This is a genomic window from Pseudomonas sp. GW531-T4 (assembly GCF_017349615.1).
GTDB classification, from domain to species: Bacteria; Pseudomonadota; Gammaproteobacteria; order Pseudomonadales; family Pseudomonadaceae; genus Aquipseudomonas; species Aquipseudomonas chlororaphis_I.
This window is the reverse complement of record NZ_JACMZT010000017.1, coordinates 1-112,789: the sequence shown is the minus strand read 5'-3', so window position 1 is coordinate 112,789 and position 112,789 is coordinate 1. Positions and strand designations below refer to the sequence as shown.

Genomic DNA, 112,789 nt, shown 5'->3' with positions numbered 1-112,789 from the left:
GATTGCCTGACTCTATGAGGGCCTTGGCCGGCCATTGGGAAAAAAATAGCGGATTCGCCCGACGCGGCACGGCACAAGCCGCTATACCTTGGGGCATAATGCCGACACTTTCGTGACCACTGAGGGAATTTATCGTCATGCCCTCGTCTTTTCTCCCCTCGGCTGTAGGGTTTTACTTCACATGATCAAATCTTTGCGCCCACTTTTTCTTGCCGGTCTTCTTCTGCCCCTGGCCATTTCCGTTTCCGCAGCCCCCGTCAACACCACCCTTTCGCCCAAGGTTCAACAGGCCCTCAAGGCCAGCAAACTGCAAGACAACGCCCTGTCGCTGGTGATGATCCCGCTCAACGGCCCGGGCACGGCCACGATCTACAACGCCGACGTGTCGGTCAACCCGGCCTCCACCATGAAACTGGTCACCACCTACGCCGCCCTGGAAATGCTCGGCCCGACCCACCAGTGGAAAACCGAGTTCTATACCGACGGCACCCTGAGCGGCGGCATCCTCAATGGCAACCTGTACCTCAAGGGCGGCGGCGACCCCAAGCTGAACATGGAAAAACTCTGGTTGCTGATGCGCGACCTGCGGGCCAACGGCGTGCAGCAAGTGACCGGCGACCTGGTGCTGGACCGCAACTTCTTCGTGCAGCCGCAACTGCCGCAGTTCAACGACGACGGCAATGACGAGAACAAGCCGTTCCTGGTCAAGCCCGACTCGCTGCTGGTCAACCTCAAGGCCCTGCGCTTCGTGGCGCGCAATGACTCGGGCAAGGTGCTGATTTCCGTCGAACCGCCGATTGCCAGCATTCGCATCGACAATCAGGTCAAGGCCGTCGGCGGTAAACAGTGCACCGGCAACGTTCGCTACAACCCGGTCCCGCAGGCGGACGGCGGCGTCACCGTGACCGTCAACGGCCAGTTGGGCGACGGCTGCAGCTCGCAGACCTACCTGTCGCTGCTTGACCACGCGACCTACACCGCCGGCGCCGTACGCGCCATCTGGAAGGAACTGGGCGGCAGCATCCAGGGCAAGGACCGCCTGGCCGCCGTGCCATCCAGCGCCAAGGTGCTGGCCCGGGCCTTCTCGCCGGACCTGGCGGAAATCATCCGCGACATCAACAAATACAGTAACAACACCATGGCCCAGCAGCTGTTCCTCAGCCTCGGCGCGCAATACCGCACCGAAGCCGATGGCGACGATGCCAAGGCAGCGCAACGGGTGGTGCGTCAGTGGCTGGCGAAGAAAGGCATCACCGCGCCGCATCTGGTGATGGAGAACGGTTCAGGCTTGTCCCGTGCCGAACGGGTCAGCGCCCGGGAAATGGCCTCCATGCTGCAAGCGGCCTGGAGAAGCCCGTACTCGGCGGAGTTCATCAGTTCGATGCCGATCGCCGGCATGGACGGCACCATGCGCAAGCGCCTGAAGCGCACCGCCATGTCCGGTGAAGCCCATGTGAAGACCGGGACCCTGAACACCGTGCGCGCCATCGCCGGCTACAGCCGCGACAGCAACGGCAACACCTGGGCCGTGGTGGCGATCCTCAACGATCCTAAGCCATGGGGCGCGTCCTCGGTGCTCGACCAGGTGCTGCTGGATCTGTATCGCCAGCCGAAACTGGCAGACACCGCTTCGACCCTGTAAGCCGTCACTTGCAGGTGGCGCGGCAACCCCGCGCCACCTCGCTCCTCTGCCCCACTCGCCTCAAGCCATCTCGGCCTGGACCCGGTCGCGCCCTGCCTGCTTGGCCGCATAGACCCCGGAATCCGCCCGCAGCAACAGCCCGTCGGCCCCTTCGTGCTCCCGCCAGCTGGCGATGCCGAAACTGGCCGTGACAATGCCCACGCCATCGATCGGCGAGCTGCGCAGCCCGCGCCACAGCTCCTCGGCCAGGACATAGGCCTGCTGGCCATCGGTGTCCGGGCACAGCACCATGAATTCTTCGCCGCCCAAGCGGCAAAACACATCCGTGCGCCGCAGACGAAGGCTGATGCGCTCACAGACACCGCGCAGCACCATGTCGCCGATGGCATGCCCATGCTGGTCGTTGATCCGCTTGAAGTGGTCGATATCCAGCATGATCACCGCCAGATTGCCCACCCCGCGCTCGACCCGCGCCATTTCCGTCTGCAGGCGCTCCTGGAAATAGCGGCGGTTGTGGATGCCGGTCAGGGAGTCGGTGACCGACAGCGCCCGCAACTCCTCCTCGACCCGCTTGAGGTCGGAGATGTCCGACAGATAGCCATGCCACAGCACTCCACCCCCCGCCAGCTTTTCCGGGGTCGCCTCGCCACGCACCCAGCGCAGGCCGCGCTGTGGCAACTGCACCCGATACTCCTCGCGCCAGGGGCTGAGGTTGCGCGCCGAAGTCCAGATCGAGCCACGCACCCGGGCCACATCGTCCGGGTGAATACGCTCGAACACCGGGTTGGCATCGCGCTGCAACTGCTGCGGATCGATCTCGTAGATGTCGCGGATGCCGTCACTGACGTAGCTGAAGCTGGAATGGCCTTCGGCATCCACCTGGAATTGGTAGATAGCGCCGGGCACATGGGCGCTGAGTTTCTTCAGCAGGCGATCGCGGGCCGCCAGCGCCTCGTGGACCCGCTTGCGTTCGGTGATGTCGATGCAGATGGCCAGGTGCCCGACCCATAAACCGTGATCGTCCAGGACCGGGGTGGCCAGCATGTTCACCACCAGGTGGCTGCCATCGCGGCGCACCAGGGTCCACTCGCGGGTTTCCTCGCCACGCTCTTCGGAACCGTCCACCAGCATCGCCTGGCACATCGGGATCTGCCGGCCGTAACGCTGGCTGAGGGCTTGCGCGCGCGCATTCAGCTCCGCGGGCAGGTGCAGGCTTTCCAGGGTCAGGTGGCCCACCACCTCGGCGCTGTTGTAGCCGAGCATATGTTCGGCGCCGGCATTGAAGGTGCTGATCACACCCCGCAGGTCCGTGGCGATGATCGCTACCTGGGTCGCCGCATTGAGCACGCTGCGCAGCTGCCCATGGGTGCCGCGCAATTCCTGCTCCCGGACCCGCAGCTCCTCGGTGCGCTGTTCCACCAGCCGCAGCGCGCGCTGCCGCTGGCTGACCAGGACATACAGCAAGGCGCTGAGCAGCAGGCTGAGCAGCGTGCCGAGGATCACCTGGCTGGACACCGAAGAATGGTTGGCCTGGAGGAACACCGCGCTGGGGCGGATGTTCACCTGGTAATCATGATCGGCCAGGCTCAGCACCCGGCTCACCGCCAACGGGCTGTCCCCCGGGCCGTTGCTCGATTCATAGAGCTTGCCGTACGACTCGGCGGTCGACAGGTCGATGATCTGCACGAACAGGTTGTCCTGGCTCTGCTCGGGCAGGCCATCGACCACCAGTTGGCGCATGCTGATCACCGCGATCACATAACCGTATGGCTCGGGGGTCGACAGGGCCACATCGGTGCGCAGGCTGACCGGAGTCGCCAGGATGATGCCGCGCGCGTAGGAAGGCTCGACTCCGACCAAGCGCACCGGCTGTGAAACCGCCACGCCCCCGCGCTGCCGCGCCCGTTCGAGGGTATCGCGACGCATCGGCTGGGCCAGCAGGTCGAACCCCAGGGGCGAGCCCAGCGGGCTTTGGGTCTGGCTGTAGAGCACCGGTATGTACTCATCGCGCTCGGCGGCTCGCTGCAGCTTGCCCTCGGCATTCAGGTCGGCAATGAAATAATCCGGCGCCCCCTGCTCCTGCGCCATGCGCTCGAACGACGCACGCTCGGCGCGGCTGACGCGCGGCGCCCAGGCGTAGGCCTGGGTCCGATGCAAGAGAGGTTTGGTGTAACCGTCGAAGTCCTGGCGCGAGACCGTACCGGAATTGATGAAGAAGCGCTTGAGACCATCCAGGCGCTGCTCCTGGTCTTCGAAGCGCTCTTCGATGCGGCTATAACGTTCGCTGGCCAACAGCTGGAAGCGTTGGCGCAACTGCTGCTGATACAGATTGAGGGTCGACCAGGCCAGCAGCCCGGTCAATACACAGCCAAACAGCAATACCAGTAGCGCGACCAGCCAGGCCGACACGTCTTCGCTGATGAAGCCCAAGATTTTCGGGCGTACCGAGTGCAACGACATAAGCAAAACTCATAACGCCAGCGAACATGAGCGTCACATGGGCTTGCATTGAGTTATAGCTATTCGCCACTAATTTGGCTAGAGCAAAGAGCCTTGAAAATCAAGGCTCTGTGGATCCAATCAACGTCAGCGGGCGGTGATTTTCCAGGCCCGGTGGATCTTGCCGTTACGGGCAAAATCCGGGTCGATGGTCTTGGCGGTGATCTCCTCGACGGAGTAGCGCGCCGCCAGGTTTTCCTCGAGCTGGAACTTGCGGAAGTTGTTGGAGAAATACAGCACGCCACCGCTGGCCAACCGGGCCATGGCCAGGTCGAGCAGTTGCACGTGGTCACGCTGCACGTCGAACACCCCTTCCATGCGCTTGGAGTTGGAGAAGGTCGGCGGGTCGATGAAGATCAGGTCGAACTCATCGCGGCAGGTCTCCAGCCAGGCCATGACATCGCCCTGCTCCAGACGGTTCTTGTCGGAGAAACCGTTGAGCGACAGGTTGCGCCGCGCCCAGTCCAGGTAGGTCTTCGACAGGTCGACGCTGGTGGTGCTGCGCGCCCCGCCTTTGGCCGCGTGCACACTGGCGGTGGCGGTGTAGCAGAACAGGTTGAGGAAACGCTTGCCGGCGGCTTCTTTCTGAATCCGCAGGCGCATCGGCCGGTGGTCGAGGAACAGCCCGGTGTCGAGATAGTCGGTGAGGTTGACCAGCAGCTTCACGCCGCCTTCGCTGACTTCAGTGAACTTGCCCTGGGCGCTCTGGCGTTCGTACTGCCTGGTGCCGCTCTGGCGCTCGCGACGCTTGATCACCACCCGGCTCTTGTCGACGTTCAACGCCTGCGGAATCGCCGCCAGGGCATCGAACAGACGGGCCTGGGCCTTTTCCGGGTCGATGGATTTCGGCGCGGCGTATTCCTGCACGTGCACCCAGTCGTGGTACAGGTCGATGGCCAGGGAGTATTCCGGCATGTCGGCATCGTAGACGCGATAGCACTCGACGCCTTCGCGCTTGGCCCACTTGCCCAGCACCTTGAGGTTCTTCTGCAGGCGGTTGGCGAACATCTGCCCGCCTTCGCTCAGGCGCGCCTGCTCGACCACAGGGGCTGGCGCCGGCTTGATCGGGTTGCCGTTCTTGTTGTACTGGCGCTCCTGCGGAACCAGCGGCGCCTTGTCGGCCTCGGCCTGTTCCCGCTCGATCTGCCGCTGTTCCGGGGTGCGGCGCTCACCGGTGACGAACTGATCCGGCTGCACCTTGATCAGCAGCAGCTTGCACGGCAAGGCGCCGTTCCAGAACGAATACTGCTTGTGGCTGCGGATGCCCATGCGCTTGCCCAGGTCCGGCGCGCCGGTGAACACCGCCGCTTCCCAGCCCAGGCAAGCCTGGCGCAGGCGCTCGCCGAGGTTCTGGTAGAGATACAGCAGGCTGGCTTCGTCACCCAGGCGCTCGCCGTAGGGCGGGTTGCTGATCACCAGGCCTTTCTGGTTCTGGTCCGGGCGCGGCTCGAAGGTCGCCACTTCGCCCTGGTAGATCTTGATCCACTCACTGAGGCCGGCGCGCTCGACGTTGTTGCGCCCTGGCTGGATCAGCCGTGGGTCGGCTTCGTAACCGCGAATCCACAGCGGCGGCTTGGCCAGGCCAGCCTGGGCCCGCGCCTGGGCTTCTTCGTGCAGCTTGCGCCACAGGGCCGGGACGTGACCGAGCCAGGCGGTGAACCCCCACTGCTCGCGCTTGAGGTTGGGGGCGATGTCGGCAGCGATCATCGCCGCCTCGACCAGGAATGTGCCCACGCCGCACATCGGGTCGGCCAGGGCGCCGCCATTGGCCGCGATACGTGGCCAGCCGGCACGGATCAGGATCGCCGCCGCGAGGTTTTCCTTCAGCGGTGCCGCGCCCTGCTGCAGGCGATAGCCGCGCTGGTGCAGGCTGTGGCCGGACAGGTCGAGGGAAAGGATGGCTTCGCCGCGATCCAGGCGCAGGTGAATGCGCAGGTCCGGGTTGAGCTTGTCGATGGAGGGACGCTCGCCAGTCGGCGTGCGCAGCCGGTCGACGATGGCATCCTTGACCTTCAAGGCGCCGAAGTGGGTGTTGTCGATGCCCGAGCCGTGGCCGCTGAACTCCACCGCCAGGGTGCCGTCCGCCAGCATGTGGTCCTGCCAGTCGACGTCATGCACGCCGTGGTAGAGGTCTTCGGCGTCCTTCATCGGGAAGCGCTTGAGCACCAGCAGTACCCGGTTGGCCAGGCGCGACCAGAGGCACAGGCGGTAGGCGGTCTCCATGTCGGCCATGCCGCGCACGGCCGAGGTATGTTCGCGCGCGTCTTCAAGGCCAAGCCCGGCGGCTTCCTCGATGAGCAGGCCTTCAAGGCCTTTGGGACAGGTGAGGAAGAGTTCGTAGCGATCCGACATGGGAGTTCAGGGCCTTTAGCAATAAGTGAACGGACAACGCATCGTCCGCCCGGTTTTCAATCAAGCGCTTTTCTTGAAGAGCGCTCGCGTGGCACGAATCTGTGCCGTCCCGCCCCTGCTGTTCAGCTCGCCGCTAGCGGTGACCACGGGGGCCAAAAGAGCTTAGATGCCGGGGCAGATAAATAAGTCAGTGAAACAAAAGGTCATAACTCGACCTTTCATCGAATAATACCTGAGTGCAACGGAGTGGAATTCTCACTAAAGCATTAAGCCCATCATCCAGTAAGAGGCTGATCAGAGCGAGGTTTGCCTGACTGAGCCGAGGTAAAGCAGGCCGTTCTTATGGCCTTAGCATCATTATCGTTACGTCCTTATGACAAAACGATCATTCCCACGCTGTGACGCATTGGTTAGAAATCAACTCAGGTTGGCGCCGCAACGACGCCAACACCACGCTCGCGACGCCGGCAGCGAGCACCAACGGCAGAAGCAATCTGCCCGGCCTCAATCGAGGCCGACGGGACATAAGACAGTCAACAAGTGAGGGAAACACCCTATGAGAAGACTTAAGCGTGATCCGTTGGAAAGAGCATTTTTGCGCGGATATCAGTATGGCGTTCATGGCAAGTCCCGTGAGCTTTGCCCATTTACTCTACCGTCGGTACGCCAAGCCTGGATCAATGGCTGGCGCGAAGGACGCGGCGACAACTGGGACGGTATGACCGGCACTGCGGGAATCCACAGACTCAACGAACTTCACGCCGTCGGCTAAAACAGGGCACACATTCCGACACCAAAATCTGAATACGTAACGACTTAACCACGCACGTCCCATCCGGACGGCGGGCTGCGGCCCAGGGGCTCCTTTCAGGAGCCCTTTTTATTGGCCGCGCAAAAAACTCAGCGCAACGCCGCGATCGCGTCCACCGACTCGCGAATCAGCGCCGGGCCCTTGTAGATGAAGCCCGAATACAGCTGCACCAGGCTGGCGCCGGCGGCGATCTTTTCCGCCGCATGCTTGCCTTCGGTGATACCGCCTACCGCGATGATCGGCAAACGCCCGGCCAGCTCGCCCGCCAGCACCTTCACGGTGTGGGTGCTCTTGTCGCGCACCGGCGCGCCGGACAGGCCGCCCGCCTCGTCGCCATGCTCCATGCCTTCGACGCCGACGCGGCTCAGGGTGGTGTTGGTGGCGATGACCGCATCCATCCCGGTTTCGATCAGCGCCTGCGCCACTTCGGCGGTTTCTTCGTCGGTCATGTCCGGGGCGATCTTGATCGCCAGCGGCACCCGCTTGCCATGCTGCACCGCCAGCTCCTGCTGACGCTGGCTGAGGGCGCCGAGCAACTGCTTGAGCGATTCGCCGAACTGCAGGCTGCGCAGGCCCGGGGTGTTGGGCGAACTGACGTTGACCGTCACATAGCTGGCGTGGGCATACACCTTGTCCAGGCAGATCAGGTAGTCATCCACCGCGCGCTCGACCGGGGTGTCGAAGTTCTTGCCGATGTTGATCCCCAGCACACCCTTGTACTTGGCGGCCGCCACCCGGGCCAGCAGGTGATCGACGCCCAGGTTGTTGAAGCCCATGCGGTTGATGATCGCTTCGGCTTCCGGCAGGCGGAAGATCCGTGGCTTGGGATTGCCCGGCTGCGGGCGCGGGGTGATGGTGCCGATTTCGACGAAGCCGAAACCCAATTGGGCAAAACCGTCGATGGCCGCGCCGTTCTTGTCCAGGCCGGCCGCGAGGCCGACCGGGTTCGGGAAGTCCAGGCCCATGACCTTCACCGGCATCTGCGCCGGCGCCTTGCACAGCAAGCCATTGAGGCCCAAACGCCCGCCCGCGCCGATCAGGTCCAGGGACAGATCGTGGGAGGTTTCCGGGGAGAGTTTGAACAACAGCTGGCGGGCCAGGGTATACATGGGCGGGCTTGACTCGGTGGCGGCGAAATGAGGCGGCGATTATAGCCGGGCCTGGGGCTCGCAGGCGAGGCACGCGGCGAAATCAGCAGTGAATGGCATATGCCTTGCACCACAACCTGCATCAGCACCCAGGCCAATGGCGGCGTGGGTCGAAAGACAAAGGCGTCGTTACCCCGCCGGCTCTGCCTGGCGCGGGTGCGACGTTTTTTTATGGAAGCTTTTTATGGCCGCTTTTTTATGGAGGACGCCACCCCATGAATGAACTCCCCGTCAGCCCGCTGGCCTGGGTCAACGGCAGCGATGCCCCGGAAAAGACCGCGATCAACTTAGGCTTCATGGCCTTGAGCGACTGCGCATCGGTGGTGGTCGCCGCCACCCAGGGCTTCGCCCAGCCTTACGGCCTGACCCTGAACCTCAAGCGCCAGGCGTCCTGGGCCAACCTGCGGGACAAGCTGGTGAGCGGCGAGCTGGATGCCGCCCACAGCCTGTACGGCCTGATCTACGCCGTGCACCTGGGCATCGGTGGGGTCAACGCCAGCGACATGGCGGTGCTGATGGGCCTGAACCAGAACGGCCAGAGCATCAACCTCTCGCGGGAACTGCAGGCCCTGAACGTGACCAGTCCTGAAGCGCTGCACCTGCACGTGCACCAAAGCCGGGCAAGGCTGACCTTCGCCCAGACCTTCCCCACCGGCACCCACGCCATGTGGCTGTATTACTGGCTGGCCGCCCAGGGCATCCACCCGTTGCAGGACGTCGACAGCGTGGTGGTGCCACCGCCGCAAATGGTCGCGCACCTGCAGGCCGGGCGCATCGACGGTTTTTGCGTGGGCGAGCCCTGGAGCGCCAGCGCGGTGAACCAGAACCTGGGCTTCACCCTGGCCACCAGCCAGGCGATCTGGCCCGACCACCCGGAAAAAGTCCTCGGCTGCACCCGCGCCTTCGTCGAGCAGTACCCGAACACCGCGCGCGCGCTGGTCATGGCGATCCTCGAGGCCAGCCGCTTCATCGAGCAGGGCCGCGAAAACCGCCAGAGCACCGCGCAGCTGCTGAGCGCCCGCGAGTACCTCGATGCGCCGCTGGACTGCATCGAACCGCGCCTGCTCGGCGAGTATGCCGACGGCCTCGGCAACCGCTGGCAGGACCCGCACGCGCTACGCTTTCATAATGAAGGCGCGGTCAACCTGCCGTATCTGTCCGACGGCATGTGGTTCATGACCCAGTTCCGCCGCTGGGGCCTGCTGCGCGAAGACCCGGACTACCTGGGCATCGCGCGCCAGGTGCAGCAACTCGAGCTTTATCGTCAAGCCGCCACCGCCGTCGGTGTCGCGTCCCCGGGCCAGGACATGCGCAGCAGCCAGTTGATCGACGGCAAGCGGTGGGATGGGTCGGACCCGGCCGCCTATGCCCGCAGCTTCCAGCTGCACGCCATGAGCGACAGCTCGCCTCTTCTCGCCAGCCGCTGACAGGAACCCGAGACCATGTTGCGTATCCTGCTGATCAACGACACCGCCAAGAAGGTCGGTCGGCTCAAGGCGGCCCTGATGGAAGCCGGTTTCGAGGTGATCGACGAGTCGGGGCTGACCATCGACCTGCCGACGCGCGTCGAAACGGTGCGTCCGGATGTGATCCTGATCGATACCGAATCACCGAGCCGCGATGTGATGGAGCAAGTGGTGCTGGTCAGCCGCGACCAGCCACGGCCGATCGTGATGTTCACCGACGAGCACGACCCCGATGTGATGCGCCACGCCATCAAGTCCGGGGTCAGTGCCTACATAGTCGAAGGCATCCAGGCCCAGCGCCTGCAACCCATTCTCGATGTGGCCATGGCCCGCTTCGAGAGCGACCAGGCCCTGCGCGCGCAACTGCAGGCCCGCGACCAGCAGCTGGCCGAGCGCAAGCGCATCGAGCTGGCCAAGGGCCTGTTGATGAAGATGAAAGACTGCAACGAAGAACAGGCCTACACCCTGATGCGCCGCCAGGCCATGAGCCGGCAGCAGAAGCTGATCCAGGTGGCGGAGCAGATCATCGCCATGAGCGAGTTGCTGGGCTGAATCCCACGGCTGCGGTGCGGCGGCCTATCGCGGGCAAGCCTCGCTCCTACGGAAGAAGACCGTGAGTTTCCGTAGGCGCGAGGCTTGCCCGCGATCAGGAACACCGGGACTGCAACTCTTGGCACAAATCTGGCTATGTAATCGACACAGGTAACCAACGGCGGTTGCCCCACCTACGACAAAGACGTCGCACACCCTTCTCGCCCCAGGCGAAACGGGTTGCGGCGTTTTTTCGTTTTGGTCCCACAGCCCGGGGCCGGTGGAGCGGCCGTAATGGCGCCCCACGCAAAAGCTCATGACTCCTTTCGAGACTCTTTACAGCTGAGGTGCGCGATGAATTCAAGCTTCTGGAAATCCGGCCACACCCCGACATTGTTCGCGGCCTTCCTCTACTTCGACCTGAGCTTCATGGTCTGGTACCTGCTCGGCCCGCTGGCCGTGCAGATCGCCGCCGACCTGCAACTGACCACCCAGCAGCGCGGGCTGATGGTGGCTACACCGATCCTGGCTGGCGCGGTGCTGCGCTTCGCCATGGGCCTGCTGGCCGATCGCCTGTCCCCCAAGACCGCCGGGCTAATCGGCCAGGTGATCGTCATCGGCGCGCTGTTCTGCGCCTGGAAGCTGGGCATCCACAGCTATGAACAGGCCCTGCTGCTGGGGCTGTTCCTGGGCATGGCCGGCGCCTCGTTCGCCGTGGCCCTGCCGCTGGCCTCGCAATGGTATCCACCGCAGCATCAGGGCAAGGCGATGGGCATCGCCGGGGCCGGCAACTCCGGCACGGTATTCGCGGCCCTGTTCGCCCCCTTGCTGGCCGGCGCCTTCGGCTGGAGCAACGTGTTCGGCTTCGCCCTGATCCCGCTGGTCCTGACCCTGGTGCTGTTCGCCTGGCTGGCCAAGAACGCCCCGGAACGGCCCAAGGCCAAATCCATGGCCGACTACTTCAAGGCCCTGGGCGACCGCGACAGCTGGTGGTTCATGTTCTTCTACAGCGTGACCTTCGGCGGCTTCATCGGCCTGGCCAGCGCCCTGCCCGGCTACTTCAACGACCAGTACGGCCTGAGCCCGGTCACCGCCGGCTACTACACCGCCGCCTGCGTGTTCGGTGGCAGCCTGATGCGGCCGCTGGGTGGCGCGCTGGCCGATCGTTTCGGCGGCATTCGCACCCTGCTGGTGATGTACAGCGTCGCGGCGGTATGCATCGCCGCGGTCGGTTTCAACCTGCCCAGCTCCTACGCGGCCCTGGCCCTGTTCGTGTGCACCATGCTCGGCCTCGGTGCGGGTAACGGCGCGGTGTTCCAGCTGGTGCCACAACGCTTCCGCCGCGAGATCGGGGTGATGACCGGGCTGATCGGCATGGCCGGCGGCATCGGCGGTTTCGCCCTGGCCGCGGGCATGGGCGCGATCAAGCAAAGCACCGGCAGCTATCAGCTGGCGCTGTGGCTGTTCGCCAGCCTGGGCATACTGGCCTGGTTCGGCCTGCACGGGGTGAAACGCCGCTGGCGGACCACCTGGGGCTCCGCCGCCGTCACCGCGGCCCGGGTCTGAGCCGTCCATGAGCCTGCGACTGAGCCACGCCCAGGCCAGCGCCATCGGGCCGCGCGCGGAGAACCAGGACGCCTTGCGCCTGGTTACCCCGGCGCCGACCCTGGCCGCCAGCAAAGGCCTGCTGTTCGCCATCGCCGACGGCGTCAGCCAATGCGCCGATGGCGGCCTGGCCGCGCGCTCGACCTTGCAGGCGCTGGCGCTGGACTACTACGCCACCCCGGAAACCTGGGCCGTGGCCCAGGCCCTGGAGCGCCTGCTGCTGGCGCAGAACCGCTGGCTGCAGGCCAACGGCGGCGGCCAGCCGCTGCTGACCACCGTCAGCGCCCTGGTGCTGCGCGGCCGGCGCTTTACCCTGGCCCATGTCGGCGATTGCCGGGTCTATCGCTGGCACGCCGATCAGTTGCAGCGCATCAGCGACGATCACGTCTGGGACCAGCCCGGCATGCAGCACGTGCTCAAGCGTGCCCTGGGCCTGGACCAGCACCTGGTGGTGGACTTCCTCGACGGTGAGCTGCGGGAAAACGAAAGTTTCCTGATGCTCAGCGACGGGGTCTGGGCCACCCTGGGCGACACCGCCATCGCCGCGATCCTGCGCGACCAGCCCGACCTCGACAGCGCGGTGCAGACCCTGGTCAGCGCCGCGCACCTGGCCGGCAGCCAGGACAATGCCAGCGCCCTGCTGGTGCGGGTCGAAGCCTTGGGCGAAAGCTCCATTGGCGACGCCCTGATTCACTTGCAGCAATGGCCTCTGCCGCCGCCCCTCAAGCCGGGCCAGCACTTCGAAGGCTGGCAGGTCGCCGAGGTGGTCGGGCAGAGCCAGCAATCCCTGCTGTACCGCGTACTCGATGCGCAACAACAACCCTGGCTGCTGAAAACCCTACCCGGCCATCTGCACGACGATCACCAGGCCGGGCAAGCGCTGCTGTCAGAGGAATGGTTCCTGCGGCGGGTGGCTGGACGGCACTTTCCCGAAGTGCATGCCGCGACCGCCCGCCAGCATCTGTATTACGTGATGCGCGAATACCCGGGGCAGACCCTGGCCGATTATCTGCAACAGCATGGCCCCTTGCCGCTGGCGCAGTGGCAGGACCTGGCTGAGCGTCTGTTGCGGGCCGTGGGCCTGCTGCACCGCCGGCAGATCCTGCACCGCGACATCAAGCCGGAAAACCTGCTGCTCGGCGACGACGGCGAACTGCGCCTGCTGGACTTCGGCCTGGCCTATTGCCCCGGCCTGTCCGAGGATCAGGCGCACCTGCTGCCCGGCACCCCGAGCTATATCGCCCCGGAGGCTTTCACCGGCGTGGCGCCGACACCGCGCCAGGACCTGTACGCAGTGGGCGTGACCCTCTACCACTTGCTGACCGGGCATTTTCCCTACGGTGAAATCGAAGCCTTCCAGCGCCCGCGCTTCACCACCCCGGTCAGCGCCAGCCGCTATCGCCCGGACCTGCCGGACTGGCTCGAACAGAGCCTGGAGCGCGCGGTACAGGCCGATCCGGCCCAACGCTATGAAACCGCCGAAGAGTGGTTGCTGCTGCTGGAACAGGGCGAACGCCGCAGCCTCAGCGTGCGCCCCAGGCCACTGCTGGAACGCGAGCCCTTGAAGGTCTGGCGCACCCTGGCGCTGGTCTCGCTGCTGCTCAACCTGCTGTTGCTGTACCTGTTCCTGCATCACTGATAGCGCCTATAACCCTGTAGCCGCTGTCGAGCCCCGGCGAGGCTGCGCTCGACCGCGTAGCGGGCGCCAAGCCAGGCGACCGTGCAGGTCAGGCACACCGAGCTGTCAGGTTTACGGGGCTGCGCCCCAATCGCAGTCTCGCCGGGGCTCGGCAGCGGCTACAGGTTGCTCCAGAAACGGGCAAGACGCTTTGAATCGGTGCAGTTTTTACCCTTCTCGCCTGCGCAAGCCGCGCCAACCCCGCTAAAACCGCGCTTGGCGGGACTTGGCACAACCACTGCATTAACTCTCCCAACAGCACATACGACCCGGCCTTCAACGACGAAGGATGGGTTTTCCCGAGAGAACGGGACCGGACAAAGGCGTCCTGCCAGGCAACTGGCGGGACGCCTTTTTTGTTTGCGCAACGTTTATCGAGCCAGGCCCGGCATGCCCGACGGCCTGTCTACGCGGAGAGCGAAATGAAGAAACTCAAGCTGGTGATGATCGGCAACGGCATGGCCGGGGTACGCACCCTGGAAGAGCTGCTCAAGCTGAGCAATGAGCTGTACGACATCACGGTCTTCGGCGCGGAACCCCACACCAACTACAACCGCATCCTGCTCTCCCCGGTACTGGCCGGCGAACAGACCTTCGAAGAGATCGTGCTCAACGACCTGAGCTGGTACCTGGACAACAACATCAAGCTGCTGCTCAACCGCAAGGTGGTGGAGATCGACCGGGTCAAGCGCCGGGTGATCGCCGAAGACGGCAGCGAAGCCGAATACGATCGCCTGCTGATCGCCACCGGCTCGACCCCGTTCATCCTGCCGATTCCCGGCAACGACCTGCAGGGCGTGATCGGCTACCGCGATATCGCCGACACCCAGGCGATGATCGACACCGCCAAGACCCACAAGCACGCGGTGGTCATCGGTGGCGGCCTGCTCGGCCTGGAAGCCGCCAACGGCCTGATGCTGCGCGGCATGGATGTGACTGTGGTGCACATCGGCGAATGGCTGCTGGAGCGCCAGCTGGACAAGACCAGCGGCCAACTGCTGCAAACCGCCCTGGAAAGTCGCGGCCTGAAATTCCGCCTGAGCGAACAGACCCAGGCCCTGCATGACTCAGGCAATGGCCGGGTCGGGGCGGTGCAATTCAAGAACGGCGACATCATCCCCGCCGACCTGGTGGTGATGGCCGCCGGCATCCGGCCCAATACCGAGCTGGCGGAAAAAGCCGGCCTGCCGTGCAGCCGCGGGATCCTGGTCAACGACACCCTGCAGACCTACGACCCGCGCATCTATGCCATCGGCGAATGCGCCAGCCACCGCGGTATCGCCTACGGCCTGGTGGCGCCATTGTTCGAACAGGCCAAGGTCTGCGCCAACCACCTGGCGCAACTGGGCTTCGCCCGCTACCAGGGTTCGGTGACCTCGACCAAGTTGAAAGTCACCGGCATCGACCTGTTCTCCGCCGGCGACTTCATGGGCGGCGAAGGCACCGAGACCATCACCCTCTCCGACCCCATCGGCGGCGTGTACAAGAAGCTGGTGATCAAGGACGACGTCCTGGTCGGCGCCTGCCTATACGGCGACACCGCCGACGGCGGCTGGTACTTCCGGCAGATCCGCGAGAACCACGCCATCGGCGAGATCCGCGACCACCTGATGTTCGGCGAGAACGCCTTGGGCGACGTCGGCCATCAGGGCCAGGACAAGGCCATGAGCATGGCCGACAGCGCCGAAGTCTGCGGCTGCAACGGCGTGTGCAAGGGCACCATCGTCAAGGCGATCCAGGAGCACGGCCTGTTCAGCGTCGACGAGGTCAAGAAGCACACCAAGGCCGCCAGTTCCTGCGGTTCCTGTGCCGGCCTGGTGGAACAGATCCTGATCAACACCGTCGGTGGCGCCGCCGACGTCAAGCCGAAAAGCGAGAAAGCCATCTGCGGCTGCAGCGACCTCAACCACGGGCAGATCCGCCAGGCGATCCGCGAACAGCACCTGCTGACCATCGCCGGCACCATGAACTACCTGAACTGGCGCACGCCCAACGGCTGCGCCACCTGCCGCCCGGCGCTGAACTACTACCTGATCTCCAGCTGGCCGGGCGAGGCCAAGGACGATCCGCAATCGCGGCTGATCAACGAGCGGGCCCACGCCAACATCCAGAAAGACGGCACCTATTCGGTGGTGCCGCGGATGTGGGGCGGCGTCACCACGCCTTCCGAACTGCGGCGCATCGCCGACGTGGCGGACAAGTACCAGGTGCCGATGGTCAAGGTCACCGGCGGCCAGCGCATCGACCTTCTGGGCATCAAGAAGCAGGATTTGCCCGGGGTCTGGAAGGACCTGGACATGCCCTCCGGCCACGCCTACGGCAAGTCCATCCGCACCGTGAAAACCTGCGTCGGCAGCGAGTTCTGCCGCTTCGGCACGCAGAACTCCACTCAGCTGGGCATCGAACTGGAGCACGACCTGTTCAACATGTGGTCGCCGCACAAGGTCAAGCTGGCGGTCTCCGGTTGCCCGCGCAACTGCGCCGAGGCCGGGATCAAGGACGTCGGCATCATCGGCGTCGAATCGGGCTGGGAGATGTACATCGGCGGCAATGGCGGGATCAAGACCGAGGTCGCGGAGTTCTTCGTCAAGCTGAAAACCGCCGACGAGGTACGCGAATACAACGGCGCCTTCCTGCAACTGTACCGCGAGGAAGCCTTCTACCTGGAGCGCACCGTGCACTACCTGCAACGGGTCGGCATGGCGCACATCAAGCAAGCCATCATCGAAGACCCGCAACGGCGCAAGGCCCTCAACAAGCGCCTGCAGTTCGCCCTGTCCTTCGAACAGGACCCGTGGAAGGAGCGCCTGGAACAGCCGCTGCTGAAAAAAGAGTTCGAGCCGATCCACGTCAAGCAACTGGAGGTGCCGCTATGAACTGGCTGGATATCTGCGCCCTGGACGAGATCAACGCCCTGGGCTCGCGCATCGTCAACGGCCCCAAGGGCGACATCGCGATCTTCCGCACCAGCGACGACGAAGTCTTCGCCCTCGACGATCGTTGCCCGCACAAGGGCGGACCGCTGTCCCAGGGGCTGATCTACGGCAAGAAGGTCGCCTGCCCGCTGCACAACTGGCAGATCGACCTGGAATCCGGAGAAGCGCAGGCACCGGATATCGGTTGCGCCCATCACCATCTGGCGCGGGTGGAAAACGGCCGCGTGCTGCTGGCCCTGCGGGATGCCGGCTGATGAACCGCCAGACGACCGCCTCGACCTGCTGTTACTGCGGCGTTGGCTGTGGCGTGCTGATCGAGCACGACGGCGAACGCATCCTCGGCGTCAGTGGCGACCCGAGCCACCCGGCCAACCACGGCAAACTGTGCAGCAAGGGTTCCACCCTGCACCTGACCGGCGACCTCGCAGCCCGCGCCCTGTACCCGGAGTTGCGCCTGGGCAAGGCCCTGGCGCGCAGCCGCACCGACTGGGACACCGCGCTGGAGCACGCGGCCAACGTATTTGCCGAAACCATCGCCGAACACGGCCCGGACAGCGTGGCCTTCTATATCTCCGGGCAATTGCTCACCGAGGACTACTACGCCTTCAACAAGCTGGCCCGGGCCCTGGTGGGCACCAACAACATCGACAGCAATTCGCGGCTGTGCATGTCCTCGGCGGTGGTCGGCTACAAACGCAGCCTGGGCGCCGACGCCCCGCCCTGCAGCTACGAAGACCTCGAGCTGAGCGACTGCGTGATGATCGTCGGCAGCAACATGGCCTACGCCCATCCGGTGCTGTTCCGCCGCCTGGAACAGGCCAAACGCCTGCGGCCGCAGATGAAGGTGATCGTCATCGACCCACGGCGCACCGACACTTGCGACCTGGCCGACCTGCACCTGGCGATCCTGCCCGGCACCGATGTCGCGCTGTTCCACGGGATCCTGCATCTGCTGCTGTGGCAGGACTGGATCGACCGTGACTTCATCCAGGCGCATACCGAAGGCCTGGCCGAGCTGAAGAACCTGGTCCACGACTACACCCCGCATATGGTCGCGCAGCTGTGCGGCATCAGCGTCGAGCAACTGCGCCAGTGTGCCGAATGGGTCGGCACCTCGCCGAGCTTCCTGTCGCTGTGGTGCATGGGGCTGAACCAGTCCAGTGCCGGCAGCGCGAAAAACAGCGCGTTGATCAACCTGCACCTGGCCACCGGGCAGATCGGTCGCCCCGGGGCCGGCCCCTTCTCCCTCACCGGCCAGCCGAATGCCATGGGTGGCCGGGAAACCGGCAGCCTGTCGAACCTGCTGCCGGGGCACCGGGAGGCGGCCAACCCGGAGCATCGGGCTGAAGTCGCGGCCTACTGGGGCGTCGAGCAATTGCCGGCCAACCCCGGCCTGACCGCGATCGAGCTGTTCGAGCAACTGCGCGGCGGCAAGATCAAGGCGCTGTGGATCGCCTGTACCAACCCGGCGCAGTCGCTGCCCGACCAGAACGCGGTGCGAGAGGCCTTGCTGACCTGCCCGTTCGTGGTCCTGCAGGAAGCCTTTCGCACCACCGAGACCGCGGCCTTTGCCGACCTGCTGCTGCCCGCCGCCAGTTGGGGCGAGAAGGAAGGCAGCGTGACCAACTCGGAACGGCGCATCTCCCATGTGCGCCGCGCCGTGGCCGCGCCGGGCGAAGCACGCCCGGACTGGGCCATCACCCTGGACTTTGCCCGGCGCCTGGAACAGCGCCTGCGCCCGCAACAGCCCAGCCTGTTCGCCCTGGATACGCCTGCCCAGCTGTTCGATGAGTACAAACTGCTGACCCGCGGCCGCGACCTGGACCTTTCCGGTATCAGTCACGCGCTGATCGACCAACTGGGTCCGCAGCAATGGCCCTTCCCCGCCGGTGCCGAACAAGGGACAACGCGGCTGTACGTTGACGGCCGCTTCCCGACCGCCAGCGGACGGGCACACTTCATCAGCGACCCGTATCGCGCGGCCAAGGAACAACGTGATGCACGCTTCCCCCTGACCCTGATCACCGGCCGCCTGCGCGATCAATGGCATGGCATGAGCCGTACCGGCACCGCGGCCCAGCTGTTCGGGCACGTCAGCGAAGCAGTTCTCAGCCTGCACCCGGACGAACTGCGCCGGCAGAACCTGCAGGCGGGTGATCTGGTGTCGCTGAAAAGCCGGCGCGGCAGCGTGATAGTCGCCGTGGCGGATGACGACAGCGTGCGCCCGGGCCAGGCTTTTCTGCCGATGCATTGGGGCGACCGGTTCCTCAAGGGTGGCGTCAATGCCGTGACCCAGCCGGCGTTCGACCCGCTGTCCAAACAGCCGGAACTCAAGCACAGCGGCGTGCGCCTGGAGCCAGTCCAGCTGCCGTGGCAGCTGTTCGCCCTGATCGAAGGCGACGTGCAGCGGCATTTCGAAGCCTTGCGCCCGCTCTGCGAAAGCTTCGCCTACGTCAGCCTGAGCCTGGCCGGTCGCGAACGCCCGGCCCTGCTGCTGCGGGTGGCCAATGCCGAGGCGCCGGCAGCGCAGTTGCTCAAGGACATCGACCAGTTGCTGGGGCTCAAAGAAGGCCCGGTACTGGCCTATGACGATCCGCGGCGCTCCATCGGCAAGCGGGTACGTATCGAACAGGGACGGATCACCGCCATTCGCCTGGCCGGTGAAACCCTGGCCCAGCACTGGCTGCAGAACCTGTGGCTGGAAGGCAAGGCCGATGAGCAACTGCGTCGCTGGCTGCTGGCGCCAATGAGCGCGCCACCGGGGACCGCCGGGCTGATCGCCGCGAGTGGCAAGACCTTGTGCAACTGCAAGAACGTCAGCCAGAGCGCAGTCTGTGCCGGGATCTCCCGCGGCCTGGACCTCGATGGCCTGAAACAGGAACTGGGCTGCGGCACTCAATGCGGCTCCTGCGTCCCCGAAATCAAACGTCTGCTGGCCAGCTCGGCACAGCCCGTCGCAATCCCCCTGTGAGGAAACAAACATGAGCGCAAAAGTCTGGCTGGTGGGTGCGGGCCCTGGCGACCCTGAACTGCTGACCCTCAAGGCCGTGCGGGCCCTGGGCGAAGCCGATGTGGTGCTGATCGACGATCTGGTGAATCCGGCAGTGCTCGAGCACTGCCCCCAGGCACGGGTCATTGCCGTGGGTAAACGCGGCGGCTGCCGCTCGACGCCCCAAGCGTTCATTCATCGGCTGATGCTGCGCTACGCCCGGCATGGCAAGTGCGTGGTACGCCTCAAGGGTGGCGATCCATGCATCTTCGGCCGTGGCGGTGAGGAAGCGCAGTGGCTGCAGGAACGTGGCGTCGAGGTGGAACTGGTGAACGGCATCACGGCCGGCCTGGCGGGAGCTACCCAGTGCGGGATCCCGCTGACCCTGCGCGGTGTTGCCCGTGGCGTCACCCTGCTGACGGCCCATACCCAGGACGACAGCAGCCTCAACTGGCAGGCCCTGGCGCAAAGCGGTACGACGCTGGTGATCTATATGGGGGTGGCCAAACTGGGCGAGATACGTGAACAACTGATCGCTGGCGGCCTTGCGCCGCATACCCCGGTGGCCATGATCGAAAATGCATCCCTGCCCGAGCAGCGCCTGTGCCGGAGCGATCTGCACGCCATGCAGGACGATGCCCATACCTTCCAGCTGAAAAGCCCGGCCATCCTGGTGGTTGGCGAGGTGGCCGCTTGCGGCGCACAATTGCCGGCCCTTTCCGAGGCGGCCCTGGCGGCCGCACTTTCGGCCTGACGCCAGGCTCTTTCAACAAATCGCGGACAAAGAAAAACCCGGCCTAGGCCGGGTTTTTCAAAGCTGCAAGCTACAGATTACTGAGCTTGTTGAGCTTGTGCTTCAACCTGCGCTTCTACGCGACGGTTTACAGCGCGGCCAGCTTCAGTTGCGTTGTCAGCAACTGGGCGGGACTCACCGTAACCAACGGATTGAACGCGGCTCGACTCAACACCATACTGGCTGGTCAGAACTTGCTTAACGGCGTTTGCACGACGCTCAGACAGTTTCTGGTTGTAAGCGTCAGGACCGACGGAGTCAGTGTGACCTTCAACAACGGTGGTGGTTTGTGGGTACTGCTTCATGAAGTCAGCGAGGTTCTTGATGTCAGCGTAGCTGTTAGGCTTAACGACCGACTTGTCGAAGTCGAACTTCACGTCCAGCTCAACACGAACAACTTCAGCAACCGGAGCTTCTGGTTCTGGAGTTGGCTCTGGAACTGGAGCAGGAGCTGGAGCAACCTTGCCAGCGTTGCCGCCGAAGTTCACACCCAGACCAACCAGAGCGGAGTAGTCCCACTTGCCGTTGTCCATTGCGTAGTCGGCTTCAACGCCGGCACGAGCGAACAGGTTGTCGGTGAAGTAGTACTTAACACCGGTACCGATGATAGCCAGGGTCGACTGGTCGCGACCGCTGTGGCCGTCAGCCAGGACGTTGGTACGGCTCTGGTGACCGAAACCACCCGAAACGTATGGACGCAGGGAGTCCACGCCAGCTTGACCGAAGTGGTAGGTAGCCAGCAGGCTGCCGGTGTCACCTTTGATCTTCTGGTTGCCAGTGCCGTCGTTCGAACGGGTGTGGTTGGTTTTGTCGTAGTTCAGGTCCAACGACAGGTCATCGGTCAGGAAGTAGCCGATACGAGCGCCTGGGTTGAAGCCGTCTTCGATGTGCTTAACGCTGTCGTTGTACTGTTTTTTGTAAAACAGTTCACCCTCGACCGCGCCTTGGCCTTGCGCCAGAACGCCGAACGAAGTCACGGCAACAATAGAACCAATGGCAATGCCCAAGGTGTTTTTCAGTTTCATCCGTTAAATCCCCATCTGGTGATTGTAAAGCAGTCCCACATACCGGGGGACAACTCGGCGGTAAGTCTATCAGAACTTACCTAGACGTAAGAGATATTTGCGCCGAACTAAGTTTCAGCAATGCCTGCAAATTTCTCACGCAATTTATCAAGCGCACGCTTGTACCGCATTTTCGTAGCACTCAACCCCATGTGCATGATGTCTGCGATCTCCTGGAACTCCAGTTCTGCGACAAATCGTAGCACCAGAATCTCCCGATCGATCGGGTTCACATGCACCAACCAGCGGTCAAGTCCGCCCTTTTCCTCAGGTTTCGGCGCCTTATCTTCAGACGCTTCCTCGAGGGGATCAAGACTTAACGCATCCATCAAGCGACGCTTGCGCCGTTCTTTCCGATACTGAGTGATGCATTCGTTGTACGTGATGCTATAGAGCCATGTCTTGAACTTCGATTTCCCCTCGAAGTTCTTGAGGCCATACAGCACCTTCAACATCACCTCCTGACAGACATCATCAGCATCACGATCGTTCCCTAAATAACGTGCACAAACGTTGAAGAGGGTTCGCTGATAGCGTCGCATCAACTCTTCATACGCACGCGTCACATGAAACAGCTCCGTGTGCGAGCGCGCAACCAACTCCTCGTCAGAGAGCTCACGGGGGTCATAGCGCGTGGATAGCGATTGGGCTTTATTCAAAACGAGTCGGGCCGACAGTCAGGTCAATGTCCACCGCAGCCCAGGCAAGGGCATTTTGCGGCGGCATACATTAGCAGGGTTTGCCGGGTTAGCGGCTACTTACATGCTGCTCCAGCATGATCCGATTGGAGAGAGAGACCAGCTCACCCTCATCGGTCAGCAGTGTAGTCTTAACCGTGCCGATCTCCTCGATCTGCCCTTCGACCTCGCCAACTCGCACTTGTTGCCCAACCTGATACAACTCACGCACATAGATTCCCGCAAGAATCTGACCGGCAATATCCCGGCTTCCCAACCCCATGGCCAAGGCAACAGCCAGACCAACGGTAATCAAAACGATCACGATCACATGGTTGAGCAGGTCGGTTTTGACCTCCAACTGACTGATCGCAACGGAAATACTGATGATGATCACCAGCCCCTGGGCGATTCGCCCCAGGCCACTGGCGTAATCCAGACCAACCCCTTCGGCCGCTCCACGCACCAGCCCATTGGCCAGTTGCGCCAGCAATACCCCCACCAACAGCACCAGCGCGGCCCCGAAAACCTTCGGTAAATACAGCGCCAGCATGTCGAGCGTAGCCGAAACCCGCTCCAGGCCAAGGGATTCTGCAGCAGAAACCAGAAAAATCAGTAAAACAAACCAATACACGATTTTACCGATCAAGGTAGAAATCGGCACCTGCAGGCCCGCACGAGACAGCAGTTTGGTCAAACCGGTACCGCCCATCAAGCGGTCCAGGCCCAGTTTGGCGAGCAGTTTGGAAAGCAGGGTATCAAGCAGTTTGGCGACCACGAACCCCAACAGCAGCACGACCAGCGCGCCAAACAGGTTGGGAATGAAGTTCGCTACCTTGGTCCACAACGCAGTCATCGCAGTGACGAGGCTCTGAGTCCAGAGATCAAGTTCCATATTCAATCAGCCTTATCAGCAGTGCGAGCAGTAGGTTTACGACGGGAAACCGGCGAGATATGGGCCGATCCGTTATTCAGAGCAATCATCAGCGCCGGCAACCAGCGGCCGAGCAGGCTGAACAGATCGCCCGCCCCCACCTGCCGGTTGGCGGTTTTCAGTACGCGGCCCAGGCACGCATCGTCGTCCCGGGTGGACGGTGTGGCCTTGAGCATGTCACGCAACGACTGTTCAAACGGATCGTGCATACGCACCTCTCGATATGTCTGTGAAAGACGCGATCAAAATTCCCCGGGTCACATAGTTCATGATCAGACCCAGCGCAAACGTCGGAATAACCACCATTGTCCCAGCGCTACCAGCGCCATCAACAGGCAGGCCACCAGAAACCCGTAGGGGCTGTTGGAAAGCGGGATTCCTCCGACGTTGATCCCCAGCAAGCCGGCCAGAAAACTCATTGGCAGAAAGATCCCGGTGATGATCCCGAAGCGAAACATGATGCGGTTCATGCGCACGCTCAGGCGCCGGTCTTCGGCCTCCAGCACAAGCCCCACGCGCTCTCGGGTCAATTCGAGCTCTTCCAGGTAGCGGGTCAGGCTGTTGTTCAATTCGTTCCAGTAATCGCCATCGTCATCGGCGAACCAAGGCAGCCTGATGCGGCTGAGCTGACCGAAAATATCCCGCTGCGGAGCGAGGAAACGCTTGAGTCCGGCAGCCCGTCGACGGATCTGCAGAATGTTGCTGTGCTCGGGGGTATACCGTTCGTCGGCATCCAGTTTTTCTTCCTCGGCATCGACCACTTCCGACAGGTCGCTGACCAGATCCTGCACCTTATGAGTCAGGTACTCAGCCATATAAAGGATGAGTTCGGAGGCGGTCTTGGGTCCCTTGCCTTCGCCCAGTTGCACCAGCAGCTCATCGGTCGCGCGCAATGGCCGCAGGCGCAGGGAGATCACTCGCTGGGCCGAACCGAAGATGCGTACCGAAACCATGTCCTCCGGCTCGGCGCCGGGGTTGAGGTTGATGCCGCGTAAAAACAGCAGGAACTCGGAATCCGGCAGCGCCAACAGGCGCGGCCGGGTGTTTTCTTCGAGTAGGAGGTCACAGCTGAACTCGCTCAGACCGCTGGATTTACGCAGCCAGGTCTGGGTTTGCGGATGGCTGCGATCCCAATGCAGCCAGAGGCTCTCATGGGCTTGCAGCTGCAGGTCGTCCAGTTCAGTTCGGGCAATTGCACGCGCACCACCTTTACCATCCAGCACCAGGGCATGTACCAGCCCCCATTGCGCGTTGTCTTCCTCGAACATCCTCATCCCTTGCTTGGTCGACTGCTTATTCAGGCATTTTCAGTGGGCTTGGCGAAACGATCACGCCATTGTTGTCGGCATAGACATATTCGCCCGGACGGAAAGTCACCCCGGCAAAGGTCACCGCCACATTGAGATCGCCAATGCCGCGCTTGTCGGTTTTCATCGGATGGCTGGCCAGCGCCTGAACACCCAGGTCGGTTTGCGCGATGACATCGACGTCACGGATGCAGCCGTAGATCACCAGCCCTTCCCAACCATTCTTGGCGGCCTTCTCGGCCAGCATGTCACCCAGCAGCGCGCGGCGCAGGGAGCCGCCACCGTCGACCACCAGCACCTTGCCGTGGCCCTTGAGCTCGACCTGTTCCTTGACCAGCGAGTTGTCTTCGAAGCACTTGATGGTCACGATTTCGCCGCCGAAGGAGTCGCGACCACCGAAATTGCTGAACATCGGTTCAACCACCTGTACCAGATCCGGGTAGGCGTCGCACAGGTCGGGAGTGAGGTAATGATTCATCGAGAAACTCCTGTAATGGAAAGAACACGTCGCGGTGTCGGAACTCGCAGGGTTCATGCTGAGTGACGAGCGCTGGCGGCAAATGTTCAACACCTTGCCTTAGCCCTCGATCCCCATTCAGCCCCCACCATACGCCAATTTCAGCAGGGGCAATGAGCACGAACGGGATACCAAACCAGCGACCGAATGTGACCAAAACCGCTCAATGCGTCATATCTTAGCCGCAAGCGCAGCGGAACGAAATGCTCTTGTCAGAGCCTTCTGAACTCAACTCGCGGCAGCCAGTTCGGCACTCGATGCCAACAACGGGCTCTGCTGATCCTTCAACCAACGCGCCACCAAAGGCCAGACTTCGGCCTGGGCGGCTTTGCTCACCAGCATCTCGACGTGGCCGAAATTGCCGCTGAACCCTTGTTCGCGCCCCAGGCAGACAAACTGTTTGTGCTCGGAACTCAACTGGTCAAACAGCTTGCGACAAGCCCAGGTCGGATCCTGATGATCCCCGGCCGCGCTCACTGCCAATACCGGCAGCGAAACATCGGACAAACCGGCCCACCAGTCCTTCTGCCCATCCCCGAAACGCCCGAACAGCCCATACCAACGCATGCCTTCCAGGGCCAGGCCAATGGGTTCGTCCTCGGGACCGCGCTTGAGCCGCGAGCCGGACAACTGGGCAAACCGCTTGAGAATGAAACGACCGCCCCACTCCACCGCCGGGATTTTCAACGGCCAATAGGTGCGGCTGACCTGACAACCGAACAACGCCGCCGACGCCACTGCCGGCTCTCCCAGATACTGGCCGCCCAGGGCCGCCGCCAAGGTAATGCCGCCCAGGGAATGGCCGATCCAGTGCGGAACCTGGCCGCTTTGTTCCCGCACGAAAGCGCCGATGGCCGGCAGATCGTATTGCGCATAGTCGGCGACGCGATTCTTGCGGTAGTCGGCATTACGTCGCGACAGGCCGTGGCCACGCATCTCGGGGATCCATACATCGAAACCCAGGCGCGCCAGATACGCGCCCAGGCCGATGCCCTTGGGCGAATACCAGAAACGCCGATTGGAGAAGCTGCCGTGCAGCAGAATCACCGGCACGCCACGGGATTCGGGCTCGTCCGCCATTCCCAGGCGGGTAACAGCCAGCTCGACCGTGGCGTCCGGGCTGTTGCCGGGCTTCAGGCGGTAGACGTCTTCACTCAGGTCGCCTCGACGTTCGGCACTGATCAAGGCGACGGGAAATAGGTTGCTGCTGCTTTGCATAATGCTCTTGCACAAAAAAGGGCGGCTTCCAGATGGAGCCCGCCCTACTTGAATCTCAAAGCCCCGGCCAGCCCGAAGACTGGCCGGGGCTTCATTCCGCTTAGACCGCACCCTGCCCCTCGGCCAGGAAGAACCAGGTTTCCAGTACGGAGTCCGGGTTCAGCGAGACGCTTTCGATGCCCTGCTCCATCAGCCACTTGGCCAGGTCCGGGTGGTCGGACGGGCCCTGGCCGCAAATACCGATGTATTTGCCGGCCTTGTTGCAAGCGGCGATGGCGTTGGCCAGCAGCTTCTTGACCGCCGGATTACGCTCGTCGAACAGGTGCGCGATGATGCCCGAGTCGCGGTCCAGGCCCAGGGTCAGCTGGGTCAGGTCGTTGGAACCGATGGAGAAACCGTCGAAGAACTCGAGGAACTCTTCGGCCAGGATCGCGTTGGAAGGCAGCTCGCACATCATGATCACGCGCAGGCCGTTTTCACCGCGCTTGAGACCGTTTTCGGCCAGCAGATCCACCACCTGGCTGGCTTCGCCCAGAGTACGGACGAACGGCACCATGATCTCGACGTTGGTCAGGCCCATGTCGTTGCGCACGCGCTTGAGGGCGCGGCACTCGAGTTCGAAGCAGTCACGGAACGATTCGCTGATGTAACGCGAAGCACCGCGGAAGCCCAGCATCGGGTTTTCTTCTTCCGGCTCGTAGAGCTTGCCGCCGATCAGGTTGGCGTATTCGTTGGACTTGAAGTCCGACAGGCGCACGATGACCTTTTTCGGCCAGAACGCCGCGGCCAGGGTGCTGATGCCTTCGACCAGCTTGTCGACGTAGAAACCGACCGGTTCGTTGTAACCGGCGATGCGCTTGTCGACGCTTTCCTTGATTTCATGGGGCAGGCCGGCGTAGTTCAGCAGTGCCTTGGGGTGCACGCCGATCATGCGGTTGATGATGAACTCCAGGCGGGCCAGGCCGACACCGGCGTTCGGCAGTTGGGCGAAGTCGAAGGCGCGGTCCGGGTTGCCGACGTTCATCATGATCTTGAACGGCAGCTCCGGCATGGCATCGACGGAGTTTTTCTTCACGTCGAAACCCAACTCGCCTTCGAAGATGAAACCGGTGTCGCCTTCAGCACAGGACACGGTCACGCCCTGGCCGTCTTTCAACAGTTCGGTGGCATTGCCGCAACCGACAACCGCTGGAATACCCAGCTCGCGCGCGATGATCGCGGCGTGGCAGGTACGGCCGCCACGGTTGGTGACAATGGCGCTGGCGCGCTTCATCACCGGTTCCCAGTCCGGGTCGGTCATGTCGGACACCAGCACGTCGCCGGCCTGGACCTTGTCCATCTCCGACACGTCCTTGATGATCCGCACCTTGCCGGCGCCGATGCGCTGGCCGATGGCGCGACCTTCCACCAGCACGGTGCCGGTTTCCTTCAACAGGTAACGTTCCATGACGTTGGCCTGGGTGCGGCTCTTCACGGTTTCCGGACGGGCCTGGACGATATACAGCTTGCCGTCATCGCCGTCTTTGGCCCACTCGATGTCCATCGGGCACTTGTAGTGCTTCTCGATGATCATCGCCTGCTTGGCCAGCTCGCTGACTTCGGCATCGGTCAGGCAGAAACGCGCGCGATCGGCCTTGTCGACGTCGACGGTCTTGACCGAGCGACCGGCCTTGGCTTCGTCGCCGTAGATCATCTTGATCGCCTTGCTGCCCAGGTTGCGGCGCAGGATGGCCGGGCGACCGGCTTGCAGGGTGCCCTTGTGGACGTAGAACTCGTCCGGGTTCACCGCACCTTGAACGACGGTTTCACCCAGGCCGTAGGCGCCGGTGATGAACACCACGTCACGGAAGCCCGACTCGGTGTCGAGGGTGAACATCACGCCGGCGGTGCCGGTTTCCGAACGCACCATGCGCTGCACGCCGGCAGACAGGGCGACCAGCTTGTGGTCGAAGCCCTGGTGCACGCGGTAGGAAATGGCGCGGTCGTTGAACAGGGAAGCGAAGACTTCCTTGGCGGCGCGAATGACGTTCTCGACGCCACGGATATTGAGGAAGGTTTCCTGCTGGCCGGCGAAGGAAGCGTCCGGCAGGTCTTCGGCGGTGGCCGAGGAGCGCACGGCCACGGCCATGTCAGGGTTGCCCGCGGACAGCTTGGCGAACGCGGTGCGAATTTCGGTATTCAGTTGCTCGGGGAATTCGGCTTCCATGATCCATTGACGGATCTGGGCGCCAGTCTTGGCCAAGGCATTCACGTCATCGACGTCCAGGGCGTCGAGCGCGGCGTGGATCTGGTCGTTAAGACCGCTCAATTCGAGAAAATCACGATAGGCCTGGGCCGTCGTGGCAAAGCCTCCAGGAACCGATACACCGGCGCCTGCAAGGTTACTGATCATCTCGCCCAGGGATGCGTTCTTGCCCCCCACATGCTCTACATCATGGACGCCGAGCTTATCGAGGGAAACTACGTACTCTACCAAGGTGATCTCTCCACTAACTGTGTTGGAAAAGCTCAGAAGCCGGCTGCTCGGGGAGCGCTTGCCAGCTGTATGGCCTGGACCTGGAAAATAAGTGAGAATGCGGGCCATTGGAGGCCGGCAAATCGCGCCTATCATATCCAAGATTCGTCACTAGCTTAAGGCCCAAGGTGCAAATGAAACGATCTGCTTTCTTCATCTCCGACGGTACCGGCATCACCGCTGAAACCCTCGGCCAGAGCCTCCTGGCGCAGTTCGAAAACATTACCTTCAGCAAAATCACGCGGCCGTATATCGACAGCGTAGATAAAGCGCGGGCCATGGTACAACAAATCAACATTGCCGCCGAAAAGGACGGATTTCGCCCGATTATCTTCGACACCATCGTCAATCAGGACATCCGTGAGATCCTCGCGACGTCCAATGGTTTCATGATCGACATCTTCTCGACCTTCCTCGCCCCCCTGGAGCTGGAGTTGAGCGAGCACTCGTCGTACTCGGTCGGCAAGTCCCATTCCATTGGCGGCAACTCCAACTATATGGAGCGGATCGAGGCGGTGAACTTCGCCCTCGACAACGACGACGGCGCCCGTACCCACTACTACGACAAGGCCGACCTGATCCTGGTCGGCGTGTCGCGCTGCGGCAAGACCCCGACCTGCCTGTACATGGCCATGCAGTTCGGCATCCGCGCCGCCAACTACCCGCTGACCGAAGACGACATGGAACGCCTGCAGCTGCCGACGGCCCTGCGCGCCCACCAGCACAAGCTGTTCGGCCTGACCATCGATCCCGACCGGCTCACCGCCATCCGCAACGAGCGCAAACCCAACAGCCGTTATTCGAGCTACGCCCAGTGCGAGTTCGAAGTGCGCGAGGTGGAAAACCTGTTCCGCCGCGAGAACATTCCGCACATCAATTCCACGCATTTTTCGGTGGAAGAGATTTCGGCGAAGATCCTCGTGGAAAAAGGCGTCGAGCGGCGCTTCAAGTAGCGTTATCTGACCAATAGAAGGCTATCGCGAGCAAGCTCGCCCCTGCATGGCTTACAAGATCTTGTAGGAGCGAGCTTGTCGCGATCGGACCAACGGTCCGCCCTGTCCTCAGATCACCAACAGATCCACGAACCGGTGCACCGCCGTGGCTTCCAGCTGCGCCTGGTCCTTGCACAGGGCAAAGATCTGCGTCGAACGCTGGGCCGTGAAGCGGGTGGCCAGGTTGGCCTTGAACTTGTCTTCCAGCAGCGGAATGCCTTCGGCGCGACGCCGGCGATGGCCGATCGGGTATTCCACCACCACCTGCTCGGTGCTCGAGCCATCCTTGAAGAACACCTGTAGCGCATTGGCGATGGAGCGCTTGTCGGCCTCCAGGTACTCGCGGGTGTAGCGCGGTTCTTCGACTATCTGCATCTTCTCGCGCAACTGATCGATGATCGGGTGGGCGGCATGGAAGCCGTCTTCATAGTGCTCGGCCACCAGGTTGCCGAAGGCCAGCGGCACGGCGGTCATGTACTGGATGCAGTGGTCGCGGTCGGCGGCGTTGGCCAGCGGGCCGACCTTGGAAATGATGCGGATCGCCGATTCGTGGGTGGTGATGACAATCCTGTCGATCTCGTGCAGGCGATTGCGTACCAGCGGATGCAGGGTCACCGCCGCTTCACAGGCGGTCTGCGCATGGAACTCGGCCGGGAAGCTGATCTTGAACAGCACGTTTTCCATCACGTAACTGCCGTACTTCTGCGACAGGCTGAAACGGCGCTGGTCTTCGGGCTTGAGCGCCAGGTCCTTGTTGGTGTGGCTGAACAGCACGTCGTAGAAGCCCCACTGCGGCGCGCTCAGCACTCCCGGAATGCCCATCTCGCCGCGCAGGGCGATATCCGCCAGGCGCACACCACGACTCGTGGCGTCCCCCGCCGCCCAGGACTTGCGCGAACCGGCATTCGGCGCATGCCGATAAGTGCGCAGCGCCTGGCCATCGACAAAGGCATGGGACAGCGCCGCCAGCAGCTGTTCGCGGTTGGCGCCCATCAGTTTGGCGGTGACCGCGGTCGAGGCGACTTTCACCAGCAGCACATGGTCGAGGCCGACCCGGTTGAAGGAGTTCTCCAGGGCGATCACTCCCTGGATCTCATGGGCCATGATCATGGCCTCGAGCACCGCGCGCATGGTCAGCGGCGCCTCGCCATTGGCCACGCGCTTTTGCGACAGGTGATCGGCCACGGCGAGGATGCCGCCGAGGTTGTCGGAAGGATGGCCCCACTCGGCGGCGAGCCAGGTGTCGTTGTAATCCAGCCAACGGACGATGCAGCCGATATCCCAGGCTGCCTTGACCGGGTCCAGGCGGAAACTGGTGCCCGGCACTCGCGCGCCAAAGGGTACGACCGTGCCCTCGACCATGGGCCCCAGGTGCTTGGTGCATTCGGGAAAGCGCAGGGCCAGCAGGCCGCAGCCAAGGGTGTCCATCAGGCAGTTGCGGGCGGTATCCAGGGCCTCATGGGACTCGATCCGGTAGTTCAGAACGTAATCGGCAATGTCCTGCAGAACCTGGTCGTAATCGGGACGTTCGTTCAGATCAACGTTGGCGCTCATGGGCAGTTCACTCCATCAAGGGTTAGGTGTGGGTTGCATCCTCAAGGTCAGGCTGATCGGGGTTATTTTTTATAACCCCCATTGTAGGAGCGAGCTTGCTCGCGATGACGGATGGACTGTCGACATCGATGTCGAGCTTGGTATCGCTATCGCGAGCAAGCTCGCGCCTACAAGGGTGGTGTGTTTTTAGAAAGCGTCGCCAGGCACACGCACCCAGCCTTCCATCAGCACCCGCGCGCTGCGGCTCATGATGGCCTTGGTCACGCTCCATTCGCCGTTGTCCTGCACGGCTTCGGCGCCGACGCGCAAGGTCCCCGACGGGTGGCCGAAACGCACCGCACTGCGCTCCCCGCCGCCGGCCGCCAGGTTGACCAGGGTCCCAGGGATCGCCGCCGCCGTGCCGATGGCCACCGCAGCGGTGCCCATCATCGCGTGGTGCAGCTTGCCCATGGACAGCGCGCGCACCAGCAGATCGATATCGGCAGCCTTCACCGCCTTGCCGCTGGACGCCTGGTAGTCCGCCGGCGGGGCGACAAAGGCGACCTTGGGTGTGTGCTGGCGCTTGGCCGCTTCGTCCAGGTGCTGGATCAGCCCCATGCGCAGCGCGCCGTGGGCGCGGATGGTCTCGAACATCGCCAGCGCCTTGGGGTCGCCGTTGATATCGCCCTGCAACTCGGTACCGCGGTAGCCGATGTCACGGGCATTGATGAAGATGGTCGGGATCCCGGCATTGATCATGGTGGCCTTGAACGTCCCGACGCCCGGCACCTCCAGGTCGTCCACCAGGTTGCCGGTGGGGAACATCGAACCACCGGCGCCCTCTTCCTCAGCCGCCGGCTCCATGAACTCCAGCTGCACTTCGGCCGCCGGGAAGGTCACGCCATCCAGTTCGAAGTCGCCGGTTTCCTGCACCGCGCCGTTGGTCATCGGCACATGGGCGATGATGGTCTTGCCGATATTGGCCTGCCAGATGCGCACCACGGCCACGCCGTTCTGCGGGATGCGCTCGGCATCCACCAGGCCGCTGCTGATGGCGAAGGAACCGACCGCCGCCGACAGGTTGCCGCAGTTGCCGCTCCAGTCGACAAAAGGTTTGTCGATGGAGACCTGGCCGAACAGGTAATCCACGTCGTGGCCGGGCTTGATGCTTTTCGACAGGATCACCGTCTTGCTGGTGCTGGACGTGGCGCCGCCCATGCCGTCGATCTGCTTGTCGTACGGGTCGGGGCTGCCGATCACCCGCAACAGCAACGCATCGCGGGCCGCGCCCGGCAGCTGCGCCGCCTCAGGCAGGTCTTGCAGGCTGAAAAACACGCCCTTGCTGGTGCCGCCACGCATGTAGGTGGCGGGAATCTTGATTTGCGCTACGAAAGCCATGGATTTCGGTCCTGATAAAGACCGAGGGCGGCGCCTTGCGGCCCGCCCTCGGTACGTCACTTAACTGGCGACAGCCGATTCGAGGAAGTCCTGGGCAAAGCGCTGCAACACGCCGCCCGCTTCGTAGATCGACACCTCTTCGGCGGTGTCGAGACGGCAGGTCACCGGCACCTCGATGCGCTCGCCGTTCTTGCGCCGGATCACCAGGGTCAGGGTGGCGCGCGGCTTGCGCTCGCCCACCACATCGAAGGTTTCGGTACCGTCGATGCCCAGGGTCTTGCGGTCGGTGCCCGGCTTGAACTCCAGCGGCAATACGCCCATGCCCACCAGGTTGGTGCGGTGGATGCGCTCGAAGCCTTCGGCGGCGATGGCCTCCACCCCGGCCAGGCGCACGCCCTTGGCCGCCCAGTCACGGGACGAACCCTGGCCGTAGTCGGCGCCGGCGATGATGATCAGCGGCTGCTTGCGCTGCATATAGGTTTCGATGGCTTCCCACATCCGGGTGACCTGGCCTTCCGGCTCGATCCGCGCCAGCGAACCCTGCTTGACCTTGCCGCCTTCCTGGACCATTTCGTTGAACAGTTTCGGGTTGGCGAAGGTCGCGCGTTGCGCGGTCAGATGGTCACCGCGGTGGGTCGCGTAAGAGTTGAAGTCCTCTTCCGGCAGGCCCATTTTCGCCAGGTACTCACCCGCCGCGCTGTCGAGCATGATGGCGTTGGACGGCGACAGGTGATCGGTGGTGATGTTGTCCGGCAGCACCGCCAGCGGGCGCATGCCGGTCAGGCTGCGCGCCCCGGCCAGGGCGCCTTCCCAGTACGGCGGACGACGGATGTAGGTGCTCATTTCACGCCAGTCGTACAGCGGCTCGACCTTGGGCCCGGTGTCTTCGTGAATGGCGAACATCGGGATGTACACCTTGCGGAACTGCTCGGGTTTCACCGAAGCCTTGACCACCGCGTCGATCTCTTCGTCGCTCGGCCAGATGTCCTTGAGGCGGATTTCCTTGCCGTTGGCGTCCAGGCCCAGCACATCCTTCTCGATGTCGAAGCGGATGGTCCCGGCAATCGCATAGGCCACTACCAGCGGCGGCGACGCGAGGAACGCCTGCTTGGCATAGGGGTGGATGCGCCCGTCGAAGTTGCGGTTGCCCGACAGCACCGCGGTGGCGTACAGGTCGCGGTCGATGATTTCTTTCTGGATCACCGGGTCCAGCGCACCGGACATGCCGTTGCAGGTGGTGCAGGCAAAGGCCACGACGCCAAAGCCCAATTGCTCCAGTTCGTGGGTCAGGCCGGCTTCGTCCAGGTACATGGCCACGGTCTTGGAACCCGGTGCCAGCGACGACTTGACCCAGGGTTTGCGGGTCAGGCCGAGCTTGTTGGCGTTGCGCGCCAGCAGGCCGGCGGCGATCACGTTGCGCGGGTTGCTGGTGTTGGTGCAGCTGGTGATGGCCGCGATGATCACCGCGCCATCGGGCATTTGCCCCGGCACCTCTTCCCACTGGCCGGCGATGCCCTTGGCCGCCAGGTCGCTGGTCGCCACCCGGGCGTGGGGGTTGCTCGGGCCCGCCATGTTGCGCACCACCGAGGACAGGTCGAACTGCAAGCCGCGCTCGTACTGGGCGTCTTTCAGGCTGTCGGCCCACAGGCCAGCCTGTTTGGCATAGGTCTCGACCAGTTGCACTTGTTCGTCTTCACGGCCAGTGAGCTTGAGGTAGTCGATGGTCTGCTGGTCGATGTAGAACATCGCCGCGGTGGCACCGTATTCCGGAGCCATGTTGGAGATGGTCGCGCGGTCGCCCAGGGTCAGCGCCGCGGCGCCTGCGCCGAAGAACTCAAGGTAGGCGCCCACCACCTTCTGCTTGCGCAGGAACTCGGTCAGCGCCAGCACCATGTCGGTGGCGGTGATGCCCGGTTGCAGCTTGCCGGTCAGCTCGACGCCGACGATTTCCGGCAGGCGCATCCAGGACGCCCGGCCGAGCATCACGCTTTCGGCTTCCAGGCCGCCGACGCCGATGGCGATCACGCCCAAGGCATCCACGTGTGGGGTATGGCTGTCGGTGCCGACGCAGGTATCGGGAAAGGCCACGCCATCGCGCGCCTGGATCACCGGCGACATTTTCTCCAGGTTGATCTGGTGCATGATGCCGTTGCCCGGCGGGATCACGTCGACGTTCTTGAAGGCTTTCTTGGTCCAGTTGATGAAGTGGAAACGGTCTTCGTTGCGCCGGTCTTCCACCGCGCGGTTCTTGGCGAACGCATCCGGGTCGAAGCCGCCGCACTCCACCGCCAGCGAGTGGTCGACGATCAACTGGGTCGGCACCACCGGGTTGACCTGGGCCGGGTCGCCACCCTGGTCGGCGATGGCGTCGCGCAGGCCGGCCAAATCCACCAGGGCGGTCTGGCCGAGAATGTCGTGGCACACCACACGGGCCGGAAACCACGGGAAGTCGAGGTCGCGCTTGCGCTCGATCAGTTGCTTCAGGGAGTCGGTCAGGGTCGCTGGATCGCAACGACGCACCAGGTTTTCCGCGAGCACGCGCGAGGTGTACGGCAGGGTGTCGTAGGCGCCGGGCTGGATCGCCTCGACGGCCGCGCGGGTGTCGAAGTAGTCCAGTCGGGTACCGGGTAACGGTTTACGAAATTCAGTGTTCATCGTCAGGACTCGGTCACGGTGATTGCAAAAGGTGGTGCTGCTGAAACCGCTCCCCGGTAGGAGCGAAGCTTGCTCGCGATGGCGGTTTGACGGTCGACATCGATGGTGAATGTCAGTCCGTCTTCGCGGGCATGCCTCGCTCCTGCAGGGCTCTGGTTTTTTAAGCAGCCACCATTCAGCGACGTTCGATTGGCACGAACTTGCGCTGCTCGACGCCGACGTACTCGGCGCTTGGACGAATGATGCGGTTGTTGGCGCGCTGTTCGAACACGTGGGCCGCCCAGCCAGTCAGGCGCGAGCAGACGAAGATCGGGGTGAACAGCTTGGTCGGGATGCCCATGAAGTGGTACGCCGAGGCATGGTAGAAGTCGGCGTTGGGGAACAGCTTCTTCTGCTCCCACATGGTCTTGTCGATGGCTTCGGAAACCGGGAACAGCACCTTGTCGCCCACTTCGTCAGCGAGTTTTTTCGACCAGCCCTTGATCACCTCGTTGCGCGGGTCGTTGTCTTTGTAGATCGCATGGCCGAAGCCCATGATCTTGTCCTTGCGCTCGAGCATGCCGAGGGTGCCCTTGATCGCCTCTTCCGGCGAAGAAAAACGCTCGATCATCTCCATCGCCGCCTCGTTGGCGCCGCCGTGCAGCGGACCGCGCAGCGAGCCGATGGCCGCGGTGACGCAGGAATACAGGTCGGACAGGGTCGAGGCACAGACCCGGGCAGTGAAGGTCGAGGCGTTGAATTCGTGCTCGGCGTAGAGGATCAGCGACACGTTCATCACCTTGACGTGCAGCTCGCTCGGCTTCTTGTCGTGCAGCAGGTGCAGGAAGTGACTACCGATGCACGGCTCGTCGGTCACACAATCGATGCGCTTGCCGTCGTGGCTGAAGCGGTACCAGTAGCACATGATCGCCGGGAACGCGGCCAGCAGGCGGTCGGTGACGTCACGCTGCTGGGAGAAGTCCTGTTCCGGCTCAATATTGCCGAGGAACGAGCATCCGGTGCGCATCACATCCATCGGATGGGCGTCGGCCGGAATGCGTTCCAGCACCTCTTTCAGCGCCTGTGGCAGGTCGCGCAGCTTGCTCAGTTTCTGGGTGTAGGCGTCCAGCTGCGCCTGGGTCGGCAGTTCGCCGTACAGCAGCAGGTAGGCCACTTCCTCGAACTGCGCGTCGGCCGCCAGTTCGCGGACGTCGTAACCCCGGTAGGTCAGCCCGGCACCGGCCTGGCCCACGGTCGACAAGGCAGTCTGTCCGGCCACCTGGCCACGCAGGCCAGCGCCACTCAATACTTTTGCTTCGGCCATTGCTCTCTCCAATCTTGAATTTGTTAGGGAATCGGCAACTTCATGGGTCGGGGCTCACCCCGATACCGCAGGAACGAAGCGGCTCGCGATGCCGATCGGTACACCCCGGTGTATCAGGGGCTGCGCGTTATCGTTAACGTCCATCGCGGGCAAGCCTCGCTCCTACAAAGGTTGGTTCAGCTTTTCTTCTGGGCGAACAGCGCATCGAGCTTCTGCTCGAAGGTGTGGTAGTCGATGCGGTCGTACAGCTCCATGCGGGTCTGCATGGTGTCGATCACGTTCTGTTGGGTACCGTCGCGACGGATCGCGGTGTAGACGTTTTCCGCCGCCTTGTTCATGGCACGGAACGCCGACAGCGGGTACAGCACCAGGGAAACATCCACGGATTTCAGTTGTTCGGTGGTGTACAGCGGCGTGGCGCCGAACTCGGTGATGTTGGCCAGGATCGGCGCTTTCACCCGGCTGGCGAAGATCTTGTACATCTCCAGCTCAGTGATGGCTTCCGGGAACACCATGTCGGCGCCGGCCTCGATGCAGGCGGCGGCGCGATCCAGGGCCGACTCCAGCCCCTCCACCGCCAGGGCGTCGGTACGGGCCATGATCACGAAGCTGTCGTCGGTGCGGGCATCCACCGCGGCCTTGATGCGGTCGACCATTTCCTGTTGGGAGACGATCTCTTTGTTCGGACGATGGCCGCAGCGCTTGGCGCCGACCTGGTCCTCGATGTGAATCGCCGCCGCGCCGAACTTGATCATCGACTTGACGGTGCGCGCCACGTTGAACGCCGACGAACCGAAACCGGTGTCCACGTCCACCAGCAGCGGCAGGTCGCAGACGTCGGTGATGCGGCGCACGTCGGTCAGCACGTCGTCGAGCCCGGTGATGCCCAGGTCCGGCACGCCGAGGGAGCCGGCCGCCACCCCGCCACCGGACAGGTAGATCGCCTTGAACCCGGCGCGCTTGGCCAGCAGCGCATGGTTGGCATTGATGGCGCCGACCACCTGCAACGGTCGTTCGCTGGCGACCGCATCGCGAAAGCGCTGGCCTGGAGTGCTCTTGTTATTGGAACTCATGACTCACCTCGTGGAGTGGCTGTCTGCTTGGCGCCGTCCTGGTAATGACGGGCAATGTTGCGTTTGGAAGCGCCGATGTGACGGCGCATCAACAACTCGGCCAGTTCGCCGTCGCGATCGGCAATGGCATCGAGAATCCGGTGGTGCTCGGCGAACGCCTGGTGCGGGCGGTTGGGCGTGGCGGAAAACTGGATGCGGTACATGCGCACCAGCTGGTACAGCTCGCCGCAGAGCATCTGCGTGAGGGTGCGGTTGCCCGCGCCCTGGATGATCCGGTAGTGGAAGTCGAAATCGCCTTCCTGCTGGTAGTAGCCGACCCCGGCCTGGAACGCCGCGTCGCGCTCGTGGGTATCGAGCACCCGGCGCAGCTCGTCGATTTCCTCGTTGGTCATGCGCTCGGCGGCCAGGCGGCAGGCCATGCCTTCCAGGGACTCGCGGATTTCGTAGAGTTCGATCAGCTCGGCATGGCTCAGGGACACCACCCGCGCCCCGACATGGGGCACCCGCACCAGCAGACGCTGGCCTTCCAGGCGGTGGATCGCCTCGCGCAGCGGGCCGCGGCTGATGCCATAGGTGCGCGCCAGTTCCGGCTCGGAAATCTTGCTGCCCGGGGCGATCTCGCCCTTGACGATGGCCGCCTGAATGCGCCTGAAGACGTTTTCGGACAAGGTTTCCGAATCGTCCTGCGTCACGGCGGGGGGATCGAGCTGATCCAGCATATTGTCGACACCTTGAAAATCAATGCGACAAAAACTAGCCAATACAAGCCAACCAGTCAAAGGAAAAATAGATATTGTCGACAATCGTCTAATAACCCTTTGCACCAAACCGGCACAAAAGCCCCCGCCCCGCCGCTGGCGCCATAAAACCAGCATGCTAGAATGCCGCCCGCATTTGCCTGTCACATTAATAAGGCAGCACACGAGGGAGCTTGCGCAGCAATGCCAGTCGCCTTGAACTGAAGAACCCATGCAACGCACCAGGATCTATGAGACTCAAGGCCTTCTCCATACTGTTCTGCCTGCTCGGCCTGCCGGGCCTGAGTGCCGCCGCCGGCAAGACCGTTTACGGTCTGAATGAATACGCCAGACTGTCCGGGATCGACCTGGAAGTCGCCGCCAAGCTCGACACCGGCGCCAAGACCGCCTCCCTCAGCGCCCGCGATATCAAGCGTTTCAAGCGCAATGGCGAGTCCTGGGTACGCTTCTACCTGGCCATCGACGCCGCCCATTCCCACCCCATCGAACGTCCGCTGGCCCGCGTCAGCAAGATCAAGCGCCGCGCCGGCGACTACGACCCCGATGAGGAAAACAACAAGAAGTACACCGCGCGCCCGGTCATCGAGCTGGATATCTGCATGGGCACAGCCCTGCGCAGCATAGAAGTGAACTTGACCGACCGCAGTGCATTCCAATACCCGCTCTTGATCGGCTCCGAAGCGCTCAAGCGCTTCGATGCACTGGTCGACCCCAGTCTTAAATACGCTGCTGGCAAACCTGCCTGCGCCACCGACGCTCATATCGCAGAGTAATTCCAATGCGCTCTCTTACCCTCCATCTGAAAATCCTGATCGCCATCCTGGTGGTGCTGGGCATCTCGATCACGGCCTATCAGATTTTCGTGCTCGGCATCCCGGTGACCGAAGACGCCACCGACGACCTGTGGAACATCGACGCCAAGGTCGAATTCGTCGCCAACGCCAAGGACCCGATCAAGATCCAGATGTTCGTGCCGCCCCTGAGCCGCGACTACGTCAGCCTGAACGAGAGCTTCATTTCCAATAACTACGGGGTGGCGGTGAACCGCGTCGACGGCAACCGCAAGGTCACCTGGTCGGCACGCCGCGCCAAGGGCAACCAGACCCTCTACTACCGCCTGGTCCTGACCAAGCGCTACACCGCGGAAAAAGCCAAGATCAAGGGCCCGACCTTCCGCGACAGCATCGCCGTCGAAGGCCCGGAAAAGATCGCCGCCGAAGCCCTGCTCGCGCCGATCCGCCAGCACTCGGCCGACGTCGAGACCTTCATCAGCGAAGCCATCAAGCGGGTCAACAACAGCAGCGACGACAACGCCAAGATGCTCCTGGCGGGCGATCCGTCGCCGGCGAACAAGGCCAAGATCGTCGACCTGCTGCTGTCCATCGCCCACGTGCCGATGGAAAAGGTCCACACCATCCGCCTGGTGGCCGACCAGCCGCAGGCTCCGGAACTGTGGCTGCGCAGCTTCAACGGTACCGACTGGCTGTACTTCAACCCGGAAACCGGCGAACAGGGCCTGCCCAGCGACCGCCTGTTGTGGTGGATCGGTGACGACAGCCTGATCACCGTCGATGGCGGCAAGAAAGCCACCGTCACCTTCAGCCTGAACAACAGCGAAATGAACGCCATTCGCCTGGCCAAGCTGACCGACGAGAACACCGACGCCAACTTCCTCGAATACTCGCTGTACGGCCTGCCGCTGCAGACCCAACAGACCTTCATGATCATGGTGATGATCCCGATCGGCGTGCTGGTGATCCTGGTGCTGCGCAACCTGATCGGCCTGCAGACCCTGGGTACCTTCACCCCGGTGCTGATCGCCCTGGCCTTCCGCGAAACCCAGCTGGGCTTCGGCATCGTGCTGTTCACCGTAATCACCGCGCTCGGGCTGTCGCTCAGGTCCTACCTGGAACACCTGAAGCTGCAGATGCTGCCGCGGCTGTCGGTGGTGCTGACCTTCGTCGTGGTGCTGATCGCCGCCATCAGCCTGTTCAGCCACAAGCTCGGCCTGGAACGCGGCCTGTCGGTCGCCCTGTTCCCGATGGTGATCCTGACCATGACCATCGAACGCCTGTCGATCACCTGGGAAGAACGTGGCGCCGGCCACGCGATGAAAGTCGCCATCGGCACGCTGTTCGCCGCCTCCCTGGCCCACCTGATCATGAGCGTGCCGGAGCTGATCTACTTCGTCTTCACCTTCCCGGCGATGCTGCTGATCCTGGTGGGCTTCATGCTGGCGATGGGTCGCTACCGCGGCTACCGCCTGACCGAGCTGATCCGTTTCAAAGCCTTCGTCAAGGCTGATTCGTAATGTTCGGCCTGTGGAAGACCTGGAAGGCCCTGGAAGCCCGGGGCATCATGGGGATCAATCGGCGTAACGCGGACTACGTGCTCAAGTACAACAAGCGCAGCCTGTACCCGATCGTCGACGACAAGATCATCACCAAGGAACGCGCGATCAAGGCCGGCATCCATGTGCCGGAACTGTATGGCGTGATCTCCACCGAGAAGGAAATCGACAAGCTCGGCGAGATCATCGGCGGGCGCAACGACTTCGTGATCAAGCCGGCGCAAGGCGCCGGCGGCGACGGCATCATCGTGATCGCCGACCGTTTCGAGGGTCGCTACCGCACGGTGTCGGGCAAGATCATCAGTCATGAAGAAATCGAGCACCACATCTCCAGCATCCTCACCGGCCTCTATTCCCTGGGCGGCCACCGTGACCGGGCGCTGATCGAATACCGGGTGACCCCGGACCAGATCTTCAAGAGCATCAGCTACGAAGGCGTGCCGGACATCCGCATCATCGTGCTCATGGGCTACCCGGTGATGGCCATGCTGCGCCTGCCGACCCGCCAGTCCGGCGGCAAGGCCAACCTGCACCAGGGCGCCATCGGCGTCGGTGTCGACCTGGCTACCGGCCTGACCCTGCGCGGTACCTGGCTGAACAACATCATCGCCAAGCACCCGGACACCACCAACGCGGTGGACGGCGTGCAGCTGCCCTACTGGGACGGCTTCATGAAGCTGGCGGCCGGCTGCTACGAGCTGTGCGGCCTGGGCTACATCGGGGTCGATATGGTGCTGGACCAGGAAAAGGGCCCGCTGATCCTCGAGCTCAACGCCCGCCCCGGCCTGAACATCCAGATCGCCAACGACTGCGGCCTGACCCAGCGCACCCACGCGGTCGAAGCGCACCTGGCAGAGCTGAAAGCCCGCGGCATCAGCGAAACCGTCGAGCAGCGCGTGCAGTTTGCCCAGGATCTGTTCGGCCATATCCCGGCGGTGGAAGGCTGATCCACGGCATTGACCTGTAGCCGCTGCCGCAGGCTGCGATCGGCCGGCACGGCCGTGGCGTCCTTATGGGCGCTGGAAGACCTTCGGTCTTATCGCAGCCTGCGGCAGCGGCTACAGTGCGATGCGTCGTAAACCGGGCAATCCCCGACATCCCCACTAGGAGCAAATCCTTGAGGGGACTACAATCGCCAGCCGCGCTCCTCCGATGGCTGATCCGCCCCGCATGTCGACCTGCTCCGTACACCCGCTGCCCTATCGCCCCAACCCCGCCGAGTATTTCGCGGCGATCCGTCATGCCCCTGGCGCCGTCCTGCTCGACAGCGGCCGGCCCAGTGCCGAGCGCGGCCGCTATGACCTGCTCAGCGCCTGGCCACGGGCCCAGCTGGCCGTCCTCAAGGACGAAAGCGGCGAAGACTTCCTGCAACGCCTGCGGCTCAATCTGGATCAGCTGGGCCAGGCGGCGATCCCCGCGCCTTACCAGCTGCCTTTTGCCGGCGGGCTGATCGGCTACCTGAGCTACGACTTCGGACGCCACCTGGAACGCCTGCCCAGCCAGGCCCTGGATGACCTGCAACTGCCCGATGCGCGCTTCGGCCTCTACGACTGGGCGCTGATCAGCGACCATCAGCAGTGCACCAGCCAACTGGTGTTCCACCCGGTCGTCGACGCCGCCGAACGCCAGCGCCTGATCGCCCTGTTCAGCCAGGTGCCGGCCAGCACCGACGGCAGCTTCAAACTCAGCGGGCCGATGCGCCCCGACCTCAGCGCCGCGCAGTATCAACAGGCGTTCGAGCGTATCCAGGCGTACATCCAGGCCGGCGACTGCTATCAGGTCAACTTCGCCCAACGCTTTCGCGCGCCCTGCGTCGGCGATCCGTGGGCTGCCTACTGCGCGCTGCGCGCGGCCTGCCCCACGCCTTTTTCCGGGTTCCAGAGCCTGCCGGAAGGTGGCGCGGTGCTGAGCCTGTCGCCGGAGCGCTTCGTGCGGATCAGTGAGCGCCAGGTGGAAACCCGGCCGATCAAGGGCACCCGCCCACGCAGCCAGGATGCCGCCGAAGACGCGGCGAACGCCGCCGAGCTGCTGGCCAGCCCCAAGGACCGCGCGGAAAACCTGATGATCGTCGACCTGCTGCGCAACGACCTGGGCCGCACCTGCCGCATCGGCTCGGTGCGGGTGCCGGAGCTGTTCAGCCTGGAAAGCTACCCGAATGTGCATCACCTGGTGAGTAGCGTCACCGGCGAGCTGGCGGACGACAAGGACGCACTGGACCTGATCGCCGGCAGCTTCCCTGGCGGCTCGATCACCGGCGCGCCGAAGATCCGCGCCATGCAGATCATCGACGAGCTGGAGCCGACCCGGCGCGGGCTGTATTGCGGTTCGTTGCTGTACCTGGATGTGCGGGGCGAGATGGACAGCTCGATCGCCATCCGCAGCCTGCTGGTCAAGGACGGGCAAGTCTGCTGCTGGGGCGGTGGCGGGATTGTCGCGGACTCGGACTGGCAGGCCGAGTATCAGGAGTCCATCACCAAGGTGAAGGTGCTGCTGGAGACCTTGCAGAGTCTTTAAAGGCATCGCGGGCAAGTCGGATCGCCGCGCGCTCGCTCCTACGGGTCAATGTCGTTCACGGCAATGCGGTACGACGCGGCCTGTAGGAGCGAGGCTTGCCCGCGATAGCTGCGCCGCGAACCTACAGGCTCAACTCGCGGTTCGATGCCTTGAGGAACTCCTGCTTCAGCTCGGCAAAGCTGTGCACCGCCGGGAACTGCGGGAACTCGCGAATCACGTTGTCCGGGGCATGGAACAGAATCCCGGCATCGGCCTCGCCGAGCATACTGGTGTCGTTGTACGAATCCCCCGCCGCGATCACCCGGTAGTACAGGCTCTTGAAGGCCAGCACTGACTGGCGCTTGGGGTCTTTCTGGCGCAGCTGGTAACCGGTCACCCGGCCGCTGTCGTCGGTGACCAGGCGATGGCACAGCAGCGTGGGGAAGCCCAGCTGGCGCATCAGCGGCTGGGAAAACTCATAGAAGGTGTCGGACAGAATCACCACCTGGAAACGCTCGCGCAGCCAGTCGACGAACTCGATGGCGCCGTCCAGCGGCTTGAGGGTGGCGATCACTTCCTGAATGTCCGAGAGCTTCAGGCCGTGCTCGTCGAGAATCCGCAGGCGCTGTTTCATCAACACATCGTAATCGGGGATATCCCGGGTGGTCGCCTTGAGGGATTCAATCCCGGTTTTTTCGGCAAAGGCGATCCAGATTTCCGGGACCAGTACACCTTCCAGGTCGAGACAGGCAATTTCCACGAGACACTCCCATTTGTATTGGTTATTCGAGCGAGCAAAAGGACTGCCGAACTCTAGCGATTCGCCCCAGCCCACGCAACGCAAGGAGCGCGCCAGCCGGGGGCGGATTTTGTTACCATCGCCAGTATCTAGAGCGCTCAGCGCCACCGACCTGTAGGAAACCGCCCTGATGAGCCCATCGTTCAATGTCGCTGAACTCGCCGCGACCTATGCCCAAAAATCCGCCCAGGACATTCTCAAGCTGGCCTTTGCCGAGTTTGGCGATGACCTGTGGATCTCTTTCAGTGGTGCCGAGGATGTGGTGCTGGTGGACATGGCCTGGAAGCTGAACAAGAACGTCAAGGTCTTCAGCCTCGACACCGGTCGCCTGCACCCGGAAACCTATCGTTTCATCGAGCAGGTACGCGAGCACTACAAGATCGACATCGAGGTGGTTTCGCCGGACCACGCCAAGCTCGAGCCTTTCGTCAAGGAGAAAGGCCTGTTCAGCTTCTACAAGGACGGCCACGGCGAGTGCTGCGGGATCCGCAAGATCGAGCCGCTGCGCCGCAAGCTGTCCACCGTCAGCGCCTGGGCCACCGGCCAGCGCCGCGACCAGAGCCCGGGCACCCGCAGCCAGGTGGCGGTGCTGGAGATCGACAGCGCCTTCTCCACCCCGGAACGCACCCTGTACAAGTTCAACCCGCTGGCGCAGATGACCAGCGAAGAGATCTGGGGTTACATCCGCATGCTCGAACTGCCGTACAACAGCCTGCACGAGCGTGGTTTCATCAGCATCGGCTGCGAGCCTTGCACCCGCCCAGTGCTGCCGAACCAGCACGAGCGCGAAGGCCGCTGGTGGTGGGAAGAGGCCACGCAGAAGGAATGCGGCCTGCACGCCGGCAATATCATCAGCAAGGGCTAAAGCCCAATTCCTCTTTCCTCTGGTCTGTAGGAGCGAAGCGGTGTGCCAGGTACGCCGTCTCGCGAGCAAGCTTCGCTCCTACAGAAGCCCCACCTCCCGGTAAAAATCTTGTACACACAAGTGTCACCACAGGTGCCATTTTTGTGTGCACTTTATGCCTCGACGCCCAAAAAGGTTACACCCTTCTCCCTGGGCCATCCTCCACCGCGCTCACACCCCATCCCCTCGAAAAATAAATACCTGTTCGAACGGTCAATTTATAACTTCATAGTTTCAGTTACTTAGAAATCATTAAGAACAAACCGAAATTATCGGTCGCTTGCTTAGATTGGGTTCTGGCACGGAAGTGGCTTAAGTCGCCCCGCATCCTGTATACAACTTAAATAAAAAATACATACATTTTATATCCGCAAGCCGGGTTCCCGAATCCGCCTGCAGATGCCCAGAACCCAGTGATTCCCGGACCCGCGCCGAAGACTGCCGAGCCTTGCGCTCAAGCACAGTCAGCGCGGGTCCGCGATCAGGAGCCTGCCGGAATGCGTACAAGCCTTGCCAACAACATCGCACTGGATTTGCCCTCCTCCCACGCCCACCTCGACCCCGGCACCGCCGCCACGGTCGACCTCAGCCCGCGCCTGCACAACCGCGACCTGGCGCCGACCAAGGTCGAAGGCCGGCGCTGGGGTGGCTACAGCATCTTTGCCCTGTGGACCAACGACGTGCACAACATCGCCAATTACTCCTTCGCCATCGGCCTGTACGCCCTGGGCCTGGGCGGCTGGCAGATCCTCCTGTCCCTGGGGATCGGCGCGGCGCTGGTGTACTTCTTCATGAACCTGTCCGGCTACATGGGCCAGAAGACCGGCGTGCCCTTCCCGGTAATCAGCCGTATCAGCTTCGGCATCCATGGCGCGCAGATTCCGGCGCTGATCCGCGCGGTGATCGCCATCGCCTGGTTCGGCATCCAGACGTACCTGGCCTCGGTGGTGTTCCGGGTCTTGCTCACGGCCATCCACCCCGGCTTCGCCGACTACGACCACAACTCGATCCTCGGCCTGTCGAGCCTGGGCTGGGTGTGTTTCGTGGCGATCTGGCTGGTCCAGCTGGCAATCCTCGCCTATGGCATGGAAATGGTCCGGCGTTACGAAGCCTTCGCCGGCCCGGTGATCCTGGTGACCGTTGCCGCCCTCGCCGCCTGGATGTTCACCCAGGCCAACGCCAGCATCGCCTGGTCGATCCGCGAGCCCTTGAGCGGTGGCGAGATGTGGCGCCAGATCTTCGCCGGCGGCGCGCTGTGGCTGGCGATCTACGGCACGCTGATCCTCAACTTCTGCGACTTCGCCCGCTCCTCGCCCTGCCGTCGGACCATCAAGGTCGGCAACTTCTGGGGGCTGCCGGTGAACATCCTGGTGTTCGCGGCCATCACCGTATTGCTCTGCGGCGCGCAGTTCCAGATCAACGGCAGGATCATCGAAAGCCCGACCGAAATCATCGCCTCGATACCCAACACCTTCTTTCTGGTACTCGGTTGCCTGGCGTTCCTGATCGTCACCGTGGCGGTGAACATCATGGCCAACTTCGTCGCCCCGGCCTTCGTGCTCAGCAACCTAGCGCCGAAATACCTGACCTTCCGCCGCGCCGGGCTGATCAGCGCAACCCTCGCGGTGCTGATCCTGCCGTGGAACCTCTACAACAGCCCGCTGGTGATCGTGTACTTCCTGTCCGGGCTCGGCGCCCTGCTGGGGCCGCTGTACGGGGTGATCATGGTCGACTACTGGTTGCTGCGCAAAGGCCGGATCAACGTGCCCGAGCTGTACAGCGAGAACCCGCAAGGCGCGTATTTCTACAGCCGCGGGGTCAACCTGCGGGCGGTGGCGGCGTTCATTCCGTCGGCGCTGATCGCCATTGTCCTGGCCCTGGTGCCGGGGTTTGCCAGCGTCTCGCCCTTCTCCTGGCTGATCGGCGCCGGCATTGCCGGCCTGCTGTACCTGATCATCGCCAAACGCCAGCCGCACTATGCGGATGTCAGCGGCGAATCCATCGCAGTCGACAACGTCTGCCACTAACCTTGAACGGCCCGCGTGCGGCGGGCCCCGAATGCCTCACCGATAAGGACAGCCCATGCGAATTCTCGTGGTCAACGTCAACACCACCGACTCCATCACCCAGGCCATCGCCCGCCAGGCCCAGGCCGTGGCCGCGCCCGGCACTGAAATCATCGGCCTGACCCCACACTTCGGCGCCGACTCCATCGAAGGCAACTTCGAAAGCTACCTGGCCGCCATCGCCGTCATGGACCGCGTGCTGTCCTACGACCAGCCCTACGACGCGGTAATCCAGGCCGGTTATGGCGAGCATGGCCGCGAAGGCCTGCAGGAACTGCTCAATGTGCCGGTGGTGGACATCACCGACGCCGGCGCCAGCACCGCGATGTTCCTCGGCCATGCCTACTCGGTGGTGACCACCCTGGATCGCACCGTACCGCTGATCGAGGATCGCCTGAAACTCTCCGGCCTGTACGACCGTTGCGCCTCGGTACGCGCCAGCGGGCTGGCGGTGCTGGAGCTGGAACAGGACCCGGCGCGCGCCGTGGAAGCCATCGTGCGCCAGGCCGAGCTGGCGGTCAGCGAAGACAAGGCCGAGGTGATCTGCCTGGGCTGCGGCGGCATGGCCGGCCTGGACGAGCAGATCCGCCAGCGCACCGGCGTGCCGGTGGTGGACGGCGTGACCGCGGCGGTGACCATCGCCGAATCCCTGGTGCGCCTGGGGCTGTCCACCTCCAAGGTGCGCACCTACGCTACGCCGCGGCCGAAGACCATCATCGGCTGGCCAGGGCGCTTCGGGCGCTGAATCGGCGCTTTCGTCGAGGACCTATCGCGAGCAAGCTCGCTCCTACAGGAAGCGGGTTTGCGCGCACCTTCAGACCGCGCTGAAGCGTTGCTCCAGGCCCAGCACGGCGAACTGCTCGATCACGAAGTCGACGAAGGCCCGGGTCTTGCCCGGCAAGAGTTTGTGCTCGGCGTAGTAGATCGAGATGTTGCCGTCGTCGACGTACCAGTCCGGCAAGACCCGCTGCAGGGTACCGGCATTCAGATAACCGACGGCGAACGGCATGCTCACCAACGCCACCCCCAGGCCCTGGGCAGCGCTGGCGCAGGCCGCTTCCGAATCGCTCATGGTCATCCGCGCCTTCAGGTTCAGCGGGCTTTGCTGCCGGGTGCGACTGGTCAGGGCCCAGGAACGTATCCGCCCGGTCTGCGGCGAGCGGATCAGGATGCCTTCGCAATGCTGCAAATCCTCGGGCTGTTCGATCGCCGCGCAGCGCGCCAGGTACTCCGGCGAGGCCACCAGGATGCGGTGAGCCGGGCTCAGCCGTCGCGCCACCACCCCTTGAGGCAGTTCGAAGCCGCCGCCGATCGCCGCGTCGAAGCCCTGGCCGATCAGGTCCACCTGGCGATTATCGAAATGCCAGTCCGGGCTGATCTCCGGGAAACGCCGCAGGAATTCGCCGAGCATGGGCACGATGTACAGCCGCCCGAACACCGTGCCCATGCTGACTTTAAGGGTGCCCGCCGGGCGCCCTTCGGCGCTGGCCAGGTTGGCCACGGCGTTCTGGATGGTGTACAGGCTGGCGCTGACCTCATCGAGAAACAGCTTGCCGGCCTCGGTCAGGGTCAGGCGGCGGGTGCTGCGCTGAAACAGCCTGACCCCAAGCCGGGCCTCGAGCTTGGCCACGCTTTTACCCACTGCGGCGGGGGTCAGGCTCAAGCGCCGCGCGGCTTCGGCAAAACTGCCGACTTCGGCGCTGCGCACGAAGCATTCGATGCTGCTGAAGGTTTCCATGGCGCCTCACTCTAAACTTCTGGTTTATACAGACTAGAGCGATTCCTATCTACACAGCACCTAATCCGAGGTCGATACTCGACTCCAACCACAAGGCAGCCCGCCTTGGACTTTTGGAGAACGACATGACCACCCAATCCCTCAGCGGCAAAGTAGCCTTGGTTCAAGGCGGTTCCCGCGGCATCGGCGCCGCCATCGTGCAACGCCTGGCAGCCGAAGGCGCCGCTGTCGCCTTCACCTACGTCAGCTCCACTGCCAAGGCCCAGGCCTTGCAGGACAGCATCACCCAGGCCGGTGGCAAGGCCCTGGCGATCCTCGCCGACAGCGCCGATGCCGCGGCCATCCGCCAGGCGGTCGACAGCACGGTCGAAACCTTTGGCCGCCTGGACATCCTGGTCAACAACGCCGGCGTCCTGGCCGTCGGCCCGCTGGAAGACTTCAAGCTGGAAGACTTCGACCGGACCCTGGCCATCAACATTCGCAGCGTGTTCGTCGCCGCCCAGGAAGCAGCCCGGCACATGGGCGAAGGCTCGCGCATCATCAACATCGGCAGCACCAATGCCGAACGCATGCCTTTTGCCGGCGGCGGCACCTACGCCATGAGCAAGTCGGCCCTGGTCGGCCTGACCAAAGGCCTGTCCCGCGACCTCGGCCCACGGGGCATCACCATCAACAACGTGCAGCCCGGCCCGGTCGATACCGACATGAACCCGGCCCACGGCGACTTCGCCGAAAGCCTGATCCCGCTGATGGCCATCGGGCGCTACGGCCACGCGGAAGAAATCGCCAGCTTCGTGGCTTACCTGGCCGGACCGGAAGCGGGTTACATCACCGGGGCCAGCCTGAGCATCGATGGCGGCTTCAGCGCCTGATTCCTGCGCCCATGAAAAACGCCGGGGCACCTTCATCAGGTGGCCCGGCGTTTTTTGTAGGGGCTGTCGCAGGCTGCGATAAGCCCGATAGGGCTTCAAGAACGGCGCCTCCTGCGGAGTCGATCGCAGCCTGCGGCAGCGGCTACAGGTTCAGCTCCATTGCAGCAGCGGCAAGCCACAGGCCGCCGGCTGGAACCCCTTCAACGAACGCAGAATGGCATCGGCATGGGCGTACTTGGCGTCCGCCATCGCCGGGTCGGGAATGGCGATCGCGGTCATCCCCGCCGCTTTCGCCGCGGTGACACCGAAGGGCGAATCCTCGAACACCAGGCAATCCTCGGGAGCAACGCCCAGGCGCCGCGCGGCGGTCAGGAAGATATCCGGCGCCGGCTTGGCCGCGCCCACTTCCGGGTCGTCGGCGGTGACTATGGTGTCGAACAGCGCGAACCAGTCGCCGTGCAAGGTGGTTTTCTGGGCGAAAGACTGGCGCGAAGAACTGGTGCCCACAGCGATCGGCACGTTATTGGCCTTGAGGTGCTGCACCAGCTCCTGCGCCCCCGGCATCGCCAGCGCGCGGGGGAAACGCTCGCGCATCAGCGGCTCGCGAATCACCAGGAACTCCTCCGGCGTGATCGGCAGGTCCAGGGCTTCGACCACATAGCGGGCCAGATCCGCGGCGCCACGGCCGATGATGTTCTGCTTGACCGTCCAATCGAAGGTGCGACCGTAACGATCGGCGATCAGCTGGGTTACCTCGGTGTAGATGCCTTCGGTGTCCAGCAGCAAACCGTCCATATCGAAAATCACGGCCTTGATCGGGCCCACATCATTCAACTGTGCATTCATCGCATCTGATCCGTTAACAAAAAACATCCCGGGGAGCGGCTCAGGTACGGCCAGTTTTTTGCCCGATTAAAGGGTTCAGCAGCATAGCCGCGCCGAATGACAGGGAGCAACCTCAGGCCAGCGCGCAGGCAGACAAAAGCCCAGACAGGCCGGGCTCGATGGTCTCGGCGAATGAATAAAGCAAGCTAGCGCCCCGCGCGTCCGCTGCCGCCTCCGGGACCGCCGGTGCCACCACCCGCGCTGCCGGTTCCACCGCCGGCACCGCCGCCGCCCATGATGGAACCATTGACGCCGGTGGAGCCCATGCCGCCGCCCTGGCCGGAAGAGCCGCGCGCATTGTCGGCTCGGGAACGGCTGTTCGTGACACCTACACCATTCCCGCCCAGGGCCCCAGGTCGCAGCATCAGATCGCTGCCGGAACCGCCCTCGAAAGAGCGCCCGGAAGGATGGGTTGAAGCCCGTCCGTCAGCGGATTCTGCCAGGCTGGAGAAGAAGAAAATCGACACCAGGGCGACCAGCACCAGGCTCAGCAGTTTTGCCCGGCTCACGACGAGCCTCCCGGGGCGGTGCGACGCTTGCCCCTGGCCGCCTTGCGCTGCGGCTTGGGTCGAGACAACTCCTGCTCGGCGTTGGCGTCCGGGAGGATCTGCTCGGGAGTCAGCGCATCCGTGGGGGACGGCAGCGGATATTCGGGCGTTTCATCCCGGTCGAGATGTTTCGGATCATGCTTCATATGTACCTCACACCGGTCATGCCGGCGTGCAGGAAGCAGACTTCACGGGCGTTCTTCCTCCGACTCGCCTGCCTCATCGTCATCGCTCAGTGGCACCAGGGCGTCATCCATCAGCGAGCCCGGGTCTTCATTGCCCGGATCGTTGACCAGGGGCACGCCCGAGGCATCGTCTTCTTTCTTGTCAGCCGTTTCCGGAGTCATGGCAAACCTCGTCGACACAGTGTGTCCATCATTGAATTCGAGGGGCTGGAGCGATATTCGTTCCCATAAAAAAGCCCGGCACAGGGCCGGGCTTTTTGCGCACTGCAGCAGAATCAGTCGTGCTTGTGCTTGTGTTTATTCTTGTGCTTCCTGCCGCCGGAGTGATGGTCATCATCACCCATGCTGCTGCCCAAGGCACCACCGGCCGCGCCACCCAGGCCTGCACCAATGGTCGAGCCCGTTTTGCCGCCCAGCTTGTTGCCGATCACCGAACCGCCGGCCGAACCCAGACCGCCACCGATGGCCGCCTCGGTACGGCTGCCTTTACGGGCACCGACCGCACTGCCGGCAGCGCCGCCAATACCCGCACCCACCGCGGCACCGGTGCTGCCGCCAATCTGTTGTCCAACCACGTTGCCCAGCGCGCCACCCAAACCGCCGCCGACCGCAGCAGTGCCATCACCGGCGGCCATCGCACCTTGAGCAGCCAGAAGCCCCAAAACCAGAGCAGGCAGTGTTAAACGCATGATGTAAACCTCGAAAAAGATGCTGGAGAGTCATTCTATAGCGGTGTCTGACTAAAGCTGAGCGGCGACAGCGCAACGCTGTAATCCTTTTAGTCAAAGTGTTGGACCGTTTTTGCGCAAAGAGTTTTCACCCAGGCAAAAAAAAGCCCGCTGGGGAGACGGGCTAATAGGATTTGCTTTAACGGATGAGTTGAGCCTACGCAGTCGCTTGTGAATAAATTGTGAAAACCCCGCGACCTTGTGCAACGGATAAGACGAAAGGTCCAACTTCATTCAAATCGACCGCGGCGGCCCATTGTTCAGGTAACAAAAACCCCGCCCGGAAGCGGGGTCGTTCGGTATGAAGGCTACCTTCTCTTAGGAAGCGCCGCTTTCGGGAAAAACTTTGTCTGGGTCACCCTGGGTAACGCACTGGTCCTGGTCTTGCCTGCCGATGCCTTGATCGGTGGCTCGCTGTCGAACGCTGCCTGACCGCAGCGCACCAGGTTGTTGATTGGGAACTCATCCCCGTTGTCCTCGATATAAGGATCGCTCATCTCCTTGCTCCCTCCAACAACCGGTCGATACCGGCAAGCACCTGACTGCCTAGAAAATATCGACCGTCACGGCGTTTCAGACTAGACGGTCATTTACGGACTTGCAGTTCACAGGAGAAAAGACCGACGAATGGCCCAAACCGGGACTCTTCGTCCAAGGGAGTGGATCGTCGTTGAAAAAGGAGCTGATGGCCTGCATCAGCTCCTTTGCGACTGCCTTTCGCCTAGACCTTACGAGCGTAGTTGCTGGCCCCGAACCAGTCGACCACCACCACGGTTTCATCCCCCACCACCCAGGCGTCATGACCTTTAGGCAGGGAGGTAATATCGCCCGGTCCAGCGATGATTTCAGTGCCGTCATCCATCAGGATCGCCAGCTTGCCGGCCACGTGATACTGAAAGTGCGGCGCCTGGCAACTCGGTGTCTGCGCCAGCGGCCGGATATCGTTCGACCAGCGCCAGCCCGGCTTGAACGTGAAGCGCCCCACTTCGCATTGACCGATCTTCAGAATCTCTGCCTTGCCATTGGAAAACTCGCGGGTCTCGTCCGGTTCGGAGAAGGATTTGTGCTCGGTGACCTGTTCGTGCGTGGACATGATCGTGCCCTCGATTGAGTAGCTGCAAAGCCTGCCGGCGCCGGCAACATCGCCCCACGCTCGCAGACCGCCAGCATCGCCCCACTCGATGCGCATGACCATTCTAGACCTGAAAGGGTGGGGTGCCCGGGACAAACGCTAAACGTAAGGTTGCCCACCAAAGCCCCGAGGCAGACGCTGCAAGCCCGCCATGGCCGTCAGCCGCTGGGTCCAGGCTGCACGCCAATCGCCCGTGTGCGCAGCCTTCGCTTTGCGCGCCGCTCGACGTGCCGCATTGCGCTGATTCTTGCGGGCTTCCTTGAACACCTCGGTATTGCGGCAACTGCGGCATTTGACCCGCGCCGGCTCGGTGCTGGACATGAGATTGGAACCCTTGTGGCCGCAGGCCAGATGCCCGGCGACCTTGAAGTGAATGACCATTGCGCGTCTCCTCGTAGCCAGTACGGGGCACAGAAAACCGCACGCTGATGCCCGCCTGATATCGGCGGAAAACCTCACCTTCAAGGTGACCGGGCCGCCAGGCTTCGCAGGGGTAACAAAGCCAAAGACCACTCAGGTATCCAGCGTGATCGATACCTCGCTGGAGCAGCCTTGGCTGTTGCGAACTCGTAATGATTTTGACCGTGGCGAGGAAACGGCGTTCAGCAAAGAAACCGCTCGCCAACGGCTGCGATAAACAGGACCCAGAAAGCACAAAACCCCTGACTTCTCGAGGAAATCAGGGGTTTTGCGTCGATCGAATATGGCGGTTGAGGAGGGATTCGAACCCTCGATACAGTTTCCTGTATACACACTTTCCAGGCGTGCTCCTTAAGCCACTCGGACACCCAACCGTGTCTCGTCAAACCGATTCAGTCTGTCGAGGCGCGCTAATGTAGTCGAAAGCTTTTCTGATGGCAAAGGTTTTTTTCAGAATTTTCATGCGCTTAAGACATTTCTCCGGATTCCGGCACTTCGACGACATCAGCGTCATGGCAAACCGGCCAATCTCTGGCCTGGCTGGCAGCTATATAGCAGAGCCGATACGCGCCCCAGGTGGCCGGCTACGCTTGTCAGGCCAGAAAGGGCTGACTCGCCAGTCAGTCACAGCGCTTTACCTGACCTGTGACCGTGGGTAACGTCTGCCCCACTTCAATACAAGGAATTGCGTCATGAGTGAGTTGATTTCTTACCACCTCGAAGACGGTATCGCGACCCTGACCTTGAGCAATGGCAAGGTCAATGCCATTTCCCCGGACGTGATTGCCGCCTTCAATGCCGCGCTGGACCAGGCCATCACCGATCGCGCGGTGGTGATCATCACCGGGCAGCCCGGCATTCTGTCGGGCGGCTACGACCTGAAGGTGATGACCGCCGGCCCCAAGGAAGCCGTGAGCCTGGTGACTTCGGGTTCGACCCTGGCCCGCCGCCTGCTGTCGCACCCCTTCCCCGTCATCGTCGCCTGCCCTGGGCACGCCGTGGCCAAGGGTGCGTTCCTGCTGCTGTCGGCGGACTACCGCATCGGCGTCGAAGGTCCGTTCAGCATCGGCCTGAACGAAGTACAGATCGGCATGACCATGCACCACGCCGGCATCGAGCTGGCCCGTGACCGTCTAAGCAAATCCGCGCTGCACCGCTCGGTGATCAATGGCGAGATGTTCGACCCGCAAGGCGCGGTGGATGCCGGCTTCCTCGACAAGGTGGTAAGCGCCGAGGAGCTGCAAGGCGCCGCCCTGGCCGCCGCGCGCCAACTGAAGAAGATCAACATGACCGCCCACAAGAACACCAAGCTGAAAGTGCGCAAGGCGCTGCTGGAAGCGCTGGACAACGCGATCATCCTCGATCAGGAACACCTGGGCTGAAGCTTGAGCCCATCGCATACCAGCCCGGCCCTGCGTCGGGCTTTTTTATGCCCGCAGCGCGAGAAAGACCGGCGCGATGCTCTAGCCCGCCACTGAGCAAAGAGTTGGAAACATGCGCTTAAACATCGGCCATCTTCCCCTTCTATACAGGTAATTGCCGAAAACAGTGCACATCCGTACACTGCGCCACCTTTTGTCCCCGGTGGGCCTGTAGATGCTGTATCTGTTTCGTATGTTATTGATGGGCCTGCATTTTATTGCAGCGGGGATTCTCGGCGTGGTGCTGGGGCTGTGCCGCCCGTTCAACCCGGATAACAGCCGCCTGTGCGCGCGCCTGTATGCCTTGCCTGCCATGTGCATTCTGCGCCTGCGGGTCAAGGCCGAAGTCGGGCCGCTGATGGACAAGCCCAAGAGCTGCGTGATCATCGCCAACCACCAGTCCAACTACGACCTCTTCGTGTTCGGCAACGTGGTGCCCCAGCGCACCGTGTGCATCGGCAAAAAGAGCCTGAAGTGGGTGCCGCTGTTCGGCCAGCTGTTCTGGCTGGCGGGCAACGTGCTGATCGACCGCGGCAACGCGCACAAGGCGCGTCGCTCGATGCTGACCACCACCCATACCCTGCAACACAAGGACACCTCGATCTGGGTGTTCCCGGAAGGCACCCGCAACCTCGGTGAAGACCTGCTGCCGTTCAAGAAAGGCGCCTTCCAGATGGCCATCGCCGCCGGCGTGCCGATCGTCCCGGTGTGCGCCAGCAGCTATATCCGCCACATGCGCCTCAACCGCTGGCACAGCGGCAGGATCCTGATCCGTTCGCTGCCGGCGATTCCCACCGCCGGGCTGAGCCTGGACGACATGCCAAGGCTGATCGAGCAATGCCGCGAACAGATGCGCGAGTGCATCGAATCGATGGACCGCCAGCTACAGACCGCCTGAAAACAGCCCGCCGCGTGCGGGCTTTTTTATTGCCGGCGAACTCCGCCCAGCAGGCTGACTCTGATCAGTCATGGGGCTAAGCTGCACGGAGTCTCACTCCTCATTTCGATAAGAAGAAGCGAACAGGAACCATGGGTAGAGTTGTTGCCGCCGCTGTCTACAGCGCAGGTAAAAAAGTCACTGATATCACCCTCGACGAAGGTGCAGCCTGGGCTGCCAAACCCGGGCACTTCGTCTGGATCGGCCTCGAAGAACCCAACGCCCAGGAACTGGCCAATCTGCAACGCCAGTTCAACCTGCACGAACTGGCCATCGAGGACGCCCTGGAAAAACACAGCCGGCCGAAACTCGAAACCTTCGGCGACGCGCTGTTTATCGTCACCTACTCCCCGGTGCGCGAAAACGGCAAGCTGGAATTCATCGAGACCCACATCTTTGCCGGCAACGGCTACATCATCACGGCCCGCAACGGCCATTCCAAATCCTATGCGTTCGTCCGCCAACGCTGCGAGGCTCGGCCGTTGCTGCTTGAGCACGGCGAAGACTTCGTGCTTTACGCGCTGCTGGATTTCGTCACCGAAAACTACCAGCCGGTCAGCGAAGCGATCCATGCCGAGATCGACGCACTGGAGCACAGCGTGCTGTGCAGCTCGCTCAATGAGCGGGATATCCAGCACCTTCACAGCCTGCGCCGCGATGTGCTGCGCCTGCGCCGCTATGTGGCGCCCATGGTGGAGATCAGCGAAGAGCTGCAGAAGCTCAGCTTCCCCTTTATCGACAAGAACATGCGCCCGTACTTTCGCGACGTGCAGATCCACGTCACCCGGCAAATGGAAGACCTGGCGACCCTGCGCGACATCGCCAGCCAGACCATCGAGATCGGCGTGCTGCTGGAGGCCTCGCGACAAAGCGTGGTGCAACGCAAATTCGCCGCCTGGGCGGCGATCCTGGCGTTCCCGACCGCGGTGGCCGGGATCTACGGTATGAACTTCGACAACATGCCGGAGCTGAAGCTGCACTATGGCTACTTCGGCGTGCTGGCGTTCCTGGTGCTGGGCTGTACCGGGTTGTGGGCGAGCTTCAAGCGCTCGGGGTGGCTCTGACAGCGGAGCCGGGCAGGACGCTCCTACAAGGGCCTTGAGGCCTTTGTAGAAGCGAGCCGGCTGGCGATGCGGCTATGGATTCAAACCGACCCGGCCTGCGGCTTGTGCGCGACAAAACGCATCATCCACTCGGCAACGGTGCTGCCGTGATGATCCCGGTCCAGGCTGGCGATGCCCTTTTGATAGACCTGCTCGCCCAGGTGCTGCTGGCGCAGGTCCAGCAAGGCCCGCGAATAGTCGTGGATGAACTCCGGGTGGCCCTGGAAGCACAGCACCTGGTCATTGATGTGATAGGCCGCGAACGGGCAGAAATCGCTGGAAGCGATGACCGTGGCGTTTTCCGGCAAGGCGGTCACCTGGTCCTGGTGGCTGATCAGCAGCGTCAGCTCTTCCACCACCGGGCTCATCCACGGCGCCTTGGCCGCCAGCTTGTAGTTGTGGGTACCCACGCCCCAGCCCTGGGTCGCGCGTTCGCTCTTGCCGCCCAGCAGCAACGCCAGCAACTGATGGCCAAAACAGATGCCCAGCAGTTTATCGCCGCGCTTATAACGCTCCAGCAGGTAAGCCTTGAGGGTTTGAATCCAGGGGTCGGTACCGAAGGAGTCGGCCTTACTTCCCGTGACCAGGTAGGCGTCGAAGCTCTGGTCGTCGCTCGGGTAGTGGCCTTGCATCACGTTGTAGACGGTAAATTCGGCAGCAATCGGCTGCTGTGAAAACAGGCGCTGAAACATCTGCCCGTAACCCTGATATTGATCGACCAATTCTGGACGCAGGATGTCGGTTTCCAGAATGCAGATGCGTAGCAACATAAAAAATACCTGACACGTGATGGGAATAATGAACACCCCAGAGCCTGCCTTGAAACGCCCGACCAAGGCAAGCCCCGCGATGCATCACTTTAATCCCTTCAGCCTCAGAACAACTGGCCCTTGGCGGCCTTCTCCAACAGTAGCGCCGGCGGCGCGAAACGCTCGCCATATTGCTCGGCCAGGTACTGGGCACGGGCGATAAAGTCCCTCAGGCCGTACTGGTTGATGAACTGCAAGGCCCCGCCGGTCCAGGCCGCGAAGCCGATACCGAAGATCGAGCCGATATTGGCATCGGCCGTCGAGCGCAATACACCCTCCTCCACACAACGCACGGTTTCGATGGCCTGCACGAACAACAGGCGATCGCGCACGTCCTGTGGCGAAATCTGCCCGTCGGCTTTCTCGAAGCGGGTTTTCAGCTGCGGCCACAGGTGCTTCTGCGCCCCGGCCGGATAGTCGTAGAAACCGCCGCCCGCCGCCTTGCCTGGACGCTTGTATTCATTGAGCAGCAGGTCGATCACGGCAAAGGCCGGATGCTCCGGCAGTGGCTTGCCTTCGGCCTGCAGGTCCTTGGCGGTCTGTTGGCGGATATGGCTCAGCAGGCTCAGGGAAACCTCGTCGCAGATCGCCAGCGGACCGATCGGCATCCCCGCCTTGCGCGCCTCGGTCTCGATCATCGGCGCGGCCACGCCTTCGCCGAGCATGGCGATGCCTTCGTTGGTGAAAGTGCCAAACACCCGCGAAGTGAAAAAGCCGCGGCTGTCGTTGACCACGATCGGGGTCTTCTTGATCTGCTGGACGAAGTCGAAACCGCGCGCCAGGGTTTCATCGCTGGTCTGCTCGCCCCTGATAATTTCCACCAGGGGCATTTTTTCCACCGGGCTGAAGAAATGCAGGCCGATGAACTTGCCTTGATCCGGTACCGCCTTGGCCAGGCCGCTGATCGGCAGGGTCGAGGTGTTGGACGCGATTACCGCCTGCGCCCCTACCACTTGCTGCGCCGCCGCCGAGACCCTGGCCTTGAGTTCGCGATCCTCGAACACCGCCTCGATGATCAGGTCGCAACCGGCCAGGTCGGCGTCCTGCTCGGTGGTGCGGATTCGCGCCAGCGTGGCGTCACGCTGCGCGGCGCTCAAATGGCCACGGGCGACCTTCTTCTCCAGCAGCGCCGCCGAATGGGCCTTGCCCTTCTCGGCCGCCGCCAGGTTGATGTCCTTGAGCACCACCTCGATACCGGCCACAGCGCTGACATAAGCGATCCCGGCGCCCATCATCCCGGCACCGAGCACCCCGACCTTTTTGGTCACATAGGGCGCAAAACCTTGGGGACGGGAGCCACCGGCATTGATCTCGTTGAGCTGGAACCAGAAGGTGCCGATCATGTTTTTCGCCACCTGGCCGGTGGTCAGCTCGGTGAAATAGCGGGCTTCGATCAACTGCGCGGTATCGAAATCGACCTGGGCACCCTCCACTGCCGCACAGAGAATCTTCTCCGGCGCCGGCAGGCAGCCCTGGGTCTTGCTGCGCAGGATCGACGGCGCGATGGCCAGCATCTGCGCGACTTTCGGGTGCGACGGCGTGCCCCCGGGGATCTGGTAGCCGGCCACGTCCCAGCGCTGCTTGGCCGCCGGGTTGGCGACAATCCACGCCCTGGCCTTGGCCAGAAGATCGTCGCGGTCGCTGGCCAGTTGATCGATCAGGCCGGCTTGCAGCGCCTGTTGCGGCCGCACCTTCTTGCCTTCCAGCAGATACGGCAGGGCTTTTTCCAGCCCCAGCAAACGCACCATGCGCACCACCCCGCCACCGCCCGGCAGCAGGCCGAGGGTCACTTCCGGCAGGCCGATCTGCAGCGACGGATCGTCCAGCGCCACCCGGTGATGGCAGGCCAGGCAGATCTCCCAGCCGCCGCCCAGGGCCGCGCCGTTGATCGCCGCTACCACGGGTTTGCCCAGGGTCTCCAGGGCCCGCAGCTGGCCCTTGAGGGTCAGCACCATGTCATAGAAGGCCTGGGCTTCGGCCTTGCCGACCTTGATCAGTTCATTGAGGTCGCCGCCGGCGAAGAAGGTCTTTTTCGCCGAAGTGACGATCACCCCGGCAATCGATTCCTGCTCGGCTTGCAGGCGGGCCACGCAGGCGGCCATGGCCTCGCGGTACACCGCGTTCATGGTGTTGGCGCTCTGGCCCGGCATGTCGATGGTCAGAACGACGATCTGGTCCTGGCCCTTGTCGTAACGGATGGCTTCGGTCATGAAAGTGTTTCCTTGAAGTCAGGGCTCAGAGGCGTTCGATGATGGTGGCGATACCCATGCCGCCACCGACGCAGAGGGTCGCCAGGCCGTAACGCTGGCGCCGCGCTTCCAGCTCGTCGAGCAGGGTGCCGAGGATCGCGCAGCCGGTGGCGCCCAGCGGATGGCCCATGGCGATGGAGCCGCCATTGACGTTGACCTTGCCAGGGTCGATGGCCATGTCCTTGATGAACTTCAGCACCACCGAGGCGAACGCCTCGTTGACCTCGAACAGGTCGATGTCCTCGACCCGCAGCCCGGCCTTGGCCAGTGCCTTGCGCGTGGCCGGCGCCGGCCCGGTGAGCATGATGGTCGGATCGGTGCTGGTGACCGCCGTGGCGACGATCCGCGCCCGCGGCTTGAGGCCCAGCGCCTGGCCCTTGGCTTCGGAGCCGATCAGCATCAGCGCCGCACCGTCGACTATCCCTGAGCTGTTGCCCGGGGTGTGCACGTGGTGGATGCGCTCGACATGGCTGTAGACCCGCAAGGCGGTGGCGTCGAAGCCCATCTGGCCGATCATCTCGAAGCTGGGCTTGAGCTTGCCCAGGCCCTCGAGGGTGGAATCGGCGCGAATGAATTCATCGTGATCCAGCAGGACGATGCCATTCTGGTCTTGCACCGGCACCAGGGACTTGCTGAAAGCTCCTGCCGCCCTGGCCCGCGCGGCCTTTTGCTGGGATTGCAGGGCAAAGCTGTCGACATCCTCGCGGCTGAAGCCTTCCAGGGTGGCGATCAGGTCCGCGCCTATGCCTTGCGGGGTGAAATGGCTGTGCATGTTGGTTTGCGGGTCAAGCACCCAGGCGCCGCCGTCGCTGCCCATGGGCACCCGTGACATCGACTCGACGCCGCCGACCACCACCAGGTCCTCGAAGCCGGAGCGCACTTTCATCGCCCCCAGGTTCACCGCCTCGAGGCCCGAGGCGCAAAAGCGGTTGATCTGCACCCCGGCCACGCTGACGTCCCAGTCGGCGACCAGCGCCGCGGTCTTGGCGATGTCGGCCCCCTGGTCGCCGATCGGCGTCACACAGCCGAGCACGATGTCGTCGACCTGGCTGGTGTCGAGTTCGCTACGCCGCTGCAGGGCATCGAGCAGCCCGGCCAGCAGGTTCACCGGCTTGACGCTGTGCAAGGCGCCGTCGGCCTTGCCTTTGCCACGGGGGGTGCGTAATGCATCGAATATCAAAGCCTGGGTCATGACGTCCTCGAACCGCTGTGCAGATGAATGATGACAGGGCTCCCACTCTTGGCCCCGAGGGCCCCGGATTCAATGACCGATGCGCTCACTGACCTTGACGGTCACGCTCAGACGAACGGTAGTGAGCTAATGGATTCCGCCCGCCGCATAACGGAACTGTCTAGACAAAGGGCGGGCAAGAAGATGGCAATAGGCCTCATGCGCTTTTTAAAGCATCCGCCTATTAGCTGATATGAAATGGATCTAAGCCAAGGGTTACAAGGCCCCTAAGGTAGGACTGTAGGCAGTGAATCGTTGCAGCCGGGTCTTGCCGGTGCACGCGTAAGAAAAGGGACACATCGCCTGACCATAGTGAAGCGGCAGGCATGCAGTTGATGTTCAGGAATAACAACAAAAGGCATTCAGCCATGTTCAAGCATTCGAAAGTCCGTCAAGCGGGGCTCATTCTGTTCGCAACCACCTTGCTTCTGATCTTGCCGAACCTCACCAAAGTAATCGGCTAGAGGCGTGGCCATCCCGTCACGCAATCGAATCTTTGTGCTCCGGTTCGCTACCGGGGCCGGCACTTGTGTGCCACTCTTTCTGACGCCGCGGCTACGCTGAATCAGGGCGTTGTCGCGCTTATCAGAAAACTGGAGACAGGCCCTACGCGGAGCTCTCCACCCCAGCGACGGAACAGCGATCAATTGAAATCTCTTATCCTCCTGTGCAGCCCCCTGCTGCTCACCACGCCCGTGCATGCCGCGCAGCTGACCCTGGAACTGGGGGCCGGCAGCCGCACCTGGCAGACCGATGAACTGCTCAAGCACCCTTTGGCCCGGACCGTCACCGTCAAGGATGACGTGTCATACAAACGCGACATGAGTTACCGCGCGGTGCCGATCTCGGCCCTGCTCACCGGCATCAAGGCCGATGACCATCTGCAGGCCGTCGCCCTGGACGGTTTCGCCGCCGAACTGCCCGCCGCGCCCCTGCTCACCCAGGACGGCGCCCAGGCCTGGCTGGCCATCGAAGACCCGGCCAAGCCCTGGCCGCCCCTGGCTGAAGGCAAGCACAGCGCCGGGCCTTTCTACCTGGTGTGGACCAACCCGCAGGCTGGTCATATCAGCCCCGAGCAATGGCCGTTCGAAGTGGCGAGCATCAAGCGCCTGGCGCCGGTGGCGGAACGTTTCCCGGCCTTGCGCCCGGATCCCAAGCTGGCGGCCGGCGACCCGGTGAACCAGGGCTTCGCCCTGTTCCAGAAGAACTGCCTGGCTTGTCATCGCCTCAACGGCGCCGGCGACTCGCAGTTCGGCCCGGACCTGAATATCCCCTACAGCCCCACCGAGTATTTCGGCGCGGACTTCCTCAAGCGTTACATCCGCGACCCACAGAGCCTGCGCCGCTGGCCGCAGGCGAAGATGCCGGCCTTCGCAAGCAGCGTATTACCGGATGCCGAGCTGGAGTTGCTGGTGGGGTATCTGAAGCATATGGCGGGGCGTAAACAGGCGGCGCAATAAAGCTGGCTCGGGGAGGTGTCCTTCGGGACGTCATCGCGGGCAAGCCTCGCTCCTACAGTCGAGTGAACTCCTCGGCGGCCGCTCTATTGCAACGTAATGCAATGGCTATCGACGACATAGCCAGACTTGATTTCACCGCCTGGGCAAAACTGCGCAGAATTCGCTGCAACACGCAGATGACTTCAGCGCCGCCAAGGCGCGCAGTCGACGCCCCACCTTCATGGCGCCCATGGCAGCCGGCCCTGGAATGTCCCGACCGGTTTCCTCTCCTACCGGTCTTCCCTTTTGGCCACCCTCAGCGGGTGGCCTTTTTTTGCCCGCGCTTTTTTGTAGGAGCGAGGCTTGCCCGCGATAAGGCCGATGCGGTTTTGCCGAAAGACCGCGCCCCCTTATCGCGGGCAAGCTGTGCTCCTACAGATCCCGGAAGCAGAAACGAAATCGGCCGACCCGAAGGTCAGCCGATGCTGAGTCTTGACGCTATTCATATGCACTAAACGAGTCGCCCTCGAACCTCCTGCTTCACGCCCCAACCCTCGATGATCCCGCCCAGGGGCGCGACCACCGCTTCAAAGTCCTGCTCGAAATCGCCGATGCCGCCGTAGGTGGCGTACATCACCTTGCTCAGCTCCAGGTACCAGGCGCCGTCATCGCGCACGCTGACCTGGGCATTCAAGGATTCACCGCGGAACTGCCCTGCCGCCCTGCGTGCCCGCTCCTCGTCCGGGAAAATGGCGTAGAACTCAATGGGATGGAATCGTGAAAAGTCGAAACCGCCTTCTTTCATGCGGCGCAGCACGCTGCTGCTGATGTCTTCTTGATAGGCTGTGCTCATGAAACGTCCTCCTCAAACCGATGGATAGACTTTCCGTACTCCCTTGCCTGTCACCGCACGGTGCAGGCTTGCGGCGAGAAGATCGCCGCCAGGAAACAAGCATGTAGCTGACAAGACCAGACCTTAGCGATTCATTCGCTGATCTCGAATGCAGAGTAGCGCCAAGACGCAGGCGGTGCCAAGGTCTGGGTTCAAGCTCGGTAGGGCTTTGCGCATTAAAGATTAAATTGGAGCAATGCTGAGGATTTGAATGCTGTTCTGATCTTTCAGGCTCTTGAGCGTAGGGTCATCGGTACGCCCCTCCAGATCGTTGAGGTCAAGCTCGGCCGGAACCGGTAGGAGCTTTGCGCGAATCAATTGTGCCGCCTCCTCCATACTGGGCTGCTGCTCACAGTCGAATTGCTCCACTGACTGGACACCATGATCGTCAACGAAAGTGACTTGCCACTTTTGCATCAGTGCCTCCTTGATGAAGCCCATGGATGGACTCACAAGATGTCGACCCTGAAGAGCCAGTAATCGTTCAAACCAGGGGCCCGGCGGCGCCATTAAAAAAGGCCGCCCTGGGGCAGCCTTTTTTTTTGCAACGATCGACGCTTACGGCTTCTCGGCGCGCGCCTTGAGTGCCTTGAGGGTGTTGAACGGCGCATCCACGACAAACTTGTTGGCCAGCCAGGACGGCACGCTACCGCCCGGCTCGGTGTGCACCTGGTAGGTCACTTCGACCTGGTCCGCGCCCTTGGGCACGAATTTCCAGAAACCTTCGACCTGGGCGACACGCACGAAACCTTTCTCGTCGGGAACATAGGTCGGTACGCCTTCGAGCTTGCGGGTCAGGCTGCCGTCGGCTGCTTCGCTGGTGGTGACGTGCAGCACCGAATCACGCGGGGTGACCGGCCACGGGGTATTGAACTGGGTGTAGGTCCAGCTCTGCTCACCTTCGTGCTTGAGCAGTTTCTGCGACTTGCATTCGTGGATCCAGGCGCAGGCGCCTGTCACGTCGTCCTGCAGCGCGCGCAGCTTGGCCACGCTGGTTTTCATGGTGGTGACGCCCCGGTAGGCCTTGTATTTGGAACCGGCCACTTCACTCAAGGAGACCTTGATGCCGTCTTCATCCTTGGCCGTTTGCCAATCTTCGGCGTGGGCGGTTGCCGAGAGCAGAACGGTCAACCCACAGAGCACAGCAATTCGATGCAGCGAACCCATTGTCTTATTCCTTATTGTTGAAGTTCCGTTCATTGAAACACTTCACGCCGCCGTCACTTGCTCCCACCAGCCCAACAGGCGGATAGCCTCTTCCCGGCTGCCCCCGCAGACTTCGACATCGGCCTGGAACGCACCACAGACGGCGGGCCGTTCGGGTTGGCCGAACAAACCGCACAGCAGTTCGACAGAAAGATGGATGCAACGTTCTCCGGCCGGTTTGCCATTGGGCATTCCGGGAATCGGGGTACTGATGGAAGGGGCAATGCAACAGGCGCCACAGCCTTCACGGCAGTTCATGACGACAAGCTCCTCGCGACGGGCAAAGTATTGAAATGACGCGGACTAGAGTAACCGCTAAAACAGCCGTTTGAAATTGGCCATCCGCTGGTTTTTGCTCTCGGGCTCGCATGACTGACCAGTCTCCGACAAAGCGTCAGGGCCGCGGGTCACAGTCAGGATGAGGGTTTACTGCTTGAACTCGAAATCCAGCGCCGCGCCTTCCACATCACGCCGCTCGTCATTGCGCAGCTGCAACTGCATTTCGTTGCTCAGCAGGCGGCCGTTGAGCTGGAACGGACTGTCGTCCTTGGGTTTCTCGCCGAACATCGGCGGCAACAACGGAGTGCGTTTGGGTTGGTTGACCGAACCGATCGGCTGCAATTGCTTGACCATCTCCGGCGGCAGGCTCAGATCCACATTGGCTGATGGCAAACGCGTCTTCACGATTTCGCTGGCAGGCTTGGACTTGGAGGCAATCGGCGCACGCCTTTTCTGGGCCTTGGGTTTGGCCTTGCTGATCGCGGTCGCCTTCTTTACCGGTGCGGTTTTCTTGGCTGCTGCGGTTTTCTGCGACTTATTCGCGGTGGCGCTTGTCGCGACCTTTTCCTGGGCTGGAGCCGCCAGGACGCTGGCCGTGCCAAAAGCACTCAAGACACTGACCAAGACCCAGGCAACAGGAAAAATCGCTTTCATAGAGAGACAACAGGATTGGCGGCGAAGAGCCATATGCTCGCCTGTTGACCGCGCGAAAACAAGCGCGGTAACCGATCCTTCAAAAACCGCCCGCAGCCTCCTGGCACAGCTGGCTGGCCAACATGCCCAGGGTCATCAGCGCCCGCTCGGCCTCGCGATTCCACGGGGTGCCGCAGTTGAGGCGAATGCAGTGGTTGAACTGCTCGGTATTACTGAAGATCAGCCCCGGCGCGATACTGATGCCCTGCTGCAATGCCCGGACATGCAATTCCTGGGTATTGACCCGCCCCGGCAGGCTGACCCAGAGAATGAAACCGCCGTTCGGACGGGTAATCTGCGTGCCCTCTGGAAAGTACTGCTGCACCGCCAGCTGAAACGCGCTGAGGTTCTTGCGGTACTCCTGACGGATAAAACGTAGATGCCGGTCGTAACCGCCGTTCTCCAGGTAGGCCGCGACCCCCATCTGGGTGACGCTGCAGGCCGAATGAGTGCTGAAGGTCTGCAAGCGCTGGATTTCCTGCTGGTACTTGCCGGCAATCATCCAGCCGATGCGCACACCGGGTGACAGGGTCTTGGAAAAGCTCGAGCAATAGATCACCCGATCCAGCCGGTCATAGGCTTTCAGCGCCTTGGTACGACCGACCTCGAACATCAGTTCGCCGTAGATATCGTCCTCGACCACCTGGATATCGAAATCCGAGGCCAGGCGCAGCAATTGCTTCTGTCGCTCTTCCGGCATGGTGCCGCCCAGTGGATTGCTCAGGCGCGTGGTCAGCACCAGGGCCTTGATCGACCATTGGTTGGCCGCCAGTTGCAGCGCCTCCAGGCTCATGCCGGTGGAAGGGTCGCTGGGAATCTCGATGACCTTGAGCCCGAGCAGGTCGGCCAGTTGCAGCAGGCCGTAGTAAGTCGGCGACTCCGCGGCGATCAGGTCACCCGGGCGGGTCAGCACGCGCAACGACATCTGCAGGGCATCCACGCAGCCGTGGGTGATCACCACTTCGGACGGATCGACCACCACGCCGGCGTCGCGCATACGGATCGCTACCTGGCGGCGCAACGGCTCGAAACCGGGGCTGAACATGTAGCTGAAGGCGCGCGGACTGTGGAAACGGGTGACCTTGGCCAGTTGCTGGTGCAGCGCCCGCACCGGCAGGTAATCGACGCTGGGCACCGCAGCGCCCAGCGGAAACACGCCTTCACGGCGCGATTCCACCAACACCTGATGAATGATGCTGCTGCGCGTCACCAGGCCTGGCCGTTCGACCCGGGCGATGTCCGGGGTCGGCGCGGTCAGCGCCGGGGTCTGGTGCACGTAATAACCCGACTGCGGACGGGCGCGGATCAGCCCCTGGTCCTCGAGATTGGCGTAGGCCTGGAGCACCGTGGCATGGCTGACGTTGAGCTGGGAACTCATCTTGCGTACCGAGGGTACGCGCTCCCCGGGCTGGTACACACCACGACGGATATCTTCAGCCAGCTGCTGAGCGATACGTTGATAAAGCAAGAGATTGGTCATGACGCTGCACTCGATTTCACCGGCATTTTATTCTTGTGGATGACGATACCGGAACAGTTCATAAGTGTACTGGGACAGTTGCCACAATAGTCGACCGTACAGGGCAGTGTCAGCAAAAACTGTACTGTTTTGTGTGCCAATCGTCAGGCACAAAAAAACCCGGCTCCACAGGGAAACCGGGTTGTTTTGACCATCCGCGTCTTAGCGCGCGGCGCCCAGCTGGCCTTTCTCGTCGGAGAAGACGATTTCCACCCGACGGTTCTGCGCTCGCCCACGTTCGGAGGCATTGGCCTCGACCGGGTACTCATCACCATAACCTTCGACCTGGACCCGTTTCTCCTCGACCCCCAGGTCCACCAGGATATCGGCCACGGCCTGCGCCCGGTCGCGGGACAGTTTCAGATTGCTCTGCTTGTCGCCGGTGTTGTCCGTGTAACCCTCGATTCGCACCACGCGCTTGGGGTTCAGCTGGAGAAACTGCACGACCTTGAGCACAGTGCGGTTGGCCGAGCTTTTCAGCTCCGCCTCGCCGGTGTCGAACAGCACATCACCCAGGGTCATCACCAGCCCGCGATCGGTCTGGGTGGTGGCCAGGTTGATGATCTGCTCTTCCAGCCACTTGCCCTGTTGCTGCACGCTCAGCAGCTTGGCCTCGCGCAGCGCCAGTTGCAGGCGCTGGCGTTCGAGTTCGAGCTTGGCCGCCTGCTCCTGGTTCAGCGCCTGGTTGGTGTGCTCGCGGGCAATTTCGCTGTAGCGCTGGCTGAGGTAGGCGTAGTGCACCACATCCGAACCGCTGCCCCAGTAGCTGGACAGGCGATCGGCCCGGGCCAGGGACTCACCGGCACGGATCACATCCTTGGGCGCGATGCGCAGCACGTTGGAGTCTTCCTTGACCTTCTGGAAGTCTTCGCTGGCCTGTTCCAGCGCTGCTTCGCTGCGTTGCCCGGCGCAGCCGTAGAGGCCGGTGCAGGCGATCAGCAGCACGCCGCCCAATACTTGAGTCAGACGAATCATTGGGCATCTCCCAACTGCTTGCGCAGGCGAGTGATGCGGGTCTGGACGAGGTTCAGCTGCTCCTGGCTTTTCAGGGTCAGGACGCGCGCCTCGGCCAGGCGCGCATCCAGTTCCGCCTGCTCGGCACGCATCCGCGCGTGCTTGAACGACTCTTCCTGCATGTTGCGTTGGGCGCGGGCGAACTTGTCCTCGGCCAGTTTCATTTCCGGCACATCCTCTGCCGTGGCCCCCACAGCCTTGGCCTGGGCCAGGGTTTGTTCGGTCAGGCGCATTTGTTCATTCGGCGCCGGATCGGCTGCGCAACCCGCCAGAGCCAGGACGGCCAGGGCAGCGAAAAGAGGTCGAATACTCACTAGAAATCCCTACTGTTTGGGGGTACTGACAGGTTGCTGTAACTGTGCCTTCCAACGCTCGAGATTGCGCTGCAGCACGGCTTCCGTCAGACCGGACGCGGGCAATTCTGTCATCTTTTTCGCCAACTGTCCGCGCAACCATGGGTCATTGCAGGCGGAGTTGTGCGAGACAGCCAGGAACAGGCCGGGTTTGTCGGCGGGCTGCTCAAAAGCCAGCAGATCGTTGGCCATGCCCAGCGACTGGGCCAGGGCCATGCCGGCGTAGCGTCCGGCCAGTACGTACTCCACCTCCCCCAGCAGCAGTTTCTGGAACGCCTGGGTCAGGTTCGGCATACGGGTCAGGCTCAATTGATCCTTGGCGAAGGCCTCGAAGGGTGGCGTCAGGCGCGCCCTTTCCGACACTGCGCCGGTATGCCCATGCAGGTCCGACGGCTGGCTGTAGCTCAGCGTAGAGCCCTTGCGGGTCCAGACCAGGAAGTCGTTCTCCAGCAACGGCGGATGAATGTAGTCCAGCGCTTCCAGCTCATTCACCGTCAGCGGTGCGTCGGCCAGCATGTCCATGCGCCCGCTGCGCACTTCATCCAGGGCGGCGGAGCGTTTGCCGGCATACAACAGCTCGACCTTGATCCCCAGCTCCTGCGCCACGTGCTGCAGCAGTTCGGCGTTGGCGCCAATCAGGTGGCTGGGATCCTGCGGGTCGCGCCACAGATACGGCGGGGCATCCGGACTGCCGGTCACCACCAGGCGCTCGCATTTGCCGGCGGCCATCGACGACAACGGCATCAATGTCAGGCCCAGCAGCACTGACAGACCACCCAGGCGGCGCAGATCCATGGCGAAATTCTCCCACTCACATCCCAGACAATAAAAAAGCCCGGCCAAAAGACCGGGCTCTTTATAAGTGAAGCCGCTGGATTAGACCAGCTTCTCCAGCTCAGGTACGGCTTCGAACAAGTCCGCTACCAGGCCGTAGTCGGCCACCTGGAAGATCGGCGCTTCTTCGTCCTTGTTGATCGCAACGATCACCTTGGAGTCTTTCATGCCGGCCAGGTGCTGGATCGCGCCGGAGATACCGACGGCGATGTACAGCTGTGGCGCAACGATCTTGCCGGTCTGGCCGACCTGCATGTCGTTGGGTACGAAACCTGCGTCGACCGCGGCGCGCGAAGCACCCACGGCGGCGCCCAGCTTGTCGGCCAGGGCGTACAGGTGCTTGAAGTTGTCGCCGTTCTGCATGCCGCGGCCGCCGGAAATGACGATCTTGGCAGCGGTCAGTTCAGGACGGTCGGACTTGGCCAGCTCTTCGCCGACGAAGCTCGATTTGCCTGCATCGTGAGCGGCAGCAACCGCTTCGACAGCGGCCGAACCACCTTCGGCGGCAACCGGGTCGAAACCGGTGGCACGCACGGTGATGACCTTCACGGCAGCGTTCGATTGCACGGTGGCGATGGCGTTACCGGCATAGATCGGACGCTTGAAGGTGTCGGCGCTTTCTACCGAGATGATCTCGGAGATCTGGTCGACGTCCAGTTGCGCGGCAACCCGCGGCAGGATGTTTTTGCCGTTGGAAGTGGCGGCGGCCAGGATGTGGCTGTAGCCCTTGCCCAGCTCTGCTACCAGAGGGGCAACGTTTTCCGGCAGCTGGTGCGCGTAGGCGGCGTTGTCAGCGGACAGGACTTTGCTCACGCCAGCGATTTTCGCAGCGGCTTCAGCCACGGCGCCAGCGCCCTGGCCGGCAACCAGAACGTGGATGTCGCCGCCAATTTTGGCAGCGGCGGCAACGGTGTTCAGGGTGGCCGGGGCCAGCACCTTGTTGTCGTGTTCAGCGATTACCAAGATAGTCATGATCAGATTACCTTCGCTTCGTTTTTCAGTTTCTCGACCAGTTCAGCGACCGACTTGACCTTGATACCCGCGCTGCGTGCAGCCGGCGCTTCGACTTTCAGGGTCTTGTTGGTAGAGGCGGTGGAAACGCCCAAAGCATCAGGAGTCAGCACTTCAAGCGGCTTCTTCTTGGCTTTCATGATGTTTGGCAGGGACGCGTAGCGCGGCTCGTTCAAACGCAGGTCGGTGGTGACGATCGCCGGCAGGCTCAGCGAAACGGTTTGCAGACCGCCGTCGATTTCACGGGTCACGGCAACCTTGTCGCCCGACACTTCGACCTTGGAGGCGAAGGTGCCTTGAGCGTAACCGCTCAGGGCAGCCAGCATCTGGCCGGTCTGGTTGTTGTCGCTGTCGATGGCTTGCTTGCCAAGGATCACCAGTTGAGGCTGTTCCTTGTCGACCACGGCCTTGAGCAGCTTGGCCACGGCCAGCGAGTTCAGTTCATCAGCGGATTCGACGAGGATGGCACGATCGGCACCCAGCGCCAGGGCGGTACGCAGTTGCTCTTGAGCAGTAGCGGGACCGATGGAGACGACGACGATTTCAGTCGCTACGCCTTTTTCTTTCAGGCGTACGGCTTCTTCCACTGCGATTTCGCAGAAAGGGTTCATCGACATCTTGACGTTGGCGAGGTCGACGCCGGAATTGTCCGCCTTGACGCGAACCTTGACGTTGTAATCGACAACGCGTTTGACAGCTACAAGAACCTTCATGGATTCCTCGTTACTCTCCGGTGAAAAGAAAGTCGCCTAGGCGAACCTGGCGGTTGATGCTCATCGGGCACAAGGGCACCTCTAAAAACGCTGGCATTGCCCCTTGGGACAGCAGACAGATGACCCTGCTCACGGGATGATGACCGTTCGTCAGTAGCGACTGGCCGGTCATTCTTTATCGCGGCGTGTAAACTGCGCGTTGCGTCACCTTGTACTGCTTTCGCCCTGTCTTTAGAGGTGCTCTTGAAACCAACAGTCAGCCTACGGCGAGCGCAAAACCGACCGTATCTTGACCGGAACGCCTATTCTGGTCAATACGCCAAAATGGTCTGTCATAAGCCGCGCTTCTTTGATTTACATGGGCTGCAGCAAATTCAAACAAACGTTTGTATTGGACGCTAAGAGTGGTGTAGATATAATGCGCCGCCTAGAGATAAAGGCGGGTCGTTCATTGTCCCCTCCCCTGTTTGGCGGAGAAAACCATCGATGCGACACCCAACCTCCAATTAGAAAAAAACCGTTGAGCCTTGAGTAGGAGATAGCCTAGTGGAACGCGAATACATGGAATTCGACGTGGTCATCGTCGGTGCCGGCCCCGCTGGCTTGTCCGCCGCCTGCCGACTGAAGCAGAAGGCCGCCGAAGCCGGTAAGGAAATCAGCGTCTGCGTGGTCGAGAAAGGCTCCGAAGTCGGTGCTCACATTCTTTCCGGCGCTGTGTTCGAACCGCGCGCCCTGAACGAGTTGTTCCCGGACTGGAAGGAACTCGGCGCCCCGCTGAACACCCCGGTCCAGCGCGATGACATCTATGTCCTGAAAAACGCCGACAGCGCGACCAAAGTTCCCGACTTCTTTGTGCCCAAGACCATGCACAACGAAGGCAACTACATCATCTCCCTGGGCAACCTGTGCCGCTGGCTGGCCCAGCAGGCCGAGAACCTGGGCGTGGAAATCTACCCGGGCTTCGCCGCCCAGGAAGCGCTGTTCGACGAGAACGGCGTGGTCCGCGGGATCATCACCGGCGACCTGGGTGTCGATCGCGAAGGCAATCCGAAGGAAGGCCTGTACACCCCCGGCATGGAGCTGCGTGGCAAGTACACCCTGTTCGCCGAAGGCTGCCGTGGCCACATCGGCAAGCAGCTGATCAAGCGCTTCAACCTGGACAGCGACGCCGACGCCCAGCACTACGGCATCGGCCTCAAGGAAATCTGGGAAGTCGACCCGGCCAAGCATCAGCCAGGCCTGGTGGTCCACACCGCCGGCTGGCCGCTGGACATCATGGGCACCGAGAACACCGGCGGCTCCTTCCTTTATCACCTGGAAAACAACCAGGTGGTGGTCGGCCTGATCGTCGACCTGTCCTACAGCAACACCTACCTGTCGCCGTTCGACGAGTTCCAGCGCCTCAAGCATCACCCTGTGTTCAAGCAGTACCTGGAAGGCGGCAAGCGCGTCAGCTACGGCGCGCGGGCCATCTGCAAAGGCGGCCTGAACTCGCTGCCGAAGATGGTGTTCAAGGGCGGCGCGCTGATCGGTTGCGACCTGGGCACCCTGAACTTCGCCAAGATCAAGGGCAGCCACACCGCCATGAAGTCCGGCATGCTCGCCGCTGACGCCGTGGCCGATGCGCTGTTCGCCGGTTCCGAAGGCGCCGACGAGCTGAACACCTATGTAGAAGCGTTCAAGTCCAGCTGGCTGTACGAAGAACTGTTCGCCAGCCGCAACTTCGGCCCGGCGATCCACAAGTACGGCGCCATCGTCGGCGGCGGTTTCAACTGGGTCGACCAGAACATCTTCGGCGGCAAGCTGCCGTTCACCCTGCACGACACCAAGCCGGACTACGCCTGCCTGAAGCTGGCGGCGGACTGCAAGAAGATCGACTACCCGAAACCGGACGGCAAGCTCAGCTTCGACAAACTCAGCTCGGTGTTCATCTCGGGTACCAACCATGAAGAAGAACAGCCTTGCCACCTGAAACTGACCGATCCGAGCATCCCGATCGGCAAGAACCTGCCGCTGTACGATGAGCCTGCTCAACGCTACTGCCCGGCCGGGGTGTATGAAGTGATCACCAAGGAAGACGGCGAGAAGCGCTTCCAGATCAACGCGCAGAACTGCGTGCACTGCAAGACCTGCGACATCAAGGACCCGGCGCAGAACATCACCTGGGTCGCGCCGGAAGGCGCGGGCGGCCCGACTTACCCGAACATGTAAGGCGTACACTCAAAGAAAAAAGGCTCCCGAACGGGGGCCTTTTTTATTGCCAGCACCACTGCCCCGCTTCTGTAGGAGCACAGCTTGCGTGCGATAAGGCCTTGGCAATGTCTCTGTCAGACCGCGTCGCTATTCATCGCGGGCAAGCCTCGCTCCTACAGAAGAGTGTCGCGCCACGCCATCATGCCGCTCGCTCATCCCCCGGATTGCGCTCGAAGTAGCGCTTGTATTCACGACTGAACTGCGAGGTGCTCTGGTACCCCACCCGATGCGCCACCTGGGCCACGCCCAGCCCTTCCCCCAGCAGCAACTGCTGCGCCTTGAGCAAGCGCAGGCGCTTGAGGTACTGCACCGGCGACAGCAGCGTGCTGCGCTTGAAGTGCTCATGGAAGGTCGAGGCGCTCATGTTCGCGCAACGGGCCAGGGTCTCGACGTTCAGCGGCTCGGTGTAATGCTCGTGCAAGTGATTGAGCGAGGCGGAAATCCGCGCGAATTGCCCGTGCTGCTCCACCAGCGCGCGTAGCACATCGGCCTGCGGCCCGCGCAAGACGGTGAACATCAACTCGCGCAAACGCGCCTGGCCCATGACCTTGCACTCCAGAGGATCGTGCAGGCAGCGCAGCAGGCGCTCCACGCAACCGCGCATGGTGTCATCGAGCACCACCGAGGTCATGGACTCCGGGGTCTGCGCCTGGGCGCTGCGCCCCGCAGCAACGCCCATCGCCAGCACCAGTTCGCCCAACAATGCCCGGTCGAGGGCGATGGACACCCCGAGCAACGGCGCATTGGGCATGGCGAAGGTCTCGCACTCGAAAGGCACCGACAGCGCCTGGATCAGGTAATGCCCGGCGCCGTACTCCAGGGTCCGCGGGCCCAGGTACGCCAGTTTGCTGCCCTGGACGATGATCATCAGGCTCGGCTCATAGATCTGCGGGCCACGGGCCACATCGCAACTGGCCCGCAGCACCATGACCCCCGGCAGCTCGGTGGGGACGAAACCATCGCGGGTCGCAAGGGGCTGGATCAGGGATACCAGGGTGGCGTTGGCATCGAGATGACGGGTCAACAACATGGGGAAAACTTCACGGAAAAAGGGATGAAAACATCATCGCAGGTCTGAACGCCAATGCCGCGCGCAAATGGCCGATGGCGGAGGAATAGGCATGACATGCCGAGGAATCGCCATGTTCGCGCCCGGCAGCGGCGCCGAGAATGGCCCGCCTCACCTGTCAGTGCTTTTGCGAGGTTTATCATGTACACAGCCATCGGTTACGCCGCCCAGTCAGCCACCACGCCCCTCGCCCCCATGAGCTTTCAGCGACGCAGCCCGCGCCCCGACGACGTGGCCATCGAGATTCTCTACTGCGGCGTCTGCCACTCCGATATCCACCAGGCCCGCAATGAATGGGGCATCGCCGTGTACCCGCTGATGCCGGGCCACGAGATCGTCGGCAAGGTCACCGCGGTCGGTGCCCACGTGACCAGGCACAAGGTCGGCGACCTGGTCGGCGTCGGCTGCATGGTCGACTCCTGCCGGCATTGCGAGGCCTGCGCCGCCAACCTGGAGCAATACTGCCTGGAAGGTCCGACCATGACCTACGCGACCCCGGACCGGGTCGACGGCAGCAACACCATGGGCGGGTACTCCGACAGCATCGTGGTCAGCGAGCATTTTGTCGTGCGTATCCCCGAGAAACTCGACCTGGCCAGCGCCGCGCCGATCCTCTGCGCGGGCATCACCACCTACTCGCCGCTCAAGCATTACGGGGTGAAGGCTGGCGACAAGGTGGGCATTCTCGGCATGGGCGGTCTGGGCCACATGGGCATCAAGTTCGCCAAGGCCCTGGGCGCGGAAGTGACCCTGTTCACCCGTTCGGCGAGCAAGGCCGAGGAAGGTCGTCGCCAGGGCGCCGATCATGTGATCGTCTCCACCGATGCCGAGCAGATGAAAGCCGCGGCCGGCCGCTTCGATTTCCTGCTGGACACCATCCCGGTGCAACACGACCTCAACCCCTACCTGGATACCCTGCGTTTTGACGGCGTACACATCCTGGTCGGCCTGATCGAACCGGTGGACCCGCCCGTGCACGCGGCCAAGCTGGTGCTGGGCCGTCGCGTGCTGGCCGGCTCGCTGATCGGCGGCATCGCCGAAACCCAGGAAGTGCTGGATTTCTGCGCCGAGCACAACATCACCTGCGACATCGAAATGCTCGACATCCGCCAGATCAACGAGGCTTACGCGCGGATGATCGCCGGCGATGTGAAATACCGCTTCGTCATCGACATGGCGACCCTCAAGCAATAAACCGCGTGCTGTAGGAGCGAGGCTTGCCCGCGATGGCGATGGACCTGGAAAAATCCCATCGCGGGCAAGCTCCGCTCCTACAGAAGCCTGAGTCAGCCGCCGAGCTCGGCGGAGATGCCAGCCGCGGCCTGCTTGATCACCGGGATCAGCTCGGCCATCTTCTCCAGCGGCATGTACGGCACCGTGCTGGCGATACTGATGCCGGCGACGATCTTGCCGCTGGCATCACGGACCGGCGCCGCCACACAACGGATCGACGGTTCGTTGTCCTCCAGGTCGAAGGCATAACCGCCCGCCACATATTCCTGCATGCGCTGCTGGAACTGCTCCCAGGTCGGCTCTTCATGCTGCGGCCAGAGGGCATTCCTGCCGCCCGCCGGCAGGCTCACTTCATATAAACGCTGCCACTCTTGCGGCGGGCTATCGAGCAGCAGCGCCTTGCCGATCCCGGTGCGCGCCAGCGGCATGCGATGGCCGACCCGCGAGCGCATTTCCGGGCCGTTGCGCCCAGGGTTCTTGTGCAGGTACAGCACATCGTCGTCTTCGCGGATCGCCAGGTGAATGGTGTCGCCGGTCAACGCCGACAGCTCGTCGAGGAATGGCCTGGCCAGGGTCACCAACGGCAAGGCTTCGCGGGCCTGGAAACCCAGCTCGATCAGCTTCGGCCCCAGCAGGTAGCCGACCTGCGGCACCACCCTCAGGTAACGCTCGTCCACCAGGCAACTGGCCAGGCGATGGGTGGTACTGCGGGTGGTGCCGATCAGCCGGGCGATTTCCTTGAGGTCGCGGGCACCGCTGGCCACGGCCTGCACCACCGCCAGGCCACGGAGCAATGTCTGGGTACCCGTGGGGGCGGCGTCCTTGGCGGTCTTTGCTGCGTCGTCCTGCATATCCAACCTTTTGAGGGTGAGAACGGGCGGCATTATGGTCGCCCGCCCCCCGCCACTACAACTCGATACGCTCGACCTTGCCCACCAGCAGCACGTAGGACAAGGCCCCCGCCAGCGCCAGCACGGCAATGTAGGTAATGGCCGGGGCGAAGGAGTCGCCGCTGGCCAGGAAACCGATGACGATCGGCGTGGCAATCGCCGACAGGTTGCCGATGAAGTTGAACACCCCGCCGGTCAGCCCCAGCAACCGTGCCGGTGCCAGGGTCGAGACCAGCGACCAGGTGATCGAGGCCAGGCCGTTACCGAAGAACGCCAGCGCCAGGAAGGCGATCACCAGCGGCGTCGACTCGACGAAGTTGGCGCCGATGATCGAGGTGGAAATCAGCAGCCCGCCAATGATCGGCAGCTTGCGGGCAAAACCCACCGAGGCGCCACGCCGGATCAGCCAGTCGGAGAAGAACCCGGAACACAGCACGCCGACAAAGGCCGCGAGGAACGGCAGCGACGCCAGCAGGCCGGACTTGATGAAGTCCATGCCGCGGTACTTCACCAGGTAAGTGGGGAACCAGGTGAGGAAAAACCACAGGGTCGAATTGAGGCAGAACTGCCCCAGATAAATGCCCCACAGCTTGCGCTTGCTCAGGACGATCCCCAGGTCCGTCCAGTTGAAACGCGCCTTGCGCTTGGCCGTCTCGCGCTGGATATCCACCAGGCCGCCACCCTGGCGGATCAGGTCGATTTCCGCCGGGTTGGCGCCCTTGAAATCCCGTGGTTCGCGATACACCGCGTACCAGATCGCCGCCCACAGAATGCCCACCGCGCCGGTGACGACAAACACCATCTGCCAGCCAAAGGCATGCTGCAGCCAGGCCAGCACCGGGGTGAGAAAGGCCAGGCCGACAAACTGCCCGGAGGTGTAAAAGCCGATGGCCGTGGCGCGCTCGCGCTCGGGAAACCAGGTGGTCACCACCCGGCTGTTGATCGGATAGGCCGGCGCCTCCAGCGCACCCACCGCCATGCGCAGGACGAACAGGGCGATAAAGCTGGCGGCAAAACCGAGCATCACCGTCGCCAGCGACCACAGCAGCAGCGCCGCGGTGTAGAGAATGCGCGGCGGCACCCGGTCCACCAGCCAGCCACCGGGGATCTGCATGGCGGCGTAGGTCCAGCCGAAGGCCGAGAAAATCAGCCCGACGTGGATCGGGTCGATGCCCAGGTCGCTGGTCAGCGCCGGCGCGGCGATCGACAGGTTGCTGCGGTCCAGGTAGTTGATCACCACCGTGATGAACAACAGCAGCATGATGAAAAAACGCTTGCGGCTCGGCGCGACCAGCGACGCCTGCCCGGTGAAGGTTTCCGGTTGCATGGGAATGCCTCTTCTTATGGTTATTGAGGGCAATGTTTCTCTGTACCTGTAGGAGCGAGCTTGCTCGCGATGGCGTCGGTTGCTTCACGGCGATAAGAAGTCAGACCCTGTCGTCTGCATCGCGAGCACGCTCGCTCCTACAAGCAATGAATCAACTCACCATTCGGCAAAGCTGCCGTCGGCGTGGCGCCAGATCGGGTTGCGCCAGCGGTGGCCGATGGCCGCGCGCTCGATGACGTATTCCTCGTTGATCTCGATACCCAGGCCCGGGCCGTTGGGGATCTTCACCATGCCTTGCTGGTAGTCGAAGACGCGCGGGTCCTTGACGTAGTCCAGCAGGTCGTTGCTTTCGTTGTAATGGATGCCCAGGCTCTGCTCCTGGATGAAGGCGTTGTAGCAGGCCGCGTCCAGTTGCAGGCAGGCGGCCAGGGCAATCGGCCCCAGCGGGCAATGCAGGGCCAGGGCCACGTCGTAGGCTTCGGCCATGTTGGCGATCTTGCGGGTCTCGGTGATGCCGCCGGCATGGGAAGCATCCGGCTGGATAATGTCGACGTAGCCTTCGCTGAGCACCCGTTTGAAATCCCAGCGCGAGAACAGCCGCTCGCCCAGGGCGATCGGCGTGTTGGTCAGCGGCGCCAGCTCCTTGAGGGCCTCGTAGTTTTCGCTGAGCACCGGTTCTTCGATAAACATCAGCTTGTAGGGATCGAGTTCCTTCATCAGCACCTTGGCCATGGGCTTGTGCACCCGGCCATGGAAGTCGACGCCGATCCCGACGTTAGGCCCCACCGCATCACGCACCGCGGCCACGTTGGCCAGGGCCAGGTCGACTTTGTCGAAGGTATCGAGGAACTGCAGCTCCTCGGTGCCGTTCATCTTCACCGCGGTAAAACCACGCGCCACCGCCTCTTTGGCGGCGCGCGCGGTATCGGCCGGACGGTCGCCGCCGATCCACGAATAGACGCGGATCTTGTCTCGCACCTGGCCACCCAGCAGGTCGCTGACCGACACGCCCAGGGCCTTGCCCTTGATGTCCCACAGCGCCTGGTCGATACCGGCCAGGGCACTCATGTGGATCGCGCCGCCACGGTAGAAGCCGCCGCGGTAGAGCACGGTCCAGATGTCCTCGATATTGCGCGGGTCCTTGCCGATCAGGTAATCGGCCAGCTCGTCCACAGCGGCGGCCACCGTGTGTGCCCGCCCTTCGACCACAGGCTCACCCCAGCCGATGACGCCCTCGTCGGTCTCGACCTTGAGAAAGCACCAGCGTGGCGGAACGATAAAGGTGGTCAGTTTGGTGATTTTCATCTTCTTGTCTCTCTTGTCGGATGCAGCGCCGACGGCGCAGAAAAAGTCTTAAGCCAGGGCGTTCCAGGCGGCGACATAGGCCTTGGCGCGAGTCGCCACCTCAGCCGCGCTCATCCCCGGCTTGAACAACCCGGAACCGAGGCCGAAGCCCTTGACCCCGGCGTCGACGAACACCTGCATGTTGTCCGGGGTGATCCCGCCCACCGGCAGCAGCACGGTGCCGGCCGGCAATACCGCGAGCCAGGCCTTGACCACCGCCGGGCCCATCTGCTCGGCGGGGAACAGCTTGAGCACGTCGGCGCCTTCGGCCAGCGCGGCAAACGCCTCGGTCGGCGTGGCCACGCCGGGGGACAGATACAGGCCGGCGGCCCTGGCCGCGCGCAGCACCTTGGGGTCGCTGTGGGGCATGACGATCACCTGGCCGCCCGCGTCCTTGACCTGCTCGACCTGCTCCGGAGTCAGCACCGTGCCGGCGCCGATCAGGCAATCGGCGGGCAAGGCGTCGCGCAGGATGCGGATGCTGTCGAAGGGCTGTGGAGAATTGAGCGGCACCTCGATAACCCGAAACCCCGCCTGATACAGCACCTCGCCGATGGCCGCCGCTTCTTGCGGACGCAGCCCCCGGAGAATGGCGATCAGGCCGTTGTGTGCCAGTGCTTGCTTGAGCATGTCGGACCTCTTTTCAAGGGTGAGCGCAAGGGACGCGCGCCAGCAGCCCGGCCGCTTCAGCCAGGTGCCATAAACCGCGTTCGGTGGCCTGTTCGGCCAGGATTACCCGGGGAAAACCGCAGGCGGACAGGGCCCGGCTGTAGCGGGCGCAAAGCTGGGCATTGCCGATCAGCACGATCGATGGCAACGGGTCGCTGTGACGGCGGCGCCGCTGCACGGCGGCCAGTGCGCAAAGTTCGTGGCCGATCAGCAGGCCCGACAGATAGTCCGGCTGGGCGCGGCCGCTGAGTTCACCGGTCAACCCCAGGCTGCGGGCGCTGAACAGAGTCGACAGCGGGCCGATCTCGCCCTCGACGGACAAGGCCACCTGCACGCCGCGATCGAAGGCCTCGGTGTCGAACGCCGCGCCACGCTCCTGGGTACGGCCGAGAATGCTGTGTTGACTGAGCACGGCGAACAGCTCGCCGGTCATGAAGGTGTCGAAATGGACGATGCAACCGTCGGCCACCTGCACCCATTTGGAATGACTGCCGGGCAGGCCGATCAGCACGTCGTCCCCTGCCCCGCCCGCCAGTTGCGGCAGCACACCCAGCACCTGGGTTTCTTCGCCCCGCATCACGTTCGGCAAGCGCGAACGCTGGATCACCCCCGGCACGATATGCACGTCCACCCCGCGCCGGCTGCGCAAGGTCACCAGGGCCTGTCCGAGCTGGGCGACATCCGCCGGGGTCTCGCAGTAACTGGCCTCGCGCCAGCCCTGGGCGCTGCCGACCATGCCGCAGGCAATCACCGGCAACCCCGGCTGCGCGTCGAGCCAGTCGCCGCAGGCGTCGTCGAAGGCCAGTTCGAAACCGTTGTCGCAGCGCTGGCCGGCAATCATCCGCGCCACTTTCGGCAACTGCATGATCCCCGAGGTCAACGCGCGCTGTTCCAGCACCTGGCCGCCTGCTGCGAGTTTGTAAGCACGAAGGGAGGTGGTTCCCCAATCGAGCGCGATCAATTGCGCCTGCATCGCTTCACCTGTGAGTTGTTTTTGGCAGTGAGTGCGTAAGAGCTGATGGCGGCGACTATAAACCCGACTCAAATAAAATCTCAATATATAAATATAACTCCCATATTGTGGGATTTATTGATTTGCATGAGAACAGCCCGCTATTGCCTGGTTTTCATGGCAGCAGGCAGGCGTCGACCGCCTGTCCCTACAAGGGAACAGGAACCGGCAACGAGTGAGATCGGTTTTTGAGCCTGGGCAGTGAAGGCGGGCCTAAGCCCGAAGGAAAACGACGGCCGCCCCGAGTACACAGGGCGGTCTTGACAGCGAGGGGTCTTGAAAGGAATCGCGAGCAACCGGATAGCGAGCGGCTGCCCCTACAGCGTTGACGATGGACTCAGCCCTGGGCGAACGCGCGCAGTACATCGCCATCCATGCGGTACCTCACCCACTCTTCCTGAGGCTGGGCGCCCAGGGACTTGTAGAACTGGATCGCCGGTTCGTTCCACTCCAGCACGCTCCACTCGAAGCGCCCGCAACCGTTGTCGCAGGCGATCCGCGCCAGGTGCCGCAGCAGCTGTTTGCCAGCTCCGCCGCCACGTTGTGCCGGGGTAATGTAGAGGTCTTCCAGGTACAGGCAGTTGCTGCCCAGCCAAGTGGAATAGCTGAAGAAAAACACCGCGAAACCGATCGGCACACCATCGCGCAGGCAGATCAGGCCGTGGGCCGTGGCGCCCTCGCTGAACAGGCTGCGCTCGATGTCGGCGACGCTGGCGATGACCTCATGGCGAGCGCGTTCGTAATCGGCCAACTCCCTGATGAAGGCAAGGATTTGCGGTGCATCGCTGGGCACGGCTGGACGGATTTCGACGGACATCGGCGGGTCTCGGTTAGAAGGCAGGCGGCCATATTAGATCGACAGGGGAAGGACATGCACGGGTATTTCACAGGGATATGCCTGGAGGTCGTGGCGGGTGATTGTCCATGTCGGAATTGCCGATTCCCGCGACCAGCGCCGCAGACTGACCGACCGGCCAGCCAACAAAGGACGCAGGTATGAGCGCCATGGGCCTTATCGCCGCCTTCGACAGCGGCTACAGTGGCGCGTTATTGACCCGCTGATGGCTCCCTCCTGATGACCGCCCACGCTTTTGCTCCCCTGCCCGATCTCGCCAATACCCTGCTGCCCCACGCCTTGGAGCCTGTCGACGACGGCGCCCACGACCTGTCGCACCTGCAGCGGGTGTGGGCCAATGTGCGGCGCATCGCCAAGGAAGACGGCGGCGATTTGCAGGTGCTGCTGGCCGCCACCCTGCTGCACGACTGCGTCGCCGTGGAAAAGAGCTCACCGCTGCGCGCCCAGGCCTCGCGCCTGTCGGCGGAAAAGGCCGCGGCCCTGCTGCACCGGCTGGGCTGGCCCGAAGCCAAGATCGCCGCGGTGGCCCACGCCATCGAAGCCCACAGTTTTTCCGCCGCCATCCAGGCCGACACCCTGGAGGCGAAGATCCTGCAGGACGCCGACCGTCTCGACGCCCTCGGTGCTCTCGGCGTGGCCCGCACCTTCTATGTCGGCGGCCGGTTGAACCGAGCCTTCTACGATCCCCACGACCCGCACGCCGAGCACCGCGGCTATGACGACCTGAACTTCACCCTCGACCACTTCCACACCAAGCTGCTGCACCTGGCCGAGGGCTTTCAGACCGTGACCGGCGCGCGCCTGGCGCAGGTGCGGCATACCCGCCTGAAGCGCTTCATGGACGAGTTCATCGACGAGATCGGCGGCTGACTTACTCCGCTAGGCGCTAACCCTGAAGCCTGCAAGATCACAACTAACGCGACAGCCGCCCATGGTAGAACGGCGCCTCATGAATCCAACAAGAAACGAGGCCTGCGCATGTCCAGCGCTACCCCACCACCCATGGTTCCAGCCAGGCTGTTCGGGCTGTTCTGTGTCGCCAGCTACCTGCTGTCGCTGTCCTATGGCTCGACCTTCCTGCTCTCGCTGCTGATCGGCTCGCGCGGTGGCAATGAGCACGATGCCGGCAGCGTGATTTCGGTCGCCATGCTCAGCACCTTGGTCGCGGTGATCTTCTCCGGGCACCTGTCGGACCTGCTGGGCGCCGCGCGCTCGATTGCCCTGTTCGGTTGCCTGCTGGTGGTCGCCAGCCTGGGCTTTGCCCTGACGCCCGGCTTTGGCGATGCCCTGCTGTTTTTCGGCCTGACCCTGGGCCTGGGCTGGGGCGTGTTCTACACCCTGGGGCCGATCATCGTCGCGATGATGGTGGCGCCGGCACAGCGGGCCAGATTCTTCGCCCTGCTGTCGGGCAGCATGATGAGCGGCATCGGCTCGGGCCCGCTGCTGGGGCGGCTGGCCAGCGCCCTGGGCTACCCATTGACTGCGGCCTTTCTGCTGGCCGCGGCCGCCAGCCTGATCGGCGTGCTGATCTTCTGGCGCCTGGGCGCGCTGCTGAAGAGACACCCCAGCCATCTGGGGGCCGGCGCGGCGAAAATCAGTTGGGCCAGCAGCGCCCGGGTGCTCTCGTCCAAGGCCTTGTTCCCGATCCTCATGGTCGGTCTCGGCGGCTGCGTATTCGGCGGCCTGTCGAGTTTCCAGACCAGCTACGCGGCCTCCCGCTCGCTGGACTATTCGCTGTTCTTTCTCGGCTTCATGGTGGCCGCCATCGGCAGCCGCCTGCTGATCGCCGGCTTCGTGGTCAAGCGCGACGCCTATCGCACGGCGTGCCTGCTCTCGGGGCTGATGCTGGGGTCGATCCTGATGTTCCAGCTGCTGGTCGATGACACGGTGAGTTATCTGCTGGCCGCCGTGGTCCTGGGGGTCGGCTACGGCCTGACCTACTCGGTGATCAACGGCCTGGCCGCCAACGAAGCGCCGCCCGGCGACACCTCGCAAGCCTTGCTGCTGTTCAGCCTGGCCTATTTCATCGGGGTGTTCGGTTTTCCGCTGCTGGCCGGCCGGATCATCGTCGAACAGGGCATGCCGACCCTGATGCTCACGGTGCTGGGCATCGCCCTGCTGAACTGGCTGATCAGCGTCGGGCGCCTGGTCTGGCGTGGGCTGAAGCCCGACGGGGTGGCGCAGAACGCCTGAACCGTTCGTCGTTCATCAGGCACCAATCAAAATCACCGGCAGCCCAAGATCAGGTAGCGACTCTAAAAACGAATGGAGGCGACATCATGATCAAATCCAGGCTGACGCTCCTCGCCCTGGCCGGGCTGCTGTCCTCGGCGGCCTTCGCCGGCGCCAGCGGCCCCACCGATCCGGTGGAACGGCCAAAGTCCCCGGCCACCCAAGGCTCGCCGAGCATCAATATCAACCCGCCGCAGGTGGACGAAAGCACCCTGCCCCCCGCCACGGGTACCGATCCGCGCATCCAGGGCAACGACACCGGCCGCGCCGGTACCCTGGACACCGACCCGCCGGACAGCAAGCCGAAAACCACCACCGGCGGCACAGGCTCCGAAGGCCACGGCACCGATCAATGAACCAGGCACGCACCTTTCCCCCACACAGAGGTCCGCATGAACGTCGACAAAGAGCTGGAAAAAGAAGTGCTCACCCGCTTGCTGCACGCCCACCCCAACGGCCTGGGCAAGGAGGTGCTGGATAACTATCGCGGCGAAAGAGTCGTGGCCAGTACCCTGGCAATGTTGCAGGAACGCGGCTTGATCAAGGAGGGCCATGTCACCCTCAACCCGGCGGGCGAACATGCCCTGAACCTGCCGATCAAGCTGACCGCTTCCGGAGTGGAAGCGGCCCGCAAGCTGGACGCCTGATCGAAGGCCCGGGCGTTCGTTTGCGCCCACCGGCACCCGCGTCGCGACGCGGGTGCCGCCAGCGCCGATTCAGCAGGTCGGATGGTTGAAGCGATTGATCATGTTGCCGTAGGTGCGGTTGTAGCGGTTGGCCGAGCGAACGATGCTCGAGCTCTGCATATGCGCCGGCAGGTTCTTCATCGCGCCTTCGGGAGCGCGCTTGTACACCCCGTCCTTGACGTCGCGGATGATCGAACGCGACTGGCCGATGAACTCATTGATTTCCAGCATGCCGCCACCGCACGACTTGCCGCTCTGCGCCGCCTGGGCGCTGACCTTGCCATTCCAGCCCGCGGCCGCGTCGGCCACCAGTGCCAGGGACTTCTCGAAAGCCGCCAGGGCCTGCGGATCGTTCGGTTCGGCGAACAGCGTCTCGGCATCGGCGGTGTTGAGTTTGCCGTAGTAGATCAACCCGGCACGGTAGTAGGCCGCGGTGTCTTTCGGCGCCTCGTCGAAGGCTTGCTTGGTCAGCGCCAGGTCACGCGCGCCAAGACCTGCGTAGAAGTCCTGCTCCTTTTCGCTGACCGCGGTCAGGGCGGCCAGATAGGCCTGGCTCTGGCGACGGGCTAGCTCGCCGTTGTCGCTCAGGTAGCCCTTGGAAGTCGCGTAGTTCTGCAGCTCATGACTCAGCGGCGAGAGGGTTTTCAGCGCCGCGGAAAAGGCCTGGGCCGCCTGATCCACTTCCGGGATTGGTGTATCGATGGCCAGGGCGCCATCCAGGGCCTGGCTCAGGCGATCGATGAGGATATCGTTGCCGACGCTGAAAGCGCTGATCGGCGCCTTGCTCGCCAAGGCTGGCACCTCGTACTGCTGGTAACGCTGGAGGAATGTCTGGAAGGATTCGCTGATGCTGTTCGCCGCACCGACGTACTGGTTGTATTTATCGATTTCCTGCTGCTTGGCATCGACCTGTGCCGCGGGCTGGCTGACCTTTTCAGTCTTGTCGCCACAACCGGCCAGCAGCACGCTGCCGCCCAACAGGGCCGCAGCCAAAAACATCCGGGTATTCATTGGTTCATTCCTTTAAAAACAGGCCACGACCACACCGCACGGCAGCGGCAGACCGGTGACGGGGTTGGATTTGCGCAACAGGGGATTGATAGCGGGCGTACTGTATCGATCAGCCGCCCCTGATCTGGGGCGTAAGAATCATCCATGAGCATCTCGCGAAAAGGCCTGACAACTCGTCAGACGCATCCATTTCCGGGGCAGGCATTGTGCGAGACTTCCCCCGCCCTGGCAAACCTCGGGCCGCCCTGGCCTGCCGCTTTTGTGCGCAATGCTGTGCTTCTGTGACAGCGATCACACCCCTCTGGCACTGGCGTCGAGAGCCCCATTCGTCGATTCCCGGGCACTTATCGGCCTTCCTCCCGACCCAACTTCAGGTACCCATTGCCAAAGGAGAGCCCTCATGCCTCGTGGAAGCAAAGCCAAATACACCGCCGAACAGAAGCGCAAGGCCGCGCATATCGAAGCCGGCTACGAAGCCAAGGGCGTGCCCAAGGACGAGGCCGAAGCGCGCGCCTGGGCCACGGTGAACAAGCAGTCCGGTGGAGGGGAACGGGCTGGCGGCTCCGGGCAACGCACACCGGCCTCGGAAAAGGCCGCCGCACGCCACTCCTCGGCCAGGCGTGCCGCCGCCAGCCGTGAGGGGTACGCCCGTAACAGCCAGGCTTCGCTGAGTACCCAGACCAAAGACAGCCTGCTGAAGGAAGCCCGGGTGAAGAACATCCGCGGCCGCTCGACCATGAGCAAGCAGGAGTTGATCGACGCATTGCGCAAGGCGGGATAAACCGCGATCGCGAGCAGTGCTCCCTGTAGGAGCGAGCTTGCTCGCGATCCCCTCACTCCGTCAGCAAGTGTCAGGCGTGGACGCCGTTCCCATTGACCAACGCATCCACCTCCGCCGCCCCCGGCGCGGTGGCCGGGCCCCAGCGGGTCACCGCCAGGGCCGCCGCGGCATTGGCACGACGCGCCGCCTGCAACGGCTCCAGCCCCTGCGCCAGGGCTGCGACGAAGACTCCGGCATGGGCATCGCCAGCGCCGTTGCTGTCCACCGCCTGGACCTTGAAGCCCGGTACATGGGCGCTGTGGCCATGCTGGCTGACCCAGCAGCCTTGCGGGCCGTCCCTGACCACCAGCAACACCTCCTGCGGCAGCCCCTCATGCAGGCGTCGCAGGGCTGCGCCGATGCTCGTGGTCCCGGTGAAGCGCAAGGCCTCGACGCTGTTGCTGGTCCAGAGATCGATACGCGGCAGCAGCCGGCGCATCGCCACGGAGTCCGACGAATCCACCAGCGGGCCCGGATCGAACACCAGCCGGATCGCCCGTGGCAAGGCCAGCAGCCAGTCCAGCAAGGCCTCGGCCTTGCCGGCATGCAGCAGGCTGTAGCCGCTGACATAGACAAAGTCGTCGGCCTGCACCGCGACACCGGCCAGGTCCTGGGCCGACAGTTGGCCTTCCGCCCCGATGTAGGAAATGAAGCTGCGTTCGGCCGTGGCTTCGGTCAGCGCCACGCACAGGCCGGTGTCCTCGATGCGGCTGGCCGAGAGAGTGACCTGGATGCCCTCGGCACGCATCGCTTCCCGCGCCAGCGCCCCGAAGCGGCCGTTGCCGTGCCGCCCCAGGTACAGCACCGGCAAGCCGTTTCGCTGGGCGGCAGCCATCACGTTGAAGCCTCCGCCGGCCTCGAAGCTGGCGGACTGTGCCAGCACGTCGCCGCCGGAGCTCGGCAGGCGGTCTACGGACATCACCAGATCGACGATGACCTGGCCGGTGTGCAGCATTCTAGGCATTGGCATTCTCGACAAAAGCGCCGCGGCGATCCCTGGCCCCACCCAGCACGGCATACACGCCGCCGGCTACCAGGAAGGTGACGATCCAGCCCAGGCCGTTATGGCCCAGCCAGGAATCGGCCAGCGGCCCGGCGAACCAGACGTTCTCGGCGCTGGTGCCGATGGTGGTGAAGCTGAAACCCAGCACTATGGCCAGTGCCCAGGCACCTAAGGCCCGCCATTCGACACCGCCGCGATACCAGTAGGCGCTGCTCGGGCTGACGTCCAGCAGGTCCTTGGGGCTGTAGTAGTGACGGTGGATCAGGTCGACCACGAAGATCCCGACCCAGGCGGTGAGAGGCACTGCCAGCAAGGAAATGAAGGTAATGAACGGCCCGTAGAAACTCTCGGCGATCAGCATGAAGTAGATGGAGCCGGCGAAGATCGCCACGATGTCCACCACCACCGCGTACACCCGCTTGACCTTGAGCCCCAGGGTCAGGGTGGTCAGGCCGGCCGAGTACACCGACAGGTTGTTCGACAACAGCAGGCCGCCGAAAGCGGTGATCAGGTAGGGCACCGCCATCCAGGTCGGCAGCATGTCGCGGATCGCCACGATCGGGTCGGTGGCCGAGGCCAGGTCATCGTTGCCCACCGACAGCAGGCCACCCAGGGTAATCAGCAGCACCAGCGGAATGCCGGCGCCGAAGGCCGCCGATGCCACCAGGCGCGAGGCCTTGACGCTGCTGTGCTGGTAACGCGACATGTCGGCACCGGTATTGGCCCAGCCGATACCGGTGCCCGCGGCCATGGTGCCGATACCGATGATCATCGCGCTCAACGGCGCCGGGGTGGCGTTGAACACCGCGCTCCAGTCGACGGTGGCGCAGAGGAAGCCGCCCACCAGCAGGTTCAGCGCGCCGAACACATAGGTGGCCCACTTCTGGATCACCAGCAGGGTCGCGTGGCCGAGGCCGGAGACGGCCAGGGTCAACAGCACGAAAATGCCGATGAACAGCAGGGTCAGCAGCGGCGCACTCTTGGCTTCCACCGGCGAGCCGAACAGGATCGAACACAGCGACAGCAGGACGAAGGCAGCGGTGGTGGTGTTGACGGTTTCCCAGCCCACCCGCGACATCAGCGACACCAGGGTCGGGCCGATATTGCCGCGCACGCCGAAGATCGCCCGCGATAGCGTCAGGCTCGGCGCCCGCCCGCGACGCCCGGCGATGGAGATGATCCCCACCACCGCGAACGAACCGGCGGCACCGAGGATAGCGACGATGATCGCCTGCCCGATCGACAGGCCACGAAAAGCCACCAGGGTCGCCCCCAGCGGCAAGCCGAGGATGCTGATATTGGCGGCGAACCAGACCCAGAACAGTTGCAGCGGATGGCCGTTGCACTCGCCTTCCGGCACCGGCTCGATGCCACGGGTTTCCAGCTGCCCGGCGCTTTGCCCGGGGTTCGATGCACTCATGAAAACACTCCTGTTGCCTTTGTTGTGATTGTCGGCAATTTCGGAAGTCGATCAGACGTCCCGGCATTCCTCGCCGTATTCCTGCTATCCATGGCAAATAGGCCTCAGCGACGGCTCGCGCACAGGGGGTGGGAGCCTTGATCATGCAGCCTCGCGCCCCTTAACGCAGGGCCAGCAGCCCCTGCACCAGCGGTTCGAGATCCAGGTCATTGACCTGCTTGATCTGCTCGATCAAGGCGGCCGGCCAGCACTCCATCCCCTGGCAGGCACCGAGCATCGCGCCGAGGATGGCGGCAATGGTATCGGTGTCGCCCCCCAGGCTGGCGGCCATGCACAGCGCTTCGAACGCCTGCAGTTCGCCGATGGCCACCTGATGCGCCAGGGCAAAGGAGACCACCACCGATTCCTGGGAAGCGACGGAAGTACCGATCAGGTCGTACAGCAGATCGGCCAGCAGCGCCTTGTCGCTTTCGACACTGAGGCTGCGCGCCCAACTGATGCGCGTGGCGATACGCCCGCCGGCCACCCAGTGGCCATGCCGCTCCGCCTCCTGGGCGATCTGCACGCCGACCTGCAAGGCATCGCCCAGCGGCACGCCATTGATCCCGGCGGATACCACCGCCGCCACCGCCGCCGCGCTGGAGATACCCAGGGTGGTGTTATGGGTGACCTGACAAGCCTCCACCACCGCGCGGACAAAGACCTGGGCATCGTCGACATTCGCCGCGATACCCACCGGGGTGATGCGCATCGCCGCGCCGTTGGTGGTGCCGTAGCGCCCGGATTCTTCCGCGGTATGCCCGGCGAGGATCATTTCGATGGCGCGTTTGGTCGAAGGGCCCAGGAGGTCCTGGGAACCCTTGGCCTGCATCGCCGCTTCCCACTCGATCAGGCTGTGGGCCAACGCTGCCGGTTCGATCCGGCCCTTGCCCGCCACCAGCAGATCGCCGACCAGGATCGCCTGCTCGGTGTCGTCGGTGATCGAGCCCTTGGGCATGTTGGCGGCAATCGGTTGATCGGGACCGGCGTCTTCCAGGCTGTGGATGGCACCGAAACGCTGCTTGATCTGCTGCCGGCTCAAGGATTGGGTCGGCATGCCCAGGGCATCACCCAGGGCCAACCCGTAAAAGGCGCCCAGAGCGCGATCCAGCGGGATCATTTCTGCGCTCCGAATTCCAGGTGCATGCGAAAGTGCAGCGGGTCGAGAAAACTTTCCACCTGTTCCATGAAACGCCCGCGGCGGTCATAGGTGGTCCGCAGGGCCTTGAGAAACACACTGCCGGCCGGACGCCCCAACAGTCGGGCCTCTTCTTCACCCAGTGGCTCGGCGCCGATCCATTGATCGCCGCGCTCGCCGATATAGCCGTAGGCGGCCAGGGTAATGGTCAGGGAATCATCGATCAGCCCTACTCGCGGCAGGCTTTCCAGGCCTCCGGTGGCGGGCATCAGGGAACGTTCAAGGGAAACCACGGTGCCGTCGGTAGAGCGCCGGCGCCGGTCCAGGGCGATGAATTGGTCGGTACCGAAACGGCTGAACAGGTCAGGACGTTGCACCGCCTCCAGGCGCAGCAGCTCGGTGTTGATCAGCGCCCCGCTGTCCGCCAGGGCCTGGGCCCAGCCGTTTTGCTGGTCCAGCACCACTCCGTCAAAGGTGACGATGGAGCCGACCCCGCTCTGGGTGGCGATGTAGTTGCGGCGTTTGAGTTCGGCCAGGGCCTCACGCAGGGTGCCACGACTCACCGAGAATTCCTGGGCCAACTGATGCTCGCCCGGCAGCAGGAAACCGTCCTCCATGAGGCCGCTTTCGATGCGTCGGATCAGTTCATCGACCACGCGTTTTTTCTTGTCAAATCGAACATGTCTAATCATGTACAAATTGATACCCGAAACGGGATCTTCGTCGCAAGATATTTATTCGGGAAACAAGGTATTTCGGAGCTCAGGGCTCCAGGCCGATCGGGAAGAACACCCCGCCGCTCCAGACGCCCAGCCAGTTCTGACCGTCGATCGGACGGCTCACCGCCAGTTCCACCAGTTGGTAGAACACGTTGCGGTGCACCAGTGCTTCCAGGTTGCTGCGCACGTGAACGTAAGGCGCCGGCTCCTGGGTCTGCGGGTCGATCACCACCCGCAGCGGATGCTCGCTGCCGGCGCTGACCTGCTCGTCGACATTGGTGGTAAAGCGCAGGAGTTGCTCCTCGCCCCCACCTTCGACCTCCAGGGTGACAGCGACAAAAGGCGCGTCATCGACCTTGATGCCGACCTTTTCCACCGGGGTGATCAGGAAATAGTCGTCGCCGTCGCGGCGAATGATGGTGGAGAACAGCTTGACCATGGGTTTGCGGCCAATGGGGGTACCCAGGTAGTGCCAGGTGCCGTCGCGGGCGATACGCATGTCGATATCGCCGCAGAAGTCGGGATTCCACAGGTGGACCGGCGGCAAGCCTTTCTCCGCCTTGGGAATCTGCGCCAACAGATCGTTGGCTTTGCCCGGACCACTCATGCTGCTCTCCTCGTGCTTGGCTTAATCGCTCAAGCCTAACAGGCTGCGGGCGTATTGTTCGAGCGGCGGGCCAAGCAGGTCTTCCGGCTTGTTGTCGTGGAACGTCAGTAAACCGCCACGACTGCGAATCCGCGCGGTGTCGATCAGATACTGGGTACTGGTCTCGATCAGCATGATCTGAATCACGCCGTTGTCGATCCCCAGGCGATCCACGGCTTCCTGGTCGAACCACTCATCGGAGTTGCCGATACGGTCGTCGGCCTTGGCGAAACGGGTGTACAGCAGGTAATGCGCGCCCACTTCACGGGCTTCGGCCATGGCCTGGTCCAGGCCTTCCGGCGCCCGGGCGCGGCGGACCATGGGGAAGTATTCGATAAAACCCTTGAAGGCTTCCTCGGCCACCACGTTGGGGCGCGGGTAGGCGCTGCCCGGCGGAGCAAAGGCGCCCTGGGCGATGAAAATGAATGAGTCCGGCTGAACGCGGAACGAGTTGGAGCGCTGGGTATTACTGTGATCGAGGAAACCCGCATCACTCATGTGATAGCGAACACCCTCGCCCATATCGCTGACATTCATGCAGCCACCGAGCCCCAAAAAAGCCAGCAGCAAAACCAGGCTACGCATCCTTCCCTCCAGAAGCCGGTGACGGAAAACCGGCGAATGGCCACGAGATGCAGCTTCCGCGCCAGCTCGGTCGCCTGTAGCCGCGGCCGCAGCTGCGAATGGCTGCGCCGCAGCCACAAACCCGGTGAAGGCTATTGGCTGGAGAGAAATGGGTCGTCTGGATTGGCGAGGGCTACGCCCTCGATCGCAGCCTGCGGCAGCGGCTACAGAGGACGGGGATCAGAGAGATGGGGTTTAGCCGCCGATGATTTTCATCACCGTCGCACCACCGGAGAATGCCACATCCTGCTTGTCGCCCAGGGCCTTGACCAGCAGGCGCTGCAAGGCCGGCAAGGCTTGATGGCGCGGCTTGTCCAGCAGGTCGCCGACGTAATGCCGGTTGCTCGACGACAGGCAACCGTGCAACCAGCCGGTGGACGACAACCGCAGGCGCGAGCAGGTCCGGCAGAACGGCACGCTTTCGTTGGCGATCACGCCGAAATGGCCCAGCCCCGGAATTTCATAACGCACGGCCGTGGCATCCACCGGCGCATCGGCCTGCAGGTATTCGTAGCGTTCGCCGATCAGGCTCAGCAACTGCTGCAGGCTGACGAATTGCTGCAGGAAGGCGTTGGAGTCGCTGGCCAGGTGGCCCATGCGCATCAGCTCGATAAAGCGCAGCTCATAACCACGCTCCAGGCAGTAGTCGAGCAACGGCATTACCTGATCCAGGTTCTGCCCGCGCAGCGGCACCATGTTGACCTTGATTTTCATGCCCGCCGCGCGAGCCTGGTCCATGCCGTCGAGCACCGTCGCCAGATCGCCGCCACGGGCGATGCTGCGGAAAGCCGAGGCGTCCAGGGTGTCGAGGGAAACGTTGATGCGCCGGATACCGGCATCCACCAGCAGCGGCAGCTTGCGTGCGAGCAACTGGCCGTTGGTGGTCAGGCTGATGTCTTCCAGGCCCATTTGCCCCACCGCGCCCATGAAGGCTTCGAGTTTCGGGCTGACCAGGGGCTCGCCGCCGGTGATGCGCAGGCGTTCGATGCCTGCCGCCTCGATCAGGTAGGCCACGCCGCGCGCCATGGCTTCGGCCGACAACTCGTCCTGGGCAGCCACCAGCCGCTTGCCGTTGGGCACGCAGTAGGTACAGGCGTAGTTGCAGGCAGAAGTCAGGCTGATACGCAGATTGCGAAAACGCCTGCCTTGACGGTCAACGATCATGGATGACTCCGGCGAAGGAAGAGTGAACCGGCCAAAACCTGACTCAAAAATCAGGTTTTGGCAAGTCCCATGCCTGAGTATATTCCTGGGACACTGCGCCATATAGAGAAATCATGGCGCCATAAGGCGACTGAATGAATCAGCTGCCGGAGCTATCGGGGTCGCGCTTGCGCTTGTTGCCCATGCGCACGCCGATGTCCATCAGGAACTGGAAGAAGCCTTCCTGGTCTTCCAGCACGTTGCTCCAGAACGGCGAGTGGTACAGCGCTACCGCGCCGTGTACCAGCGCCCAGGCAGCGCAGTAGTGGAAGTAAGGCGGCACGTCTTCGAGCTTGCCTTCGCTGATGCGGCCCTTGATCAACAAGGTCAGGCGTTCGAAGTTGGAAGCACGGATCTTGTGCAACTCCTCGACCATTTCCGGCACCTGGTTGCCCTTGACCACCTTCTCTTCCAGGCGATCGAACAGCCGGTAACGCTGTGGGTCGCGCATGCGGAATTCGAAGTAGGCCCGGGACAGGGCTTCCTTATCCTTGTCGACATCGGCAGAGTGCAGCAGCTCGTTCAGGTCGCGCTCATAATCGAGCATCAGGCGCAGATAGATCTCCGCCTTGGACTTGAAGTGCTTGTAGATGGTCCCTTTGCCGATACCAACGGCATCAGCGATCATCTCGACGGTGACGCTGTCTTCACCTTGATCGAGGAACAGCTTGAGCGCGGTATCGAGAATTTCTTGCTCGCGGCGACGAAACTCACGGACCTTACGAGGTTCTTTCTGCATAAGAAAAGGTCTGTCGGGGTCAAAATCGAAGCCGCGTATTATGCCTAAATTGCGCCAAAATGCACGGATCATCCGACCATGACTATGTTTCTTGATGAATTTGTACAGGCCCCGGGCCTGCGTTATTTGAACCATGCAGCTGTCGCCCCCTGGCCGAATCGGGCCGCCGAAGCCGTGGCGCGCTTCGCCAAAGAGAACGTTTTGCTGGGTGCGCGGGATTATCCGGACTGGATGGCCCTTGAGCAACGCCTGCGCGAACGCCTGATGCGCCTGCTAAATGCACCGTCAACGGATGACATCGCGCTGGTCAAAAATACTTCGGAAGCACTGTCATTCGTCGCCTTTGGCCTGTCCTGGGAAAAAGGCGACCAGATCGTCATCAGCGACGAAGAATTCCCCTCCAACCGTATCGTCTGGGAAGCCCTGGCCAGCCAGGGCGTGGAAGTGCTTCAGGTGAGCCTCAAGGGCGACGACCCGGAAGGCGCGCTGCTGGCCGCCTGCGGGCCGCGCACCCGGCTGATGGCGATCAGCGCGGTGCAATTCGCCAGCGGCCTGCGCCTGGACCTGCAGCGCCTGGGCGCCGGTTGCAAACAACAGAACGTGCTGTTCTGCATTGACGCCATCCAGCAACTGGGCGCGCAACCCTTCGATGTCCAGGCCTATCAATGCGACTTCGCCATGGCCGACGGCCACAAATGGATGCTCGGGCCTGAAGGCCTCGGCGTGTTCTATTGCCGCAGCGAGCTGCGCGCGCAGCTCAAGCTCCATGAGTTCGGCTGGCACATGCTGGAACACATGGGCGATTACAGCCGCAGTGAATGGGAGCCGGCCAAGAGTGCCCGGCGCTTCGAATGCGGCAGCCCGAACATGCTCGGCGCCATGGCCCTGGAAGCCAGCCTGTCGTTATTGGAAGAAGTGGGCATGGAGCACGTGGCGACCTTGATCGCCGAACGGGTCCAGTGGCTTCAGGACGGCTTGAATGCTATCCCCGGCGTACGCCTGCACACCCCGCTCAACCCTGCCCGTCGCGGCGGAATTTTCTCGTTCAGTATCGATGGCATCGATAATCAGGCGGTTTATGAGGCGCTGCAACAGCAACAGGTGGTGTGCATCCCCCGCGGCCCCGGAGTTAGATTTTCACCGCATTTCTATACCGAAAAACGCGTGATCGACGAAACTCTCGCCATTGTGGCTGACATCGCCCGGCAATGAGAACTCAAGCGAAGCGCTCGTATTCCAAATTTGTTTAAAAAACGAGCAAGGCCAACTGGACTGAATTCAATAGTGATCAATACTTGAACTGTCGGCGTGACATCTCCCCCAAGTGAAGCGCCGATGAAGGTACCAAGGGATGGCGTGCCTTTGTTTTACTCCTAATGGTCTTAACCCGGATTCACCCCCCAGAACCCGGGTTTTTTTTGCCTGCGATTCAGCCCTTGACGTGCGCCAGCGGGAACAGACGCTTGAAGTTCTCGGTGGTCTGCTCGGCAAAACGCTCGTAGGGCTCCCCACGCAACATGGCCAGGAACTCGGCGACTTCACGCACATACTGCGGCAGGTTGGGCTTGCCGCGATAAGGAATCGGCGCCAGGTACGGCGAATCGGTTTCCACCAGCAAACGGTCGGCCGGCACCTGGCGTGCCACGTCCCGCAGCGCATCGGCATTGCGGAAGGTGACGATTCCAGACAGGGAAATGTAGAAACCCAGGTCCAGAGCGGCCTTGGCCATGTCCCAGTCTTCGGTGAAGCAGTGCAGGACCCCGGCTTGCGGCAACGCCGCTTCGCGCAGCAGGGTCAGGGTATCGGCGCGCGCGCCACGGGTATGGACGATCACCGGCTTGCCGGTCTGCTGGGCGGCTTGCAGGTGCAGGCGGAAAGACTCCTGCTGCAACTGCGCGGCTTCCGGTTCGTAGTGGTAATCCAGGCCGGTCTCGCCGATGGCCACCACCCGCGGATGGTTCAGCTCCTGCAGCAGCCAGTCGAGGGCTGGTGCGGCGCCGGGCTGGACATCCAGGGGATGGACACCCACCGAGCAGTCGACATCGTCATAACGCTCGGCCAGGGCTTTGACGTCAGCCGCATTGTCGGCGCTGACGCCAATACACAGGAAATGCCCGACTCCGCGCTGACGAGCCGCGGCCAGGGCGGCGTCAAGGGAGCCGTCGTGCGCGGTAAGGTCGAGGCGATCGAGGTGACAATGGGAATCTACAAGCATAAGAAGCGACAACCACATTCGGTCAATGAACAGGCCGGCCCGAGCAGCAGCCGGCGATTCGGTTTGTTTCCAGGCGCCGCCGTCAGTTGCGGCCAGGCAGGGCGGCCCACTGCACCAGCAAGGCTTCGAGCAACAGCACCCGATTGAGGTTGGCCTTGTTCAACACCTTCTGGCGTTGCGCAAGGATCCAGTCCTGGATCTCCAGAACCTTGGCCTGGGAGGATTTCTGCGCAAGGTACTGCACCACTTTGCGCATATCGGCCAATCCCAGCCCCTCCTCGTCCTGCGTCAGCTGATAACGCAGGATCAGGCTCGACCAGTCGCAAAACCAGTCGAACAGCAACAGCAAGGGTATCGCATTCCAGCCTTCGGCCAGCTGGGTCGGCGATTGCTGCTGCTTGAGCAACTTCTTCACCCCGTCGACCACCTGCGCCCGCTGCTCGCGCGCGCCCTGGGCTTGCAGGCTGACAGCTGCCAGGGGCGAACCGGCCGCCAGGGTCAACAGCTCGACCCGCTCCTCTTCCGAGCAGTCCGGCAGGGCCTTGCTCAGCCATTGCAGGCTCATGGCCTCACTGGGCAGAGGACAGGCCTGCTGCACGCAGCGACTCTTGATGGTCGGCAACAAGCGGCTCGGCTGGTGGCTGACCAGCAGCAACACCGTATCGCCGGACGGCTCTTCGAGGCTTTTCAGCAGCGCGTTGGAAGCGTTGATGTTCATCGACTCCACCGGCTCGATCAGCACCACCTTGCGCCCGCCCAGCTGCGCGGTCTGCACCACGAAGCTGACCAGCTCGCGCACCTGATCGACCTTGATCGCCTTGTCCGCTTCTTCCGGCTCCAGCACGTAGTTGTCCGGGTGGCTGCCGGCCTGCAGCAGCAGGCACGATTTGCACTGCCCGCAGGCATCCAGCCCCGCCGGATGCTGGCACAGCAGGCGCGCCATCAGGCGCTCGGCCAGCGCACGCTTGCCGATGCCCGCCGGACCATGGAGCAGATAGGCATGGGCATGCTGCGCACGGCCCGCCAGTTGCTGCCAGAGCTCGTCCTGCCAGGGAAAGGCCTCAGCCACGGTGCAACTCCAGCAATTTCGGCAACAGGGCGTCCAGCGCCTGCTGGACCTGGGACAGTGGTTGCGCCGCATCCACCAACAGGTAACGCGCCGGGTCGGCCGCCGCACGCTTCAGGTAGGCCTGGCGTACCGCGTCGAAGAACACCCGACCTTCCTGCTCGAAACGATCCAGGCGACCACGGGCGCTGGCGCGGGCCAGACCCACTTCGACCGGCAGGTCGAACACCAGGGTCAAATCAGGCCGCAGCTCACCCTGAACGAACTGCTCCAGGGTCGCGATGCGCTCGACGGACAAACCACGACCACCGCCCTGGTAGGCGTAGGTGGAATCGGTAAAACGGTCACACAACACCACCGCGCCACGCGCCAGTGCCGGGCGAATCACCTCGGCCAGATGCTGGGCACGCGCGGCGAACACCAGCAACAGCTCGGTATCGGGATTCATGACCTCGTCGCCGGGGGTCAGCAGCACCTCTCGGATCCGCTCGGCCAAAGGCGTGCCGCCCGGCTCGCGGGTCAGCAAGACCTCGATGCCAGCAGCGCGCAGGCGCTCGGCCAGGTATTCGCGGTTGGTGCTTTTACCCGCGCCTTCCGGGCCTTCCAGAGTAATAAACAAGCCAGTCACAGGCAGTCCTTAATCAAAGTCATTGCGGGCTTTTCGGCTCGGGCTCGACGGGAGTTTCGACCGGTGCTTGCGGCGATGCTTCCGGGCTCACCTGGGGAGCCTCCTGAGAGGGCTCTTGAGGAGGCTCTTGAGGCGCCACCTGCGGAACCGCCTCGGGCGCCGTATCGGGCGACGGCGCCGGAGTCGACTCCGGAGTCTCGGAAGCGGCCGGGCTGCCCGTCGGTGCCGGGCTGGAACGATAATCGGCGCGACGCTTGAGCTGGAACTCGCGCACGGCATTGTTGTGCGCATCCAGATCATCGGAGAACACGTGACTGCCATCGCCACGCGCCACGAAATACAGACTGCTGCCCGGCACCGGGTTGAGCGCGGCATGGATCGCCTCGCGGCCAACCATGGCGATCGGGGTCGGCGGCAAGCCACTGATCACGTAGGTATTGTAAGGGGTCGCTTCCTTCAGCAGAGCGCGGGTCAACTTACCGTTGTAACGCTCGCCCAGACCATAGATCACCGTCGGATCGGTTTGCAGCAACATGCCAACCTGCATGCGGCGCACGAATACCCCGGCAATCTGTCCACGCTCCTGGGGCACGCCGGTTTCCTTCTCCACCAGCGAGGCCATGATCAGCGCCTGATAAGGCTCGGTGTAAGGCACATCGGCCGAGCGCTTGTTCCATTCCTTGGCCAGCACCTCGTCCAGGCGGTTGTAGGCCTTTTCCAACAGCTCGGCATCGGTCATCCCGCGCACGAAACGGTAGGTATCGGGAAAGAACCGGCCCTCGGGGAAAACGCCGCCGTGGCCGAGCTTTTCCATGACTTCGCTGTCACTCAACCCATTCAGGGTCTGCTCGAGCTTGTCATGCCTGGCCAGCGCGGCACGCACCTGGCGGAAGGTCCAGCCCTCCACCAGGGTCAGGCTGTACTGCACCACTTCACCGCGCTGCCAGACCCCTATCAGGCCTTGCGCGGTCATCCCAGGAGTCATGCGGTATTCGCCGCTGTGCAGCGGCTGCCCTTCCATATTGAAGCGCCAGTACAGGCGCAGCCAGAACGCGTCCTTGAGAACGCCATTGGCTTCCATACGGTTGAAGGTACCGCCTGGCGTCGAGCCGGCTGGTACGTCGAGCAATTGCTCTTGGGTCAGGTTGAGAGGCTGCTCCAGCGCCGAATTCAACTTCCAGGCCGAGGCGCCCAGCGCCAGACCTGCCAGAACCAGTCCGGTCTCCAGCAGAAGCAATAGTTTACGTCTCACAAATCAGGCATCCAGTAGCGTGCGGGCAATGCGTTGCAGTTTACGGGTGAGCGGTCCGGCCGACCAGCGCAGCGCGCCACAGGCAAGCACCGGCCAAATGCCATAAACGCTGTTGCAGACAAAGACTTCGTCGGCCTGTTGCAACTGTTCGAGACTGATGTCGGCGATTTCCGTGGGGATCCCCAACGACGCGGCCTGAAACAATATTTCAGCGCGCATCACTCCGGCGACCCCGCAACGGCTCAAATCGGCCGTGAACAAGGCACCGTCGCGCACCAGGAACAGATTGCTGAACACCCCCTCGATCACCCGTCCGGAAACATCGAGCATCAAGCCTTCGGCATGCTCGCTGTCCTGCCACTCGGAACGGGCGAGAACCTGCTCCAGTCGGTTGAGGTGCTTGAGGCCGGCGAGCAGGGGCTGCTCGGACAAACGGGTGGTGCAAGGGAACAGTCGAATCCCCAGCTCGGCATGCGCTGCCGGGTAAGCCGCTGGCGCATTGCCTTGGAGGATTCGCCGCGGCTGCGCTCGCGGGTCGGCGGCATAACCCCGCAGGCTATCGCCACGGGTGAGGATCAGCTTGAGCACGCCCTCCCCCAGCAGCGAGGCGTAGGCCGTGAGTTCGCTGCGGATCAAGGCTTGATCGGCAGCGATGGCCAGGCGCGAACAGCCCTCGGCCAGGCGCAGCAGGTGTCGCTCCAGCAACAAGGGCTGGCCCGCCTTCACCGCGATGGTCTCGAACAGACCATCGCCATAAGCCAGGCCGCGGTCCTTGAGCGACAGAACGTCAGCCGGCTGACCGTCGACCCAGCTGTCCATCAGCCGGCGAACCGGCGGAACACCAGGGAGCCGTTGGTACCACCAAACCCGAAGGAGTTGGACAACACCACGTCGATGTCCATGTTGCGTGCGGTGTGCGGCACGAAATCCAGGTCGCAACCTTCGTCCGGCTCATCGAGGTTGATGGTCGGCGGCGCTGCCTGGCTGTTGATCGCCAGCACGCTGAAGATGGCCTCGATCGCGCCCGCCGCACCCAGCAGGTGGCCGGTCATGGACTTGGTGGAGCTGATGGCCAGTTTGTAGGCGTGATCGCCGAACACGCTCTTGATCGCCTCGGCTTCCGCCAGGTCACCGGCAGGGGTCGAGGTACCGTGGGCGTTGATGTACTGCACCTGCTCGACGTTCAGCTTGGCGTCACGCAGCGCATTGGCGATGCAGCGCGCCGCACCGGCGCCATCGGCGGGTGGCGAAGTCATGTGGTAGGCGTCGCCGCTCATGCCAAAACCGATCAGTTCGGCATAGATGGTCGCGCCGCGGGCCTTGGCGTGCTCCAGCTCTTCGAGCACCAGCGCGCCGGCACCGTCGGACAGCACGAAGCCATCACGGCCTTTGTCCCAAGGACGGCTGGCACGGGTCGGCTCGTCGTTACGGGTCGACAGCGCGCGGGATGCGCCAAAGCCGCCCATGCCCAGGCCGCAGGCGGCCATTTCAGCGCCACCGGCGATCATCACGTCGGCTTCGCCAAAGGCAATGTTGCGGGCCGCCATGCCAATGCAGTGGGTTCCCGTGGTACAGGCCGTGGAAATGGCGTAGTTCGGCCCCTGGGCACCCAGATGGATGGACAGGAATCCGGAAATCATATTGATGATCGAGCCAGGCACGAAGAACGGAGAAATTCGACGCGGGCCGGATTCATGCAGCGTGCGGCTGGTTTCTTCGATATTGGTCAAACCGCCAATACCCGAACCCATGGCAACGCCGATTCGCTCACGGTTGGCATCGGTCACTTCCAGGCCGGCATTACGCACTGCCTGAAAACCGGCCGCCAAGCCGTATTGAATGAACAGGTCGAGCTTGCGGGCCTCTTTGACCGACAGGTACTCCTCGACATTGAAGCCCTTTACCGAGCCGCCAAAACGGGTGGAATAGGCAGAAAGGTCGGTGTGTTCGATCAGACCAATGCCACTGCGGCCAGCCAGAATGCCCTGCCAGCTGCTCGGAACATCCGTACCCAGTGGCGACAACATACCCATACCGGTGACTACGACGCGTCTACGCGACACAGCACTCTCCTTTTTTCTAATGACGACACTTTGCATCAGGCCTAAAGAAAAAACCGCACGCCGTGACGGCAGTGCGGTTTTTCCATGACAGCAAAAGACGACTAAATACGATTAAGCCTGGTGGCTGGTAACGTAGTCGATAGCTGCTTGAACGGTAGTGATCTTTTCAGCTTCTTCGTCAGGGATTTCGGTCTCGAATTCCTCTTCCAGAGCCATCACCAGCTCAACGGTGTCAAGGGAGTCGGCACCCAGGTCTTCAACGAAGGAAGCGGTGTTAACAACTTCTTCTTCCTTAACGCCCAGTTGCTCAGCAACGATTTTCTTGACGCGCTCTTCGATGGTGCTCATACCTTGTTTTCACTCCTAATGGACAAATTCAGGCAGCTGGCCAGTGGGTAAGTGTATAGAAAGGCTTTTCAGCTTTTCAACTGAAAGCTTCACTCCTCAAACCCTTTGGCCACCTGCCCTATAAATTGATTGCAGCTTTATAACGGATTTTAGACAGCTCGTATGACATTTTTTTGAAGCAATCCGTCACATTTAACTCACATGTACATCCCGCCGTTCACCGGGATTGTAGCCCCGGTCACGTATGCCGCACCGTCGGATGCAAGAAAAGCGACCACTTGCGCGATCTCTTGAGCCTGCCCCAGACGACCCAGCGGAATTTGGGTTTGCAGCGCTTCACGCTGCGCTTCAGGCAAATCGCGGGTCATGTCGGTATCGATGAAACCCGGGGTCACCGAGTTCACGGTAATCGACCGCGAGCCAACCTCACGCGCCAGAGCACGGCTGAAACCTTCCAGACCGGCCTTGGCGGTGGCGTAGTTTACTTGGCCAGCGTTGCCCATGGCACCCACCACCGAACCAATACTGATGATTCGACCCCAGCGAGCCTTGGTCATGCCGCGCAGAACGCCCTTGGACAGGCGATACAGACTGTTCAGGTTGGTATCGATCACGTCGTACCACTCGTCGTCTTTCATGCGCATCATCAGGTTGTCACGGGTAATACCGGCGTTGTTCACCAGGATCGCCGGCGCGCCGAACTGCTCCTGGATGCTGGCCAGTACGGCAGCAACGGACTCGTCGCTGGTGACGTTGAGCTCAAGGCCGGTGCCTTGAATGCCGTTTTCCTTCAAGGTGGCAGCAATGCCCTCGGCACCCGAAGCGGAAGTTGCGGTACCCACAACAATCGCGCCCAGGCGACCCAGTTCAAGGGCGATGGCCTGGCCAATACCGCGGCTGGCGCCGGTAACCAATGCAACTTTACCTTGCAGACTCATGCAGGCTTCTCCTAATTCAGACCAACGCTGCGCGAGCGGCAGCGAAGGCATCTGGGGTGTTCAGGTTAGAGGTCGATACGCCTTCGGCGCAGCGCTTGTTGAGACCCGCCAGGACCTTGCCCGGACCGCACTCGACCAATTGGGTAGCGCCCTTGGCCGCCAGAGTCTGCACCGACTCCACCCAACGCACCGGCTTGTACAGCTGTTCCAGCAGGTCACGCTTGAGGGTTTCGAGATCCGGCGCCACATCGGCGCTGACGTTCTGTACCAATGGAATCTGTGGTGCCTGCCAGTTGATGGCGGCAATCGACTCAGCAAAGCGCTCGGCGGCCGGACGCATCAGCTCGCAGTGCGATGGCACGCTGACCGGCAATGGCATGGCGCGCTTGGCGCCACGCGCCTTGCAACCCTCGATGGCGCGCTCGACAGCGGCCTTGGCACCGGCGATCACCACCTGGCCCGGGGAGTTGAAGTTGACCGCGCTGACCACTTCACCTTGCGCGGCTTCGGCACAAGCGGCCAGCACATCGGCATCTTCCAGGCCGAGAATCGCCGCCATGCCACCCTGCCCCGCAGGAACGGCTTCCTGCATCAATTGACCGCGACGCTCTACCAGCTTCACGGCCTCGCCCAGAGTCAGACTGCCAGCGGCAACCAGTGCGCTGTATTCACCCAGGCTGTGGCCGGCGACGAATGCCGGGCGCGCACCGCCTTCCGCCAGCCACAGACGCCACAGGGCGATGGAGGCTGTCAGGATGGCCGGTTGGGTTTTATCGGTTTGATTGAGCAGCTCTTCGGGACCCTCTTGGGTCAAGGCCCAGAGATCGTAGCCCAGAGCATCGGAAGCTTCTTTGAAGGTTTCGAGGATCAATGGGTACTGCGCGCCCAACTCGGCCAACATGCCGAGGGACTGCGAGCCCTGTCCTGGAAAGACGAATGCGAGGGATGCAGACATGTAACAAGCCCCTAATGATCTTGTCGTCGGAGAATTGACGCCGCACCGTGGTGGACGCAAGAAACTGAGAGTTGGATGGCCAATTGAACTGAGCGGTCACATTTAAGCATTTCCGAGTGCAAACGCCTAAAGCAACAGATCTTCGAGCCGGCCGTGCAGGCGCTCCGGGAGGTTTTCCTGGATCTCGATCAATGCCCGTTGAATCGCACTCTGGAAGCCTTGAACCCCTGCCGAACCGTGGCTTTTCACGACTATTCCCTGCAAGCCGAGAAAGCTCGCACCATTATGCCGCGCCGGCGCCAGATCGGCCTGCAGGCGCCGCATCAGCGGCAACGCCAGGGCGCCGACCACACGGGAAACCGCGTTTTGCTTGAACAGCGATTCGATACGCGCAGCAATCATGGTCGCCAACCCCTCGCTGGACTTGAGCAGGATATTGCCGACAAAACCGTCGCATACCACCACATCCGCCTCGCCGCGATACAAGCCGTCACCCTCGACGAAACCGATGTAATTCAGCCCCCTGGCATTCTGCAACAGGCTCGCCGCCAGCTTGACCTGCTGATTGCCCTTGATGTCTTCGGTACCGATGTTGAGCAATGCCACTCGCGGACGAACGACCCCCAGCGTCTCGGCCGCCACCGACCCCATGACAGCGAACTGGAACAGGTGCTCGGCACTGCAATCGACATTGGCACCCAGATCCAGCAGCTGACAATAACCGCGCTGGGTCGGAATAGCCGCCACCATCGCCGGACGATCGATGCCCGGAAGGGTTTTCAGCACATAGCGCGACAACGCCATCAGCGCTCCGGTATTGCCGGCACTGACACAGGCCTGGACCTTGCCATCGCGCAGCAGCTCGAGCGCCACCCGCATGGAGGAATCCGGCTTGCCACGCAGAGCCTGGGAAGGCTTTTCATCCATGCCAATGACTTCTGCGGCGGGCACAACCGTCAGGCGCGCGCGATCCACAGCCGAATGACCGGAAATCAGTTCTTCTAGAAGGAAAGGTTGACCGACGAGGGCCAGGTGCAACGAGGGGGTGGCAGACAGGCAAGCAAGGCTGGCCTGAACAATGCTGCGGGGACCGAAGTCCCCGCCCATTGCGTCAATCGCGATGACTTGAGCGGACAAGGATTACTCGTCAGCGCCCTTGTCGATCACTTTACGACCACGGTATACGCCTTCTGGCGATACGTGGTGACGCAGGTGAACTTCACCAGTGGTCTTTTCTACGGACAGGGTGCTAGCCTCGAGAGCGTCGTGCGAACGACGCATGTCACGGGCAGAGCGGGATTTTTTGTTCTGCTGAACAGCCATAATTGATTAACTCCTAAACGTTTGGGTCACGCTTTAACTGCGCCAATACACTGAACGGGTTGGACCGCGTTACCTCGTCCTCGCTCGGTTCGGGCTCATCGAGACCCGCCGGCTGCTGGCATTCTTCCGGATGATGAGCAGGCACGATGGGCAAGGCGAGCAAAAGCTCCTCCTCGATCAAAGCCTGCAGATCCAAAGGATCTTCGCCCAGTTCCAGCACGTCATAACCTTTCGGCAACGACTGGGTATTCGCACCCTCCTTCACCACAGCATAACTGCACTCGCTATGGATCGGCAGGGTGACCAGCTCAAGACAACGCTGGCAAACCATTTTGACTTCGACGTCGATGGAGCTGTGGATAACTACAGCTTTACGTTCGTCACGCTCGAAAACGAATTTAGCCTGCACCGTACCGACATTGTCGGAAAGCGGGTCGCAGAGTCTCTCCAAATCAGCCAGCAGCAGTTCACCTTGGAGGGTGGTGCCACGGTCAGCCAATTTGCGCGGGTCAACGTGAGGTGGAATCGGGTCATTCAACATAGGCGCAGCATTATAGGGATGCCCCCGGCCATGTCAAAGGAAATTCAGCCCTGTCCGTCACTTGCAAGCCCCGCTAGAATTCGCGGCCAGCCTCAGGAGATGCGCATGCTGCCTTTATTACTTGCCTCAAGCTCGGCCTACCGCCGCGAATTGCTCACCCGCCTGCGCCTGCCATTCACCTGCTGCTCACCGGATATCGATGAAAGCCACCGTCCCGCGGAATCCGCCACCGAGCTGGTCAAGCGTCTCGCCGAAGAGAAAGCCCGAGCGCTGGCCGCCACTCACCCAGGACACCTGATCATTGGCTCGGACCAGGTCGCGGTGCTCGGCGAGCGCATTATCGGCAAGCCCCACACTTTCGAAAAGGCGCGCGAACAGTTGCTCGCTGCCAGCGGCGCCAGCGTGACCTTTCTTACCGGCCTGGCCCTGCTCAACAGCAAGAGCGGCCACTGCCAGGTCGACTGCGTACCCTTCACCGTGCACATGCGCGACTTGAACCCCGCCCGCATCGAGCGCTACCTTCACGCCGAACAGCCTTACGACTGCGCCGGCAGCTTCAAGGCCGAAGGCCTGGGCATCAGCTTGTTCCGCAGCACCGAGGGCAGCGACGCCAGCAGCCTGATCGGCCTGCCACTGATCCGCCTGGTAGACATGCTGCTCGCCGAAGGCGTGGAAATCCCCTGACCGACCACCCATAAAAAAGCCGACCACAAGGCCGGCTTTTTTTGAAAGCAGCGCATTCAGCGCAGCGTTGGCCCCTGAAACCCCATCCACATGGCCAGATGCTCGGCAACACTGGCACCCAGCTTTCTCGAGAAGCGATCGAAAGGCGACTCCTGAACGGTGAAGTCCACCAACTCCTTCTCGCCGACCACATCCCGGGCAACCGAGCTGGCACTGCCCAGACCATCGATCAAGCCCAACTGCAGCGCCTGCTCGCCGGACCAGACCAGACCGGAGAACAGCTCCGGATGCTCCTTGTCCTTGAGACGCTCGCCACGCCCCTGCTTGACGCTGGCGATGAACTGGCGATGAGTGGTATCCAGCACGCCCTGCCAGAACTGGGTTTCCTCGGGCTTCTGCGGCTGGAACGGGTCCAGGAACGACTTGTGCTCACCCGAGGTGTAGGTACGACGCTCCACCCCCAGCTTCTCCATGGTGCCGACGAAACCATAACCGGCTGCCGTGACACCGATGGAACCGACCAGGCTCGCCTTGTCGGCATAGATCTGATCGGCAGCACTGGCAATGTAGTAGGCGCCGGAAGCCCCCAGATCGGAAATCACCGCATAGACCTTGATATCCGGATGCAGGCCGCGCAGACGACGGATTTCGTCATAGACATAACCCGACTGCACCGGACTGCCGCCAGGGCTGTTGATACGCAGCACAATGCCCTTGACCTTCGAATCCTCGAAAGCGGCACGCAAGCCGGTCACGATGTTGTCGGCGCTCGCCGATTCCTTGTCCGCGATCACACCCGTCACCTCGATCAATGCCGTGTAACCGGCCCCGCGGGTGGCGGTTTTTTCCATATCCATCAACGGCGTAAACAGCGCCAGGGCCACAAGCAGATAAACAAAGGTCAGGAGCTTGAAGAAAATCCCCCAGCGCCGTGAGCGCCGCTGCTCCTGCACACCAGCCAGCAGGGTCTTTTCCAGCAGCTTCCAGCTCTTGTCGTCAGCACTGTCGGCAGCCGATTTGCTCGGCGCTTTCCATTCGTCGCTCATGCTTCTTTACCCCAAAAGGCTCAATTGCCCCGCTGGCTGAGCCAGGCATGCAATTGAGGAAAACTATCGATAGACAGGCGCGGCTCATAAGCCTGCAAGGCTGCCAGCGATTGCGCGCCATAACTGACCGCAACCGATGCCATGCCCGCGTTACGCGCCATCAGCAGGTCGAAGGAGGAATCCCCAACCATCAACGCTTGCTCGGGGCGCACCTCGCAATGCGCCAGGATCTGCTCGAGCATCAGCGGATGAGGCTTGCTCGCGGTTTCGTCGGCAGCGCGAGTGATGTCGAAATAATCTTCCCAGCCATGGGCCTTCAACACCCGATCCAGGCCGCGACGCGCTTTACCGGTCGCTACCGCCAGATGATATCCCTCGCGCCGGAAAGCTTCGAGAGACTGCACTACCCCGGCAAACAACGGAGAAGGCTCGGCCTCCAGAGCAATGTAGTGATCGGCATAGTGCTGGCGGAAATCCACCAGCTCGGCATCGCTGATGTGTGGATACAGCGTGCGGATCGCCTCCGGCAACCCCAGGCCGATGATGCCCTTGACCGCAAAATCGTCGCACCGGGCAAACCCCGAGCGATCGGAAGCCACATGCATCGCCTCGACTATCCGACCAATGGAGTCGGCGAGGGTGCCGTCCCAGTCAAAGATCAGCAGCTTGTAATCAGGGTGCACTCAGGCGCTCCACGGTCTTGGCCCACATTTCATCCACCGGTGCCTGCAATTTCAGCTCGCCGCCATCGGGCAGCGGCACGGTCAGCATGTAGGCATGCAGAAACAGGCGCTTACCGCCCAGGTCACGAATTTCCTTGGTGAAATCGTCGTCGCCGTACTTGCTGTCGCCAGCAATGCAATGCCCGGCATGCAGGGTATGCACACGGATCTGGTGAGTACGGCCGGTTACCGGTTTGGCTTCGACCATGGTGGCGAAGTCACCGAAGCGGCGCAGCACCTTGAACACGGTCAAGGCCTCCTTGCCCTCCTCGTTCACTTCGACCATACGCTCGCCGGAACGCAGGTTGCTCTTGAGCAATGGCGCACGGACCTGCTTGATCGAGGTCGCCCAGTTCCCACGCACCAGCGCCATGTAGCGCTTGTCGACACCATCGCCGCGCAAGGCTTCATGCAGATGGCGCAGCATGCTGCGCTTCTTGGCGATCATCAGCAGACCGGAAGTATCGCGGTCGAGGCGGTGAACCAGTTCCAGTTCCTTGGCGTCCGGGCGCAACTGACGAAAGGCTTCGATCACCCCGAAATTCAGACCGCTGCCGCCATGCACGGCGATGCCGGCGGGCTTGTTGATCACGATCAGGGCCTTGTCTTCATAGACAATCGAAGCCTCCAGGCGCTGCAACAGCCCCTGCGCCACCGGCACAGGTTCGTCGCGCTCAGGCACGCGCACCGGCGGCACGCGCACGATATCGCCGGCCTGCAGCTTGTATTCGGGCTTGATCCGGCCCTTGTTCACTCGCACTTCGCCTTTGCGCAAAATGCGGTAAATCAAGGTCTTGGGCACGCCTTTGAGCCGAGCGAGGAGGAAATTGTCGATTCGTTGGCCGGCATATTCCGGCGAGACCTCAAGCAGTTGAACGCCTGGGGTCGAGGGGGCAGTAGTCGTCATGGCGCAAATGATAACAATTTTTTATGGAATTGAAGCACTTAATGATTACTGCTATAGTCGCGAACGCCGCCAAAAGCGGCCTGGACAGCGGACCAACGGCCAACAGCCGGCCCTGACCAACGCAATTCACCAGGATGCGAGGCCGTCCTACGGGGCTTTCGCTACGAACGGTGGAGTTTTGCAGTTGTAACAAGCGCAGGTGACATGAGGCCTGAAGCACGCCGAAAAGCAGAGTTCCCACTCGCCTTTCGAGCAAATATTCACGGCCAGTTCACAAAGTGCAGTCAGCTACGAACGAACCCGAGCGAGCGCTTCGGAAACACCGCCTAAATTAGCCATGATGCGTGAGCTCCCCTTTCGGAGCTCACGGTAAATGCCAACCCGCTGCGGATTCTGCGCGCGGCAGCACCCGAATTATCAGGGATACGTGTAGGGTGGAGATGCACAACCGTCGGACTGTGTAGCATTAGGCTTTATCAAGACGCTTCATCTCGTCCACAGTCGCCGGTTGATTCCTCCTCCTGATTGAGCTTTTGCTTAAGAGGTGCCTTTTGTCACCCCAGCAAGCAGGACGCGTGAGTCGCGAGTTCGCCCCAACTGGCCGGATTTCGCTAGACACTGGAGCGGCCAACCGCTCCTGACGCACCTGACACCGACCGTGAGAAGTCGTGTGTGCCGAACGCCGTTTCCGGCAGCCCGGAAACCGACGGTACTACATGAAAAGAATGCTGATTAACGCAACTCAACCCGAAGAGTTGCGTGTTGCACTGGTAGATGGCCAACGCCTCTACGACCTGGACATCGAATCCGGTGCACGCGAGCAGAAGAAGGCCAACATCTATAAAGGCCGTATCACTCGCATCGAACCAAGCCTCGAGGCTGCCTTTGTCGATTTCGGCTCTGAGCGCCACGGCTTCCTGCCCCTCAAAGAAATCTCCCGCGAATACTTCAAGAAAGCCCCCGAAGGCCGCGTCAATATCAAGGACGTCCTGAGCGAAGGCCAGGAAGTCATCGTTCAGGTCGAAAAAGAAGAACGTGGCAACAAGGGCGCAGCCCTGACCACCTTCATCAGCCTGGCCGGTCGTTACCTGGTGCTGATGCCGAACAACCCGCGTGCCGGCGGCATCTCCCGTCGCATCGAAGGCGAAGAGCGCAATGAACTGCGCGAAGCCCTGAACGGCCTGGTAGCCCCTGCCGACATGGGTCTGATCGTGCGCACTGCCGGCCTGGGCCGCAGCAGCGAAGAAATGCAGTGGGACCTCGACTACCTGCTGCAACTCTGGACCGCCATCAAAGAAGCCTCGCTGGACCGCGCAGCGCCTTTCCTGATCTACCAGGAAAGCAACGTGATCATCCGCGCCATCCGCGACTACCTGCGCCAGGACATCGGCGAAGTGCTGATCGACAGCGTTGAAGCCCAGGACGAAGCCCTGACCTTCATCCGCCAGGTGATGCCGCAGTACGCCAGCAAGATCAAGCTGTACGAAGACAGCGTCCCGCTGTTCAACCGTTTCCAGATCGAAAGCCAGATCGAAACCGCCTTCCAGCGCGTCGTCGAACTGCCTTCCGGTGGCTCCATCGTCATCGATCCGACCGAAGCCCTGGTGTCCATCGACATCAACTCGGCCCGTGCCACCAAAGGCAGCGACATCGAGGAAACCGCCCTGCAGACCAACCTGGAAGCAGCGGAAGAAATCGCTCGCCAACTGCGCCTGCGTGACATCGGCGGCCTGATCGTCATCGACTTCATCGACATGACCCCGGCCAAGAACCAGCGCGCCGTGGAAGAGAAAGTCCGCGAATGCCTGGAAGCCGACCGCGCCCGCGTCCAGGTCGGTCGCATCTCGCGCTTCGGCCTGCTGGAAATGTCCCGTCAGCGCCTGCGCCCATCCCTCGGCGAAAGCAGCGGCATCGTCTGCCCACGCTGCAACGGCACCGGCATCATCCGCGACGTCGAATCGCTGTCGCTGGCGATCCTGCGCCTGATCGAAGAAGAAGCCCTGAAAGACCGCACCGCCGAAGTTCGCGCCCAAGTGCCGATTCCGGTCGCGGCCTTCCTGCTCAACGAAAAACGCAATTCGATCACCAAGATCGAACTGCGCACCCGTGCTCGTATCGTCATTCTGCCGAACGACCATCTCGAAACGCCGCACTTCGAAGTCCAGCGTCTGCGCGATGACAGCCCGGAAGCCAGCATCAACCAGTCCAGCTACGAAATCGCCGCTGCCGCTGCCGAAGCCGAAGAAGTCCAGCCAGCCGCCGCGACCCGCACCCTGGTTCGCCAGGAAGCCGCCGTCAAGACTGCTCCAGCCCGCGCCAACGCACCGGTTCCAACCGAAGTTGCCGCAGCTCCTGTTGCCGCCCCGGCCGCCGTTGCCGAGCCAAGCCTGTTCAAGGGCCTGGTGAAGTCCCTGGTCAGCCTGTTCGCCACCAAGGAAGAGCCAGCCGCTCCGGTCGTGGTTGAAAAACCGGCCACCGAGCGTCCTGCGCGCAATGAAGAACGCCGCAACGGTCGCCAGCAGAGCCGCAACCGTAACGGTCGCCGCGACGAAGAACGCAAGCCACGCGAAGAACGCGCCCCTCGTGAAGAGCGCGCACCGCGCGAAGCCCGCGAAGAGCGTCAGCCACGTGAAGTCCGCGAGGCTCGCGAGGAAGTCCAGGCCACCGCTCGCGAAGAGCGTGCGCCACGTCCGCCACGGGAAGAGCGTCAACCACGCCCACCACGCGAAGACCGCAAGCCACGTGGCGAGCGTGAAGAGCGTGTGCGCGAACTGCGCGAACCGCTGGACGCTGCTCCTGCCGCTACCGCTACCGCTGAAGAGCGTCCGGCTCGCCAGCCACGCGAAGAGCGTCAACCGCGTCCACCGCGTGAAGAGCGTCAACCACGCGCCGAACAGGCCGCTGCCGTCGCTGAAGAAGAGCTGCTGCCGAACGAAGAGCAACTGCAGGAAGACGGCCAGGAGAACGCCGAAGGCGATCGTCCACGCCGCCGCTCCCGTGGCCAGCGTCGTCGCAGCAACCGTCGTGAGCGCCAGCGTGACGCCAACGGCAATGTGATCGAAGGTTCGGAAGAGAACAGCGAAGAGCCAAGCAGCGCCGATCTGGCCGCAGGCCTGGCGGTAACCGCCGCCGTTGCCAGCACCGTGATCAGCGCCCCGGCCGAAGCCCAGGCTCACGAGCAGGCCGAACGTGCCACCGCTGCCGTCCAGGAAGCCGCACCGACCGTCGAAGCACCGGTCGTCGAGGCCACCACTGCGGTAGAGATTCCAGCAGCACCGGCTGTTGAAGTCGCCCAGGCCCGTGAAGAACAGCGTGAAGAACAGACCGCGCAACCTGCTGTTGTTGCAGAACAACCCGCAGTGGTTGCCGAGCCAGTGATCGAAGCGCCAGTCGCAGAAGCACCAGCGGCAGAGCCAGCCCAGGAAGCGCCTCGTACCTTCGAGCGTGCCGCCGAGGCGATCGTTGCCGAAGCGCCTGCGCCAGTCGCAGAAGTCGTGGCTGCTGAGCCTGTAGTTGCCGAGCCTGTGGTTGCCGCACCGGCAGCACCGGTTGAAGCACCTGCCGCCGAAGTGGCTGCGCCGGTTGTCGAGACCGCTCCGGTCAGCGCCCTGACCAGCACCGGTCGCGCACCAAACGACCCACGTGAAGTGCGTCGTCGCAAGCGCGAAGCCGAGCGTCTGCAGAAGGAAGCCGAACTGGCTGCCGCTGCCGCCGCTGAAGCTCCGGTAGAAGCCGTAGTGGCTGCCGAGCCTGCGCCGGTGGTTGCCGAGGTGGTCGAGGCTGCTCCTGCTGCCGAACCGGCCATCGAGCAACCTGCCCCTGCTGCCGACGAAGCCCCGCGCTCCGTCGAAGAAGTGGTAGAGCACAAGCCAAAGGCCCTGGAAGAAGAGCACGAGCCTAAACCTCTCGTCTGATTCCTAGCCCGATAAAAAGCCCCGCCTGGTCACCCAG

At 62.7% G+C, this 112,789-nt stretch carries 106 protein-coding genes and 1 tRNA gene; 34 read left to right on the top strand and 73 right to left on the bottom strand.

The window, feature by feature from the left end; genetic code table 11:
- The first annotated feature begins 181 nt into the window (after positions 1-181).
- Positions 182-1,642 (top strand): D-alanyl-D-alanine carboxypeptidase/D-alanyl-D-alanine-endopeptidase, encoded by a 1,461-nt coding sequence (gene dacB, locus J4D28_RS15930; RefSeq protein WP_028682010.1) that lies wholly within the window; start codon positions 182-184, stop codon positions 1,640-1,642.
- 60 nt (positions 1,643-1,702) lie between these two features.
- On the opposite strand, the gene J4D28_RS15925 is transcribed toward dacB, so the two are convergent.
- Positions 1,703-4,102, bottom strand: coding sequence for a diguanylate cyclase (locus J4D28_RS15925; protein WP_103331029.1), 2,400 nt, complete (start codon positions 4,100-4,102; stop codon positions 1,703-1,705).
- A 126-nt stretch (positions 4,103-4,228) separates the two neighbouring features.
- Entirely contained in the window at positions 4,229-6,493 is a 2,265-nt protein-coding gene (gene rlmKL, locus J4D28_RS15920) for a bifunctional 23S rRNA (guanine(2069)-N(7))-methyltransferase RlmK/23S rRNA (guanine(2445)-N(2))-methyltransferase RlmL (RefSeq protein ID WP_028682008.1), read from the bottom strand.
- Positions 6,494-7,049: 556 nt separating this feature from the next.
- Here rlmKL and rmf point away from each other — a divergent pair.
- The gene (rmf, locus tag J4D28_RS15915) at positions 7,050-7,265 is read left to right on the top strand and encodes a ribosome modulation factor (protein WP_002553055.1); all 216 of its coding nucleotides are present in this window, start codon (positions 7,050-7,052) and stop codon (positions 7,263-7,265) included.
- 128 nt (positions 7,266-7,393) lie between these two features.
- Here the strand turns inward: rmf and J4D28_RS15910 are convergent, their stop codons facing one another.
- Entirely contained in the window at positions 7,394-8,413 is a 1,020-nt protein-coding gene (locus J4D28_RS15910; RefSeq protein ID WP_009047911.1) for a quinone-dependent dihydroorotate dehydrogenase, read from the bottom strand.
- Positions 8,414-8,667: 254 nt separating this feature from the next.
- Here J4D28_RS15910 and J4D28_RS15905 point away from each other — a divergent pair, with 254 nt between their 5' ends.
- The 8 genes from J4D28_RS15905 (at position 8,668) to cobA (ending at position 20,411) form a co-directional block, all read left to right on the top strand.
- Positions 8,668-9,879: a CmpA/NrtA family ABC transporter substrate-binding protein gene (locus J4D28_RS15905; protein ID WP_103331028.1), complete on the top strand. Its 1,212-nt coding sequence runs from the start codon at positions 8,668-8,670 to the stop codon at positions 9,877-9,879.
- Between the two features lie 15 nt (positions 9,880-9,894).
- A complete protein-coding gene (locus J4D28_RS15900; protein WP_007932173.1) occupies positions 9,895-10,470 on the top strand; it encodes an ANTAR domain-containing response regulator in 576 nt (191 codons plus the stop codon).
- 333 nt (positions 10,471-10,803) lie between these two features.
- Positions 10,804-12,015, top strand: coding sequence for a NarK/NasA family nitrate transporter (locus J4D28_RS15895; protein ID WP_016704979.1), 1,212 nt, complete (start codon positions 10,804-10,806; stop codon positions 12,013-12,015).
- Positions 12,016-12,022: 7 nt separating this feature from the next.
- Positions 12,023-13,693 (top strand): bifunctional protein-serine/threonine kinase/phosphatase, encoded by a 1,671-nt coding sequence (locus J4D28_RS15890; RefSeq protein WP_038631177.1) that lies wholly within the window; start codon positions 12,023-12,025, stop codon positions 13,691-13,693.
- Positions 13,694-14,154: 461 nt separating this feature from the next.
- Positions 14,155-16,608, top strand: coding sequence for a nitrite reductase large subunit NirB (gene nirB / locus J4D28_RS15885; RefSeq protein WP_103331026.1), 2,454 nt, complete (start codon positions 14,155-14,157; stop codon positions 16,606-16,608).
- Positions 16,605-16,922 (top strand): nitrite reductase small subunit NirD, encoded by a 318-nt coding sequence (nirD, locus tag J4D28_RS15880; RefSeq protein WP_009047906.1) that lies wholly within the window; start codon positions 16,605-16,607, stop codon positions 16,920-16,922. Before nirB ends, nirD begins: the two co-directional genes overlap by 4 nt.
- On the top strand, positions 16,922-19,639 hold the full coding sequence (locus J4D28_RS15875) for a nitrate reductase (protein WP_103331025.1): 2,718 nt from the start codon (positions 16,922-16,924) through the stop codon (positions 19,637-19,639). The genes nirD and J4D28_RS15875 overlap by 1 nt, the downstream gene beginning before the upstream one ends.
- Before the next feature lie 10 nt (positions 19,640-19,649).
- Positions 19,650-20,411 (top strand): uroporphyrinogen-III C-methyltransferase, encoded by a 762-nt coding sequence (cobA, locus tag J4D28_RS15870; RefSeq protein ID WP_009047904.1) that lies wholly within the window; start codon positions 19,650-19,652, stop codon positions 20,409-20,411.
- A 77-nt stretch (positions 20,412-20,488) separates the two neighbouring features.
- On the opposite strand, the gene J4D28_RS15865 is transcribed toward cobA, so the two are convergent.
- The 8 genes from J4D28_RS15865 to ppsA all read right to left on the bottom strand — a co-directional run bounded on the left by J4D28_RS15865 (position 20,489) and on the right by ppsA (position 28,643).
- A complete protein-coding gene (locus J4D28_RS15865; protein WP_007927525.1) occupies positions 20,489-21,475 on the bottom strand; it encodes an OmpA family protein in 987 nt (328 codons plus the stop codon).
- 107 nt (positions 21,476-21,582) lie between these two features.
- Positions 21,583-22,173, bottom strand: a complete 591-nt coding sequence (sigX, locus tag J4D28_RS15860; protein ID WP_009042922.1) for an RNA polymerase sigma factor SigX — start codon at positions 22,171-22,173, stop codon at positions 21,583-21,585.
- Between the two features lie 88 nt (positions 22,174-22,261).
- Positions 22,262-23,086 carry a mechanosensitive ion channel family protein gene (locus tag J4D28_RS15855; protein ID WP_007927520.1) on the bottom strand — a complete coding sequence of 275 codons (825 nt, stop codon included), beginning with the start codon at positions 23,084-23,086 and terminating at the stop codon, positions 22,262-22,264.
- Positions 23,087-23,088: 2 nt separating this feature from the next.
- Positions 23,089-23,334, bottom strand: a complete 246-nt coding sequence (locus J4D28_RS15850) for a hypothetical protein (protein ID WP_007927518.1) — start codon at positions 23,332-23,334, stop codon at positions 23,089-23,091.
- A 63-nt stretch (positions 23,335-23,397) separates the two neighbouring features.
- Complete coding sequence (locus J4D28_RS15845) at positions 23,398-24,393, bottom strand: zinc transporter ZntB (RefSeq protein ID WP_009042920.1); 996 nt, start codon at positions 24,391-24,393, stop codon at positions 23,398-23,400.
- 25 nt (positions 24,394-24,418) lie between these two features.
- Entirely contained in the window at positions 24,419-24,910 is a 492-nt protein-coding gene (gene rraA / locus J4D28_RS15840; protein WP_009042919.1) for a ribonuclease E activity regulator RraA, read from the bottom strand.
- A gap of 267 nt (positions 24,911-25,177) precedes the next feature.
- On the bottom strand, positions 25,178-26,167 hold the full coding sequence (locus tag J4D28_RS15835) for an alpha/beta fold hydrolase (RefSeq protein WP_009047903.1): 990 nt from the start codon (positions 26,165-26,167) through the stop codon (positions 25,178-25,180).
- A gap of 100 nt (positions 26,168-26,267) precedes the next feature.
- On the bottom strand, positions 26,268-28,643 hold the full coding sequence (ppsA, locus tag J4D28_RS15830; RefSeq protein WP_009047902.1) for a phosphoenolpyruvate synthase: 2,376 nt from the start codon (positions 28,641-28,643) through the stop codon (positions 26,268-26,270).
- A 173-nt stretch (positions 28,644-28,816) separates the two neighbouring features.
- On the opposite strand from ppsA, the gene J4D28_RS15825 reads away from it, so the two are divergent.
- On the top strand, positions 28,817-29,635 hold the full coding sequence (locus J4D28_RS15825) for a pyruvate, water dikinase regulatory protein (RefSeq protein WP_007927505.1): 819 nt from the start codon (positions 28,817-28,819) through the stop codon (positions 29,633-29,635).
- A gap of 108 nt (positions 29,636-29,743) precedes the next feature.
- Here the strand turns inward: J4D28_RS15825 and prpD are convergent, their stop codons facing one another.
- The 6 genes from prpD to J4D28_RS15795 form a co-directional block, all read right to left on the bottom strand.
- Positions 29,744-31,228 carry a 2-methylcitrate dehydratase gene (gene prpD / locus J4D28_RS15820; RefSeq protein ID WP_009047900.1) on the bottom strand — a complete coding sequence of 495 codons (1,485 nt, stop codon included), beginning with the start codon at positions 31,226-31,228 and terminating at the stop codon, positions 29,744-29,746.
- A gap of 186 nt (positions 31,229-31,414) precedes the next feature.
- Positions 31,415-32,605, bottom strand: a complete 1,191-nt coding sequence (prpF, locus tag J4D28_RS15815; RefSeq protein ID WP_103331024.1) for a 2-methylaconitate cis-trans isomerase PrpF — start codon at positions 32,603-32,605, stop codon at positions 31,415-31,417.
- Between the two features lie 60 nt (positions 32,606-32,665).
- On the bottom strand, positions 32,666-35,260 hold the full coding sequence (gene acnD, locus J4D28_RS15810; RefSeq protein WP_028681997.1) for a Fe/S-dependent 2-methylisocitrate dehydratase AcnD: 2,595 nt from the start codon (positions 35,258-35,260) through the stop codon (positions 32,666-32,668).
- Between the two features lie 175 nt (positions 35,261-35,435).
- Complete coding sequence (gene prpC, locus J4D28_RS15805) at positions 35,436-36,563, bottom strand: 2-methylcitrate synthase (RefSeq protein WP_028681996.1); 1,128 nt, start codon at positions 36,561-36,563, stop codon at positions 35,436-35,438.
- A gap of 176 nt (positions 36,564-36,739) precedes the next feature.
- Positions 36,740-37,636: a methylisocitrate lyase gene (prpB, locus tag J4D28_RS15800; RefSeq protein WP_007930643.1), complete on the bottom strand. Its 897-nt coding sequence runs from the start codon at positions 37,634-37,636 to the stop codon at positions 36,740-36,742.
- Positions 37,633-38,355, bottom strand: a complete 723-nt coding sequence (locus J4D28_RS15795; RefSeq protein ID WP_009047896.1) for a GntR family transcriptional regulator — start codon at positions 38,353-38,355, stop codon at positions 37,633-37,635. Before J4D28_RS15795 ends, prpB begins: the two co-directional genes overlap by 4 nt.
- Positions 38,356-38,624: 269 nt before the next feature.
- On the opposite strand from J4D28_RS15795, the gene J4D28_RS15790 reads away from it, so the two are divergent.
- The 4 genes from J4D28_RS15790 to pabB all read left to right on the top strand — a co-directional run bounded on the left by J4D28_RS15790 (position 38,625) and on the right by pabB (position 43,258).
- Complete coding sequence (locus J4D28_RS15790; RefSeq protein WP_028681995.1) at positions 38,625-39,167, top strand: ATP-dependent zinc protease; 543 nt, start codon at positions 38,625-38,627, stop codon at positions 39,165-39,167.
- A gap of 5 nt (positions 39,168-39,172) precedes the next feature.
- Complete coding sequence (locus J4D28_RS15785; RefSeq protein ID WP_009047894.1) at positions 39,173-40,705, top strand: inactive transglutaminase family protein; 1,533 nt, start codon at positions 39,173-39,175, stop codon at positions 40,703-40,705.
- Positions 40,705-41,691, top strand: coding sequence for an alpha-L-glutamate ligase-like protein (locus J4D28_RS15780; protein WP_009047893.1), 987 nt, complete (start codon positions 40,705-40,707; stop codon positions 41,689-41,691). The genes J4D28_RS15785 and J4D28_RS15780 overlap by 1 nt, the downstream gene beginning before the upstream one ends.
- A 223-nt stretch (positions 41,692-41,914) precedes the next feature.
- Positions 41,915-43,258, top strand: coding sequence for an aminodeoxychorismate synthase component I (gene pabB, locus J4D28_RS15775; RefSeq protein ID WP_101284094.1), 1,344 nt, complete (start codon positions 41,915-41,917; stop codon positions 43,256-43,258).
- Between the two features lie 121 nt (positions 43,259-43,379).
- Here the strand turns inward: pabB and thrH are convergent, their stop codons facing one another.
- On the bottom strand, positions 43,380-43,997 hold the full coding sequence (gene thrH, locus J4D28_RS15770; RefSeq protein WP_009047891.1) for a bifunctional phosphoserine phosphatase/homoserine phosphotransferase ThrH: 618 nt from the start codon (positions 43,995-43,997) through the stop codon (positions 43,380-43,382).
- Between the two features lie 169 nt (positions 43,998-44,166).
- Here thrH and J4D28_RS15765 point away from each other — a divergent pair, with 169 nt between their 5' ends.
- The 3 genes from J4D28_RS15765 (at position 44,167) to J4D28_RS15755 (ending at position 47,751) form a co-directional block, all read left to right on the top strand.
- Positions 44,167-44,901, top strand: a complete 735-nt coding sequence (locus J4D28_RS15765; protein ID WP_007930635.1) for a phosphoadenylyl-sulfate reductase — start codon at positions 44,167-44,169, stop codon at positions 44,899-44,901.
- Between the two features lie 536 nt (positions 44,902-45,437).
- Positions 45,438-46,967: an NCS1 family nucleobase:cation symporter-1 gene (locus tag J4D28_RS15760; RefSeq protein WP_009047890.1), complete on the top strand. Its 1,530-nt coding sequence runs from the start codon at positions 45,438-45,440 to the stop codon at positions 46,965-46,967.
- Positions 46,968-47,022: 55 nt separating this feature from the next.
- Positions 47,023-47,751, top strand: a complete 729-nt coding sequence (locus tag J4D28_RS15755; protein ID WP_009047889.1) for an aspartate/glutamate racemase family protein — start codon at positions 47,023-47,025, stop codon at positions 47,749-47,751.
- Between the two features lie 69 nt (positions 47,752-47,820).
- Here J4D28_RS15755 and J4D28_RS15750 read toward each other — a convergent pair whose 3' ends face one another.
- Positions 47,821-48,744: a LysR family transcriptional regulator gene (locus J4D28_RS15750; protein ID WP_009047888.1), complete on the bottom strand. Its 924-nt coding sequence runs from the start codon at positions 48,742-48,744 to the stop codon at positions 47,821-47,823.
- Between the two features lie 125 nt (positions 48,745-48,869).
- Here J4D28_RS15750 and J4D28_RS15745 point away from each other — a divergent pair, with 125 nt between their 5' ends.
- Complete coding sequence (locus tag J4D28_RS15745) at positions 48,870-49,616, top strand: 3-oxoacyl-ACP reductase family protein (protein WP_103331023.1); 747 nt, start codon at positions 48,870-48,872, stop codon at positions 49,614-49,616.
- A gap of 150 nt (positions 49,617-49,766) precedes the next feature.
- Here J4D28_RS15745 and J4D28_RS15740 read toward each other — a convergent pair whose 3' ends face one another.
- The 8 genes from J4D28_RS15740 to J4D28_RS15705 form a co-directional block, all read right to left on the bottom strand.
- The gene (locus tag J4D28_RS15740) at positions 49,767-50,462 is read right to left on the bottom strand and encodes an HAD-IA family hydrolase (RefSeq protein WP_009047886.1); all 696 of its coding nucleotides are present in this window, start codon (positions 50,460-50,462) and stop codon (positions 49,767-49,769) included.
- A 185-nt stretch (positions 50,463-50,647) separates the two neighbouring features.
- Positions 50,648-51,010 carry a hypothetical protein gene (locus J4D28_RS15735; RefSeq protein WP_009047885.1) on the bottom strand — a complete coding sequence of 121 codons (363 nt, stop codon included), beginning with the start codon at positions 51,008-51,010 and terminating at the stop codon, positions 50,648-50,650.
- Positions 51,007-51,195: a hypothetical protein gene (locus tag J4D28_RS15730; RefSeq protein WP_009047884.1), complete on the bottom strand. Its 189-nt coding sequence runs from the start codon at positions 51,193-51,195 to the stop codon at positions 51,007-51,009. The genes J4D28_RS15735 and J4D28_RS15730 overlap by 4 nt, the downstream gene beginning before the upstream one ends.
- Before the next feature lie 42 nt (positions 51,196-51,237).
- Entirely contained in the window at positions 51,238-51,396 is a 159-nt protein-coding gene (locus J4D28_RS15725; RefSeq protein ID WP_009047883.1) for a hypothetical protein, read from the bottom strand.
- 113 nt (positions 51,397-51,509) lie between these two features.
- The gene (locus J4D28_RS15720; RefSeq protein WP_009047882.1) at positions 51,510-51,923 is read right to left on the bottom strand and encodes a hypothetical protein; all 414 of its coding nucleotides are present in this window, start codon (positions 51,921-51,923) and stop codon (positions 51,510-51,512) included.
- A 347-nt stretch (positions 51,924-52,270) separates the two neighbouring features.
- A complete protein-coding gene (locus J4D28_RS15715) occupies positions 52,271-52,459 on the bottom strand; it encodes a hypothetical protein (RefSeq protein ID WP_009047880.1) in 189 nt (62 codons plus the stop codon).
- A gap of 224 nt (positions 52,460-52,683) precedes the next feature.
- On the bottom strand, positions 52,684-53,151 hold the full coding sequence (locus J4D28_RS15710; protein WP_232290999.1) for a cupin domain-containing protein: 468 nt from the start codon (positions 53,149-53,151) through the stop codon (positions 52,684-52,686).
- Positions 53,152-53,193: 42 nt separating this feature from the next.
- Positions 53,194-53,475, bottom strand: coding sequence for a hypothetical protein (locus tag J4D28_RS15705; protein ID WP_009047878.1), 282 nt, complete (start codon positions 53,473-53,475; stop codon positions 53,194-53,196).
- Here J4D28_RS15705 and J4D28_RS15700 point away from each other — a divergent pair.
- On the top strand, positions 53,468-53,731 hold the full coding sequence (locus tag J4D28_RS15700) for a hypothetical protein (protein WP_028681989.1): 264 nt from the start codon (positions 53,468-53,470) through the stop codon (positions 53,729-53,731). The two genes, J4D28_RS15705 and J4D28_RS15700, sit on opposite strands and share 8 nt — an antisense overlap.
- Positions 53,732-53,798: 67 nt before the next feature.
- Here the strand turns inward: J4D28_RS15700 and J4D28_RS15695 are convergent.
- A tRNA-Ser gene (locus tag J4D28_RS15695) sits at positions 53,799-53,888 on the bottom strand.
- A gap of 318 nt (positions 53,889-54,206) precedes the next feature.
- Here J4D28_RS15695 and J4D28_RS15690 point away from each other — a divergent pair.
- The 3 genes from J4D28_RS15690 (at position 54,207) to J4D28_RS15680 (ending at position 56,936) form a co-directional block, all read left to right on the top strand.
- Positions 54,207-54,896, top strand: a complete 690-nt coding sequence (locus J4D28_RS15690; RefSeq protein WP_009047877.1) for a crotonase/enoyl-CoA hydratase family protein — start codon at positions 54,207-54,209, stop codon at positions 54,894-54,896.
- A 214-nt stretch (positions 54,897-55,110) separates the two neighbouring features.
- A complete protein-coding gene (locus J4D28_RS15685; protein ID WP_009047876.1) occupies positions 55,111-55,833 on the top strand; it encodes a 1-acylglycerol-3-phosphate O-acyltransferase in 723 nt (240 codons plus the stop codon).
- Positions 55,834-55,964: 131 nt separating this feature from the next.
- Positions 55,965-56,936, top strand: a complete 972-nt coding sequence (locus J4D28_RS15680; protein WP_009047875.1) for a magnesium and cobalt transport protein CorA — start codon at positions 55,965-55,967, stop codon at positions 56,934-56,936.
- Positions 56,937-57,016: 80 nt separating this feature from the next.
- On the opposite strand, the gene J4D28_RS15675 is transcribed toward J4D28_RS15680, so the two are convergent.
- The 3 genes from J4D28_RS15675 to J4D28_RS15665 form a co-directional block, all read right to left on the bottom strand.
- Positions 57,017-57,745 (bottom strand): amidotransferase, encoded by a 729-nt coding sequence (locus tag J4D28_RS15675; protein WP_009047874.1) that lies wholly within the window; start codon positions 57,743-57,745, stop codon positions 57,017-57,019.
- Positions 57,746-57,849: 104 nt separating this feature from the next.
- Positions 57,850-59,994 carry a 3-hydroxyacyl-CoA dehydrogenase NAD-binding domain-containing protein gene (locus J4D28_RS15670; RefSeq protein WP_009047873.1) on the bottom strand — a complete coding sequence of 715 codons (2,145 nt, stop codon included), beginning with the start codon at positions 59,992-59,994 and terminating at the stop codon, positions 57,850-57,852.
- A 25-nt stretch (positions 59,995-60,019) separates the two neighbouring features.
- The gene (locus tag J4D28_RS15665) at positions 60,020-61,225 is read right to left on the bottom strand and encodes an acetyl-CoA C-acetyltransferase (RefSeq protein ID WP_009047872.1); all 1,206 of its coding nucleotides are present in this window, start codon (positions 61,223-61,225) and stop codon (positions 60,020-60,022) included.
- A 686-nt stretch (positions 61,226-61,911) separates the two neighbouring features.
- Between J4D28_RS15665 and J4D28_RS15660 the strand changes: the two genes are divergently transcribed.
- Positions 61,912-62,724 carry a cytochrome c gene (locus tag J4D28_RS15660; RefSeq protein ID WP_009047871.1) on the top strand — a complete coding sequence of 271 codons (813 nt, stop codon included), beginning with the start codon at positions 61,912-61,914 and terminating at the stop codon, positions 62,722-62,724.
- A 490-nt stretch (positions 62,725-63,214) separates the two neighbouring features.
- Here J4D28_RS15660 and J4D28_RS15655 read toward each other — a convergent pair whose 3' ends face one another.
- From J4D28_RS15655 to J4D28_RS15605, 11 genes are all read right to left on the bottom strand, one after another.
- Complete coding sequence (locus tag J4D28_RS15655) at positions 63,215-63,556, bottom strand: ribonuclease E inhibitor RraB (protein WP_009042886.1); 342 nt, start codon at positions 63,554-63,556, stop codon at positions 63,215-63,217.
- Between the two features lie 222 nt (positions 63,557-63,778).
- Positions 63,779-64,036, bottom strand: coding sequence for a hypothetical protein (locus tag J4D28_RS15650; RefSeq protein ID WP_028681983.1), 258 nt, complete (start codon positions 64,034-64,036; stop codon positions 63,779-63,781).
- A gap of 117 nt (positions 64,037-64,153) precedes the next feature.
- Entirely contained in the window at positions 64,154-64,762 is a 609-nt protein-coding gene (locus J4D28_RS15645) for an START domain-containing protein (protein WP_009047868.1), read from the bottom strand.
- A gap of 42 nt (positions 64,763-64,804) precedes the next feature.
- The gene (locus J4D28_RS15640) at positions 64,805-65,059 is read right to left on the bottom strand and encodes a YkgJ family cysteine cluster protein (RefSeq protein WP_007928142.1); all 255 of its coding nucleotides are present in this window, start codon (positions 65,057-65,059) and stop codon (positions 64,805-64,807) included.
- Between the two features lie 168 nt (positions 65,060-65,227).
- Positions 65,228-65,734, bottom strand: a complete 507-nt coding sequence (locus tag J4D28_RS15635; protein ID WP_103331022.1) for a translation initiation factor 2 — start codon at positions 65,732-65,734, stop codon at positions 65,228-65,230.
- Between the two features lie 79 nt (positions 65,735-65,813).
- Complete coding sequence (locus J4D28_RS15630; protein WP_009047866.1) at positions 65,814-67,253, bottom strand: PLP-dependent aminotransferase family protein; 1,440 nt, start codon at positions 67,251-67,253, stop codon at positions 65,814-65,816.
- 201 nt (positions 67,254-67,454) lie between these two features.
- On the bottom strand, positions 67,455-68,267 hold the full coding sequence (locus tag J4D28_RS15625; protein WP_023968454.1) for an OmpA family protein: 813 nt from the start codon (positions 68,265-68,267) through the stop codon (positions 67,455-67,457).
- Positions 68,264-68,620 carry a DUF4398 domain-containing protein gene (locus J4D28_RS15620; protein WP_009042881.1) on the bottom strand — a complete coding sequence of 119 codons (357 nt, stop codon included), beginning with the start codon at positions 68,618-68,620 and terminating at the stop codon, positions 68,264-68,266. The genes J4D28_RS15625 and J4D28_RS15620 overlap by 4 nt, the downstream gene beginning before the upstream one ends.
- Before the next feature lie 9 nt (positions 68,621-68,629).
- Positions 68,630-69,454, bottom strand: a complete 825-nt coding sequence (locus J4D28_RS15615; RefSeq protein WP_041989107.1) for an ABC transporter substrate-binding protein — start codon at positions 69,452-69,454, stop codon at positions 68,630-68,632.
- 81 nt (positions 69,455-69,535) lie between these two features.
- Positions 69,536-70,465: an electron transfer flavoprotein subunit alpha/FixB family protein gene (locus J4D28_RS15610; RefSeq protein WP_009042879.1), complete on the bottom strand. Its 930-nt coding sequence runs from the start codon at positions 70,463-70,465 to the stop codon at positions 69,536-69,538.
- Positions 70,466-70,467: 2 nt separating this feature from the next.
- Entirely contained in the window at positions 70,468-71,217 is a 750-nt protein-coding gene (locus J4D28_RS15605) for an electron transfer flavoprotein subunit beta/FixA family protein (protein WP_016702138.1), read from the bottom strand.
- Positions 71,218-71,763: 546 nt separating this feature from the next.
- Between J4D28_RS15605 and J4D28_RS15600 the strand changes: the two genes are divergently transcribed.
- Positions 71,764-73,428, top strand: coding sequence for an electron transfer flavoprotein-ubiquinone oxidoreductase (locus tag J4D28_RS15600; protein ID WP_016702137.1), 1,665 nt, complete (start codon positions 71,764-71,766; stop codon positions 73,426-73,428).
- A gap of 181 nt (positions 73,429-73,609) precedes the next feature.
- Here the strand turns inward: J4D28_RS15600 and J4D28_RS15595 are convergent, their stop codons facing one another.
- Positions 73,610-74,500 carry an AraC family transcriptional regulator gene (locus J4D28_RS15595; RefSeq protein WP_016702136.1) on the bottom strand — a complete coding sequence of 297 codons (891 nt, stop codon included), beginning with the start codon at positions 74,498-74,500 and terminating at the stop codon, positions 73,610-73,612.
- Between the two features lie 180 nt (positions 74,501-74,680).
- Between J4D28_RS15595 and J4D28_RS15590 the strand changes: the two genes are divergently transcribed.
- Entirely contained in the window at positions 74,681-75,733 is a 1,053-nt protein-coding gene (locus tag J4D28_RS15590) for an NAD(P)-dependent alcohol dehydrogenase (protein ID WP_016702135.1), read from the top strand.
- Positions 75,734-75,825: 92 nt separating this feature from the next.
- Here the strand turns inward: J4D28_RS15590 and J4D28_RS15585 are convergent, their stop codons facing one another.
- From J4D28_RS15585 to J4D28_RS15560, 6 genes are all read right to left on the bottom strand, one after another.
- A complete protein-coding gene (locus J4D28_RS15585) occupies positions 75,826-76,623 on the bottom strand; it encodes an IclR family transcriptional regulator (protein WP_103331021.1) in 798 nt (265 codons plus the stop codon).
- A gap of 55 nt (positions 76,624-76,678) precedes the next feature.
- Positions 76,679-77,989, bottom strand: a complete 1,311-nt coding sequence (locus tag J4D28_RS15580) for an MFS transporter (RefSeq protein ID WP_009047858.1) — start codon at positions 77,987-77,989, stop codon at positions 76,679-76,681.
- A 156-nt stretch (positions 77,990-78,145) separates the two neighbouring features.
- A complete protein-coding gene (dgoD, locus tag J4D28_RS15575; protein WP_038631146.1) occupies positions 78,146-79,294 on the bottom strand; it encodes a galactonate dehydratase in 1,149 nt (382 codons plus the stop codon).
- A gap of 48 nt (positions 79,295-79,342) precedes the next feature.
- Positions 79,343-79,963, bottom strand: a complete 621-nt coding sequence (locus J4D28_RS15570) for a 2-dehydro-3-deoxy-6-phosphogalactonate aldolase (RefSeq protein ID WP_053268545.1) — start codon at positions 79,961-79,963, stop codon at positions 79,343-79,345.
- Between the two features lie 13 nt (positions 79,964-79,976).
- Positions 79,977-80,975: a 2-dehydro-3-deoxygalactonokinase gene (locus J4D28_RS15565; protein ID WP_101282027.1), complete on the bottom strand. Its 999-nt coding sequence runs from the start codon at positions 80,973-80,975 to the stop codon at positions 79,977-79,979.
- Between the two features lie 376 nt (positions 80,976-81,351).
- Positions 81,352-81,831, bottom strand: a complete 480-nt coding sequence (locus tag J4D28_RS15560; RefSeq protein WP_007928100.1) for a GNAT family N-acetyltransferase — start codon at positions 81,829-81,831, stop codon at positions 81,352-81,354.
- Between the two features lie 258 nt (positions 81,832-82,089).
- On the opposite strand from J4D28_RS15560, the gene J4D28_RS15555 reads away from it, so the two are divergent.
- The 4 genes from J4D28_RS15555 to J4D28_RS15540 all read left to right on the top strand — a co-directional run bounded on the left by J4D28_RS15555 (position 82,090) and on the right by J4D28_RS15540 (position 84,749).
- Positions 82,090-82,740: an HD domain-containing protein gene (locus J4D28_RS15555; protein ID WP_009047853.1), complete on the top strand. Its 651-nt coding sequence runs from the start codon at positions 82,090-82,092 to the stop codon at positions 82,738-82,740.
- A 108-nt stretch (positions 82,741-82,848) separates the two neighbouring features.
- A complete protein-coding gene (locus tag J4D28_RS15550; RefSeq protein ID WP_103331020.1) occupies positions 82,849-84,063 on the top strand; it encodes an MFS transporter in 1,215 nt (404 codons plus the stop codon).
- Between the two features lie 86 nt (positions 84,064-84,149).
- Complete coding sequence (locus J4D28_RS15545) at positions 84,150-84,458, top strand: hypothetical protein (RefSeq protein ID WP_038631138.1); 309 nt, start codon at positions 84,150-84,152, stop codon at positions 84,456-84,458.
- A gap of 36 nt (positions 84,459-84,494) precedes the next feature.
- Entirely contained in the window at positions 84,495-84,749 is a 255-nt protein-coding gene (locus tag J4D28_RS15540) for a hypothetical protein (protein ID WP_009042865.1), read from the top strand.
- A 69-nt stretch (positions 84,750-84,818) separates the two neighbouring features.
- Here J4D28_RS15540 and J4D28_RS15535 read toward each other — a convergent pair whose 3' ends face one another.
- On the bottom strand, positions 84,819-85,799 hold the full coding sequence (locus J4D28_RS15535; RefSeq protein WP_009047849.1) for a DUF3829 domain-containing protein: 981 nt from the start codon (positions 85,797-85,799) through the stop codon (positions 84,819-84,821).
- Positions 85,800-86,199: 400 nt separating this feature from the next.
- Here J4D28_RS15535 and J4D28_RS15530 point away from each other — a divergent pair, with 400 nt between their 5' ends.
- Positions 86,200-86,580, top strand: coding sequence for a hypothetical protein (locus tag J4D28_RS15530; protein WP_016702160.1), 381 nt, complete (start codon positions 86,200-86,202; stop codon positions 86,578-86,580).
- A 70-nt stretch (positions 86,581-86,650) separates the two neighbouring features.
- Here J4D28_RS15530 and J4D28_RS15525 read toward each other — a convergent pair whose 3' ends face one another.
- From J4D28_RS15525 to J4D28_RS15490, 8 genes are all read right to left on the bottom strand, one after another.
- A complete protein-coding gene (locus tag J4D28_RS15525; RefSeq protein ID WP_103331018.1) occupies positions 86,651-87,583 on the bottom strand; it encodes a PfkB family carbohydrate kinase in 933 nt (310 codons plus the stop codon).
- Positions 87,576-89,042 carry a cytosine permease gene (locus J4D28_RS15520; RefSeq protein ID WP_103331017.1) on the bottom strand — a complete coding sequence of 489 codons (1,467 nt, stop codon included), beginning with the start codon at positions 89,040-89,042 and terminating at the stop codon, positions 87,576-87,578. The genes J4D28_RS15525 and J4D28_RS15520 overlap by 8 nt, the downstream gene beginning before the upstream one ends.
- A 160-nt stretch (positions 89,043-89,202) precedes the next feature.
- A complete protein-coding gene (locus J4D28_RS15515; protein WP_103331016.1) occupies positions 89,203-90,201 on the bottom strand; it encodes an ADP-ribosylglycohydrolase family protein in 999 nt (332 codons plus the stop codon).
- A complete protein-coding gene (locus J4D28_RS15510; protein WP_009047844.1) occupies positions 90,198-90,911 on the bottom strand; it encodes a GntR family transcriptional regulator in 714 nt (237 codons plus the stop codon). Before J4D28_RS15510 ends, J4D28_RS15515 begins: the two co-directional genes overlap by 4 nt.
- Positions 90,912-90,981: 70 nt before the next feature.
- Positions 90,982-91,545 carry a DUF1285 domain-containing protein gene (locus J4D28_RS15505; protein WP_101282023.1) on the bottom strand — a complete coding sequence of 188 codons (564 nt, stop codon included), beginning with the start codon at positions 91,543-91,545 and terminating at the stop codon, positions 90,982-90,984.
- 21 nt (positions 91,546-91,566) lie between these two features.
- Positions 91,567-92,169 (bottom strand): DUF4823 domain-containing protein, encoded by a 603-nt coding sequence (locus tag J4D28_RS15500; RefSeq protein WP_009042857.1) that lies wholly within the window; start codon positions 92,167-92,169, stop codon positions 91,567-91,569.
- Between the two features lie 234 nt (positions 92,170-92,403).
- Entirely contained in the window at positions 92,404-93,372 is a 969-nt protein-coding gene (locus J4D28_RS15495; protein WP_009047842.1) for a GTP 3',8-cyclase MoaA, read from the bottom strand.
- A 139-nt stretch (positions 93,373-93,511) separates the two neighbouring features.
- Entirely contained in the window at positions 93,512-94,150 is a 639-nt protein-coding gene (locus tag J4D28_RS15490; RefSeq protein WP_007928069.1) for a TetR/AcrR family transcriptional regulator, read from the bottom strand.
- A gap of 78 nt (positions 94,151-94,228) precedes the next feature.
- On the opposite strand from J4D28_RS15490, the gene J4D28_RS15485 reads away from it, so the two are divergent.
- On the top strand, positions 94,229-95,362 hold the full coding sequence (locus tag J4D28_RS15485; protein WP_103331015.1) for an aminotransferase class V-fold PLP-dependent enzyme: 1,134 nt from the start codon (positions 94,229-94,231) through the stop codon (positions 95,360-95,362).
- A 217-nt stretch (positions 95,363-95,579) separates the two neighbouring features.
- Here J4D28_RS15485 and J4D28_RS15480 read toward each other — a convergent pair whose 3' ends face one another.
- The 12 genes from J4D28_RS15480 to J4D28_RS15425 all read right to left on the bottom strand — a co-directional run bounded on the left by J4D28_RS15480 (position 95,580) and on the right by J4D28_RS15425 (position 105,479).
- Entirely contained in the window at positions 95,580-96,365 is a 786-nt protein-coding gene (locus J4D28_RS15480; RefSeq protein ID WP_103331014.1) for a TatD family hydrolase, read from the bottom strand.
- Between the two features lie 82 nt (positions 96,366-96,447).
- Complete coding sequence (locus tag J4D28_RS15475; protein ID WP_016702167.1) at positions 96,448-97,434, bottom strand: DNA polymerase III subunit delta'; 987 nt, start codon at positions 97,432-97,434, stop codon at positions 96,448-96,450.
- Positions 97,427-98,059: a dTMP kinase gene (gene tmk / locus J4D28_RS15470; protein WP_009047839.1), complete on the bottom strand. Its 633-nt coding sequence runs from the start codon at positions 98,057-98,059 to the stop codon at positions 97,427-97,429. Before tmk ends, J4D28_RS15475 begins: the two co-directional genes overlap by 8 nt.
- 19 nt (positions 98,060-98,078) lie before the next feature.
- Positions 98,079-99,311, bottom strand: coding sequence for an endolytic transglycosylase MltG (gene mltG, locus J4D28_RS15465; RefSeq protein ID WP_009047838.1), 1,233 nt, complete (start codon positions 99,309-99,311; stop codon positions 98,079-98,081).
- 3 nt (positions 99,312-99,314) lie between these two features.
- The gene (gene pabC, locus J4D28_RS15460; RefSeq protein WP_009047837.1) at positions 99,315-100,130 is read right to left on the bottom strand and encodes an aminodeoxychorismate lyase; all 816 of its coding nucleotides are present in this window, start codon (positions 100,128-100,130) and stop codon (positions 99,315-99,317) included.
- Positions 100,130-101,374: a beta-ketoacyl-ACP synthase II gene (fabF, locus tag J4D28_RS15455; RefSeq protein ID WP_009047836.1), complete on the bottom strand. Its 1,245-nt coding sequence runs from the start codon at positions 101,372-101,374 to the stop codon at positions 100,130-100,132. Before fabF ends, pabC begins: the two co-directional genes overlap by 1 nt.
- A gap of 111 nt (positions 101,375-101,485) precedes the next feature.
- Positions 101,486-101,722, bottom strand: a complete 237-nt coding sequence (gene acpP / locus J4D28_RS15450) for an acyl carrier protein (protein WP_003175607.1) — start codon at positions 101,720-101,722, stop codon at positions 101,486-101,488.
- Positions 101,723-101,919: 197 nt separating this feature from the next.
- A complete protein-coding gene (fabG, locus tag J4D28_RS15445; protein ID WP_009047835.1) occupies positions 101,920-102,660 on the bottom strand; it encodes a 3-oxoacyl-ACP reductase FabG in 741 nt (246 codons plus the stop codon).
- A gap of 16 nt (positions 102,661-102,676) precedes the next feature.
- Positions 102,677-103,615, bottom strand: a complete 939-nt coding sequence (gene fabD, locus J4D28_RS15440) for an ACP S-malonyltransferase (protein ID WP_009047834.1) — start codon at positions 103,613-103,615, stop codon at positions 102,677-102,679.
- A gap of 126 nt (positions 103,616-103,741) precedes the next feature.
- The gene (plsX, locus tag J4D28_RS15435; RefSeq protein ID WP_080577934.1) at positions 103,742-104,752 is read right to left on the bottom strand and encodes a phosphate acyltransferase PlsX; all 1,011 of its coding nucleotides are present in this window, start codon (positions 104,750-104,752) and stop codon (positions 103,742-103,744) included.
- Between the two features lie 3 nt (positions 104,753-104,755).
- The gene (rpmF, locus tag J4D28_RS15430) at positions 104,756-104,938 is read right to left on the bottom strand and encodes a 50S ribosomal protein L32 (protein WP_003179396.1); all 183 of its coding nucleotides are present in this window, start codon (positions 104,936-104,938) and stop codon (positions 104,756-104,758) included.
- Between the two features lie 13 nt (positions 104,939-104,951).
- The gene (locus J4D28_RS15425) at positions 104,952-105,479 is read right to left on the bottom strand and encodes a YceD family protein (protein WP_009047832.1); all 528 of its coding nucleotides are present in this window, start codon (positions 105,477-105,479) and stop codon (positions 104,952-104,954) included.
- 105 nt (positions 105,480-105,584) lie between these two features.
- Between J4D28_RS15425 and J4D28_RS15420 the strand changes: the two genes are divergently transcribed.
- Positions 105,585-106,163, top strand: coding sequence for a nucleoside triphosphate pyrophosphatase (locus J4D28_RS15420; protein WP_041990047.1), 579 nt, complete (start codon positions 105,585-105,587; stop codon positions 106,161-106,163).
- 56 nt (positions 106,164-106,219) lie between these two features.
- On the opposite strand, the gene sppA is transcribed toward J4D28_RS15420, so the two are convergent.
- From sppA to rluC, 3 genes are read right to left on the bottom strand one after another with little or no spacing between them, the layout of a single operon-like run.
- Entirely contained in the window at positions 106,220-107,209 is a 990-nt protein-coding gene (gene sppA, locus J4D28_RS15415; protein WP_009047830.1) for a signal peptide peptidase SppA, read from the bottom strand.
- A 20-nt stretch (positions 107,210-107,229) separates the two neighbouring features.
- A complete protein-coding gene (locus J4D28_RS15410) occupies positions 107,230-107,892 on the bottom strand; it encodes an HAD-IA family hydrolase (protein ID WP_009047829.1) in 663 nt (220 codons plus the stop codon).
- Positions 107,882-108,838 (bottom strand): 23S rRNA pseudouridine(955/2504/2580) synthase RluC, encoded by a 957-nt coding sequence (gene rluC / locus J4D28_RS15405; RefSeq protein WP_007928042.1) that lies wholly within the window; start codon positions 108,836-108,838, stop codon positions 107,882-107,884. Before rluC ends, J4D28_RS15410 begins: the two co-directional genes overlap by 11 nt.
- Positions 108,839-109,554: 716 nt before the next feature.
- Here rluC and rne point away from each other — a divergent pair.
- A complete protein-coding gene (gene rne, locus J4D28_RS15400; RefSeq protein ID WP_009047828.1) occupies positions 109,555-112,752 on the top strand; it encodes a ribonuclease E in 3,198 nt (1,065 codons plus the stop codon).
- The last annotated feature ends 37 nt before the right edge of the window (positions 112,753-112,789 follow it).

What these genes read in the sequence shown, in the direction of transcription:
- pabC (WP_009047837.1), bottom strand. Translation starts at nt 100,130, where the DNA reads ATGGACAGCTGGGTCGACGGTCAGCCGGCTGACGTTCTGTCGCTCAAG.
- J4D28_RS15625 (WP_023968454.1), bottom strand. Translation starts at nt 68,267, where the DNA reads ATGATTCGTCTGACTCAAGTATTGGGCGGCGTGCTGCTGATCGCCTGC.
- fabG (WP_009047835.1), bottom strand. Translation starts at nt 102,660, where the DNA reads ATGAGTCTGCAAGGTAAAGTTGCATTGGTTACCGGCGCCAGCCGCGGT.
- J4D28_RS15910 (WP_009047911.1), bottom strand. Translation starts at nt 8,413, where the DNA reads ATGTATACCCTGGCCCGCCAGCTGTTGTTCAAACTCTCCCCGGAAACC.
- J4D28_RS15670 (WP_009047873.1), bottom strand. Translation starts at nt 59,994, where the DNA reads ATGACCGAAGCCATCCGTTACGACAAGGGCCAGGACCAGATCGTCGTT.
- pabB (WP_101284094.1), top strand. Translation starts at nt 41,915, where the DNA reads ATGTCGACCTGCTCCGTACACCCGCTGCCCTATCGCCCCAACCCCGCC.
- J4D28_RS15610 (WP_009042879.1), bottom strand. Translation starts at nt 70,465, where the DNA reads ATGACTATCTTGGTAATCGCTGAACACGACAACAAGGTGCTGGCCCCG.
- J4D28_RS15690 (WP_009047877.1), top strand. Translation starts at nt 54,207, where the DNA reads ATGAGTGAGTTGATTTCTTACCACCTCGAAGACGGTATCGCGACCCTG.
- fabD (WP_009047834.1), bottom strand. Translation starts at nt 103,615, where the DNA reads ATGTCTGCATCCCTCGCATTCGTCTTTCCAGGACAGGGCTCGCAGTCC.
- J4D28_RS15675 (WP_009047874.1), bottom strand. Translation starts at nt 57,745, where the DNA reads ATGTTGCTACGCATCTGCATTCTGGAAACCGACATCCTGCGTCCAGAA.
- cobA (WP_009047904.1), top strand. Translation starts at nt 19,650, where the DNA reads ATGAGCGCAAAAGTCTGGCTGGTGGGTGCGGGCCCTGGCGACCCTGAA.
- J4D28_RS15420 (WP_041990047.1), top strand. Translation starts at nt 105,585, where the DNA reads ATGCTGCCTTTATTACTTGCCTCAAGCTCGGCCTACCGCCGCGAATTG.
- J4D28_RS15590 (WP_016702135.1), top strand. Translation starts at nt 74,681, where the DNA reads ATGTACACAGCCATCGGTTACGCCGCCCAGTCAGCCACCACGCCCCTC.
- J4D28_RS15700 (WP_028681989.1), top strand. Translation starts at nt 53,468, where the DNA reads ATGACCATTGCGCGTCTCCTCGTAGCCAGTACGGGGCACAGAAAACCG.
- J4D28_RS15740 (WP_009047886.1), bottom strand. Translation starts at nt 50,462, where the DNA reads ATGAATGCACAGTTGAATGATGTGGGCCCGATCAAGGCCGTGATTTTC.
- rraA (WP_009042919.1), bottom strand. Translation starts at nt 24,910, where the DNA reads ATGAATCATTACCTCACTCCCGACCTGTGCGACGCCTACCCGGATCTG.
- rne (WP_009047828.1), top strand. Translation starts at nt 109,555, where the DNA reads ATGAAAAGAATGCTGATTAACGCAACTCAACCCGAAGAGTTGCGTGTT.
- J4D28_RS15595 (WP_016702136.1), bottom strand. Translation starts at nt 74,500, where the DNA reads ATGTTGTTGACCCGTCATCTCGATGCCAACGCCACCCTGGTATCCCTG.
- J4D28_RS15685 (WP_009047876.1), top strand. Translation starts at nt 55,111, where the DNA reads ATGCTGTATCTGTTTCGTATGTTATTGATGGGCCTGCATTTTATTGCA.
- J4D28_RS15500 (WP_009042857.1), bottom strand. Translation starts at nt 92,169, where the DNA reads ATGCGTAGCCTGGTTTTGCTGCTGGCTTTTTTGGGGCTCGGTGGCTGC.
- prpD (WP_009047900.1), bottom strand. Translation starts at nt 31,228, where the DNA reads ATGAGCGCCAACGTTGATCTGAACGAACGTCCCGATTACGACCAGGTT.
- J4D28_RS15525 (WP_103331018.1), bottom strand. Translation starts at nt 87,583, where the DNA reads ATGCCTAGAATGCTGCACACCGGCCAGGTCATCGTCGATCTGGTGATG.
- J4D28_RS15890 (WP_038631177.1), top strand. Translation starts at nt 12,023, where the DNA reads ATGAGCCTGCGACTGAGCCACGCCCAGGCCAGCGCCATCGGGCCGCGC.
- J4D28_RS15630 (WP_009047866.1), bottom strand. Translation starts at nt 67,253, where the DNA reads ATGACCAATCTCTTGCTTTATCAACGTATCGCTCAGCAGCTGGCTGAA.
- rpmF (WP_003179396.1), bottom strand. Translation starts at nt 104,938, where the DNA reads ATGGCTGTTCAGCAGAACAAAAAATCCCGCTCTGCCCGTGACATGCGT.
- J4D28_RS15510 (WP_009047844.1), bottom strand. Translation starts at nt 90,911, where the DNA reads ATGATTAGACATGTTCGATTTGACAAGAAAAAACGCGTGGTCGATGAA.
- J4D28_RS15545 (WP_038631138.1), top strand. Translation starts at nt 84,150, where the DNA reads ATGATCAAATCCAGGCTGACGCTCCTCGCCCTGGCCGGGCTGCTGTCC.
- J4D28_RS15720 (WP_009047882.1), bottom strand. Translation starts at nt 51,923, where the DNA reads ATGCGTTTAACACTGCCTGCTCTGGTTTTGGGGCTTCTGGCTGCTCAA.
- J4D28_RS15520 (WP_103331017.1), bottom strand. Translation starts at nt 89,042, where the DNA reads ATGAGTGCATCGAACCCCGGGCAAAGCGCCGGGCAGCTGGAAACCCGT.
- J4D28_RS15845 (WP_009042920.1), bottom strand. Translation starts at nt 24,393, where the DNA reads ATGTTCGAGGAAGACAACGCGCAATGGGGGCTGGTACATGCCCTGGTG.
- J4D28_RS15715 (WP_009047880.1), bottom strand. Translation starts at nt 52,459, where the DNA reads ATGAGCGATCCTTATATCGAGGACAACGGGGATGAGTTCCCAATCAAC.
- rluC (WP_007928042.1), bottom strand. Translation starts at nt 108,838, where the DNA reads ATGACGACTACTGCCCCCTCGACCCCAGGCGTTCAACTGCTTGAGGTC.
- acpP (WP_003175607.1), bottom strand. Translation starts at nt 101,722, where the DNA reads ATGAGCACCATCGAAGAGCGCGTCAAGAAAATCGTTGCTGAGCAACTG.
- J4D28_RS15835 (WP_009047903.1), bottom strand. Translation starts at nt 26,167, where the DNA reads ATGCAAAGCAGCAGCAACCTATTTCCCGTCGCCTTGATCAGTGCCGAA.
- J4D28_RS15565 (WP_101282027.1), bottom strand. Translation starts at nt 80,975, where the DNA reads ATGCAGGCGCAATTGATCGCGCTCGATTGGGGAACCACCTCCCTTCGT.
- J4D28_RS15480 (WP_103331014.1), bottom strand. Translation starts at nt 96,365, where the DNA reads ATGCTTGTAGATTCCCATTGTCACCTCGATCGCCTCGACCTTACCGCG.
- J4D28_RS15705 (WP_009047878.1), bottom strand. Translation starts at nt 53,475, where the DNA reads ATGGTCATTCACTTCAAGGTCGCCGGGCATCTGGCCTGCGGCCACAAG.
- J4D28_RS15655 (WP_009042886.1), bottom strand. Translation starts at nt 63,556, where the DNA reads ATGAGCACAGCCTATCAAGAAGACATCAGCAGCAGCGTGCTGCGCCGC.
- J4D28_RS15850 (WP_007927518.1), bottom strand. Translation starts at nt 23,334, where the DNA reads ATGCACGATCCGTTTGAACAGTCGTTGCGTGACATGCTCAAGGCCACA.
- J4D28_RS15750 (WP_009047888.1), bottom strand. Translation starts at nt 48,744, where the DNA reads ATGGAAACCTTCAGCAGCATCGAATGCTTCGTGCGCAGCGCCGAAGTC.
- J4D28_RS15425 (WP_009047832.1), bottom strand. Translation starts at nt 105,479, where the DNA reads ATGTTGAATGACCCGATTCCACCTCACGTTGACCCGCGCAAATTGGCT.
- J4D28_RS15560 (WP_007928100.1), bottom strand. Translation starts at nt 81,831, where the DNA reads ATGTCCGTCGAAATCCGTCCAGCCGTGCCCAGCGATGCACCGCAAATC.
- dgoD (WP_038631146.1), bottom strand. Translation starts at nt 79,294, where the DNA reads ATGAAAATCACCAAACTGACCACCTTTATCGTTCCGCCACGCTGGTGC.
- J4D28_RS15535 (WP_009047849.1), bottom strand. Translation starts at nt 85,799, where the DNA reads ATGAATACCCGGATGTTTTTGGCTGCGGCCCTGTTGGGCGGCAGCGTG.
- J4D28_RS15745 (WP_103331023.1), top strand. Translation starts at nt 48,870, where the DNA reads ATGACCACCCAATCCCTCAGCGGCAAAGTAGCCTTGGTTCAAGGCGGT.
- J4D28_RS15875 (WP_103331025.1), top strand. Translation starts at nt 16,922, where the DNA reads ATGAACCGCCAGACGACCGCCTCGACCTGCTGTTACTGCGGCGTTGGC.
- J4D28_RS15895 (WP_016704979.1), top strand. Translation starts at nt 10,804, where the DNA reads ATGAATTCAAGCTTCTGGAAATCCGGCCACACCCCGACATTGTTCGCG.
- J4D28_RS15865 (WP_007927525.1), bottom strand. Translation starts at nt 21,475, where the DNA reads ATGAAACTGAAAAACACCTTGGGCATTGCCATTGGTTCTATTGTTGCC.
- sppA (WP_009047830.1), bottom strand. Translation starts at nt 107,209, where the DNA reads ATGAGCGACGAATGGAAAGCGCCGAGCAAATCGGCTGCCGACAGTGCT.
- nirD (WP_009047906.1), top strand. Translation starts at nt 16,605, where the DNA reads ATGAACTGGCTGGATATCTGCGCCCTGGACGAGATCAACGCCCTGGGC.
- J4D28_RS15580 (WP_009047858.1), bottom strand. Translation starts at nt 77,989, where the DNA reads ATGCAACCGGAAACCTTCACCGGGCAGGCGTCGCTGGTCGCGCCGAGC.
- J4D28_RS15635 (WP_103331022.1), bottom strand. Translation starts at nt 65,734, where the DNA reads ATGAAAGCGATTTTTCCTGTTGCCTGGGTCTTGGTCAGTGTCTTGAGT.
- J4D28_RS15665 (WP_009047872.1), bottom strand. Translation starts at nt 61,225, where the DNA reads ATGACCCAGGCTTTGATATTCGATGCATTACGCACCCCCCGTGGCAAA.
- J4D28_RS15530 (WP_016702160.1), top strand. Translation starts at nt 86,200, where the DNA reads ATGCCTCGTGGAAGCAAAGCCAAATACACCGCCGAACAGAAGCGCAAG.
- J4D28_RS15515 (WP_103331016.1), bottom strand. Translation starts at nt 90,201, where the DNA reads ATGATCCCGCTGGATCGCGCTCTGGGCGCCTTTTACGGGTTGGCCCTG.
- J4D28_RS15490 (WP_007928069.1), bottom strand. Translation starts at nt 94,150, where the DNA reads ATGCAGAAAGAACCTCGTAAGGTCCGTGAGTTTCGTCGCCGCGAGCAA.
- prpF (WP_103331024.1), bottom strand. Translation starts at nt 32,605, where the DNA reads ATGGCTTTCGTAGCGCAAATCAAGATTCCCGCCACCTACATGCGTGGC.
- J4D28_RS15795 (WP_009047896.1), bottom strand. Translation starts at nt 38,355, where the DNA reads ATGCTGGATCAGCTCGATCCCCCCGCCGTGACGCAGGACGATTCGGAA.
- J4D28_RS15825 (WP_007927505.1), top strand. Translation starts at nt 28,817, where the DNA reads ATGAAACGATCTGCTTTCTTCATCTCCGACGGTACCGGCATCACCGCT.
- J4D28_RS15645 (WP_009047868.1), bottom strand. Translation starts at nt 64,762, where the DNA reads ATGGGTTCGCTGCATCGAATTGCTGTGCTCTGTGGGTTGACCGTTCTG.
- acnD (WP_028681997.1), bottom strand. Translation starts at nt 35,260, where the DNA reads ATGAACACTGAATTTCGTAAACCGTTACCCGGTACCCGACTGGACTAC.
- rlmKL (WP_028682008.1), bottom strand. Translation starts at nt 6,493, where the DNA reads ATGTCGGATCGCTACGAACTCTTCCTCACCTGTCCCAAAGGCCTTGAA.
- J4D28_RS15710 (WP_232290999.1), bottom strand. Translation starts at nt 53,151, where the DNA reads ATGCGCATCGAGTGGGGCGATGCTGGCGGTCTGCGAGCGTGGGGCGAT.
- rmf (WP_002553055.1), top strand. Translation starts at nt 7,050, where the DNA reads ATGAGAAGACTTAAGCGTGATCCGTTGGAAAGAGCATTTTTGCGCGGA.
- J4D28_RS15730 (WP_009047884.1), bottom strand. Translation starts at nt 51,195, where the DNA reads ATGAAGCATGATCCGAAACATCTCGACCGGGATGAAACGCCCGAATAT.
- J4D28_RS15505 (WP_101282023.1), bottom strand. Translation starts at nt 91,545, where the DNA reads ATGAGTGGTCCGGGCAAAGCCAACGATCTGTTGGCGCAGATTCCCAAG.
- J4D28_RS15765 (WP_007930635.1), top strand. Translation starts at nt 44,167, where the DNA reads ATGAGCCCATCGTTCAATGTCGCTGAACTCGCCGCGACCTATGCCCAA.
- J4D28_RS15495 (WP_009047842.1), bottom strand. Translation starts at nt 93,372, where the DNA reads ATGATCGTTGACCGTCAAGGCAGGCGTTTTCGCAATCTGCGTATCAGC.
- prpB (WP_007930643.1), bottom strand. Translation starts at nt 37,636, where the DNA reads ATGAGTTCCAATAACAAGAGCACTCCAGGCCAGCGCTTTCGCGATGCG.
- J4D28_RS15615 (WP_041989107.1), bottom strand. Translation starts at nt 69,454, where the DNA reads ATGGATCTGCGCCGCCTGGGTGGTCTGTCAGTGCTGCTGGGCCTGACA.
- J4D28_RS15925 (WP_103331029.1), bottom strand. Translation starts at nt 4,102, where the DNA reads ATGTCGTTGCACTCGGTACGCCCGAAAATCTTGGGCTTCATCAGCGAA.
- J4D28_RS15485 (WP_103331015.1), top strand. Translation starts at nt 94,229, where the DNA reads ATGACTATGTTTCTTGATGAATTTGTACAGGCCCCGGGCCTGCGTTAT.
- J4D28_RS15555 (WP_009047853.1), top strand. Translation starts at nt 82,090, where the DNA reads ATGACCGCCCACGCTTTTGCTCCCCTGCCCGATCTCGCCAATACCCTG.
- J4D28_RS15605 (WP_016702138.1), bottom strand. Translation starts at nt 71,217, where the DNA reads ATGAAGGTTCTTGTAGCTGTCAAACGCGTTGTCGATTACAACGTCAAG.
- J4D28_RS15760 (WP_009047890.1), top strand. Translation starts at nt 45,438, where the DNA reads ATGCGTACAAGCCTTGCCAACAACATCGCACTGGATTTGCCCTCCTCC.
- J4D28_RS15790 (WP_028681995.1), top strand. Translation starts at nt 38,625, where the DNA reads ATGAGACTCAAGGCCTTCTCCATACTGTTCTGCCTGCTCGGCCTGCCG.
- dacB (WP_028682010.1), top strand. Translation starts at nt 182, where the DNA reads ATGATCAAATCTTTGCGCCCACTTTTTCTTGCCGGTCTTCTTCTGCCC.
- J4D28_RS15570 (WP_053268545.1), bottom strand. Translation starts at nt 79,963, where the DNA reads ATGCTCAAGCAAGCACTGGCACACAACGGCCTGATCGCCATTCTCCGG.
- J4D28_RS15785 (WP_009047894.1), top strand. Translation starts at nt 39,173, where the DNA reads ATGCGCTCTCTTACCCTCCATCTGAAAATCCTGATCGCCATCCTGGTG.
- J4D28_RS15725 (WP_009047883.1), bottom strand. Translation starts at nt 51,396, where the DNA reads ATGACTCCGGAAACGGCTGACAAGAAAGAAGACGATGCCTCGGGCGTG.
- J4D28_RS15640 (WP_007928142.1), bottom strand. Translation starts at nt 65,059, where the DNA reads ATGAACTGCCGTGAAGGCTGTGGCGCCTGTTGCATTGCCCCTTCCATC.
- J4D28_RS15680 (WP_009047875.1), top strand. Translation starts at nt 55,965, where the DNA reads ATGGGTAGAGTTGTTGCCGCCGCTGTCTACAGCGCAGGTAAAAAAGTC.
- J4D28_RS15650 (WP_028681983.1), bottom strand. Translation starts at nt 64,036, where the DNA reads ATGGGCTTCATCAAGGAGGCACTGATGCAAAAGTGGCAAGTCACTTTC.
- J4D28_RS15755 (WP_009047889.1), top strand. Translation starts at nt 47,023, where the DNA reads ATGCGAATTCTCGTGGTCAACGTCAACACCACCGACTCCATCACCCAG.
- J4D28_RS15540 (WP_009042865.1), top strand. Translation starts at nt 84,495, where the DNA reads ATGAACGTCGACAAAGAGCTGGAAAAAGAAGTGCTCACCCGCTTGCTG.
- J4D28_RS15855 (WP_007927520.1), bottom strand. Translation starts at nt 23,086, where the DNA reads ATGGAACTTGATCTCTGGACTCAGAGCCTCGTCACTGCGATGACTGCG.
- prpC (WP_028681996.1), bottom strand. Translation starts at nt 36,563, where the DNA reads ATGGCCGAAGCAAAAGTATTGAGTGGCGCTGGCCTGCGTGGCCAGGTG.
- J4D28_RS15905 (WP_103331028.1), top strand. Translation starts at nt 8,668, where the DNA reads ATGAATGAACTCCCCGTCAGCCCGCTGGCCTGGGTCAACGGCAGCGAT.
- J4D28_RS15900 (WP_007932173.1), top strand. Translation starts at nt 9,895, where the DNA reads ATGTTGCGTATCCTGCTGATCAACGACACCGCCAAGAAGGTCGGTCGG.
- J4D28_RS15780 (WP_009047893.1), top strand. Translation starts at nt 40,705, where the DNA reads ATGTTCGGCCTGTGGAAGACCTGGAAGGCCCTGGAAGCCCGGGGCATC.
- J4D28_RS15585 (WP_103331021.1), bottom strand. Translation starts at nt 76,623, where the DNA reads ATGCAGGACGACGCAGCAAAGACCGCCAAGGACGCCGCCCCCACGGGT.
- J4D28_RS15550 (WP_103331020.1), top strand. Translation starts at nt 82,849, where the DNA reads ATGTCCAGCGCTACCCCACCACCCATGGTTCCAGCCAGGCTGTTCGGG.
- nirB (WP_103331026.1), top strand. Translation starts at nt 14,155, where the DNA reads ATGAAGAAACTCAAGCTGGTGATGATCGGCAACGGCATGGCCGGGGTA.